The sequence below is a fragment of the Radiobacillus sp. PE A8.2 genome (genome assembly GCF_045635475.1).
Classification (GTDB): Bacteria; Bacillota; Bacilli; order Bacillales; family Amphibacillaceae; genus JBJGXI01.
This window is the reverse complement of the sequence record NZ_JBJGXI010000006.1, coordinates 56,219-145,918: the sequence shown is the minus strand read 5'-3', so window position 1 is coordinate 145,918 and position 89,700 is coordinate 56,219. Positions and strand designations below refer to the sequence as shown.

The window sequence follows — 89,700 nt, the reverse complement described above, 5'->3', positions numbered from 1 at the left end:
GTAAGTGAAAAAAATGGAGTGTAGAGATCACGCGGACACCAGTGCCCTTATTCGGTTTAATGTATGCTAGAAACGATTGTGCACAAATAAGCGCGTTGGTGACCGCTAAAGTATTAAGTTTATGTTTTTCGTGTAAAAAAGCGCTACTGCGTCCGCTAAATATTGATCTTTACGTATGAACTTTATTCATAATTACTTCCTCGTGCCTACACCTAAAGAAATATTTTCAATACGAGCTACTGGCCTTTCAAACCATTTATTGGCGATTTCTTCGAATACTTCTACACATCCTGTTGTGTAAAATTGATGCATCGGAGCTCTGTCGCCATTAAACAGCTTTTTCTGATAACCCAATATTGTGCTCACCTGTAGGGCTGTTTCTTCTCCTGAGGAGATGAGTGTTACTTTATCACCCATAACCTGTTGGATAATCGGCCGAATTAATGGATAGTGTGTACACCCGAGTATTAGCGTATCGATATGATTTTGTTCTTTCATCGGTGTCAACGTATCCGATACAATTTTAAATGCTTCCGGTCCTTCCAATACCCCTGCCTCGACCATTGGCACAAAACTCGTACAAGCCAAATCATTGACATGGATGTTTGAATTTATATCTTTCAAAGCATTTGGATATGCTTTACTATTAATCGTTCCTTCTGTTCCAATTACACCTATATGCAAGTTTTGCGACATTTTTATGGCGGCCCTTGCCCCAGGTTTTATTACTCCAATTACTGGTATTGGTAATTCTTGTCTAAGCTGTTCTAAAGTGAATGCAGTAGCGGTGTTACATGCAACTACTAACATTTTCACGCGTTTACTAAGCATAAAATCTACCATTTCCCAGGTGAATTGAATCACTTCTTTACATGTTCTCGGTCCATATGGACAACGGAGCGTATCACCAAGATATATCAATTCTTCTTTCGGAAGCTGTCGCATTAGTTCACTTGCTACTGTTAATCCTCCAACCCCAGAATCTATAACGCCAATTGGTTGATCCACTATAAATCCCCTTTTCATGTTGTTAGTTTTCTTTTTCAATTTTCATTTGCTCGTGTAGTACATGCAATAAATGATTTAGTGTATCAACCTGTTCCGTTGAAACGTTTTTCAAAACTTCTCCTAGGTATTGTTGCCGCATCATTATTACTTCTTCAATAATTTGTTTTCCTTTGTCTAGCAAATGAATACGAACAACACGACGATCTTTTACATCACGTGTTCTTTCTACTAATACGTTTTTTTCCATACGATCAACTAAATCTGTAGTCGTACTAAAAGCTAAATTAATATGATTAGAGAGTTCACCAATTGTAAGATCTCCTTTTTCCGACAACCACTGAAGCGCAACAAATTGAGGAGGAGTAATCGGATAATTAGCCAAAATCTCTCTACCTCTTTGTTTGATAATACCTGAAATATATCTCAACTGCTTTTCAACTTCAGCAATTGTTGTAGCTGTACTTGTTTCTTGCAATGTCCGCTACCTCCTAGAAGAACACACATCGTTAATCCAATTGATGCTTTTCCTCGTCACTATTTCTATTGATTTTTTCTGTATTTTTCTGCAGCATTTGCTTAAGTTCATCCTTTTTATGTCTTGAAACCATTATATATAAAGTATCCCCTGCAAAGACAACTGTTTTACCAAGCGGAGTAATAATATCTCCATTTCGTATAATAGCATTAATTAAGGTCTTATGGGGTAAAGAAATATGTTGTAACTGCTTACCTACGATCACATTTTCAGCAGCTACTTCATATTCTACTATTTCTACGTTCGTTTTGCCGATTGAAATTAATTCCAGTGCATGAATCGGATTTGATTTGCGCACTCCACTTAGACCAAATTTCGATGCCATCCACGATAGCGTTGTTCCTTGCAATAATGTTGAGGTTAAAACAACGAAAAATACAGCATTGAAAAACAGCTGGCTATTTTCTATTTTCGCTAAAAGCGGAAATATTGCTAGTACGATTGGGACTGCTCCCCTTAGTCCCGCCCATGAAAGAAACACTTTTTCTTTCGCGTTAAACTTAAAACTTAACAAAGAAACGAAAGTGGCAATTGGCCGTGCTAAGAAAATCAATACGACGGATAACAACAACCCTTTCCAGATAATTTCTGCAGTGAATAGCTCGCCTGGAAATACAAATAGCCCCAATATAATAAACATAAGAATTTGCATCATCCAGCCAAAGCCTTCGTTAAATCTTACAATAGAATGTCGATAAATTAAATCTGAATTACCAATTACCATGGCAGTTATATAAACTGCTAGCAGCCCACTGGCATTTGCTAGCGAACTAATGCTGTAAGACAAAAATGCAAATCCAAGCGCAAATAATGGATACAAACCACTCGAATCCAAATTGATCCTGTTAATAGACAGACTTGCTATTTTACCAATCACTAAACCTAAAATAACACCCATACCCATTTGCCAAAAAAACGAACCAATTAATACCCATACATTGGCGTTATTTATTGTGATTAACTGAATCAAAGAAACGGTTAAAAATACAGCCATTGGATCATTGGTACCTGACTCTGCCTCCAAAGTGGCTTCGATCTTTTTATTAATATTCATACCTTTTAATACAGCGAATACCGCAGCTGCATCCGTTGAACCAACGATCGAACCAATCAGCAGTGATTCCACCCATGAGATATTAAAAATAAACTTCGCACCAAGTGCTACGATTGCGGTTGTTATTAACACGCCGATTGTTGCCATGGAGACCGCAGGAGCAATCACTGGTCGAATAATGTCCCATTTTGTTTGTAATCCACCTTCAAACAAAATCACAACTAAAGCAAATACCCCTATCAATTGCGCAAGCTCTGCGTTATCAAAATAGATAATATTTAACCCATCACTACCAACAAGCATGCCCACACCTATAAACAGGACTAGGGATGGCACACCAAGTCGAGATGAGAATTTCGTAACTAGAACACTAATAATTAGTAATAGAGCTATTAGAAAAAGAAATTGATTGGATTGTAGTATTTCCTGGATCATTCGTTACCTCCGCTACACATCTATATCTCACACTACTTAACCTAATTGTAAAGGAAATGGTTGAAACTGGCACATAATTTGATTGATTCGCTTTTCCAAACGCATGACCAAAAGCTTGGGGCGCCCGTTTAGCGATGTTTAGACTTAGCAGCAGGAGATAAAGGAAACACGATGAGCGTAAGCAAATCGATGTTGACTTATCGTACGGAGGTAGGTGTTGTCTCACTACAGCTTTAGCGCTGGAGCTGGAAGTGGATAAATAACTTAGTACGATATCCGCAGTTGTTTAATTTTATAATTTTCTAGAAATACAAAAAACCGACTTCCCGAAAAGAAAGTCGGTTTTTACTAGAGCTTTAATTCCCCCATACGAAGGAGCTCTACTACAGCCTGTGAACGCCCCTTTACGCCAAGCTTTTGCATAGCATTTGAAATATGGTTCCGAACGGTCTTTTGTGATATAAACAATTCCTGGGCTATTTCTTTTGTTGTTTTGTCCTGTACTAATAGTTCAAACACTTCTTTTTCCCGTTTTGTTAATAGTTGCTTCGGCTTGTAGTCATTATCTTTCAAGTGTTAACCCCTCCTTGCTGTCGTAAGAGCCGCATCATGAAGGGTATTTATTTAGTCAAGTTATATTATGAAAGGAAGAGCGAAACTGTGAGTATATTATCGGAAGAACATTGAATTTAATATGTTCCAAATTAATCCCTTCATTTTATATGATATATACTATTCTGTATGTTCGAGTGTGGTGACTGTTAGAGCACGTAATTTATACCAAAATTAATATGCACCTTTCCTGCGTTGTTTTATTCTTGCATTTTCGAGACGGGGAAGTTCCCTTTCTATAATTCTCGGATGCCAAACATGTTCCCTTATCGTATAATGGACAAAAACAGTAATTGGATTCATTAAAAATGATTTGATGTTTCTGTTCCGAGGAGATCAAATATGAATAAACAAAGGCTTACTTTTATCTATGATATTATCTTAATAGTACTCGCTTGCATTTCCGTTGCTTTTCTTTGGTCGGATCATCACGTTATTCTTATTTTAGATAAAATCATATGGTTCATTTTTTTCATAGACGTAGTCGTTCGTCTTTTCATCTATAAGGACAAGTGGAAATATGTTAAATCTAATCCATTTGATATTATTGCTGCTATTCCGCTAGACAGCATTTTTCAAGCGGCTAGAATAGCAAGGTTATTTCGTATTATAAGACTGATTGCAATAGTTAAGAATCGCGCTCCAAAATTACTTGGGATCCTTAGAACAAATGGATTAGATAAATTGGTTGGATTAGCTATTATATTTATATTTTTTTCCTCAGTTATTGTTAATTACTTTGAACCAAATATAAATTCAATAGCAGATGGTGTTTGGTGGTCAATAGTTACAACAACTACTGTAGGTTACGGAGATATTTCACCAGAAACACCGGTGGGTAGAATTGTCGCAGTAATTCTTATGGTTGTAGGTATCGGATTAATTGGAATGATAACAGGTTCGATTACAACGTTTTTTGTCAAAGATACAAAAGAAACCAATGCGACTGTTGCATTTATAAAACAACAATTGGACCGCTATGACGAATTAACACCGCAAGAACTACATCAGATTTACTTGTTATTAAAAGAAATGGAAAAAGATAAAGCTGTCTAAAGAAGCAGCCCTACCATAATGGCAGGGCTGCTTCTTAAACTTAATATGCATGATCACTTCCGAAGAAGTTCTTAAATGATTGAATGTTTGTATCTCTGTTTAGCGCTGCAATTGACGTTGTTAATGGAATTCCTTTTGGACAAACTTGCACACAGTTCTGTGAGTTACCACAGCCTGCAAGACCACCGTCCTCCATTAACGCTTCTAAACGTTCCCCTTTATTCAGCTCACCTGTGGGATGTGCATTGAACAAGCGTACTTGTGAAAGTGGTGCTGGACCAATGAAATCTGAATTCGTGTTTACGTTCGGGCAAGCCTCTAAACAAACACCACAAGTCATACATTTAGATAACTCGTAAGCCCATTGACGCTTTTTCTCTGGCATACGAGGTCCAGGACCAAGATCATATGTGCCATCGATTGGAATCCAAGCCTTCACTTTTTTCAGTGAATCAAACATACGACTACGATCTACCGCTAAATCACGCATTACCGGGAAAGTTGCCATCGGTTCTAAACGAATTGGCTGTTCTAATTTATCAACTAATGTTGAACAAGACTGGCGCGGCGTTCCGTTTATCACCATCGAACATGCACCACAAACTTCTTCTAGACAGTTTGATTCCCAGTTTACTGGTGTTGTTTTTTCCCCTTTTGCATTAACCGGATTTCTTTGAATTTCCATTAGTCCTGAGATAATATTCATATTTTCTCGATAAGGAATTTCAAAGGTCTCCTTATAGGAAGAGGAGTCCGGACTATCTTGACGTGTTATAATAAACGTTACTGTTTTATTTGCCATTCCTTCCATTCCCCCTTATTTCTTCTTACTATAATCTCGTTTTCTCGGTTCAATTAGTGATACATCTACATCCACATAATTAAATTCTGGTGCATTTGTTTCCTCATTGAATCGTGCCATCGTTGTTTTCAACCATTCTTCATCATTTCGATCAGGGAATTCTGGTTTATAATGGGCACCACGGCTTTCATTTCGGTTATAAGCACCTTGTGTAATCACGCGTGCAAGGTGTAACATGTTTTTCAATTGACGCGTGAACATAACCCCTTGGTTACTCCAACGAGATGTGTCATTAATATTTATATTTTCCCAACGGTCTAGTAATTCTTGAATCTTTTCATCCGTTTTTAATAGTTTCGCGTTATCACGAACAACTGTTACGTTGTCTGTCATCCATTCGCCTAGTTCTTTATGGATTTGGTAGGCATTCTCTTCGCCATCCATTGCCATTAACTGTTCGAAGTAACCTTCTTCTTCTTTTAACTTACTTTCAAAGAATGTAGAAGGAATATCATCAACCGTTTTTTCCAATCCATTAATATATTTAATCGCATTAGGACCAGCAACCATTCCTCCAAAGATGGAAGATAGTAACGAGTTCGCTCCAAGACGGTTTCCACCATGTTGAGAGTAATCACACTCACCAGCCGCAAAGATTCCAGGGATATTTGTCATTTGATTGTAATCAACCCAAAGACCACCCATAGAATAGTGAACAGCTGGGAATATCTTCATTGGAACTTTACGCGGATCTTCACCTACAAATTTTTCATAAATTTCAATGATACCCCCAAGCTTAACATCAAGCTCTTTCGAATCTTTATGAGAAAGGTCTAAGTACACCATGTTTTCGCCATTAATACCAAGCTTTTGATTAACACACACATCAAAGATCTCTCTTGTAGCGATATCCCGGGGCACTAGGTTACCGTAAGCTGGATATTTTTCCTCAAGGAAGTACCAAGGCTCTCCGTCTTTATACGTCCAAACACGTCCACCTTCACCACGTGCAGATTCACTCATTAAACGGAGCTTGTCATCACCTGGAATCGCTGTCGGGTGAATTTGAATGAATTCCCCATTTGAATAAATGCCACCTTGACGATACAATGCCGCCGCCGCAGATCCAGTATTAATGACCGAGTTCGTTGATTTACCAAAAATAATACCAGGACCACCTGTAGCTAAGATGGTTGCATCTGCTTTAAATGCTCGTAATTCATGGGATTGGATATGCTGTGCAATAACACCACGTCCAATACCTTCTTCATCGATTAGTGCAGAGATAAATTCCCAGCCTTCATATTTCGTTACAAGCCCCTCGACTTCAAAGCGTCTTACTTGTTCATCCAAAGCATAAAGTAGTTGTTGGCCTGTTGTCGCACCAGCATAAGCGGTGCGGTGGTGCTGTGTTCCACCGAAACGACGGAAATCTAATAAGCCTTCAGGTGTACGGTTAAACATAACACCCATACGGTCCAGCATATGGATAATGCCAGGTGCAGCGTCACACATAGCTTTTACTGGTGGTTGATTAGCAAGGAAATCGCCACCATAAACAGTGTCATCAAAGTGTTCCCAAGGAGAGTCACCTTCACCCTTTGTATTTACTGCACCGTTAATTCCACCTTGAGCACAAACAGAGTGAGAACGCTTTACTGGCACGATTGACAATAGGTCGACGTGAACACCTGCTTCTGCCGCTTTGATGGTTGCCATGAGACCAGCTAATCCACCACCGACAATAACGATATTGCGATTATTCATAGTATTATGCTCACTCCCTTAGTTAAGCTGTATCTATTTATTATTTTCGATCTAATTAAACACCATATGCAATAGCAATTAATGATCTTACGCCAAGATATGTTACAACAACAAATACACCTAAAGTCGCATAAGTTGCTATTTGTTGAGAACGAGGTGAAACTGTAATTCCCCACGTTACGAGGAAACTCCATAATCCATTAGCAAAGTGGAATGTTGTAGAAATTACCCCCAATATATAGAACCAGAACATAAATGGATTAGACAAAATAGACTCCATTAAACTATAGTCTAGTTCCGCATTCCCAAGCCCGATGGCTACTCGTGTTTCCCATACGTGCCAAATAAGGAAAATCAATGTAACGATACCGGTTACACGTTGCAAATAAAACATCCAGTTACGGAAAAAACCATAACGTCTTGCATTGTTCTTAGCAACAAACACGATATATACCCCTAAAATGGCATGAAACAGAATCGGAATATAAATTACGAATAGTTCAAGCAACGGTCTAAATGGGAGATTATAAATGAAGTGTGCAGCCTTATTAAAGCTTTCCGCTCCATATACAGCATAATGATTAATAAATAGATGCTGCACTAAAAAGATCCCTATTGGAAAAACCCCTAAAAATGAATGTAACCTACGATAAGCAAACTCCCGTCTCTCTGACATATGTACCCCCCTCTTGCAAATTTAATATACCTGATAGAAACGAATATACATTCCCTACAATAAAGCGCTTTATTTTATATGTAATTGAGCATCTTAATGTAAGATTCATGTATATATTTATAACACACTTATTGTACTTCTAACGCCGATAAGCGTCAAGAGAGCCGAACTGTTTATATGTAGGTTTTAGACGATATTTACCAATACTTTAACTTGCAAATGCAGCTGATTAAAGCGATAATACTGATAGGATAGAAAGCTTGTTATCATGCTTTCATCTAGCAATTATCCTCCATACATCACGTGAATATGGGGGTAATTGCTATGGTAGAAAGGAAGGAATTACATGTCTCCAAACGAAAAACCGATACAACTCAACCAGTTACAGACTACAGGGGCAGGCCATGATTTATTACGCTACGTTTGCTTACCTGATTTACTTGGGAAAGATGCTAAAAATATCTTATATGTAATGGGAAAAAACCTAGCAAGAACTTATCATTTAGATTCACTAGAATCTGTCGTCGATTTTTTTGCTCAGATGGGATGGGGAACCCTTGAGTTAAAGAAAGAAAAAAGAAACGAATTAGTATTTGAACTAACCGGTCAACCCATTGCACAGAGAGAAGAAGCAAAATTACCAGTAGAATACCGACTCGAGGCAGGTTTTCTAGCGCAGGCAATCCAACAAATAAATGAAACAGCCTGTGAATGTTTAGATGAGCGTAAAGGCAAAAAGCAAATGGTAGTTTTTCAAGTTATTAATTCGATGTGATAAGAACAGAAGAGCTCTTTTAGCTACGTTTGTTCTCCTCAACTTAATGAATAATAGAAAACTATACCCAAGCTAGGGACTAATTGATTTGAGCGGCCATATAAGCACTTATTTCACCTTTCATTCCAGTTTTGATAGTTTGTCGGTCACCACAGCTCTTATTTAGCAATAACGGGCTACCAAAGCAACAATCTCCCTTTAATAAACGCGCTAGTGGCCGCAAAATTCTAATTATGTTTCTTTTGCCACAGATAAGTGCACTGGTGGCCGTCAAACTCACACTCACTTACCAAGCTGCGGAAAAATACTCCACAATAGCGAGAAAAGAACTGTAGAAGCCACGCAGTGAGCGACCTTTGCGAGGGAGGAGCCTGAGACGTTCCCCGCGAATTTTTCCATAGAGGTAGTTAGTTAGCACCCAATAAGTACTACGTTTTACACAATAACAGCTTTTACCTATCTTCAGAAAAAAGCGTAAGCCTCATTATATAGAGGCTTACGCTTTTTCATCCGTTTGTGGAGTATTTAAGTGTTCTAAAATTAGTGTAGCAGTCGGAGCTGGTATTCCTAATTTTTTTATATCTTCCACAGACGCATTTTTTATTTCTCTTATCGATTTAAAATGGGTTAATAGCTGCCTTCTCCGCTTTTCACCAACACCGGGTATTTGGTCAAGTTCAGAGCGAAATGCGCTTTTTCCGCGTAATTGACGGTGAAAAGAGATCGCAAATCGGTGCACTTCATCTTGAATTCGTTGAATCAAATAAAACGGTTGTGACTGTCGATCTAACTGCACGACTTGTGGTGGACTGCCGTAGAGCAATTCACTAGTCCGGTGCTTGTCATCTTTTGCAAGTCCACATAATGGCACATCTAAACCTAATTCATTTTCCAACACGTCTAAAGCGGCATTCATTTGACCCTTACCTCCATCAATCACGATCAAATCAGGTAATGGCAAGTTTTCTTTTAATACACGCGTATACCTTCTTCGGATAACTTCTCTCATGGTCTCGTAATCATCCGGGCCTTTTACATCTTTTATTTTATATTTACGATAATCTTTTTTGTAAGGACGTCCATCAACAAAAACGATCATTGCTGACACGGGATCTGTTCCTTGAATGTTTGAGTTATCAAACGCTTCAATTCGATGAGGTATCTCAATGTTTAATATTTCCCCCAGTTGCTCTACTGCTTTCACTGTTCGTTCCTCATCGCGTTCGATTAGAGAGAATTTTTCTTCCAATGCAATTTGAGCGTTCTTACCTGCAAGTTCGACTAATTCTTTTTTTCTACCACGATAAGGAATATGAACGTCAACCTCTAACAGTTCCTTTAACAACTCATTATCTGTCGGTGCCGGAACGTGCACTTGTTTCGGTTTCGGATGGTTATGGTGCAAGTAGAATCGTCCGATAAAGGTCATGAACGTTTCCTCAGGATCATCAAAAAACGGAAAAATCGATACGTCACGTTCGATTAGCTTTCCTTGTCGAACAAAAAAAACTTGGACACACATCCAACCCTTATCGTATGCGTAGCCAAAAATATCACGATCAACCTGATCCTTCAGCGTCATCTTCTGCTGCTCCATGACCGATTCGATATGCTGAATTTGATCTCGCAATTCTTTTGCACGCTCGAAATCGAGTTCTTCGGAAGCATCAAGCATTTTTTGCTTCAAATCATTTTTAATTTGCTTATGTCCTCCACCAAGAAACGATGTAATACTTTGCACGATTTTCTTGTTCGTTTCTTTGGAAACTGGATACACACAAGGTCCAAGACACTGATGCATATGGTAATATAGGCAAACACGGTCTGGCATCTGATTACATTTTCGCAGTGGATATAGTCTGTCTAGTAATTTTTTTGTTTCGCGAGCAGCGATCACATTGGGATATGGGCCGAAATATTTTCCCTTATCCTTTTTAACTTTACGTGTCACGATGAGACGAGGATGCTCTTCTGCCGTAATTTTTAAATACGGATAGGATTTGTCATCCTTTAATAGTACATTGTACTTCGGATCGTATTTTTTAATTAAATTCATTTCTAGTATAAGTGCTTCAATCTCAGATGATGTGACAATATATTCAAAATCTACAATCTCTTGCACAAGCCGCTGTGTTTTTTGGTCATTGGCTCCAGTGAAGTATGATCGCACACGGTTTTTCAATAGTTTTGATTTTCCTACATAAATGACGGTATTATGTTTATCTTTCATAAGATAGCAACCAGGTTGAGCGGGGAGCACGGCTAGTTTTTCTTTTATTTGATTGTTCATGTTTATAACCTCCCCTATACAATGTGTAGCTTATTATATCAAAAATAATCCCCTGCTACATCCGTAACAAGGGATTATTCAAAAAGTCTGCAGAAGCTTATGCGTGTTTGCTAATTAATTCTACTAATGCTTCTTTTGGTTGGAAGCCAACAACTTGGTCAACTACTTCTCCATCTTTGAATAAAAGAAGTGTTGGAATACTCATGACACCGAATTTACCAGCTGTTTCTTGGTTTTCATCTACATCTAGTTTGACGATCTTAACTTGATCGCTCATTTCGCTGTCTATTTCTTCTAGTACCGGTGCGATCATTTTACAAGGCCCACACCATGGAGCCCAAAAATCAGCTAACACTACACCTTCGCTAGTTTCTGTATTAAAGCTTTGATCCGTAGCTTTTACAATTGCCATTATTTTCATCCTCCTTGTAAACATTACTCATTTCACGTTCGAGTATATCATCCTATTCATGATAATGGTAATAGTTTGCTTCTTTTTTACTTTTCCCTTTAAAAATAATATAATTCCAAAGCAATTTAATGAACAGAAGCCTATGAGACGGAGCTGCACGTGGCCTATTTTTTAGTTATTTTTCTACATGCTGATTTCTAGAAGATTGTTGGTATTGCAGGAGAAATATAGTATTCGACGTAGTGCTTAATGCGCGCGGCACTGTGCTAAAACGCCGCTGTGGAGATCACGCTTAGGAAAGAATTGCTGAGCTACTACTCGACGGCCACCACGACCCTTATTTGTGACAAAAAGTACCTAATAAGAATTGTGTGGCCAACAGCGCGCTTATTTCAATATAATCCTTGCGGTAGTAGACTGTTATTGGTTAATAAGGGCTCTGGTGTCCGCCAAATTATCAAAACTTGTATTTCAAGTGAAATAAGGTCCCCTGTGACCGCTAAAAGCTTTTTAGCTTATCAATTCTGCAAATCCTGTCACTGGTAAAATAAGCGCTCCTGTGTTCGGGAACATTGCTAGCCTGCTTGTTTGCATTAATCATAGACCGGTGATGACTTTCCCCGCTGAAAGAACAGCTTGAGTGAAAAGCAAGAACAACTTCGACGTGTCCGTCAATGACGAATAGCAACTAAGTTTACAAAAAGAGCCTTACGCAAAAAGTATTCCTAAAAAACAAAAACAGCAGCAGAAAATTCTGCTACTGCCTGCCACTTGCTACTTAAGAATGTACTTTTAACTCTTTAAACGCTTCGGTGAGTTTTGGTATTATTTCGAACAGATCACCAACGATGCCGTAATCTGCAATATTAAAAATACTTGCTTCCGGATCTTTGTTAATCGCGACAATTACTTTTGAATTCGACATTCCTGCTAAATGCTGAATTGCACCAGATATACCACAAGCGATATACAAATCCGGTGTTACAACCTTCCCTGTTTGCCCTATTTGCAAGGAGTAGTCACAATAATCTGCATCACAGGCTCCCCTAGACGCACCAACCACTCCACCTAGAACATCAGCCAGTTCATATAGCGGGTCGAAACCTTCTTTACTTTTCACACCACGCCCGCCAGCAACAACGACTCGAGCTTCTGATAAATCTCCTCCTGTTGCTGTTTTATTGATTATTTCCTTAACAATTACGGACAAATCGTTAATGTCTGCATTAATTGTGGAGACCTCTCCACTTCTAGCTTCATCCCGCTCTAATGGTGCGATATTATTTGGACGGATTGTTGCGAACGCGGTTCCTTCTATAACAACCTTACGTTCAAATGCTTTGCCCGAATAGATAGGTCTCGTGAAGACGACTTGGTCACCTACTTTTTCCAGCTCTGTCACATCTGAAACTAAGCCAACATTTAGCCTGCTTGCTAATTTAGGCGTTAACTCTTTACCAATCGCTGTGTGCCCCATTAAAATTGCAGTCGGAGCTTCGTCTTTAATCACAGGCAACAATGCTTGTGCATACGCACCAGATGTATACGTTTTCAAAATTTCATTGTAAATTACTTTGACACGATCTGCTCCATATTGAACCATTTCCGTAGCGCATGCCTCCAAGTCCGTATCCCCACAAAGCACCCCAACTACTTCTGCATTTTCATCAAGCACTTTAGCTGCAGCAATTGCCTCGAAAGTTACATTTCGCAACCGATTTTCTTTCGCTTCTCCTATGACAAGTACTTTATTCGTCATTTAAAAGGCATCCCCTTTCTCTTACAGTACTTTCGCTTCACTTTTCAGTAAGTTTACAAGCTCTATTACTTGATCATTAATTTCTCCCTCAAGCACTTTACCCGCTTGGCGTTCCGGTGGTAAGAATACTTCCAACGTTTTCGTCTTAGCTGTGATATCATCTTCATCAAGCTCTAAATCATCTAAATCAAGTTTCTCTAACGGCTTTTTCTTTGCCTTCATAATCCCCGGTAACGAAGGATATCTCGGCTCATTTAATCCTTGTTGACACGTTACTAACAAAGGTAAGCTTGCTTCTACAATTTCCGTATCGCCTTCAACATCTCGTTCAATTTCAGCACGATCTCCATCAATTGCTATCTTTGTAATCGTCGTCACACACGCTATATCTAAGCGGTCAGCGAGCCTCGGTCCCACCTGACCACTTGCACCATCAATTGCAACATTTCCAGCTAAAATTATATCGACTTCCTGATCCTTTAAATATGCCGTTAACAATTCAACTGTCATAGAAGGATCAACTACCTTAATGTCATCTTCCTCAGTGTTAATCAGCACAGCTTGATCAGCGCCCATAGCTAGTGCGGTTCGTAATTGTTTCTCTGATTCATCATCACCTACTGTAACAACCGTTACACTGCCGCCATGCTGATCTCGTAAAACAATCGCTTCTTCAATCGCATATTCATCATATGGATTAATGATTCGTTCTACACCATCGTCATCAATGTGACCATCCGTAACAAAGATTTTTTCTTCTGTGTCAAAGGTACTTTTCATTAATACATATATATTCATGTTTTCTTCCCTCCTAGCGTTTTGACAAGCCGTGAACGATTAACTCGTGCACTTCATCTACTTGATCTAATAAATTATATTTTTGGTCTTTCATAACCCAGTTTGTCACTGTTTCATCTAATGTGCCGAAGATCATGTGGCGAACTAAACGAATGGATATATTAGAGCGATACGTTCCTTCTTTAATTCCATCTTCAACAATTTGATCGATCAAGTGTAAATATCCTTTTAACACTTCGTTTATATGCAATCTTAGCTCACGATTCGATTGTCTAAGCTCTAACTGGGTGACGATTGCCAAGGCATGATCCTGGGACAATTGCGTGAAATGCGCACGAATTAATGCGAGCAGCTTCCCATTTGCATCTGTTTGTTCGGCAATTTCCTGTTCTATCTTTTCAATGAATTGCCCCATTTTCTCTCGGAACATGGAAACGAGAATGTCTTCTTTATTTTTAAAATAAAGATAAATCGTTCCATCTGCTACACCTGCATGCTTTGCTATTTTTGATACTTGTGATGCATGATATCCATTCTCTGCTATGACGTCTACAGCAGCATCAATTATTTGTTTGAATTTCGGTTTGGTTTGCTTCATGTTGATCCCTCATTTTACTAATTTATGAATGAATAATCATTCATAAATTAGTTTACTTGCAGAATCCTTATTTGTCAATGACGAGATCAAGGATTATACGGTTTGATCTTCACGAGCGAAATTCGCTTTTTCTTCTTCTATTAATTGTCTGCGCAGTATTTTACCAACAGCTGTTTTTGGTAATTCATTTCTAAACTCATAGATGCGCGGAACTTTATAAGCAGCTATTTGGCTACGGCAATAAGCATCTAGTTCTTCCTCCGATAAAGTGGCATCTGCTTTCAACACGACATATGCCTTAACCGTCTCACCTCGATAAGGATCCGGTATTCCAGCTACAACAGCTTCTTGGACCGCATGATGTTCATATAACACTTCTTCCACTTCTCTTGGATAAATGTTATACCCACCAGCAATAATCATATCTTTTTTCCGATCTTTCACATAGAAACAACCGTATTCATCCATATAGCCCATATCACCAGTGTATAGCCAGCCGTCTCTTAAAACAAGATCGGTCTCTTCCGGTTGATTCCAGTAACCTTTCATCACTTGTGGTCCTTTAACTGCAATTTCTCCAATTTCGCCGACTTCTGCTTCTTCCATCGTATCCATTCGAACAATTTTAGCATCCGTGTCTGGCCATGGTACACCGATTCCACCTTCTACTAATCCTTCTGCAAAAAAGTTAGCATGTGTAACAGGTGAAGACTCTGTTAAACCATAACCTTCAATCAAACGACCAGATGTTATCTTTTGAAACTTGGTTTGCACTTCTAACGGTAATGGAGCTGAACCACTAATACACGCTTCTACGGAAGATAAATCATATTCATGTAACTTGGGATTATTTAATATGCCAATATAAATCGTAGGTGCTCCAGGAAATACAGTTGGTCGTTGTTTATCAATTGTTTTTAACACGTCTTCCACTTCAAATTTCGGCAATAAGATCACTTTAGACCCAGTTAAAACTGCGTAATTCATCACGGTTGTCATGCCATACACATGAAAAAACGGCAAAACACCAAGCACAATTTCTTGTTCTTCTTTCGGCTTGTGTAGCCATAATTTACACATTTCAACATTCGATACTAAATTAAAATGAGTAAGCATTACTCCCTTGGGTAGTCCGGTAGTGCCCCCTGTATATTGTAATAACGCAAGATCTTCTTTCGGGTTAATTTGTGGAACTTCAATTTCACGTTGCCCACCTTCGATAATTTTTTGCCATACATGTGTATGCTCAGATGCTTCCACTTTAACTACCAGTTGCTTTTGCTTTTTTTGCACAAGTGGATATAAAACGTTTTTGGGAAATGGAAGATAGTCTTTTATTTTGGTTACAATGATGTGATCTAGAGAGGTATGTTCAGCAACTTTCTTCACCTTAGGTAATAATAAGTCAAGACAAATAATCGCTTTAGATCCTGAATCCTTTAACTGATACGAAAGCTCTCTTTCTTGATACAAGGGGTTAGTTTGCACGACCACGCCGCCAATCATCAATACTGCATAATAACCGATGACTGCTTGCGGTGAATTGGGAAGCATAATCGAAACTCGATCACCCTTTTCAACACCTAATTTCTGTAGATATGCTGCCAACCTGCACACTTGGTCGTATACTTGTTCGTAGGTTAGTTCTTTACCCATAAAATGAAGCGCTTTCAATTTTGGATTCTGTTTTGCTTGATCTTCTAGGAAGGCATGAAGCGGGCGTTCTTGATATTCCAAACTCGTCGGAATGTCACTTGGATAATTAGAAAGCCAAACTTTGTTAACCATAACAATCATCAACCTCCTTTTACTTATTACGTCTATTATAACTACTTTTCATACTTTTTTAAATATTAAATAATACAATTGCCTGTCCTAATTTTAGAAAGCAAAGAAAAGCGGTGTATTTGGAAGAATAAACTTCTCTCCTACACCGCTTATATATATGTTTATAATACGTAACTGACTCCAATTATAAGAAAAATCACAGAAACAATAATTAATATGATTGCTAATGTTTTCATCACTATCTCCTTTTTCTAGCCAATGCTCGACCCAATTACATACGACAAACCTACGGAAATGACCATCGAGATGAACCCAACTGCTCGATTATCTCTTTCAATTTCTTCGTCAATTTTATATGTAGGCGTTAAAAATTCAAATATAAAATAGCCCGTCAGAAGTAAGAAAAAGCCGAACGCGCCCCAAAGCATACTTTCGAAAAGCGTGTCATTATGTTCGATCGAATAGCGAAAAATGTTGGCAATCCCGAAAATTTTCCCACCTGTGGCCATCGCAACAGAAAAATTCCCTTTTTTAATTTCTTCCCAGTTACGATACTTTGTTACGATTTCAAACAACGCCAGAAAAACGATTAAACAGAGAACTGCTACACTATATCTTGCTGCAGTTTCAACAAATGTGTTTTCCCAAAAACCATCCATCTTACCAGCTCCTTCAGAATTGTTTTACACCTAGCCGAAGCCAATTCAAATGGCTTCGGCTAGAATCAATTAAAATTCTAGCACCGTAACACCGCTGCCACCTTCATTCATTTCACCTGCACGATACGAACTTACTTTCGAATGTCTTTTCGCAAATTCTTGTACACCTGTTCTTAGAGCTCCTGTGCCTTTACCATGAATGATCGACACGCGTGGATAGCCAGCCAATAAAGCATCATCCACATATTTTTCCAATCGGTGGAGCGCTTCATCGAATCGTTCTCCTCTTAAATCCAACTCCGGTTTAACGTGATAACCAGCACCTTTGACAGTAGCCATTGGTCTCTGAACTAAAGGCTCTTCTCTCTTTACGAATTGCAGCTCATTTCGTTTCACTTTTACTTTCATAATTCCAACTTGCACTTGAAATTCTTTTTCACTAATTTTTTCAGTGATTGTTCCTTGGCGGTTAAGCTTTAATAACATAACCTCATCACCAGGCTGCAGAGAATGACTTTCATTCACTTTGCTTGTCTGTGCTTTTGCTTGTTTGTTCGACAAGTTAGGGGTAGCTTCATCGAGCATTTTCCGCGCTTCAATCCATTCATGCTCTTTAATTGCAGCACTATTTTTCATTGTTTTAAGCTCGGAGATGATCAATTCTGCTTCTTCTCTAGCCTTCAGCACTGCTTTTTCAGCTTTCTGTTCTGCTTTTTTATACATTTCCTCGCGCTTGCTCTCAAATTCTGACCATTGATTTTCTATGTCGCGCTTAAGATCCTCAGCTTCTGCTAATACTTGGGCTGCTTCATCATAATCTCTCTCCGCTGCTCGTCTGGAATCTTCTAAAGATGCAATCATATTTTCTACACTTTTAGAATCTGTTCCTATATGACTTTTAGCGGTCGTTATAATCGGTTCTTCTAGTCCTAATCTACTAGCAATTTCAAAGGCATTACTTCGGCCTGGAACACCTATCAATAACCTGTATGTTGGCCTTAATGTCTGCACGTCAAACTCAACAGAGGCATTAATAACACCTTCTCGGTTATAGCCGTATGCTTTTAATTCAGGATAATGGGTTGTGGCAATTGTTCTTGCGCCGCGGTGAACCACTTCGTCTAAAATGGCCATGGCAAGTGCAGCACCCTCTTGCGGATCTGTCCCTGCACCAAGCTCATCAAATAAGACGAGGGTTTGTTCGTCTACATGTTTTAAGATATCCACAATATTCGTCATATGAGATGAAAATGTACTAAGACTCTGTTCTATCGACTGTTCATCACCAATGTCAGCAAACACGTCATTAAAAACTGCCATTTCACAGCCATCGAGTGCCGGTATTTGCAAGCCCGATTGTGCCATTAACGTACAAAGACCAACCATTTTCAAGGTGACCGTCTTTCCCCCCGTATTTGGTCCAGTAATGACAATCGAAGTAAATGACTGTCCAATTTCTACATCATTAGGAACAACCTCTTCACCATCAATAAGTGGATGGCGTGCTTGTTTCATACGGATGATCCCTTGATCGTTCATCGTTGGCATAGCAGCCTTCATTAATTGTCCTAGTTTAGCTCGTGCAAAAATAAAATCAATTTGTGCCAACGCTTCTACGTTTTGATATAGAAACGCTTCATCAGCAGCAATTGCTTGTGATACGTCTCGCAAAATCCGCTCTATTTCATTTCGCTCCTGAACACGAGCTTCTTGGAGCTGATTGTTCAGATCAACAACTGCCTGTGGTTCAATAAAAAGTGTTACCCCTGAAGCCGACTGATCATGAACAATACCACCAATCGCACCCCGGTATTCTTGTTTAACCGGCAACACATAACGATCATTACGGATTGTCACAATCGCATCAGAAAGCATTTTACTTTTCGTTTTGGTTAAAGAATCAAGCTTGTCTCGGACACGACTTTCATTTGTCCGTATTTTCGTACGAATCGTCCGTAGCTTATCAGATGCACCGTCCATCACATGGCCATGATCATCAATACAGCTTTTAATTTTTCTTTCTAGTTCATTTAATGGAACGATCAGCTCGGTCAATTCTCTTATTATCGGCATTTCTGGCTCTTCTATATTATCGATAAACAGCTTGATTTGTTTGCCACCATAAATCGTACTCGCCACATCCAAGCACTCTTGTGGATTTAACGTACCACCAATAACTGTCCGCTTTATACTCGGTTTAATATTGAAAATCCCACCAAGTGGTACATTTCCTTTTAAACGCAGCACCTGTGCAGCCTGATCGGTTTCCTGCTGCCAATTAATTACTTCCTCCAGGTTCGTTGATGGCATTAACGTTGCTGCCTTTTCCTTACCGAGCGATGAAGCTGCTTGAGATGATAATCTGTCGATAATTTTATTAAATTCTAGTACTTTAAATATTCGTCTATTCATGAGGATTGCTCCTTTTGTCTCTGTTCTGTTATTTCTTAAATAATTCCTGTAGCTGTTCCTTCGTCCAAGTATTAATAACAGAGCTCGGTCTTAGCCAACCTTTTCTCGCTACTCCGACACCTGCGTTCATAAAATCTAAGCTTCGATAATTATGGGCATCAGTGTTAACCGCGATCTTAACCCCAAGTTCTTGTGCATGTTTAAGCCATTTCCATGATAAATCAAATCGATTCGGATTTGCATTTAATTCAAGCACGGTGTTCGTTTCTTTCGCTCTTTCTATTAATGCCTCAACATCAACGTTATAGCCATCACGGCGCCCTATTAAACGACCAGTCGGATGTGCGATTACGTTAACGTATGGATTGTCGAGCGCAGCAAACAAACGATTCATAATTTGCTCTTGTGATTGATTAAAGCTGGAATGAATCGCACCAATGACATAATCCATTTCTTTTAAAAATGTATCCTCAAAGTCTAGACTACCATCTGGTAAAATATCCATCTCGATACCAGAAAAAATATGAATGTTATATTTTTCATTTAAACGATCAATTTCTTCTCGTTGTTGACTTATTCTATCTTCGTTCAAGCCATTTGCCACACGCAAGAACTTCGAGTGATCGGTAATCGCAATATAGTCATAACCTTTGTCTATTGCTGCTAAAACCATTTCTTCCACCGATTGCGCACCATCACTCCACGTTGTGTGCATGTGCAGATCACCACGAATATCAGCAGAAGTTACCAGTTCTACCGAGCTACGGAAAGCATCGATTTCTCCTTGATTCTCTCTAACCTCCGGCGGGATAAATGTTAAGCCGAAATGGGCAAAAAAAGCTTCCTCATTATCAAAGGTAGTTATATCTCCCGTTTCATTATTTTCCACACCATATTCACTTATTTTTAGACCTTGTGCTTTGGCAAGCTGTCGCATCGCCACGTTATGGTCCTTTGAACCCGTAAAATGGTGCAATGTTGATGCAAATTCTTCCGGCTCAACAATCCGGAAATCCACACTAACATCATAGCCTTCTTCCAATACAACGGAAACCTTCGTATCTCCGGCAGCGATCGTTTCTTTGATATTATCAATTGATAATAATGCTTCTTTTATATGCTGTGGTTTTTCCGTGGCGATAATAAAATCTAAATCTTTGACCGTTTCGCTCATGCGTCTTATACTACCAGCTCTTGAAAAATTGGTTATATCGTCTACTGTTTGTAAATAGCGCTCTAATTTCTCAACAATTGGCATCATAAAAGCAATTGGTAAGCGCTCGGGACGACTCGTTACATCTTCGAGTGCTTTTAAAATCTTCTCTGCAGATTTTTTTCCAAATCCGCTCAATTGTTCCACATCTCCTCGATCGATTGCTGCTTTTAAGGAAGATGCGTCAATCACACCTAATTGCTGATACAGCTTGGACAATTTTTTGCCACCTAAGCCTTGCACTTGTAATAAAGGAATTAGACCACTCGGCACCTCTTCTTTTAACTGCTCTAGTGCATCAGATTCGCCATCTTCAATATATTCATCAATTACTGCAGCTGTTCCTTTACCAATCCCATTCAACTTGGTGAAATCATCGATTTCTGCCAGCGAACGGTCGTCCGTCTCCAGTGCTTGTGCAGCTTTTCGATATGCGGAGATTTTAAATGAATTTTCACCCTTCAACTCTAAATAAACAGCAATCGTCTCTAATAATTTCACAACATCTTTTTTATCTACAGTCATACTGTACCACCCTTAACGTTACGAATAGAATCAACTCTCACAATAAAAGTTACAACTTGCTATAATAAATCAATCCGTGTTACATAATATTTACTTTTTGTTAAAACTAGAAAATGATACCCACGAATAGCGGTTAAAAACCCTTGCATGTGAAGATGTCAAGGGTTTTAGTGTTGCAGGGGGTTCACCCTGAATATACGAATGTTACTAGTCTTATAGTATGTTAGAACCAATAATTACTTATTTGCTTCGATATAATCGGCGTGTTGTCTATCATAAATGCTGCGATAGATGATTGCTCAATAAGCGATTGTACGAAGGCAACTGGTAAAAGTGCAGCGATATAAAGAAACACAAAGGCTAATAAATAAATTTCAACGAACCCTAAAATTGCGCCAAGCCATGAATTTAGTAGGTTTAAAATCGGTAAATCTGCTACAAAATCAAGCATCGAGGCAATAATTTGTAACACGACTTTTGTAACGAAAAATAAAGCAGCAAAAGCAATTGCATTATAAAACGCAGCTTCTAATGGAAGTGTATCAACAAAAACAGCCCACGTTGCATCTGCCGGTAATTCTGGATAAGGTATCCATAAGTCCAATTGCTTAGCAATATCATCGAAAAAGATTGCTGCCACGATAAATGCAACAATAAAACCAATCAGGTGAAATACTTGTAAAATAAATCCCCTTTTTAGTCCAATCAAAACCCCAAGTACTAGTACTATTATTAGTATTAAATCAATCATTTTTTTACGTCCTCTTTCTTTTCATATAGGTCTAGTAATTCTATGTATTCTTCTTTCAATTTTAAATAATCATTCATTGTATTTACCGCTGTTAATACAGCTAATTTATTCGTGTCTAGTTTTTGATTAGCATCATAGATTTCTCTCATTTTTTGATCAACAAGGCTCGCGACCATTCGAACGTGATGTGCAGGCTCCTGTCCTATGATCGTGTAAGATTTTCCATATATATCAACGGTTGTGCGTGTTTTGTCAGAATGGGACACGGAGATACCCCCTAGTTTCTATTAAATCCTAAACTTAATATTAACATGAGTTCATAAATTAGGAAACTATTCTGTGATATGATATCTTAAGCTTATGAAAGGTATGTTAGGATTGGAGAGATAGTATGCCGCAAATTGTGCTTAACTTATCACAACAAAAAATAGAAGAATTAAAGCTTTATTACGCTTCAGCGTTAAAAACCGCCCCTCCTGGTGCTGTTTTTTCTGCGAAAACTAGTAATAGCTCGATTACCGCTTATCGCTCTGGTAAAGTATTATTTCAAGGAAAAGCACCGGAAGCGGATGCCAACAAGTGGGGAACTGCTGAAGCTGCTGCTAAAAGCAAGAGTCGTTCGGCAAAAGGGCATGCGTTTGCACCACCAAATTCACTTTTTACTAGTTCCCATATTGGCTCAGATGAAGCAGGCACAGGCGATTTTTTTGGACCAATTACAGTCGCAGCTGCCTATGTGACAGCCGAACAAATCCCGTTATTAAAGGAAATTGGTGTAAAAGACTCCAAACACCTCACGGACGATATGATAAAAAGCATTGCAAAAGAACTAGTGAGCATGAAAATTCCGTATTCGTTAGTTATTTTACATAATGAAAAATATAACAAGATCCAAGCGAAGGGGTGGTCACAAGGAAAAATGAAAACGATCCTTCATCACCATGCGATTTCGAAGCTACTTGGAAAAATAAACCCTGTGCAGCCCGACGGTATTTTGATTGACCAGTTTTCAGAGCCAGGCGTATATCAAAAGCATTTACAATCCGAAGCATTAGAGCTACAGGATCATGTCTACTTTATGACGAAAGCAGAAAGCTATTCGATTGCTGTTGCAGCAGGCTCGATCATTGCACGCGCTAGCTTTGTAAAAGAGATGGATAAATTGTCAGAGCTTGCAGGAATGACTATACCAAAGGGAGCATCTGCAAAAGTTGATCAAGTAGCCGGTTCTATTTTAAAACGTGGCGGTAGTGCTGAATTGTATAAGTATGCGAAGATCCATTTTGCTAATACGAAGAAAGCGGAAAAATATTTGTAGCCGTTAACATATCTAATGGAACCGATTTAACAAACATTCCTCGTTAGTAATTCACATAACCTACTATTAGTTATGATTAAAAAACCAAGCAAAGAGCGGTGTTTATGTCGCTTCTTGCTTGGTTTTTTATTTATTTTTTTAATGGGTTACTTATATAACGCCATACCATTATCATTGCTAGCAAAATAATGAATACGTATAAACTAATAAACGATAACGCGGCTACAATGAAAATGGTTACGTTTATCGAATAGAGAACTATAAACAGTAAGATACTTAAGATGTTTCCAACGAACAATGCAAATCCTGTCCACAGAATAATTTCTTTCATGTATAGACTGAAAATATCTTTCTTTCGCCAGCCGATAGATAAAAATTGTTTTATTTCTGTTTCTCTTGTCTTTATTATTGACATGAAGGCCTCAATTAAAGTAATACACGCTAATATATAAGCGGAAACGACAAGGATAAGGTGCCAATGATTAACTTGTACGTTAATGTATTGCCCTAACACAGTTGTGTTTGTTTGTTCAACTGTTTCGGTAATCGCAAGATAGACAAAAGTTGCTAATGCACTAACAAGTAACAATTGGATGAACGCGGAGACAATATAGCGCCAATAATAGCTTATATTTTTACTAACTAGCGTTTTTCGCTTGATTTGTTTCGCTTGCTTCATCGCTTTGTTTTTAGTATCCTCTTGGCTTATCATCCGAGGTACTGCATTACGAACAAAAATCCAAACAAATATTGCAGTTGCTAGCACAATCCCAATTTGATAAAGGTATATAGTGGATGTTATATCTCCTAACTGATATAAACCAGCTAAGAAAGGGATAGCTATAATGGCAGATCCACATAGAATACTTAAGATTTCATTACTCCATAATGTTTTAATGTGTTGATTGGTCCAGCCAAGTTGAGAAAGTAATAATGTGTCCCTTTCTTTTGTGATACGCCAGAAGACAAAGCGATTAAGAATATAAGCACAACCTACGAAAATAAAAAGAATTGCTAAGACAAGATTCGTGATACTCCACTCGCTAACAATCGTTCCAGCAGCACCCAGTGTTGTCCAAGATTCCTCGACAAGTCCGATACCTTCTACATCCACCTCTACCATTTGCGAAGAAGCACCTGCTACAATCGTAACATCTAAGCCCATGTCTCTTATATCTTCAGCAATCGTTTCGATTTTTCGAGCTGCTTCCTCGGTGTAATTCTCAATTTCTGCCACTTTTACTCGAATGGCGTCAATCGGTTCATCGCCCTTCATGGCAACTGCTGCTTCCATATTGGTTAGACCTTTAGCAGAAGGCGTAACATAGCTTCCAGGAGTCATAGTAGGCTCTAATTCAATCGGCTTATCTTTTCCATCTCCGATATATCTTGCAGGTGCAAATTGATAAATACCTAAAGGACTTGCAGCTAATTGTGCTTCTTTTTCTCCCATCTCTACCTTATCGACAGGGTCAGGGATAAAGGCAATATCTTCAGGATTTAATGCATTATCTTCTTCAAATACCTCTGCCATTGTATTTCCGTGTTTTATCAATTCCCGATATGTTGGTATCCCATTTCTATTGTCCAATATATTGACGGATAAATTCCCTTCATTTACATTGTATTGAAGTTGGCTAGCTTGATAATATACAGTTGAAACATTCATATTCCGCTCGATGAAATACCCTTGGCTAAAAAGGTCCGTGTGGTTAGAGATTAGGTCCAGTGTTTCATCTTCTGTGAAGTATATTCCATCTTCATTTTGATCAAATGCATTGACTTCAGAAGATAAATCAAGGTCGTAATCTTGTTGTTCTTGGGCTTCTAGTGATAATATAACTTCAACTAGATCATTATATTCTGGGGTACTCCATCTTTGATAAAAACTAGTTGGTAAAAAAGGGTCTTCTGATTCAGAAGGATTGACTAAACCTAATTCGTTCCTAAAGCGTGTAATATCATCAGTGGTTAAGTTTAGTGTGCTAATAGATAGATTTGCTTTTAAAGAAGCATTACCATCAATAACTTCCATTACAGGAAGGAGTTTTGCGTTTGGGTAATCAGCGGCATACATTGCTCCAGCACCTGTTAATGCAGCATTAGGATCAATACTAGAGAATGATGTATTAGTTAGTTTTTCTTCTTCTATGGGGTCAATTCCAACAACTAAATGATAGGTTGCAGGCATAGGGAAAGTCGGAATTCCTTTACAACTATTCAATAAATCACTATGATTAAATATATCTTCATATGTCGTATGCTCTGTCTCATATTTCAGTAAGGCGCACATATAATTTGGTTCCATATGATACGTATTAACACCATCAGTCGTTGCAAACTCCATTATGTAGCGGAGATAATCTTGTTTAGGCGGGTAAATAGCAAAGGTTGATTTGACACCGGAAAAATAGCCAAGTGAGGCTACTGGAGCAGCGATTTCAATATCTTCTCGATCCTTAATCGTTTCCCATGTATCAATGGAGATACCCCCTTTGCCAAAACCTATATAGTTTTCTGGTACCATACCTAACTTTTCTTCCAATGGATGTTTTGTATCGGTTGGTCGAACAAGTAAATCGTAGCTACCTCTAGCATAGTAAGTAATATCTGATTCCACTTGCTTGTGTGCACCTTGTAAGGAATTCAATGCAAGAGGGACAGTTACAAAAACAAGTAGCATCGCAAGGAAAAAGAAAAAATGCTTCCATTTGTTGCGGCGTAGTTGAAGTAAGGTTAACCGGTGCATCATATCCACTCCTAAAGTTTTTGTGAAGGACGACCTTTTAGGTCACCCTTACAAAACTAATTACTCAATCGTTTGTGTACCGTAGCAGTATCTGTACCTACAATGCTTCCATCGTAATAGTCTGATACTATTATTGATGGATAGTACAGCTTAGACGCGTTGTTACTTGTATATCGATAATTATATGACATGTAAGACAGATCAGTTTGATCGTTTATTGAGTAATAGCTTAACCCAGAAGTAGGGCGGAACGAAATATGTCTAGGAGTTGATCCATTGGACCAAGTAAAGGACCAATATGCATTTGCCGATGCTCCATAAATATCCTGACTAGATGGACTAATATATGCTGCTGCGCTGACTCCTCCTGCAAAACCCACCAATAGAAAAAGAGTAAGTGCAGTAGCAAATAATTTTTTTAACATAGTATTCACCTCTTTTCAATTCCATTCTTTAATTTACCTTTGCATTAGGCAATACTAGCTCTCCATCACGAATAAATAATTCCTTTGTGCCTCTTTTGGCTACTTCTTGGTCATGTGTCACCACAATAATCGTGATTCCTTGCTCACGAAGCGCTTCTAAAATCTCCATTACATTATTGCGATTATCTGCATCTAAGTTTCCTGTCGGTTCGTCACATAATAAAATATCTGGTTGATGTAGCATGGCTCTAGCTATTGCGACACGTTGCTTTTCACCACCTGAAAGCGCAGATGGAAATGCTTTTTCACGATGGCTGATTTGCAGTTCTGTCAGTAATGTTTGAGCCTTTTTTTCAATCGTTGCTTTCGCTTGATATGGCCACTGTGGTAGCATTACATTTTCTAGCACCGTGAATTGATCAAACAAACGATAGTCTTGAAAAATATATCCAATTTTTGTTCTTCTAAAGGTCTGTAATTCACTATTTGTTAGCTGTTGAAGTGCTTGTCCATCAACTAAAATTTCTCCATTAGTAAGAAGAAGCATGCCACCAATTACATTTAACAAGGTGGTTTTTCCTGAACCTGAGGGACCTAATATTGCAAGACATTCGCCCTTTTCTATCGTCAACGAGATATTTTTTAGTGCCTCGACCTTTTCTACCCCATCGAATGTAATGGATGCATCAACCAACTGGATTGTCATATCACTCATCCTCTATTTATAAATTTAATTTTCAGACATTTATTATTATTAATATTATCCTATTAAACTATTAAAATCAATAAATTTCCAATTTTAAATAATAATTGGAAATTTATTATTAATGATCAGAATGGGAAGTTTATCGCGTTAATGCATGAAAATTATTAGGATTAGTAGGATTCTCCACCTAAATCCAAATAATTGATGGGCTTCTGCATAGGTTGATCAAGTGCTAGTTTGATTTTAAAAAAAGGAGGCAATCGAGATGAACTTTACAAATATAAACAAAATCGATTCGGTATCATTTTGAAGATACCGAATCGATTTATTTCCGTGATTTTAATTTACCTGCCTTAGTGTAGGCACTCTAAGCAATAAAAATAAAGTGAACAATAACAGCAATATTGCCCCTGTCATCATAATCCAATTTATACTGATATGAAAAGAGAGAAACAATGACGTTAATCCAAACGAAATTGGTGTAAGTCCCATCGATGAAATTGTTTGAATACTCATTACTCTGCCTATCATGTTACTGTCTGCTTCATTTTGAATCACAGAGACAGCACAAATGTTGGAAACAGTCATTGCTATGCCCAGCACTATAATTGCGGCGATACTTTGGGTAATACTAAGTGTGAAACTGAGTAATAAAAATGAGACTGATGTGACGAGTTGAGCGTATATGCTAATCATACCTCGGTGTTTCGTAATATTTAACAAGCCTAAAGCTACCGATCCAATTAACATTCCTCCCGCTAAAAAAGCCTCTAATAAACTATAATGAAGTGTGTCTCCACCTAATATGTTTTTCACGAATATCGGTAATCCGACTACTAGTGGGCCTGTAAAAAACAAGTTTAAAAATAAAGTTTTTAATATGAATGCTAATAAAACAGGTGCTTTTCGTACATAACGGAATCCTTCTTTTATACTCGTTAAAAATGATTCCTTTTCTTTGCTTAACTTTTCTTGCGTTTTATCTATTTTTACAAACGCTACTAAAATCCCACCAATTAACAGCATGATAGCAAGTAGACTGAAAATGCCGGTATAGTTAAATCCAACGATGATAACACCACTAATCATCGGTCCAATAATTGATGTGGACTGGTTTGTCGTTTGCATGACGGAATTGGCTCGCGTTAGTTGTTTTTTAGTAACAATGGAAGGGATAATCGATCCCGATGCCGGCCAGAAGAACGCATCTAATACACCAAATAGTAAGGCAAATATGATCAGTGTCCAAAGTTCAATACTTCCAACAGCAAATAAACTAATAACAAGGAAGAGGAGCAGAACTGCTTTGGTGATGTCAGAAACAAACATAATTTTGGCTTGGCTGATTCTGTCAGCGAGTACACCACCGATTGTCATAAATACTACTCGTGGAATCGAGCCAACTAAATAAATGATCCCTAACGATGCCTCCATATTTAATACTTCAACAACATACCATGCTTCTGAGAAGTAAAACATACTAAGGCTTAAACCAGAGAAGAGTGTGCCAACCCATAACAGTATAAATGATTTGTTTTTAAATACGTTTGCATCCTGCAAGGTAGCTTCCGCTTTTAGTGTCAAAGCATCACTCATTTTCTTTCTCCTCTTCAAAAACAGCCTCGTCTAATTCGAAGCCAACAGTGGCAATGTAATACCACGCCGCTTCATCACTTTGTTCATCCTTTATTTGTTCTAGTTCCTGCAACAATTGATGATATTTGGCCACCCAAGTTTTAAATTTTTCTTTTGTTGTCTTCACTTCTGTTTGGGTTGAAATCCTGGACCACTTCGTTGGATCTTCAGCATCCATTAGGAAGGCATGTTCTGGAGCAGCTAAAACTCGACTTCGAGCACGATCCAAAGTGGAAAGAGTAAGCTGACGTCTGCTTTCACTGTAAGCTTCTGAAAACGGCAGTAACGAATTAGAAGGAATGAAGCTTTTAGCAACAGCTTGGTACAGCTTCTGTGTCATATTTCGTTTCTTGTTCTCTGCAACAAGCTTAATCAGTCCATTTTTTTCTAAATCTCCTAAATGATAATGCACCTTTGATCTTGATAACTCAATCATTTGTGAAATTTGCTGCCCAGATAGCGGCTTTTCAATTAATAACGATAAAATCTTTACTCGTAAAGGGTCACTCAGTGATTTCAATTGATCATGTTCGGTTAGCACTAGCACATTCGGTTGGTTCATACAGTCAACTTCTTTCTACTTGTCAGTATTTATTGACATAAAGATAACACTTTACAATATTCATGTCAATAAATGCTGACAATAAAAAACCGCATGATGTTCCTCATGCGGTTTAAATTCTATTACCTAGGTGTTGCTCTTCCTAGCTATCAATTACATATCCTCTAGTGACGAGAGAGCGGCCTTCGATCAATATCCAGGCCGCTTTTCCCACGGTTGCAAGGTCCCAACAACTATACTTTTGGTATTTTCACGGATGCTTCGTACCACACCTGTTGATATTTCTTCATCTGTTAACCAGCGTGAAGTATCTCCCAGGATCACAAAACCAAGATATAAATCGTGATACTTGCAATTGTCAGGTAAATTTAAATGCTCCTTCTCAAAGTATTTTCGACTTCCTTTCACATGGTGCATTGCCCATCCGTCGACTTGCTCGGCCACTAGTCTACTCACTGTAGCTATCGCTTTGTCCGATTGGCACCAGCAAACTACCAGGCTAATAGGACCGTACTTTACAATGGAAGCTGTCAATTTCTCACTTAAATCAATTAAATCTTCATAATCCACTACTAAACTATTCACACGACCTGAATCAGTAACGAACTGCTTTAATTTTTCATGCTTAACCGGATTTCTACCGATAACAGAAACGATATAAGACGATTCCGCTAACCATCTCGTCACACCAGCTAACATTCCGGTGCCACCGATTACGAGTGCATGTTTATTTTTTTCCACAAAACATCACCTACTCTAGTATTTCTGCATAAGATTGTATATCATAATCTTGATCCAACAAATTATCGATACCTGCATCTCCTATGTAATGTAGCGCACCGACGATAACGAAATAAGTCTGCTCCGAATCGGCTGTCAAGTATCTTTCAATTTTTTCAACCATGTTTACATTTCGGTCTTCCAATAGTTGTGCTTGATATGTATCATAATTGGATACAATATCATCACTGCTTGATGCGGCGGCTTCTAATTGTTGTTCACTGCCTGTTTTCCAGGCATCTATTAAGCTGTTGAATGCCGCTGGCCCAGCTGCTTCTTCCCAATTGTTTACCGTTTGTTCCAGTCCTTCCACTTGAATATCCTCAGGTATATCAATCATGAAGTTAAACTGCTCTTCAATGCCTTCTAACTCTAATATTGGTTTATTATCTTCAACCGCTCGCTCCAGGAAATGATAATCAACACCATATTCTGTCGTTACCGTATCCAACTCCATGAAGGCAAGCTCTGTCAATAATTGCTCGACGAACCAAGGTTTAAAGATATTAAGCTGTTCCATTGTCATACCTTCTAACGAATAACTATTTAAAACATCTGTTAAGTTTTGGTACGCTTCATCGCTTATGTGATCGGAAAGTACTGATCCATCTGTATAAAGACTATTAGCCATCATCGCATCTTGCATTGTGGATTCGTCTGCTTCTAATATATTTGCTTCAACTACTAGTTGATCTGCTGAAGCGTATGCTTCCTCTACTTCCTCTGCCATCGGATACATATCTTCGTTTCCTATATGAATCGATCCAAGTAAATAGACCGTGTTCCCTTCATGATCTACACGCCAAAAAAACGGTGCTTGTTCTTCAGATGCTGTCTCTGTTTCACCTTCTGTTGTCGTATCTTGTTCAGATTCGGATGCAACATTATCTGATGATTCCTCTGCTGAAGGTTCAGTGACCTCCTCCTCCGCTTGTTCTTGTTGACACCCCCATAATGTTAACAAAGAAAAGAATAGTACGATTCCGAGAATGATTTTCTTCATAAATGTATGTCCCCCTTATAGATAAGATAATTTTACCATATTTTTTCTAATTTTTAGTAGGTAATCATTATAATTATTAAGGCCTTTTAAATGCGTATACTGAAAATATTGAAAGGTTGTATTTAACACAAGCTGCGACAATGTCTGCGGCTGAAGTTTGTGAAGTCAGGTCCATATCACTGTGTTGTTGACATTGGCGGACACCACAGCTCTTATCTGTGACAAAAGCTTCATATTTAGAATTGTGCGGCCTCCAGTGCGCTTATTTGAATAAAATGCTTTTTATTGTATGCTGTATGTAGCAAATAAGGTCTCTGGTGGCCGACAAATAGTTAAAACTGGCTTTTCAGGCAAAATAAGGTCTCCTGTGTCCGCGAAATTCTTAGCCTGCTTTTTGTGTTCTAGTCACAGACCAGCTATCGGTGCTCTCCACGGAGATAACGTATTTTTCACAGCAAGATTATGCCGCTGTATATATCAGTTATCAAAAGCAACAAAGATTACAATAAGAACCTCTAAAAAGAAAAACGCATGAGAATAATCTTACATTTTCCCATGCGCTGCTATTAGAAGAGAGATACACTCTCCCCTATAGTTATTATCCTCTCAACTCTGCGCCATGTGCTTCTTTCACAGCTTCTAGAATTGATTGATAAGATTGTTCTACTTCTTCGTCTGTAAGTGTTCTTTCTGGATCCAAATACAGCAAATTAAAGGCTAGTGATTTCTTACCTTGCTCAAGGTGTTCCCCTTGATATACGTCAAATACTTCTACTTTTTTGACGAGTGCTCCACCTGCTTGTTCGATCGTTTGTTGAATGTCTCCAGCTAAAAGATTTTCCTCTACGACTAGAGCGATATCTCTAGACACAGATGGGAAGCGTGGTATTTTAGCAAAGCTTGGCTCACTTTGACGCGCTTCTACTAGCGCTTCGAAATCAAGATCAAATACGTACGTATCTTTTAAATCAAATTGATTTTGCACAGCCGGATGTACCTGACCGATGAAACCAATCGGTTTTTCCCCGATCAATACTTGTGCCGTTCTGCCCGGGTGCATATCATCAATTTTTACTTGCTTGTAGGAAGCGGTAATTGCTAATTTATCAAACAATCCCTCGACAATTCCTTTAACAACATAAAAATCGACTGCTTTCTTTTCTTGCTGCCATGGATGGGTAACCCATGCACCAGTTAAAGCACCAACTAATCTGTGCATTTCCTTTGGCTGTTTTGTAACCTTCTCTTCATCTGTTACAAACACCGTACCTATTTCATAATAAGCTACATTCTGCTCCTTACGAGCTGAGTTGTAAGCCATAGAGTCAAGTAGCTCTGGTAAAATGCTAAGGCGAAGGGTGCTATGTTCTTCACTCATTGGCATCGCTAATGCTACGGATGAGACTGCTTGCGCTTTGATTTCTGGGCTCACTAATAATTCAACACGGTCTTTGCTAGTTAAGGAATAAGTGATCGTTTCCATAAGCCCTGCACCTTGTAAGTAATGCTTCACATCGCGCTTTAGCTGCTGCACTTCTGTTAACCCACCAGCTTGTGATTCGCCTTGTGGTAAGGTAAACGGAAGGTTATCGTAGCCATAAATACGAGCAACTTCTTCCAGCATATCTTCAAAAATCGTAATATCCTGACGGCGAGTTGGCACTTTCACCGTAAACAGTTCACCATTCTGTTCAAAAGTAAAGTTGAGTTTACGCAAAATGTCAGCAATTTCTTGATCCGCAATTTCCGTTCCAAGACGATCATTTATTGTACTTGTTTTAATTTCTACGACTTTTTCCGTCTTATCTAGTTCATCAAAAGCAACGACTCCATCTAGCACTTTACCATTTGCATATTTGCTTAATAGTAAACTTGCACGTTTCCCAGCACGAAGTACGCGATCGGGATCGACACCTTTTTCGAAACGTGTACTAGCTTCACTACGTAGGCCATGATCTTTAGATGCCGTTCGTACCGCTTTCGAGTCAAAGTATGCTGCCTCAAGTAACACGGTTGTTGTTTGATCCGATACTTCAGAATCTGCTCCGCCCATAACTCCAGCAAGTGCGGTTGCTTCCTTGCCATTCGTAATAAGGAGGTGTTCATTTGTTAGGGTGCGCTCCTGATCATCCAAGGTTACCATTGTCTCACCTTGATTGGCGCGACGTACAACGATTTCCTTGGAACTGAACTGATCGTAATCGAATGCATGTAACGGCTGGCCGTATTCTAATAACACATAGTTGGTAATATCAACTACATTATTTATCGGACGAATCCCAGCTGCCATTAAAGCGTTACGCATCCAAAGCGGTGATGGACCAATTTTGACATCTTTAATAACAAACGCGCCATAATACGGATTCAGTTCAGGTGCTTCTACATTGACCTTAATATAGTCAGCTGCTTGCTCAGTTACCGTATCAGGCTCTTCTTCTGGTAATATCACTTCCTTATCCAGAATAGCAGCTACTTCATAAGCAACACCTAGCATGCTTAGTGCGTCTGAACGGTTTGGCGTAAGACCTAATTCTAAAATGGCATCATCTAGATTTAATAGCTGTAATGCATCTGCACCTACTTCTGCATCTGCTGGAAAAACAAAGATTCCTTCTGCAAACTCTTTCGGTACAAATTTTTCCTCAATGCCAAGCTCCTGCAAGGAACAAATCATACCATTCGATTCCACGCCACGCAGCTTAGCTTTTTTAATTTTAAAATTCCCAGGCAATACTGCACCAGGCTTAGCAACTGCTACTTTTTGTCCTTGGGCGATATTCGGAGCACCACAAATAATTTGTAATACTTCTTCTCCAACATCAACTTGGCACAAATTTAGTTTGTCAGCATTCGGATGCTGTTCACACGTGTTAACATGTCCAACTACAACATTCGAGCTTTTAGCAGCAATATATTCAATGCCTTCGACTTCGATCCCTGATTTTGTAATTTTTTCTGCTAACGCTTCAGGGGTAATATCATCTATATCTACGTAATTTTTCAACCAATTTAATGATACAAACATAACAATTCGCTCCTCCTTTACACCTTATGATATTGCTTTAAGAACCTAACATCGTTCGTATAGAAATGACGGATGTCGTCGACACCATACTTGAGCATTGCTATTCTTTCTGGTCCCATACCAAAGGCAAATCCACTATATACGTTCGGATCATAGCCACCCATTTCTAATACATTCGGATGGACCATTCCTGCACCAAGGATTTCGATCCAACCGGTGCGTTTACATACAGAACAGCCTTCTCCATGACAAACTTTACAAGAAATGTCCATTTCCACGGACGGCTCTGTGAATGGGAAAAAGCTTGGACGTAAGCGAATTTCTCTTTCTTCGCCGAACATCTCTTTGGCAAAACGATTAAGAACACCTTTTAAATCACTCATCCGAACGTTTTTATCAATCAACAGACCTTCTACTTGCGTAAATTGATGGGAGTGTGTCGCGTCATCTGTATCACGTCGGTACACTTTTCCAGGACAGATCATCCGCACTGGCTTGCTGCCACCATATTCCTTCATCGTTCTTGCCTGTACTGGTGATGTATGTGTTCTGAGCAATAATTCCTCTGTAATATAGAAAGAGTCTTGCATGTCGCGTGCCGGATGTCCTTTTGGTAAATTTAATGCTTCAAAATTGTAATAGTCTGTTTCCACTTCTGGTCCTTCTTTAATTTCAAAGCCCATACCAATAAATAAATCTTCAATTTCCTCAACAATCGATGTTAACAGGTGTGGTCCACCTACAGGGATTGGTCGGCCTGGCAACGTGACGTCAATCGTCTCTGTTGCTAATTTCTTTTCCAATTCAGCTTTTTCCATGTCTGCTTTCTTTGCATCCAAAGCTGATGCAATTGCTTCTCTTACTTTGTTAGCTAATTCACCAATAACAGGTCGCTCTTCTTTTGAAAGCTTACCCATACCACGTAATACTTCAGTTATTGGTCCTTTTTTCCCAAGATAAGCAACACGAACATCTTGTAAATCGGTCAGTGTTGTTGCTTTCTCAACCTTTTCAATCGCTTCCGTTTGTAGTTCTTGTAAACGTTCTTTCATGTTTTTAACCTCCTTATTTTGTCAATTTCATAATAGTAATTTTTAGCCATTTACATCCGCATATAGTTGGGTAAAACCGTTCCCAAACTATATGTGAATGCAACTAGCTGCGTAAGGAAATTATGAAATTGACTTATGTAAAATGAGAAAATGCAAAAAAGCCCCGCCCCTAAAAAGGGACGAGACTTATCATATCGCGGTACCACCCTCGTTGACACAAAGAAATATTGCTCTATGTATGTGCCCACTTGTGCTTTGATAACGGAACATTCCGGAACACCTTTACTTGCTATGCAAGGTCCTAGTGTCGGCTCCAGAGTGAAGGTTCAACAATTACTTCGATAGAAATGCTCGCAGTCTATGGCACTTCTTCCCTACAATCGATCAGGTAATTATTTACTAGCTCTTTCAACGCCTAATTTTATTCGCATTTTTACTTATTATAGAAAAACTTGTTGAAACATGCAACCTTAGACAGGAACTTTTTTGAAAATAAGCTCTTATTAACGCTTTTATTGGTTATGATTGGCTACATAATACATTAATATTCCAGAAGCAACACTTACATTCAATGATTCTGCTTGTCCGTAAATCGGAATTTTAATAAGCTGATCAGACTGCTCAATCACAGCTTCAGCAATTCCTTCTCCTTCATTGCCGAGAATTAAAGCAACTTTGTCTGGTACTGCAACCGTATGATACGGAACGGCACCTGTTAAGGTAGAAGCCCAAACATCGAAGCCTTCACCTTGGAGTTCTGGTATTTTTTCCAACAAGTTTGCCTGGAAAATCGGCAAGTGAAACAGGGAACCTTGCGTTGCACGAACCACTTTTTCATTGTATACGTCTACTGTACCTTCCCCGAGCACAATCCCATCAAATCTTGCCGCATCTGCAGTGCGAATCAGTGTACCGAGGTTGCCTGGATCTTGTACAGAATCGACAATAACTATCCTTTGAAAGCTAGCCCAACTATGTTGCTTCATACCGACAACCGCTGCGATGCCTTGTGGTGTTTTCGTTTCCGCTATAGCTTGAAAAACATTATCGGTGAGCTCATGTACTTCTATATCTTGAACATAATCCGGTACTTCCACTCCTTGCTGTACTATCACTTCTTGAACGTTCCATTGACTTTTTATCGCTTCTTCTACTAAATGAAAACCTTCCACAAGGAATACCCCTTGTTTTTGTCTTTCCTTTTTCATTTTTAATTTTTTCCATTGCTTCACTTTGTTGTTTTGTACTGACGTTATCACCGTGATCATCCTCTATCGTAAATTCTTTTCTAATCATACATATTTCTTACCCATAAGGTCAAACTAATCTCAAGTAATAAATTTCGATTATGAGGTGAACAACTGTGGATTTAAATTTAAGAAAAGCAATTTTAGCTAACGTAACAGACAACAATCCAGAACAATTAGAAGCGACAATCGTAGATGCCATCCAAAACGGTGAAGAAAAAATGCTTCCCGGACTAGGCGTTTTATTTGAATTAATTTGGGAAAACTCCGACGACAGTGAAAAGCAAGAAATGATTGCAACATTGGAAAAAGGTGTTAAGCAAGTGCATTAAAATACTTATAAGTAGGCTGTTCACTATGTGGGCAGCCTGTTTTTAATTTGGCTTTCATTTTCTGAAATACAGTGAGATTCATCTTGAAAGGGGTTTTAGATGACAAGGAGGGGATACATTAGCTGTAGTGGATAACTATTTGAATTGTTTCTGTGTGATTAGATTTAGCGTTTTTAAAGAATTTCTATTAACTCAATCTTTATTTGGGTCTACGGTGTAAAATATATGCGCACTCTCCGTGTTATTGGCAAAATAACATGCTTCGATTGCGACAATGTTTTCCTCATGTTACGCTTTACCATCTTTCACCTCATTTAAAAAATCTTTAAAGTTTTCTTTATTTCGAAGATACGATGTGAATTCTGGGTCTCTTTCTTGTCTAGCTTTTTTAACTTTTTCTACGATTACTTTATTCTCAGATATTGCTCTTGTCATTTTTTCTATTCTGTCTTCACTTATGTTGCAAAGTTCAATATTATTATTCGTAAGCACTGATCCATAATCTTCTTTAATGATTTCTATGATATCCTCCACATCGGCATCATTGCTCCTAAGAAAACTATCTAGTTGTTCTTTGGTAATTTTACTCATAAATTAACACCTACCTTCGTTTAATTATAGCATAAATCTTATCAGGCCGGTGCCTGTTAGTTACCGATTAGTTTAATCCATATTTTGCGAAATTAATCCAGATTGCACTAGCAATACTTCCACAAATCTGTTTTGAAATCATTCATAACAATGCTAGCATAGAACTATCCAAAGATACTTTTTCTGTTAGCTTGCCTTGATAAAATTTTGTTTTGTTTATAATTGGATTTTAATCCCATTTTAGTTTTTACAATTAATATTAACCAAATATATCTTGAAAAAAGTTTTTAATCCTTATTTCTTCTTCGAACGTTACGTCACTCTTTTGTTCGCCGATTAATATATCAGAAAAACTAAATTGCGAAGTATAGGTCCCGTTTTTCACTTCTCGTATTGGATAATCGATACTATATTTTGCAGTTTCATTTTGGACAATAGTACCTGTATTGTTCGGCTCAATAGCAATATCATGTTTTTCAAAAAACGTCCTAATTATCCCTTATCTCCAAAAGTGTTATACTAAAAACAGGACGACAATATAGCGAGAAGGTGATGCTATGAACCGGATAATCTTATTTGATGGTGAATGTAATTTTTGTGACAGTAGTGTCCAATTTATTATTAAGAGAGATCCAAAAGGTTATTTCAAGTTTGCTTCTCTTCAAAGTGATATCGGACAGCAGCTGTTAAAAGAGCATAAGGTTGACGCGGATATTAATAGCTTTGTTCTTGTCGATGACGACAGCTGCTATTTCAGATCTAGTGCAGCGTTGCGGGTGTGCAGACGTTTAAAAGCACCTTGGAAAATTTTTAGCACCCTAATAATAGTTCCACGTCCAATCAGAGATTATTTCTACAACATTATTGCAAATAATCGTTATAAATGGTTTGGAAAAAAGGACAGCTGTACGCTTCCACCACCTGAAATAAGAAAACGATTTTTATCTTAAAGAACAAAAGCGCAGAGCGCCGGTTAGCGACGTACGGACTGGACTGAACCGTAGGACCAGAGGAGGCTTCGAAAGCTTTACTTCGCACGAAGAAAATTGTTCTATATTTTCGAGGAGATAAAGGAAACACGGTGAACGAAGTGAATCGATGTTGACTTATCGTGTCATGAGGTGAGGGAAGTCTCGCTAGTCGCTGGCGCTCGGAGCTGGCCGTGGCTAATGCTTAATGTTATCCATATTTAGTATATTTTATAATTTCCTTTGCAATAAAAGGCTAGAACCACGTTCATGGTTCTAGCCTTTTTCATAGGATAGGAAAGTATAAAATTTGCGCAGGTGTCTAGCTCCGAGCGCCAGAAACTAGGCGACTTCACGAATCGCCCTGCGATAAGTCATCATCGATTCAAGTTTTATCGAAGGTCGACTAAAAGCGGACTTGTCGTCCAACGTCGACATACCCCTTACGCGGGGCATGATTCCTTTATCTCAGTCGATTCTGAAGTCGCTACGTTTCTCGGGCGGCGCTCTGCGCTTTTCTTATTTATCCAAATGTAATTTCTTTTACTTTGTCTGCGTCTAGCTTTTTAATCACTTCTACGATTAGTTTAACAGCATTGTCAAAATCATCGCGGTGAAGCATCGCTGCATGCGTGTGGATGTAACGTGTCGCGATTGTGATAGATAGTGCTGGTACGCCATTCGCTGTTAAGTGGATAGAACCTGAGTCTGTTCCACCACCAGCAAGAGATGCATACTGATATGGGATTTTCTTTTCATCCGCTGTATCAATGACAAAGTCACGCAAGCCTTTATGTGAGATCATTGATGCATCGTATAAAATAATTTGTGGACCGTCACCCATTTTGCTATCTGCTTCTTTATCGGAAACTCCAGGAGTGTCTCCAGCAATACCTACATCAACCCCAAAGCCGATGTCTGGTTGGATCAGATTTGTGGAAGTCTTCGCACCACGTAATCCAACCTCTTCTTGTACGGTTCCAACACCATAAACGACGTTCGGATGCTTTTCTCCTTTTAACTGCTTTAATACTTCAATAGCAATCGCACAACCGATACGGTTATCCCATGCTTTTGCAAGAAGTAACTTTTCATTTTTCATTTGTGTAAACTCGAAATAAGGAACAACGCTATCACCAGGACGAACGCCAAATTCCTGTGCCTCTTCTTTGCTTGAAGCACCGATATCAATAAACATATCTTTAATATCTACTGGTTTTTTGCGTGCTTCTGGAGGTAAAATATGCGGTGGTTTAGATCCGATAATACCTGTTAGATCACCTTTACGCGTTAAGAGCGTTACTCGTTGCGCAAGCATCACTTGGCTCCACCAGCCACCTGTTGGTTGAAAGTATAAGTATCCTTTATCATCAATACGAGTGACCATAAAGCCTACCTCGTCTAAGTGTCCAGCAACCATAATTTTCGGTCCATTGTCTTGACCAACTTTTTTAGCAATTAAACTGCCAAGGTTATCTGTATACACTTCATCAGCGTAGGGAGAGATATACTTTGTCATAACGTCTCTTGCTTCTTTTTCATTACCAGGGATCGCTCTGGCATCTGTTAATTCTTTTAACATTGTCAAAGATTCATCTGTTTTTGCCATATGTATAGTCCTCCTTTAATCCTTCTCACTAGAATTATAGCCTTTTTTGCACGATTTAACAAAAATTAGGTTTTCAATAACCTTGATCTTGTCTCTCGTGATTTACTTTATTTTTGTCCTCATAGGCTGCTTGTATACTTCCCTCATCGAAGCCTAATAAACTACCCAGTTCCACGTATGTAAAAAAGAGTTGATGGTAAATTGCTTTACTCGGTTGTTGTTTGAATGCTATGATTTTCTCATAAACTTGTTGGAATTTTGTTGTTAGAGATTCCGTATCACTTGGCGTATTTATTGATTCATATTGATAGCCTTTGTCGAGCCCAAGGGATAATATAAAATGGAGTCCATCTACATATTCTTCTAGGATCACTGACCTTTCGCTTGCAGGCTTGGTGCTCCAAAATTTAAAGCAACGCGTTTCGTTGGCAAGCTCGCCTAGCTCTACGAATAAGGCAAGTATCTTTTTTTCAAATAAATCGCTACTATGTAATTTGTGATTTGTTGCTATATAGGCATCTAACTGTTTTTGCATCGAAAATAATTGGTTCCAATCCATGTTTAAGCTCCTTTTTGAACATCTATTACAACTTTTTTTCAATTATAACATGCAAATGTGAAACCAATTAAGTATCTGAATCGTATATAAGGCGAATCAGCTGATTAGGGAGTCGAGGCGTATGGTTTTATTATTATTATTTCGCATATTAATTATCGTAGCGATGGTATTGTTGTTATACACGGCGTATAAATATATCATGAATCCAAAGAGAAAATTAGAAGTTGCTAAGGATAAAAAGCAATTCTATTTTCTAGATTATCCAGACAACATAAAAAAGAACTTTTTCATGACATACAAGGGCTTTGTTTTTGAAGGGGAAAAATACTTAGGTACGACCGAGAATTCCTTTGATGTTATCAATATTAGTGTTCGTGCGCATCGTCCTGGAGAGTTAAAGGGGTTAGAGAGAGAGGATTTATATTTCTTAGAACAAGAAATATTAATTCGTTATCCTTATGCCAAAGTGGAATGGATCTATCCTGTAAACAAATTAATTATAACAAAAATGTAACTGGCGCTAGTTTTAAGCGCCAGTTTTTACGTTGAAAAAGTCGTCCCATTTATAAATAATTTCTTTTCTTCTCATTAAATAGATGATTGGCAGTAAAGCAAATAAAAAAGCAACCATTAACATAGGCGAAAGACTCGAAAGCCATCTTCCGAAAAAAGTATAAACTACTGCTATTGGAATATTAGAAAAGAGTGATGACCTCATATAGTCTTTGAAATCATGTGAGGCCTCTAAAATACATAATGATAATAAATGAAAATGTATAAACGGTATTAGCCTTAATAAAGCAATCTGTGACGTTGTTAATTTAGCATCCTTTCCAAGCAACTTTGCTTTTAGTCTGCTTAGCCTATCATACATTTTAGGCATTTTCCGTACCATCCCGTAAAAGATTAAGCTAGAAAGCGTAATCCCAATCACAGAATATAGCGTACCCGCCACTGCACCAAACATAATCCCTCCAGAGATACAAATAAACACAACAGGAAAAAAGAAAACAGGTCTAACCAAGTGGAAACCTATGAATAACAAGGGGGCAAATAGTCCACCTGTCTCGATGACGGCCAGTAAATAGGTACCCAAGTATTCCATAGTAGCCTCCTTAAAGATGTGTCTTCTTAAATACATATGACAATAGACGAGCCTTTATGACAGAAAATTTAAGTACAAGCTTATATTTTACAAAGCATTAGATTCAGTAAATAGCGCTAAAGTGCCCTCACCCATCAAAAAAAAGCATCCTTATGCCAGAACTACATAGCAAAACACTGCCCTCCTAATTGAGCAGTGCTATGCATGCTTATATATCTTACCTAAACGTTCTCCTAATCTACTAAGTATTTCATTCGAAATTGTCCCGCACTTTGCTGCAACGTCCTCACACTGTATTTGCATACCACCATCTATACCGATTAAAGTAACAATATCATTAGCCTTCACTTCATTTATATGTGTAACATCAATCGTAAATTGGTCCATACAAATACGACCAATTATAGGCGCTTTTTGTTCATGAACTAGGACATACCCGTTTCCTTCAGCTAAATTTCTAGGAATACCATCTGCATACCCTATTGTAACTGTGGCGATTTTCATGTTGCTGCTTGCTGTGTATTGACGGGCATAACCAATGCTTTCTCCTGCATCGATGTTACGTATACTTGCAATCCTCGCCTTCAGAGCTAAAACAGGCTTCAGCGCCACTTCGGCACGCGTTTTATCGTTGGTGCTTAAGACACCATAAATAGCAATTCCTGCACGGGCATAATCACAAGGCAATTCCGGATAATTCAAAATTCCATAACTTCCTTGAATATGAACCTTACCTACAGAACACCCCTTTGATCGCAAATCCTTGAGTGTATCAAAAAAGCAGGTGATTTGTTTGTTTGTGTATGAAACATCATTAGAGCTCAAACTATCTGAGTCAGACAAGTGTGAAAAAACTCCTTTTACGATTAGATTTTCACAATTATAAATATGCTGTATTGCTTCTATATCAGTAGCACACACACCAAGCCGGTGCATTCCTGTATCGATTTTTATATGTACTTTTATTTTATAGCCGCTCGCATTCAATGTTTCAGCATGTGTCACGTCAACCACTGTTTGGGTTAATCGATATTGGTTAAGACAAGGAATATCCCTTGGATTTGTGTAGCCTAAAATTAATATTTCCCCTTTTACACCATGCGTGCGCAAGTTTACTCCTTCTGCAACTGTCGCAACGGCGAAGACATCGATCCCGGCACGATTAAGTGCTTTTGCCACTGGGATATCACCGTGCCCGTAGGCATTTGCTTTTACAACTGCCATTAGCTTTGACTGGTTCGGCAGTATACCTTGCAGTGATAATACGTTGTGGTGCAATGCGTCCAGATCGACTTCAATCCATGCTCGGGAATCGCTAGCAGGGACTTGCTTTTGTAGCCTTTTCCAGACAAATAATAATAGCAAGGCAGCAATAAACGAAAGAATACTGACCGCAGCATAGTGGATCACTGAATTTGTCACGAGTATTGCTTGTTGCTCAATTAACTTAGCAACTCCCCTTACGATCACAATCATCCACGGATGAATAATATAAATAATCAACGATAAGCTGCGTAATTCTTTATTACTTCTTCCAGGCACTTGTTGTAGAACAAGAAATAAAAAGTACATACATGGCACAAGCATAACGTACATGCTATCATGCCGTTGTAAGGAAAAACTGTCTAATAACAGTCCTTCTGCAAGCAGGAAAACGGTAGATAAAAATAAACCAATGCTACTTTTAAACAATGAAAGCTGCAGCTTCTGACGGCTTATTAGAGCACCAATGACTAAAAAAATAGGTACGTAAAATAGTCCGTTTCTTGTATAATCCGCGATGTTAAAGATTGCTTCATATATCCCTTCTAGTATATTGATATTTTCGATTAGCCCATAATAACTATCTCCCAACAGTCCAACTAAATAAAAGAAGGAGGCAATGATGAGCATAGGTAATAGCTTTATTCGCACCATTATTATTGCAACAAGCGGTACACCTAATAGTAATGCCGGTAAGTACCATAAATGATAAAACGTACCGTTAACAAGAATATCTTTTACAACCTGATCAAAAACAATTGGATTATTGAAATAGCCAGCATACATATTTAATGGTAAATATAAAATAATACTAATTAAATAAATCACAGCTATTTTTTTACAAAAGCTTACTAAATATTGTTTGTCTCCATTCTTTATATGGGAATACATAAAGTATCCCGTAACCATAATAAAGAAAGGAACTGCTACTCGACCAATAATACATGTCAAAATAAAATCAGCAGAAGCACTATACGAAATGAGTGGAGATGTATGAATCGCAACAATGAGAAGGGCACTAATCAAGCGAAATTGATCTAACATACCTACTCGATTCGTTTTCTTCATACCGAATGCCTCCATATTGTTACGATAAAGCCATCGACGTTATTTCCGGAAATTTGAAAGTTCTCTGTTGGCACTACAATCCTTGTAATCTTGCTATCCGCTTTTACATAAAATATTTCTAATTGCTTATCCGCTTGCTTGATAACATAGTGATTTTCTTCGTACTGATAATTTTTAATAAATTCGATATATTCTTCTAAACATAGATCATGTTCTTGCATCACGGTAGCATGTGGATAACCGACGTAGCGAAAATGCCACGGCTCGTGGGCGATACCAGTAATTGCTACCTTCTCTTTTCCATAACGTTCGATGAAGCCATACTGGGCTGCATGCTGACGAAATATACCACAAATACCTGAGTACGGAAAATTAGGGCGGATAAAATCAATCGTCTTTGCATGTTCCGCTAAATCAATCGCCATACCGGTCTGATGCTCACTACATCCGGGATAAGCGATATATTGCTTAGTAAACACGCTGCCATGCTCGACTAGTGAATCATTATATAGCTTTTCTTGCTCCGCATAGCTTCGATATCCACTCACAGGTACAATTTCAGTTGCACCATCAATCGATTGTAGTAATTGCGCTAGCATATTAGCAGTTTTTCTTTCTAGTAAAATATACTCGTGCTTACGATCGACTGGCATAAGCTGCATTTGTTCATGAAGGATTTGGTCCTGAATTGGAAATTTGCGATTGACTAATATTAAGTCTCCTTTGTATATGTCCTTATAGTCCACATGTAACCGTCTCATTTTTCCAAACCTAACTGAATTAGCTTGTCTATCATATCGGTAAACGCCAACCCAGCACCTTTCATCATATTTGGATAGCGGCTATGCGTTGTAAAACCAGGAAACGTATTCACCTCATTAAATACAATTTGCATATCTGGTGTTAAAAACATATCAACTCGAGCTAACCCACAACATCCGAGTGCACGATAAATAGTCACTGCTGCTACTTTTATTTTTTTCACTACTTCTTGCTCAATTGGAGCAGGCATATGAATTTTTGACGTCTTCAATGTATATTTCTCTTCATAATCAAAAAATCCATCTTCTAACTCGATACAATCAATTTCTCCAAGCATAAGGTCATCGTTTCCAAGGATTGCACATCCAACTTCAAACCCATCTATATTTTCCTCGATGATTACTCGAGAATCATGATAAAATGCATCCACAACCGCTTTCGCAAGCATCTGTTCCTCGATCACTTTCGTAATACCAAAAGATGACCCTGCTCGTACCGGTTTGACGAACAATGGATAAGATAACTTCTCACACCGGTTGATTAGCTCTAATTCACTTGGCAAGCTGTCCAAAACTATCGCCTTAGCTGTCTGAATTCCTGCTAGCTCTACCAATTTGTGCGCTCGATCCTTGTCCATACATAAAGCAGAAGAAATCGTATCACAGCCAACAAAAGGAATGCCGGCAAGTTCTAACAATCCCTGCACAGTTCCGTCTTCTCCGTTTATCCCGTGTAAAATCGGGAATACAATATCAATCTTCGTTTCTTTTATGTTTCCATACTGAATTTCTACAATCTTGTTGCTATGTCTGTCCGGTGAAAACATCACGGGTACGCAATTTACTTCATCAGTTTGCCAAGTATCTTTCTGAACATCTACCGCATCTCCGTAGTACCTGAGCCAAGTGCCGTCTCTCGTGATACCAATCAATATCGTTTCATATCTTGTTTCATTCATGTTACTGATCACGGCATAAGCGGATTGTAAGGAAACATCATATTCAGATGAACAACCACCAAACAACAGAACTACTCGTTTTTTTGCTATCATTATTAAAACTCCTTTTATTTGTGTTTTCATATAAAAAAACCACTATCTGGTTCAGTACATAAATCGTACCAAATCAGATAGTGGCTTTTTTTTGTTTTTTATAGAGGAAAACGTATGTTTTTCATAATAAATTCTTACGATTTCCCTACGGACGGAATGGTAAATAAACATTAAATTCGATCGTTTCATTTTCACTGGAAGCTGTTATCGTTCCATTATGTAATTCAATAATCTGTTTCGCGATCGCAAGGCCTAAACCAGCCTCGCCCGTTTTCGTTGAACGAGCATTGTCAAGGCGATAAAATTGTTCAAAGATACGATTTAGCTTATCTTTCGGGATCGTATTTCCTTGATTTTTAAAACATAACGATACGCCCTCTGGTTCTTTTGTTGCTAAAATAGAAATGACACTGTTCTCAAAGCTGTAAGTAATTGCGTTACGGATAAGGTTGTCAAACACCCTTTGGATTTTTTCGATATCACATTTAATTTCTATATCCGCTAGCATCTCAAGCTCGTACTGTATGTTTTTATGTTTAAACAATGGCGTGAATTCATATGCGATTTGTTCAATCATTCTTGTTAAATTCACGCTGCTTGTCTCCAAACTTAGCTGGCTTAGGTTAAAACGGGTAATCTCAAAAAATTCATTAATTAGATCTTCTAGACGTTCCGCTTTTTGTAAAGAAATCGATAAGTACTTTTGCTGAAGCTCCGGCGAAATCTGCTGTTCATCTCTAAGTAACGTGAGATACCCGATGACAGATGTTAGGGGTGTTTTTAAATCATGTGCAAGATAAACAATTAAATCGTTTTTCCGCTGCTCGGCTTCTCTCGCAAAACGGGCATTACGATTTGCTTCTTGTTTTATTTGATTCATACGATCTTCTACTTGCTTCAATTCAACTGGCAGATGAATTAACGTATCGTTCGTATCAACAAGCTGGTTACTTGCCGCTGCAATTTTGTCAATAAATCCTAATGTCCTTTTCCAATAGATCAGAAAGATGACAGCAAAACAAACTAACCAAGATGAAACTAATAATAGTATTTCGTTCCCATTCAATATTCGGTATAGTAAATCTGATGCATACCAAGTATATTGGGAAAGAAGTAGTTGACCTGCGAAAAGGCAGAAAATTAATATAACGGTAACAATGAATAATGTAATAAAAAATTGTGTGAAAATCGTCATTGTTAACTGTCGACCTGATAAGTGCTTTGTTTGATTACTCAATCGTGTAGCCAACCCCCCACACCGTTTTAATAAATTTCGGTTTTCTTGACGGCTCATGCATTTTTTCTCGTAATCTACCAATGTGAGCCATCACAGTATTATTGTTATCTATGTATTTCTCACCCCATACCGCTTCAAATAACTGTTCTGATGAGATCACTTTTCCTTTATTTTCACACAAATACCATAAGATGGAGAATTCAATCGGCGTTAATTGTAGTTGCTTCCCGAATAGCGTGCATTTATGTGTAACTTTATTTATCGTTAGTCCGGAAAAATCATATTCCAATGTTGTTGCTGATGCTTTTGCATTATCTGTATCATGGGAATTATAACGAGTATATCTCCGCAATTGTGCTTTTACACGTGCCACCATTTCCAACGGATTGAAGGGCTTGGTTATATAATCATCAGCGCCAAGTGTCAGTCCGGTAATTTTATCTAAATCCTCCACCTTGGCTGTCAGCATAATAACAGGATAATGATATTTTTCTCGAATCCTTTGGCAAATTGTAAAACCATCTAAATCAGGTAGCATCACATCCAATATTGCTAAATCTAGTTGATTACCATCAATGTAATCAATTGCCTCTTTTCCTGAAGAACAAGTTAGAACAGTAAATCCTTCATTTTTTAAATATAATGTAACTAAATCAGCGATTTCTTTTTCATCCTCGACAACTAATATATTAGCAGGCATTTGTTCACCTCTATCCCTTTGATAGAATTATTTATTTGGTTGCTAATAGACACTTAATGATTATCATATATCGCGGTAAAATCATTTGTAAAGCCATTATAACGAGAATTATGAGAGGAACATAAATGAAGCATTCTCCGTATAAGAATGCGATTCGATCCGTGTGTAAAAACGAGCGATGTTTGCTCTAGCTCTGAAAATAATAAACTAGCAAACCAATCTGAACAATACTCAGCAACGGCACCCCATATTTAAACTGTATATGCTTCGTCTTATGCCTAAAACCACTCATCCCGACCCAGCTGCCGGTTGCGCCTCCAATAATGGTAATCGTCCAAATTGTTTTTTCTGAAATCCGCCATTCCCCGCTTTTGGCTCGCTTTTTATCGATACCCATTACTGCATAAGCTACTATATTAATAATAACAAAATAAATAAGCATTGCTCGTACCTCCATAGCTATGTATAAGTGAAACTAAATTTTTACTTCTTTATAAACAGAATATTTTCATATAGTTTACTGCTTCTTAAACTTCAAACTTGAAATAATATGCGACGTAGTTTGGAGAATGCTAGGACCGCTCCGGAAATCCACTTCGCTGCTAACGGGATTTCTCCTTACGTCGGGTGATTGGAGCTCCAGGCAGTCGACTCCTTCGGGACAGCGCGAGCTGAAGATCCACTAGAGAAGCGCACTATGGGACTGCGATTACTCGTCCCACCGAAAACATTTGCTTCTGAGTTAGCTGAAGCCGTGCCTGTTTAAAGAAAAGCGCTTTAAACTAGCGAAAAGCGACTGCCTGGAGCGGAAATCACGAGCACTACACTACGTCGGAGTTTAGGATATTTCCCGCAATAACATCAATCTATAAAAAAAGAGACCATTTCTAGTCATTGCTAAAAATAGTCCCTTCTTTTAATTCTATTTACTTAAGCGCAGATTTTGCTTGGTCAGCTAATTGTGCAAATGCTTGCTCATCATGAATAGCAAGATCTGAAAGCATTTTGCGGTTTACTTCGATGCCCGCTTGCTTTAAGCCAAACATTAGACGGCTATAAGAAAGGCCATTCATACGTGCTGCAGCATTAATACGTGCGATCCATAATTTACGGAAATCACGTTTTTTCTGTTTGCGGTCACGGTATGCATATTGACCTGATTTAATAACTTGTTGTTTTGCAACTTTAAATAGAGCATGTTTCGAACCATAATATCCTTTTGCTAACTTTAAAATACGTTTACGACGTTTGCGTGTAACTGTTCCACCTTTAACACGTGGCATAGTAATTCCCTCCTAGTATCTATCGAAACCCGAATTGGTGTTAGATTATTTTACTGGTAACATTTGTTTGATGCGTTTGTAATCCCCAGCAGAAACTGTAGTACTCTTACGAAGTTTACGTTTTTGCTTAGTAGATTTGTTTGCAAATAAGTGACTAGTGTAAGCGTGGGAACGTTTTACTTTCCCTGAACCTGTTCTTTTGAAACGTTTTGCAGAACCTTTATGAGTCTTCATTTTTGGCATGAGTAGTTCCTCCTTGTTAGCTATACCTGAACATTCATATATGAGTGCTCTATCTTATTTTTCATTTACAGGCGCTAGCATTAAGAACATGCTGCGACCTTCCATTTTCGCTTTTTGCTCGACTGTACCAACGTCTTTACATTGTTCAGCCATACGCTCAAGAACTTCTTGACCGATTTCTTTATGGGTAATCGCACGTCCACGAAAACGAATAGATGCTTTCACCTTGTCTCCTTTTTCAAGGAACTTCCTTGCATTACGGAGCTTCGTATTGAAATCATGTTCTTCAATTCCTGGGCTAAGACGTACTTCTTTTACGTTAATAATTTTTTGCTTTTTACGAGCTTCTTTATCTTTCTTTTGTTGTTCGAAACGAAACTTACCATAATCCATGATACGGCATACTGGTGGTTTTGCATTCGGTGCCACCAATACTAAATCAAGTTCTCTCGTTTGAGCAATTTCCAACGCTTCTTGGCGAGATTTAACACCAAGTTGATCCCCATTAGAATCAATGAGACGTACCTCACGTGCACGAATTTTCTCATTGACATTCATATCTTTGCTAATAATCAGCCACCTCCAAATTTTTTTGAAACAAAACGTGACCTTTCATCGACAAGCTTGTTGTGAAAACATAAAAATAGTGTCGGTACATACTGCACCCACACGTCTCCCGAACAATCAGAATAGTGACCTGTCAACAGCATACGATGCGTCAATCAGGTGAGAAGCGGGTGCTTCTACTTGTCTCAGATCAATTATTTAATTTCACTTAGAATATCTTATCACATATAAAATACCATGTCAAATGGATGCACTGAATTTTTAGCAACATAGAGAATTATACATAAAAGCTAGACAACATGCAAGAGGAAATTTTTATAAAAGGTTCGCTTCAGACATCTTGTCCAAAACGAACCTTTTTTATAGCTAGTTTATTTTTTAAGCGACTTACCTTCTACTTCTGCTTTTATAGCGGCTATAAATGCTTGTAATGATAACGTTTCTGAATCTTTCTCACCATAACGTCTCACATTTACACCATCCGCTTCCATTTCTTTATCACCAACAACGAGGGCAAATGGAATTTTTTGCACTTGTGCTTCACGGATTTTATAGCCTATTTTTTCTTCACGCTCATCTACTTCGACGCGGATACCTTGGAAGCGTAGCTGATCTTCCACTTTTTTCGCATAATCAAGGTGAACACCTGCAGATACAGGAATAATTCTCGCTTGAACTGGTGCCAACCAAGTTGGAAATGCGCCTTTGTATTCTTCAATTAAAAAGGCAACAAAGCGTTCCATTGTTGAGACAACACCACGGTGAATGACAACTGGGCGGTGCTCCTTGCCATCCTCACCAATATACGTGAGGTCAAAACGCTCAGGTAAATGGAAGTCTAATTGTACGGTTGATAGCGTCTCATCCTTACCTAAGGCTGTCTTCACCTGTACATCTAGCTTTGGACCATAAAAGGCTGCTTCTCCTTCTGCTTCCACGTAGTCAAGCTCCATGTCCTCCATTGTTTCCTTCAGCATCGCTTGTGCCTTTTCCCACATTTCATCATTGTCCACATATTTTTCTTTATCCTCAGGGTCACGATATGATAATCGGAAGTAATAATCATTAATTCCGAAATCCTTATATACATTTTGAACAAGCTCAACGACTCGAATGAATTCATCCTTCAGTTGATCTGGACGCGCAAAAATATGTGCATCATTTAACGTCATCGCACGCACACGTTGCAAACCTGCTAATGCGCCGGACATTTCATGACGGTGCATCGTGCCAAGCTCAGCAATACGTACAGGCAGATTACGATAGCTGTGCAGCTGATTTTTATACACCATCATATGGTGCGGACAGTTCATCGGTCTTAATACTAAATCTTCGTTGTCCATTTCCATTGTCGGGAACATATCATCTTTATAATGATCCCAGTGCCCACTTGTTTTATAAAGCTCAACACTACCTAACACTGGAGTATAAACGTGGTTATAGCCTAAGCGTTCTTCTAAATCAACGATATAACGCTCTATATTACGGCGAATCGTCGCACCCTTTGGTAACCAGAGTGGAAGGCCTTGTCCAACTTGTTGTGACACAGTGAAAAGCTCCAGTTCTTTACCAAGTTTACGATGATCCCGCTCTTTTGCTTCTTCACGTAGTCGTAAATACTCCTCTAGCTGGCCTTTCTTTTCAAACGCTGTTCCATAAATACGTTGCAACATTTTATTTTTACTATCTCCGCGCCAATAGGCACCAGAAATACTTAACAGCTTAAATATTTTTATTTTACTCGTTGACGGTACATGGACACCACGACACAGATCAAAAAACTCGCCTTGCTCATAGATCGATACTTGCTCCCCTTCTGGAATTGCATCAATCAGCTCGAGCTTCAGATCGTCACCAATCGCTTTAAAGCGTTCGATCGCTTCTTCTCTCGGTACGTCTTTTCTTACAATTTCTAAATTTTCATCAACAATCCGCTGCATTTCTTTTTCGATTGCTGGTAAATCCTCAGGTGTTAAGGACTCTTCCATATCAATATCATAGTAAAAACCATTTTCGATAGTTGGCCCAACACCAAGACTAACATTCCCGTACAAGCGTTTAATTGCCTGTGCCATTAAATGGGCTGTAGAGTGTCGCAACACTTCAATCCCTTCGCTCTCACGATACGTTAAGATCTCAATTTTACCGTCACTAGTTAATCCAGTACGTAAATCATAAGACTCGCCATCTAATTTAATCGCCAACGCTTGTTTTTTTAAACCTGGAGAAATCGAAAAAGCTATTTCTTCTCCAGTTGTTCCTTTTGGAAACTCTTTAACAGCGCCATCGGGAAATGTAAGGTTAATAATCTCTGACATTTGTTCCACTCCTCTTTCTTATAAATATAAAAAACGCTCGTCCCTAGCTTAAAAAAGCTAAAAGGGACGAGCGTTAACTCGTGGTTCCACCCAAATTTCTCGCAAAAACGTACCTTGCGACTCATTAGCATCTGTAACGTAGATGATACGCTGCAATCTACTTCAAATTCAAAAGCAGGGTTCAGAGGTGGTAATTGTATGCGGATATACAAGGAAGCTCACAGCCAAAAGACTTCCCTCTCTTTATGTATCCCATTCATGCAATCGTGTCCTCATCAATACCGATAAAATGTAAATGAATGTATGAACGTATTATAGCGATAGATGACATAAAAATCAAGACCACGCTACCAGCTTTTTAAATAATTTGGGAATGGGAATTCCTTCATAGGCTTAAATATAACTTTTTCTTGAAAAACATTAATGACCGTTAACGTTTTTGCCTCATCCGCTTGATCACCGTATATACAAATCCGCCCCGGAATCATTGCAATCAACGGTGTAATGTTCATTTCCCTATCATCAAGGCCCATAATGTACAACGGTTCGCGTTGCATCAGCATTTTAATTTCCATTTTAGAAAACGGTTTACCTGCTGAATTGTAAAACGAAAAATCATCACCTTGAACAACATGTACAATTGGAAACTTAGATTCTTTTTTAGAAACGTATTCTCGGAGTGATTCAACAAAACTTTGATAATCCTCTTCTCGTTTAAACTCATCAATAGCAAAACCGACCACTTCGATCAACTGGTTTCGGTACGATTGTAATCTGAAATTAACAATCGAATCAAAATGAATACTATTTCCTGTCATATTATCTTCAAACAACGTAGTTAATGTATCTCGTGGACGATTATTTTTAATAATTTGACCCAAATCAGGATCATCACCAGCAATAATGCTTTCCGTTAATTCTAAGATTCGGTCAATTTCATCCTTATCATTAAAATAATAATGATGCTTAATCGTGTAAAGAATAGCCGGAATTTCTCTATGGGATACATATACATCTATTAATGCTTTTACAATCGCCTCATGTTGGTCTTGCAATTGCTGCTTTTCCTCAATTCTGATTTGATTCCCCCAATCTTCATTTGTCTTCCAATGAAACTCCATTTCTCTGTCATATACAAATAACTGTTCACAAAAAGTAATCGCCTCTTTATTCAATTGAAAATTAACTTCAAGCAATACATATCACCCTCACCGATCAAACTGTTACATTATATGGGTAATCAATTCAAAAAATGAATTATCTATTTAAATTCGTGCATAGTAGTCTTTCCGCATACAAAAAAGAGGCTATTTAATAGTGTAAACCTATTAAACGCCTCTTAATTCTTATATAAGAGTATAAACAGTTCTATGACCGCCGGTTTGCTCCAAACAAGGGAACTTCTTTACTTACTTGTTGGATCCGTTCAATAATTCGACCAGCCTTAACCTTTTCAGTATCACCATTTGTTGTTGTAGCTAGATGCTGCTCTAATTGCTTTAAATTGAAATTCGAAGTAAAAAAAACAGGCAAATGCTGCATCATCCGATATTGTAAAATGGAGCCGAGAACCTCATCTCGAAACCAAGCAGAAAGCGACTCCGCACCAATATCATCTAGCATCAAAACATCAACTTTTTTAAACAACTCTATCTTTTGGTTCACAGAGTCATCCTTAAATGATGCTTTAATCTCTCTAACAAACTCCGGCATATAAATCATCATGGAAGAAATATGTTTGTCTGCTAGTTCTTTCGCGATCGCGCCTAAGAAATACGTTTTTCCTACACCAAATGGACCATGGAAATAGATCCCTTTCGCTGCCTCAGCAGTATCAATAGATTGAATATAGCGATCTATTTCACGAATTGCTTGGTGCCGTTCTGGATCTTGAAAATCTAATTGAGTCATCGATGCCTCTAAGATGTCCTTTGGCATATGCAAGCTCTGAATTAGATCATGTTTTTTTCTTTGCTCATCATACTGCAATTTCTGATGACACTGTTCATAAGCAACTTGGACCTTGTTACCCTCGATATGAATATATGGACTATATCCTTGTAATATATTTTTACATTGCGCTAATGAGGCACAATTTGAACATTGCTTAGATTGTGACTGATATTCATATAATTTAATTAAATTTTTATCGATATCTTCTTCAGTCATTTCAGGATGCTTGCGTATGATGGATGCTATTTCTGGGTCATTTAATACGGCTTGCTTCATCTGAAGAAAGTTATCTTGAAAACTCTTATTATTGCGCATCCATTTTTTTAGAGAAGCTTGAATTGGTTCCATTCCCATTCATCCTTATAACTGATTTAATTAATTTTTTTTAGCATATTTCTTCGCAATATCACTAATATCATCCGTTTGCTTCGAAACAGTCGGTGACACATTAACACCACTTTTGTTAGTTACTTCTCGTTTTTTCTGTTCTTCAAACCAATCTGGAACAACCTCTTTACGATTCGTTTTCTTATAGTATGGTTTTTTCGTTCCCCATTGTTGATACTTAGTATTTTCAGCCTTTGCCAAAGCCATTGCTTGTCTTACTGTCTTGACGTTTTTTCGTGCCCAGTGACTGGAAATCTTTTCTAGGTAAGATTTAGTTAGCTTCATATCTGTTTTTAAAAGCACATAATGGACTAACACATTAATGACTCCAGGTGTTAATCCTTGTTGAGACATAATTTCACCAATCAATTTCAAATCCTGTGCCGACGCTTCATTTCCACCTGACAAATCCTCAAGAAGCTGCTTAGGAGAAATTTGCTCTAGCATTTGAATAAACTGATCTTCTTTACTCTGGGAGTCTTTATTTGGCTTTGATGGAATCCCTTGTTTTTTGGTTACTAATTTAATATCTGTGTTGTTTTGCTTTAATTGGAATAAATCCAAGCAAGCTGCTTTAAATTCCTTCGTATCGAGCTGATGATCTTCATTAACAGCCCAAACAACAGCACTTTCCAATTCTTGTTCTGTAAGGTCGTACAAGACAACCATTTGAACAATTAGCTTTTTAGAAGTTGTCGTTAACACACGCGCTGCAGGGATCATTCTTTCCGTCAACATTTGCTCTAACCATTTAAAATCAATGACGGCATTGTTCAGTGGGGGTCCAGATTGTTTTTGTTCTACATTCATCGATGGTTTCACTTGGTTTGAAGTGTTCGTAAAACCAGCATGAGTATCAAAAACCTCACCAAAGTTCGCTGTCACATTTTCTCCATTGATCTCCACGTTCGGTTTTTCTTGCAAAAATGCTTCTACGAGCTCTTTATATTTATGCTCACCTAACTGATGATAAAGCAGCTGTGATAACATGTCATCGGCCAAAAAATGTTGAACCGGAAACGGTTGCTGCAATTGATAAGTATAAGATGTAAGCTCGTCCGATTCTTTTTTGTACGTACGAAGCAGACCAATCGCTTCAAGTTTTAAACGCGCTTTATAAATTTCATCCAATGGCATCGATAAGAAATTCATCAACGTATGATGCGATTGTTCTACTGAATTTTTTCTAATTTGGAACTCGCTTAAAAGTGTCTGATACAGAGCAATTGCTTGAATCCCGATAAGCGGTTGATATAGATGGGTTAAAGACTGAAAAAATGAAGTAGTTATATCCCAAGAAACAACGATGATGTATCTTTCAGCAGGGAGTATTTTTCCGATGTGCGGTTGATTCATAGGACAGATAACCCTTTCCTTTTTATTAATCAATTTCCATGCTACACTTACCATTTTATTTTTTTTCTGAACGCATCAAGTCTTTCAGTTCGTCCAAGAAAACGTTGATGTCTTTAAATTGTCGATAGACAGAAGCAAAACGTACATATGCCACTTCATCAACCTGGGAAAGGTGATTCATAACAAGCTCACCAATAATTCCACTCTGCACTTCGGAATAGCCACTATTTCGTAACTCTCTTTCCACTTCAAGTGCAATCGTTTCGATTTGTTCTAATGCGACTGGACGTTTTTCGCATGACTTAATAAGCCCTCGAATTAACTTCTCGCGGCTAAACTCTTCCCTCGTACCTTCCTTCTTGACGACAATTAAAGGAATCTCTTCTAATCGTTCAAAGGTCGTGAATCGATAAGTACATTCTTCACATTCACGTCGTCTGCGAATCGCTTTACCCTCTTCAATCGGCCTTGAATCTAATACCTTTGTATTTTTATATTCACAATTTGGACATCTCATCTTTCATCAACCCCAAACATCCTTAATTCCTCAACTAGTACGATCTAACAAAGTAAGTTCCTTTTGCAATATTTTATACAACTTCGGAATTAACTTATGGCTATATCCAAAATCGGGTGGAAAAGCAGACTCTAATGTTACCGATAAATCAATTGCGGTTCGGTATGGTCTTACCATAATAATCGTAGCCGTCACAAATGCTTTACGGCCTCCTTTATAAATAACACTGATTTCTCCGTGGTCCTTTGAAGAAGCTACGATTTCAAATTCTTTTGCATTTGTAAATAACGCTTCAACCGCTTGCATCCCTTTCTCCTGCGTTGTCTTGAAGTAATGGGTTTTTAAATTTGGATCCCAATGATTATCACTTGTTTCAGAATGACTATTAAAATACTTATTAAATGTTTGCTTCAATGTCATCTATTGCACCTCGTCACTTTAATAAAATCATACTACTATTTTAACATGTTTTTCACAATAAAACGATGGACAAGGGTAAAAATACGAAAAACCCTTGCTTAAGCAAGGGTTTTCTATTCGTGTTCATTTTAAATTATAGAGGTTGTTCAAACACTAACTTAAAGAGCCTTAAACTTTTTCACTTGAATCGGACCCATTCCGCGTGGAACTTCAACCGCTTCACATGTTTTTGACTCTAATTCTTCAGCAATGTAATTAGCCGCTACATTTGGATCAATTATATCACCACATGTGTACACATCTATACTCGCATAACCATGCTCTGGAAAACTATGAATCGTTAAATGAGACTCTGATATAATAACAACACCACTTACACCGTGTGGTGCGAATTTATGAAAGGCAACTTCTCTTATTTCTGCTCCTGCTTTAAGTGCAGCATTAACAAAAATTTGTTCGATAAGCGGCATATCGTTTAGTTTTTCAATGTTGCAATCCCACATTTCTGCAATAACATGTCTTCCCATTGTATCCATTGGTAAAACTCCCCCTTAATAAGAATATTCTTCCAAATCCTCATGCAATATACTACCACGGGGGAAAGTTAGTCCTGAGAGGTCCTAACCCTTTAAGTAGTTACTATGAGCACATATCAGAAGGTAAAAACACAAGCAACTCAGGCCCTTCTGAGTAGGCCTTTTTTATATAAGCAATCTTTTTACATGCAGGAAAAGTATATACGTTAAACGCTCATTTGGCAATACAGAACCGACATTTTTTCGCTTTTTTAAGACCTTCTCATAAACTACTTTGTGATCACACAATAGTGTCAACCCGCTTAGCTTAATCCTAAACGCTACTATACATGAAAAAGATACTCCTGTACAGTAAAGTGTAGGAGTATCTTGAAATGTTCATCATTTAAGAAAAAGTAGCTACTTCCCATTTGCTTAAAATAGTGATCAACTGTTGTTCAGATTCTGCTAACGTCCTGTCATTATAAATGATAGCATCGGCCATTTCCGCCTTTTCTCGACCAGGAATTTGTGCACGAACGCGGTTTAACGCGTCCTCTTTGGTTAGATGATCGCGCTCAACGAGACGCTTCAGTTGTATATCTACCTCTACAAATACAACAAGAATTTTGTCAACAAGCTTCGTGAGCTTACTTTCAAACAATAATGGAATATCCATAACGACAGCTTTTTTTCCCTCATCAACTAGCATATCTCTTTGTTTTAGCATTTGTTCTCTAACAGCAGGGTGAACAATTTGATTTAACTGTTGACGCATGGATTCATCAGAAAATACAATTTGACCAAGCTTTTTGCGATCTATTTGCTTACTTTCAAGCAGAATTACGTCACCAAAGTAATCTATAATTTGTTGATATGCTGGCATCCCTGGCTCAACCACTTGTCTGGCAATTTTATCAGCATCGATAACTGGTATATCCCATTTTTCAAACATGTTAGCAACCGTTGTTTTGCCAGTTGCAATACTTCCCGTTAGTCCGATCACTATTGTCATCTGTTACAGCACCCTTGCTAAGAATTTTGTCGTTATGTCATTTTTGCAATTCCAATTATTATTAAGATAATGCCAGGTACGAAAGTCAATCGTTGTAGCCATTGCCAATAGGAAAATAAATAACCACTTTTTAAACCGGCGGCAAGAAATAATCCAGTCGTTGCTGCTATACCGAGGGCTGCAAAAGCTGGAGTAAATCCAAGCATCGCTGCACCAATTCCCGCACCAAAAGAGTCAAGCGATAATGCTAATCCTAGTATCAATGCTTCAATACCTGTAATTTTACCGGACTTATCCATATCGGCAGTCATTGGTTTCCGTAAAATTTGGATCACAATTCCTAGTGCTTTTATCTCAAATTTAAGAATCGTTGGCTCTTTATCATGATGTGATGAATTGTCTGTTCTTAAAAATTGGTAAATCACCCATAAACCTATAAATATGAGAATCCATCCACCTAATGATTCGGCAACTCTCACCGATAAGAATGATGCAATTATTTCGCCAATCAACATTGCTAGGAAAAAAGTTGTTCCGGTAATAAGCGCAATAACGATGATGGAACGAATAGGTAAGATTAATTTGCGTAAACCATAGGTAAATGCAACCATAAAACTGTCTAAGCTGACAGCAAATGCAAGCAGTATAAATGTGGTGAGATCAGCCATAGTAGCGCTCCTTTATCTATACTATATTTTTACGTATTAGTATATGGAGGGAGCGAATTGTCTGTGCCTACTTTTGGCATTCGACACAGACATGCGTGCCTCTGCCACTGACCTTCATCTTTACGATTGGTTTTCCACAATTTTTACAGTTTTTATTTTGTTGACCGTAAACGTTGAGCTGCTGCTGAAACATACCGATTTGACCTTGACTATTCACGTACGAACGAATTGTCGTACCACCTTCAGCAACGGCTTGTTTTAATGTCGCAACTGCTGCCTTATGAATCGCTATTACTTCACGCTTAAGTAGCTTACTTCCTTTACGCAATGGATGTACACTTGCTCTAAACAACGTTTCATCCACATAAATGTTCCCAAGCCCCGCAATGACAGACTGGTCCAACAAAATACTTTTAATCGACCGGTCACTTTTCCGCACCTTTTGATAAAACACATCAAAAGAAAACGTATCTTCAAGCGGGTCTGGTCCAAGTTGATTTAGTGGCTTATCCGATAATTCTGTTCCTTTTTCAAACAGGTGCATCGTACCAAATTTGCGGACATCATTATAGCGAAGCTCTTCACCATCTGTGAAATGAAAAATCACATGTGTATGCTTGATTAAAGGATCAATTTGTTTGAAAACCCCATATTTCCCTTCCATTCGCAGATGCGAAACAAGCACATGGTCATCCAGTTCAAACAGCAAAAACTTACCCTTTCGCTTCACATCATGTATGGTTTGTCCGATTAATAACTGCTTAAATTGCTGAATATCATCTGGTTGCTTGATCATTTTTGGCCAGAACACAGATATGTTTTTTATTGTTTTATCTATTACTAATTGCTTTAGCGTGTTTCGGATCGTTTCTACTTCAGGTAATTCTGGCATAACGTATGTCTCCCTATCTATTTTGCATCATACCAAGTCTTTCCATAGGCATAATCCACTTTAATTGGTACATCTAATTGAACAGCCGATTCCATCACCTCGGGTACCAGCTTAGCTAATATTTCAATTTCTTTCTCCGGTGCTTCGATTATCAATTCATCGTGTACTTGTAAAATTATTTGTGCTTCCAAGTTCTCATCCGCCAATCTGTAACGGAGATCAATCATCGCTTTTTTAATAATATCTGCGGCGCTTCCTTGGATTGGTGTATTCATTGCCGTTCTTTCAGCAAAGCTACGACGGTTAAAGTTCCTACTTGTAATCTCAGGTAAGTATCTTCTCCTATTCATAATCGTCGTTACATAACCTACTTGTTTGGCCTGTTGGACAATCTCGTCCATGTATTCACGTACACCAGGATAACTGTCTAAATATCGATCAATAAACTTTTGTGCTTCTTTTCTAGTAATATTTAGGCTCTGAGACAAGCCATAATCACTAATTCCGTACACAATTCCAAAGTTAACTGCTTTAGCATGCCTTCTCATGTTCGCTGTTACTTCTTCCTTATCTACATGAAAAACTTCCATCGCAGTCCTTGTGTGGATGTCCATGTCTTGATTAAAAGCTTCTATTAGCTTTTCATCCTGGGCGATATGTGCGAGCACTCGAAGCTCTATTTGTGAATAATCGGCAGCGAAAATATACCAACCCTCTGTCGATGGTATGAATGCTTGTCTAATTTTTTTACCTTCTTCTAAGCGAATCGGGATGTTTTGTAGGTTCGGCTCTGTTGAGCTCAGTCTACCGGTTTGCGTTAGTGCCTGATTAAATCGTGTATGAATTTTGTGCGTGTCTTTATTAACGACCTTTAGCAAACCTTCAATATAAGTGGACTGCAATTTCCCTAACTGGCGATACAATAACAACTTTGGAATGATTTCATGTTGATCCTGCAACTGTTCCAAAATATCCGCCGATGTAGAATAACCCGTTTTTGTTTTCTTTAAGACGGGTAATCCTAATTTTTTAAACAGAATCGGGCCAAGTTGTTTAGGAGAATTTACATTAAACGTCTCCCCAGCTAATTCGTAGATTTCTGACTCAAGGCCTTTTAAGCGTGATTGTAGTTCATCGCCCATCCTTTGTATTTGTTCCGTATCTATAGCAATCCCTGTATGCTCCATCTCACCCAAAATAAGTGCAAGTGGCATCTCTAGTTCATTTATAAGCTCTAATTGTTGATTATCTTCTAATTCTTTTTCTGCTTTTTCCTTTAGTATATAGATCATATTCGCTTTTCTGACAATATGCTCTGCCAAAGCTTCTTGTTCTGGCACTTTCATTTTTGCGCCTTTTCCGTATACCTCTTCATCAAATGATACACCCTGTTCTCCCATACGATGACTAATAGCCGGAATGTCATGATGGTTCTCCGATGGGTCAATGATGTACGAGGAAAGCAATAAATCGAATGTTATGCCTCGTAACTTAATACCATATCTTAGTAATGATACTAATGCTTTTTTAGCATCAAATACCCATTTTTCACTATTTTTATCTTCTGCCCATTGCTTAAAAGTATCCGATTTAACAGCTAGATCTGTAGAGATAAAATATTTACCGTGTTGATTCACTAGTCCAAACCCTTGAATTTGACCCGTATGGTAATTTTCTTCTAGCATTTCTATTTCTAAGGCTTGAACTTCTGCGAACAAATCCTTTGTAACTTCTTCAACTATTGTAACCTCTATGTCAGGAAGTTCTTGTAGTTCTACTTCTTCTTCGCTTTCTCCACCTGTAACTCTAGTAAGCAAGGATTGAAAACCAAGATCCTTAAAGATTGCACGTACTTTCTGTTGGTCAAAGCCATTATATTGGACATCGTCTAAGCCGATTTCAATTGGTGATTGACGATCAATGGTAACTAACTGTTTACTCATAAATGCATCTTCTTGATGATTTTCTAGTTTTTCCTTTAGTTTTTTGCCACTAACCTCGTCTAAATGCTCATACAAATTCTCAAGCGTATCAAACTGTTTTAGCAATTTAATCGCCGTCTTCTCCCCAACTCCCGGAACCCCTGGAATGTTATCTGAACTGTCACCCATAAGTCCTTTCATATCAATGACTTGTTCAGGCGTTATTTCTAACTTCTCATGCAAAAAGGTTGGGGTGTATTTGTCTACTTCACTCAACCCTTTTTTCGTTATATTTACAACCGAGTTGTCAGATACCAATTGTAATAAGTCTTTATCACCCGAAATGATCTGAACATCATAATTTTGCTGTTCACCAACTTTTGAAAGTGTACCGATAATATCATCTGCTTCATATTGAGGTAGTTGATAGTGCTTAATGTGAAATGCATCGAGCAATTCTTTTAAAAGTGGAAATTGTTCAGATAACTCTGATGGTGTCTTTTGTCTGCCACCTTTGTATTCTTTATATGTACTATGGCGGAATGTAGTCTTTCCTGCGTCAAATGCGACGAGCAAATGGGTTGGCTTCTCATCCTCTAAAATTCGAAGCAACATCGTAGTAAATCCATAAATTGCATTTGTATATACGCCTTTATCATTGTTTAACAAGGGCAAAGCGAAAAATGCTCGATAAGCAATACTATTGCCATCTATTAAAACGAGTTTATTTGTCATAATGACACTCCTGTCTAGTTATATTATAATCCATTTTACCATGATTCTTCCCGATAGAAAAAAGACTTCACTTTCTTTTATAAAGAAAGGAAGTCTTTAACCTACATTTATTATTCAAGATACCCCAATAATAATCGAGTATAATCAGAGTCTTGAGGCAAGATAATCGTTGTTTCACCGTCAATCGTTGTCTTATATGATTCTAATGTACGATAAAGCTGATAGAATTCCGTATCTCTTTGGAATGCTTGACTATACATTTCAGCTGCTTCTGTTTCACCTTCTGCTCTGATTTGTGCTGCCTGTGCATCCGCTTTTGACAACATCTCTTGTACATCACGGTCAGTGGTTGCAATAATACGCTTTTTCTCCGCTTCCCCTCGTGATAAATATTCTTGCGCAGTTGATTCTCGCTCCGATATCATACGGTTATAGACGGTTTGTTCATTTTCATCAGGTAAATCTGTTCTTTTAATACGAACGTCATCAACCTGAACACCGTAGTTATCTCTCGTTAATAATTCATTCACACGGTCGGTAACTCTTTTATTTAGATTTCCACGCGTACTTCCTTCTTCATTAATAATTTCATCATAGTTCATAGAACCTAGTTCACTACGCACTACCGAGAAGATAAACTCTCCCATGCGTGATTCGGCCCCGACTTCTGTTCTGGCTGTTGAAATCATGTCTTGTGGGTTCGTAATTTCCCAAATAGCATAATTATCAATAACAAGTCTCTTTTTATCTAACGTGTTAATTTCTCGTTCCGTTATATCATAAACCATTTTTTTATTTGGAAGAGTTGTTACCGAATGCAAAAGAGGAACTTTAAACTTCAGTCCAGGTTCAGATTGATAATCGATCACTTCACCAAACTGGCGAACAACCTTGTATTCTCCTTCTTTTACGATATACATACTATTAATTCCAAAGGCAATAACGACAATTAATATAAGGATAGAGATACCTATCTTAATGTATTTCCTTATATCATTTGATGATTTTTGATTCATTTCATAGACATTTTCATCACTCATTTGTCTTCGCCTCCGTTTCTGAGCTTGCTGCATTCTCTTCGGTCGGTACTACCGGTTTCGTATTGGATTGGCTACCGTTTTGATTCAAAGGTAGGTATTTTAAAGTGTTACCATCATCATTCATAATGTATATATTTGCATTAGGCAGAACTTGTTCTAACGTTTCCATCACTAAACGCTGTTTCGTAATGACAGGGTTGTTCGCATAGGCTTCATATAGTGCATTAAACTGAGCGATATCGCCTCGAGCCTGTTCGATCCTGGCAATTTTATCCCCTTCTGCACGAGTGATAATCGCATCTTTTTCCCCTAACGCTTCTTCAACTTGTTGATTTTGATATTTTTCTGCTTCATTTTGCTTTGTACGCATCGTCTCTCTAGCGTCCGTTACTTTCATAAACGCTTGCCTTACTTCTTCATTTGGTAAATCAACCTCCTGAAGCTTCACATCAGAAATAGATATCCCAATATCATAATCATCTACTAAGGTTGTTAAAAGTTCACGTACATCGTTTTCAATTTCTGCTTTTCCGTCAGTCAATACCTGATCGATTTCTGAAGAACCGATCACACTTCTTAATGCAGCTGAAGTCGCATTATTTAATATTTCCTGTGGATCAGTAGAATTGTATAAGTACTTATCAGGTTCGGCAATTTTCCACTGCACAACTAAATCTGCTTGAACAATATACTCGTCACCTGTAATAATTCGTGCCGTTTCCGCTTCTTTTCCACTTTCTTGGCTATAACCAAAATCAAGGCTAAAAGTTTCTTTAGAAAGTGTTTCAACCTCTTGAATCGGCCAAGGCATCTTAAAGTGAAGCCCCGGTTCCGTAATTCCTGGTTTAGCCTCCCCAAAAGTTAAAATAACTGCCTGTTCAGATTCATCTACTGTATACCAGCTAGTAAATCCTACGAGGCCTAATAGTGCAACAAGTAACACAATAGCTATCCAGCTATAAATTTGTTTTAGTGTCATCTCTTTTCCCCCTTTTCACTCTTTTTACATACGTATTACAAGGCTGTAACGTTTCAAAAACTTTAAATAAAATCACAAGAAAAAATTCCCATAACACAGATGTGTTGTAGGAATTGCAATCAAATCATTATTGCTTTGGTAGTACAATGCGGAATGTAGAGCCTTGATCAACCTTACTTTCAACTGTTATCGTACCTTTATGTGCTTCGACAATATGCTTCACAATCGCCAACCCAAGCCCTGTACCACCAGTATTTCTGCTGCGAGCTTTATCTACACGGTAAAAGCGTTCAAAAATTCTTGCGATAGAAACTTCAGGAATACCAATCCCAGTATCTCTTACAGTAATTCCGATTTTGTTTTCTGGAAGTTCTTGAACCGTTAAACTAACCTCACCATTAGCAGGCGTATAATTGATTGCATTATTTAATAAATTAACAAACACCTGCTTTAGACGCTCCGGATCACACTCAAAGATAATTTGGTGATTGATCTCTGTCTTAAAAATAATTGATTTCATTGCCGCTTGCTGCTCCATAATTGGAAGAATACTATCTAATAAAGTATCAATACTTAATTTCTGATATCGCAGTCGTAATTCATCTTTTTCTAATTTAGATAACTCTAGTAAATCGTAGACAAGCGCTTGCAACCTTTTACTTTCCTCTAAGATAATAGATAAGAATTGTGCCCGGATCTCCGCATCGTCGGACTCATCCTCTAACAATGTTTCCGCAAAGCCACGGATAGATGTGATTGGTGTCTTTAACTCATGCGATACGTTTGCTACAAAATCTTTTCGCATTTCTTCTACTCGCTTCAGTTCGGTAATGTCATGGAAGACCAGGACAACTCCCTTTAAATCCTTGAACTCGCTAAAAATCGGAGCACCAACAACTTCAATAAATTTTTGTTCAATTTCCATTGATATCGTAAAGGAGTCTTTTACTTTTTCTTCATAAAGAAACGCTTCTTGTACTGCTCGGTGGATTTGAACTTGATCAATCACATCATAATAAAGATAGCCGATCGTTAATTTTGGTTCCTTCCCAAATAGGGCTAGGAACTTTCTATTTACTAAATGAACATAGCCTCTTTCATCAATTAACATTAAGCCACTTTCCATATTATCTATTACAGTTCTTAGCTGACTAGCTTGCATTTTTTCTTGAATGGTCATTTCTTGTAGGCTTCTTGCAAGTACATTGACAGAATTACTTAACATTCCCGCCTCGCCATAATTAGCTACATAGGTACGTGCTTTATAATTCCCCTTAACGAGTTCATTTGCTACTTGTGCAGCTGATCTTACTGGTTTAATATATTTCTCATATATATTAAATAATAAAACATATAAAATTATAAGACCACCTAATAAGGTTACAACTACAATGATTCGTTCATTGTTTTCCGTTAGTGGAACAAGTATTACTCCAATACAGACCATTACTACTGTAGTAATTATCAAATAAGTTAAAAATGTGCGGGAATTAGATCCGACCATTAGTATGGCTCCTCCATTTTATAACCAAGCCCTCTAATTGTTTTTATATAAACTGGATGCTTTGTATCAGGTTCAATTTTTTCTCTAAGATGACTGATATGTACATCAACAATCCTTGTATCTCCCACAAAATCATAATTCCAAACGGCACTTAACAATTGATCTCTTGATAATACTTTTCCTTTATGCTTAGCAAGGTAAAGTAATAATTCAAATTCTTTTCTAGTAAAGGTTAACGTTTCGTCTCGGATCGTAGCCTCATACTGCTCTGGAAAGATGAGTAGTTCTGATACTTTAATATATGGCTTGTCATTTGTTGGCACTTGTTTATTAGAACGACGAAGGATCGCTTTTATTCGAGCCACCACTTCTTTAGGACTGAATGGTTTCGTTAAGTAGTCATCAGCACCTAATTCTAGCCCTAGCACTTTATCAAACTCATCATCTTTAGCCGTTAACATTAGAATTGGGGTATCTACTTGTTGCTGTCTTAATTGTTTACAAACATCCGTACCTTCCATTCCTGGAAGCATTAGGTCCAAGATAATTAAATCAAATGTCTGCTCTGTTGCTTTTCGCAATCCTTCTAAACCATCATAAGCAACATCCGTTAGAAAGCCTGCTTTTTCTATATTGTATTTTAGTAGTGTCACAATCGATTCTTCATCGTCTACGATCAATACCCTCTGATTCATAGTACTCACCTCATCTTTTAGTCTATTTTCATCATACAATGTAGGACTGACTATGTGAATACTATCGAAGTATAAACCTTGTGTTAGATATGTAAAAGTTTATTTACAATTGCTTCATCTTCCCTTAAAAATGGCTATTTTTATTGTGGAAAATAGCTAAAATGCGTCGTAGTGGTTGGGATAGTGCTATCACCCGTTCCGTCAGAATACTTCGCTTTCCGCGGGGAGCGACGAGCCTCCTCGAACTAATGTTTTCGGAGTCTCGTCCCGGCTCTTTTTTCCCGCAGGAGTCGAAGTATTCTGCCTCCACTGACATAGGTTTACTAATAGTAGGTAATGCCGGACTCAATAGACACAACACCATAAAGCAACGGTGAAAAGTGTTAGAACACTAAACGGATTTGAAAAAGCGTAACCTGTCTCATTTAGGCCATTATTCCTGCTGGAGTCGACTGCCTGGAGCTCCAATCACCACCCGACGTAAGAAGCAATCCAGTTAACAGCGGAGGAAATGCCCTTCGACTCCTGCGGGACTAGCGGCCTAAGTGAGACCCCGCAGGAGCGAAGCGACGAGGAGGCTCACTAGCCCCCCGCGGAAAGCGAAGGGCATTTCCGGAGCGGGTCAAGCACTCGCACTCGCCAAACTGAGACGCATTTTACTTCAACTATGAAGCAACATACTTTACGAAAAAGAGCCTAGCTGGCTATAAAACGAAAGGGTTGTGTTAGTCGGCACACCAACTAAACACAACCCCTCTTACATCCAGCTATTCTAATACATCTAGAACTTTCTTAACAGAATCTGCTGATTGATCTAATGCAGCTATTTCCTCTTCTGTTAAATCAAGTTCGATGATCTCTTCAATTCCATTTGCACCAAGAATAGTAGGAACACCTAAATAGATGTCAGTGTAGCCATACTCTCCTTCAAGATAAGCAATTGCCGGAAGAATTCGTCGTTGATCCTTCAAGATTGCTTCAGCCATTACTGTTATGGATGCTGCAGGTGCGTAATATGCACTGCCATTTCCTAGTAAACCGACAATCTCTCCGCCACCTTTACGTGTACGTTCCACAATCGCATCTAAGCGGTCCTGTGGTATTAACTTTTCCAAAGGAATTCCACCAGCATACGAATAACGAATTAATGGAACCATGTCATCACCGTGTCCACCTAATACAAATCCAGATACATCCTTGACCGAGACGTTCAATTCTTGTGCAACGAATGTACGGAATCTTGCTGTATCCAGAACACCAGATTGTCCAATCACACGATGTTTCGGGAAACCAGATTCTTTAAACACGGTATAGGTCATTGCATCCACTGGGTTAGTTAAAACAATAATCGTTGTTTCCGGTGAATGTTTGACAATGTCCTGTGTGACAGTTTTCATTATTTTCGCATTGGTATTAACAAGGTCGTCACGACTCATTCCAGGTTTACGTGCAATTCCAGCAGTAATAATCACCACATCAGATCCTGCTGTGTCTTCGTAGTGCGACGTACCAATGATATTTGCATCAAAGCCTTGCACAGGGCTTGCTTCTAGCATATCCAATGTTTTCCCTTTCGTAGGGTCTTCCATATTAGGTATATCAACTAACACAACATCGGCCAGTTCTTTTTGTGCAATCATAAGTGCAGTAGTTGCTCCAGTAAATCCACCACCGATTACGGACACTTTTCTCCTTGTTAAAACCATGTTTGCATGCACTCCTTAGTCCATGTTTTTAATTAGCTCATCACCGAATTCAGATGTTTTTACTTCTGTTGCGCCTTCCATCATACGTGCAAAATCATACGTAACTACCTTTGAACCAATTGTTTTATCCATTGATTTTGTAATTAAGTCTGCCGCTTCTCTCCATCCTAAGTGTTCAAGCATTAATACACCAGATAAGATTACAGAAGATGGGTTCACTTTGTCCAACCCAGCATACTTTGGTGCAGTACCATGTGTAGCTTCAAAGATAGCATGACCTGTTTCATAATTAATATTTGCTCCAGGAGCAATACCGATTCCACCAACTTGTGCAGCAAGTGCATCAGAAACATAGTCACCATTTAAATTCATTGTTGCAACAACATCGAATTCTTTTGGCCTTGTAAGAATTTGTTGTAGGAAGATATCAGCAATCGCATCTTTAACGATAATTTTTCCAGCTTGTTCAGCAGCAGCTTGTGCTTTATCCGCTGCGTCTCTACCTTCTTTTTCAACGATTTCGTCATATTCTGCCCAAGTAAATACTTTATCTCCATATTCCTGCTCTGCCAGCTCATAGCCCCAGTTTTTAAAAGCCCCTTCGGTAAATTTCATGATATTACCTTTATGGACAAGTGTTACACTCTTTCTGCCTTCATTGATAGCATACTCAATTGCAGAACGGACTAAGCGCTTCGTTCCTTCTTCTGATACTGGTTTAATACCAATACCTGATGTTTCAGGAAAGCGGATATTATGTACACCCATTTCTTTCTCTAGAAACTCAATTACCTTTTTCACTTCTGGAGAACCTTTTTGCCATTCGATACCTGCATAAATATCTTCTGTATTTTCACGGAAAATAACCATATCAGTATCTTCTGGACGTTTTACAGGAGATGGAACACCTGCAAAGTAACGAACTGGACGTAAGCAAGTAAATAAATCAAGTTCTTGTCTTAATGCTACGTTTAATGAACGAATTCCTCCACCGATTGGTGTAGTTAAAGGTCCTTTAATTGCGATTTTATATTCTCTGATTGCATCTAATGTATCATTTGGAAGCCATTCTTGTGTACGATCATAAGCTTTTTGACCAGCATAAACCTCTTTCCAAACAATTCCTTTTTCACCTTTATAAGCCTTTTCTACTGCAGCTTCAATAACGCGTTTTGCAGAAGCCCAAATATCTGGACCTGTACCGTCACCCTCGATAAAAGGAATGATTGGATTGTTTGGTGTTTGTACAACCCCATTATCTACTGTGATTTTTTCACCTTGTGTCATGTTTACTTCCTCCATTCTTATCATTACGCTTAAATAGTATCATATTCTGTAAGCAGTTATACAGTTAAACGAATTATTTTTGCAGATATCTCTGCACACGAAGAAGCCGGTTTAACACCGGCTACAGAACCAATCTTTATCTTTCTTCAATCGGTGTGTACTTCTGTCCTTTTGGTCCCACATATTCTGCACGTGGACGAATTAAACGGTTGTTATCATATTGCTCTAGAATATGAGCTAACCAACCAGATACACGACTGATCGCAAAGATAGGTGTAAATAAATCGTGATCGATTCCAAGACTATGGTAAACAGATGCAGAGTAGAAATCTACATTTGCTGGCAAGCCTTTTTCTGTTTTGATATATTCTTCAATTTTAGTAGACATCTGATACCATTTCGATTGTCCAGTTAACTCAGTTAACTCTCTAGACATCTTCTCCAGATGCTTCGCACGAGGATCGCCATTTCTATAAACACGATGGCCCATACCCATAATTTTTTCTTTGTTCGCTAACTTTTCTTTAATATACGGAATTGCATTATCTACTTCACCAATTTCTGAAAGCATCTTCATGACACGCTCATTTGCTCCACCATGTAATGGTCCTTTTAGCGCACCGATTGCTGAAGTTATTCCAGAATAGACATCAGATAGAGTTGCTACACATACTCTAGCAGTAAAAGTAGAAGCATTTAATTCATGGTCAGCATGAAGTACTAATGCTTTATTTATTGCTTCAATTTCAAGGTCCTTAGGTTCTTCCCCATTTAACATGTACAAGAAATTAGCTGCGAAGCTAAGCTCTTTTTTCGGAGCAACAGGCTCTTTACCATTACGAATACGAGCAAATGCTGTAACTACTGTAGGAATCTTTGCTTGGATACGTATAGCCTTTCGTAAATTAGCACTAGGTTCCATTACATCCGCTTCTGAATCGTCAAGGCTAAGCATAGATATAGCCGTACGCAAAGCAGCCATCGGATGGACCTTAGATAAATCATAGGAATGGAAATGATCTATTACCTGTTTAGGTATTTCCATATTATCGGCGAGCTGACTTTTAATTTCAGATAATTCACTAGTATTTGGAAGGCGCTTGTTCCATAACAGATAAATTACTTCCTCAAAGCTAGAATTCTCTGCAAGATCATCAATTGAGTAACCAGCATACGTAAGTTGGTCATCTATAATCGAACTAATTGATGACTCGGCAGCAATAACCCCTTCAAGTCCCTTAGTGGTTGTCATAATATCCCTCTCCTTTTCTTTGGAATCAATTTCTTCGACTACCTAATCTCCTGCAATATAACATAAATGACAGTAAATTAGATTAGGTTAGGAAGCATCTCATCAATCAATTGCATAATTTTCCATATGCTTTTAATTTGTCCCCATCTTCAATTATAAACAATATAGAATTTTATTGTAAATGAAAACGATTAATTTTTTAAAAAAGAAGAAAAAACGTTAGAGAATAGTTACATTTTACCCATTTTTTGTTTCTAACCAATGATGGCATCGACCATTTTCATTATCAAAAATGCAATCCCAGCCCCAATTAAAGGACCGACCGCCACACCTTGAAAAAATACCACGGCCAAAATTGTACCCATCACCAGAGCTGCTGTTAAGTGAGGATCATCGGCCAATAGACTGAGCCCATTACGTGCGATTATTGCAACAAACATACCTGCACCAAGGGCAATCCATGCATAGTAGGATTTAACACTGCTAAGCAGCTCTTTAAAGCCAATTTCGCCTGTAGCAATCGGCACAAGGACAGCAATTGTAATAATAGTAACACCTAAACTAATCCCCTTATCCTGCAAATAAGGAAACACTTTATCATCTAATTGGAACAGCTTTATTCCTAACAAAATATATACAGCTATCATAATTGACTGATTTTTCCCTATGTAACCTAATATAAATAAAATAAGTAAAAATATTGTGGATTGATTTAACATGAATGACGGTCTCCTTGAATATCATCTTACAACGCATTTATATGCTTGTTCATTCATCGTTACCGCAGGAACGAAATAACTGACAAAAATAATAATGAAAGGATGTGAGTTCCCTTTTGAATTATACGAGCGTTCATCGTTTGCTTCGATTACTTGTCGTCCTTAGTAGTGTGTCTCTATCCTTATTATTACTCGTTTATGTTACTAAATACACGTATCCGTTTTTAATTGCGCTTATGCTTGCGTTTTTATTTAATCCAATCGTAAATTGGTTAGAAAGAAAATGGCACGTCACACGGGCGGTTGCAACTGTACTCGTTCTGCTAATGTTGCTACTCGTTATTTTTGGAATCATTACGATATTGATCGTTGAGCTAATTAATGGTACGTCCTATTTAGCCGATAGAATCCCTGGACATTTTATAAATCTGATTGCATTTTTTGAAATCTTTGTTTCGGAGCAAATTATACCGCAATATGAAAAACTTCTGTCTCTATTAAGTATTTTAGAGCCTAGCCAACAATCGGTAATCATTAATCAAATCGAAAAGCTAGGTGAAATAATCGCGTCTTCTGGAGCAAATGTATTGCATAACACTTTAAAGAATATCCCAGTTTTATTAGGCAACTTACCTAGTTATATAACCGTTTTTATTTTTTCACTCATGGGTACCTTTTTTATTAGCAAGGATTGGTACAAGCTTAAAGAATATTTCACTAACCTAGCACCCTCATGGCTAAACGAGTCAACAAAGAATGTCGTTTATGGTTTAAAGAAAGCATTTTTCGGGTTTCTTAAAGCACAAATTACTTTAATCTCTATTACAGCAATTATTGTGTTAATCGGACTGTTCTTATTAGGCGTTGATTATGCTATCACCATTGCGATTATTATTGGTGTAGTTGATTTATTACCTTATTTAGGTACGGGACTCATATTTGTACCTTGGATTTTGTATATGTTCTTTACCAATGATTATAGTTTTTGCATTGGTCTTTCGATTTTATATATGGTCGTGATCATTCAAAGACAAATCATGGAACCAAAGATTTTGTCAACGAACATTGGAATCAATCCTCTAGCAACACTTATTGCCCTATTCGCTGGGTATCAACTATGGGGATTTACTGGTCTGATTTTCGGACCAATTTTGCTCGTTATTATTAATACGTTATATCATACAGGAATACTTACGCAGCTATGGTTGTATATCAAAGGTAACTGAACAAAAGCACAAGAACACCTTGTCAGAGAAATTAATATTTGATAGCAAGGTAGCTCTTATTAGTGAAAAATAGCAAAAGCCTAAATCATAGTGAGTTAGGCTTTTACTTGATAGCACTTACCTTCTGAAGATTGTAATCGTACCTTTCTCCAACCATTTTCTTACGATATCCTGCATCCATAATATAATCAGACGTCTTGTTGTTGGAATTAATAAAATAAAGCCGACTGCATCAGTTATAAAACCAGGTGTTAAAAGCAGGATAGCTCCTATCAGAATACAAATACCATTAAATATTTCATCCTGTGGACGTTGTCCAATATTGATTGATTGCCTCGCATTATATAGCGCCTGCATGCCTTGTTGTCTTGCGAGCCATGCGCCAATAACTCCAGTAAATATAATAAGTAAAACTACCCACCACGGTCCAATGATCCCACCAATATAAAGGAACACACCTATTTCTAATGCAGGAACAATTAGTATAAGTAGAAAAATCCAACGAAACATGTGAATCCTCCTCCATAAATCACAAAATAAGAAAATAGAAGGGAGATTTCTCCCCCTTCTATTTCACGCTAATCTTAAAGTACGCTTGCATGACCTTCGTAAATATCGCCTTTGCTAGCATCCATGGTCAGTTCTTTACCATCTTCAATAATATCAATTGCACGCTCAACGCCTACAATTACCGGAATACCTAGGCTAAGTCCAACAACAGCAGCATGAGATGTTAGTCCGCCTTCTTCCGTAATAATACCTGATGCCTTTTCTATCGCAGGCATCATGTCTTTATCTGTGCCATAAGTTATCACAATATCGCCTTTTTGCACTTTGTTAATCGCTTCATCAGCATTTCTTGCGATCACAGCGCGACCATGTGCGCTTCCTTTTCCGATTCCCTGTCCTTTAGCTAGCACGTCTCCGATGATATGAACTTTCATTAAGTTCGTTGTACCACTTTCACCAACAGGAACACCTGCCGTAATGATTACTCTGTCTCCTCTGTTGAAGTGACCAGTAGCTAAGCCGCGCTCAATAGCAACTGCTAACACATCATCTGTTGATGTTGCTAATTCACCTATAATTACTTGTACACCCCATACAAGCGCTAATCGTCTGCTAACTTTTTCGTCAAAAGTTACTGCAACAATTGGTGCCTCTGGACGATATTTAGAAATCATTCTCGCTGTATGACCACTAACAGTCGGTGTAATAATTGCATCCACTGACAAATTCATCGCGGAATGATTAACCGATTGGCTAATCGCGTCGGTAATTGTAATTTCACTAGATTTTGAAAGCTTGTCTAAGATGGTTTTATGGTCTAAAGCAGTTTCAGCTTTAGTAGCAATATTGCTCATCGTTCTAACCGCTTCAACAGGATAATCCCCTGCAGCTGTTTCACCAGAAAGCATAATTGCATCTGTTCCATCAAAAATCGCATTCGCTACATCAGAAGCTTCCGCTCTCGTTGGACGAGGATTACGTTGCATTGAATCTAACATTTGTGTTGCTGTAATTACTGGTTTACCAGCTGTATTACACTTACGAATTAAATCCTTTTGTACAAGTGGTACATCCTCAGGAGGAATTTCAACTCCAAGGTCTCCTCTTGCAACCATTAACCCATCACTTACTTGAAGGATGCTGTCAATATTATCTACCCCTTCTTGGTTTTCAATCTTAGGGATAATTTGAATATAATCCGCACCATTTTTCTCTAACAATTCACGTATTTCTAAGATGTCTGTGGCACGACGTACAAATGAAGCTGCAATGAAATCAACACCTTGTTCAATACCAAACTTGATATCATTTGCATCCTTTTCCGTAATACCTGGAAGGTTTACACTAACATTTGGTACGTTAACACCTTTTTTATTTTTTAATAGTCCAGAGTTTAATGCAACAGTCTTTAATTCATTTTGTTCTTTAATAATATCTGTTACTTCTAGTTCGATAAGGCCATCATCAAGTAATAATTTTGAACCAACATGCACATCTTCAATTAGCTGTGGATAAGTAACAGAAATTCGTTCTGCGCTTCCTTCGATCTCATTCATCGATACATAAAGTGTTTGCCCTTTATTTAGTTGTGCTTGTCCATCTATTAAAACACCCGTACGGATTTCCGGTCCTTTAGTATCTAATAAAATAGCTACAGTTTTACCTGTAATTTCACATGCTTCGCGAATGTTTATAATTCGTTGACCATGTTCTTCAAAATCACCGTGAGAGAAGTTCAAACGGGCTACGTTCATTCCAGCTTCAATTAATTGAACCAGTTGATCGACTGTTTCTGATGCTGGTCCTATTGTACATACAATTTTAGTTTTTCTCATTGTTAAATGTCCTCCTTATTTCCTAACAGATGCTTATATAGATAATTCGTTAGATAACTTGTACATGTCCATATCAATCTGATGTGGCTTTGACAAAATTTCAATAATATCGTGATCAACTAACTTGTTGTTTTGTATACCTACCATTCTGCCTGCTTTACCTGCTAATAACAAATCAACAGCTTTTGCTCCTAAACGGCTGGCAAGAACACGATCGCTTCCGGTTGGTGATCCACCACGTTGAATGTGACCTAGGATTGTAACTCTAGTTTCCATTTGCGTAGCTTCCTTAATTCGCTGGCCAACCTCTGTTCCATTTCCAACACCTTCAGCTAAAATAATAATGCTATGTTTTTTCCCTCGTTCCTGACCACGTTTTAATTTCTCAACAACTTGTTCAAAATCCTCAGCCTTCTCCGGAATTAGAATACTTTCTGCACCATCGGCAAGTCCTGCCCAGAGTGCTAAATCCCCGGCATGTCTCCCCATTACTTCAATAACATATGTACGTTCATGAGAGGTTGCTGTATCACGAATTTTGTCAATTGCATCGATAATTGTATTTAACGCTGTATCGAAACCAATTGTGAAATCTGTTCCCGGAATATCATTATCAATTGTACCGGGCACACCAATACAAGGGTAACCCTTTTCGGTTAACTTTTTTGCCCCCATAAAGGAACCATCACCACCGATAACAATTAAACCTTCGATACCGATCTTGTTCAATTGCTCAATCGCCTTCTGCTGTCCTTCTTCAGTTTTAAATTCCTCACTTCGAGCGGAATAAAGGATTGTGCCTCCACGTTGAATAATATCGCCAACAGAACCTAGCTCCATCCTTTTAATGTTACCTTCCATCAGGCCTTGATATCCATTGTAAACACCATAAATCTCTATATTATGGTAGATTGCTTTTCTCACAACAGCGCGAACAGCCGCATTCATTCCTGGAGCATCTCCACCACTTGTTAAAACACCAATTTTCTTCATTGTTCATTTCACCTCTTATTATAAAAGATTTCCCCTTTATTTTTTCCCCATACAAAGACATATCTAAACAACTACATCATCAACATTTAATTATACAAGAAAATATCCCGATTCACACCTGAAATTGTTACAAATTTATTTTTTTCTACAAAAAACCAGCCCTGTCTCACAGGAGACAAGGCAAAATTCACTCTGGTAAAGTAGTTACGTCACCAATATTTTTATATTTTTCCCATCTTTTCTCTAACAATGTTTCCGAATTCTCTTTAGACAGTTGATTTAAAGATGCTGTAATGACTTCATCGATTGATTTTGCTTGTACTTCAACATCACGGTGTGCCCCACCTCTTGGCTCTGAAATTATTTCCTCTATAATTCCAAGCTTTTTCAAATCATACGAAGTGATTTTTAATGATTCCGCTGCCCGCTTTGCTTGGGTAGAATCTTTCCATAATAATGCGGCAGCACCTTCAGGTGAAATAACCGAATACGTGGAATTCTCTAGCATATGGATATGGTCACCAACACCTAATGCTAAGGCACCACCAGAGCCACCTTCCCCTATAACTATACACACAATAGGAACTTTAAGCCCGGCCATTTCCATAAGGTTTCTTGCAATTGCTTCACTTTGGCCTCGTTCCTCTGCAGCTCTACCTGGATAGGCACCCTTTGTGTCAATAAAACATATAATAGGTCTATTAAATTTCTCTGCTTGCTTCATATGTCGTAGTGCCTTGCGGTAACCTTCTGGATGCGGGCTTCCAAAATTACGACGAATATTCTCTTTCGTATTTTTCCCACGTTGATGGCCAATTACAGTAATCGCTTGGCCATGATATTTAGCAATACCAGCAACAATTGCTTCATCATCACCAAAAAATCGATCACCATGAAACTCTATGAAATCAGTAAATAAATACGGAATATAATCTAATGTAGTTGGCCGGTTTACGTGTCGAGCAATTTGCACCCGATCCCATGGATTTAAATTTCCGTAGATGTCACTCTCTAACTTTTCTAATCTCGCTTCAAGCGTTGCGATTTCACTTGTCAGATCTATATCACTTTCTACGGTTAATTGCTTAAGTTCAGCAATTTTTTCTCGCAGCTCAATAATTGGTTTTTCAAACTCCATAATTTGCTTCATTACGAGGATGCACCTCCTAGCTGATGGATCTCTAGTACAGTTGACAACACTTTTTTCATCTCTTGTCTTGGAATAACTTTATCTAACTGTCCATGCTCTAGTTGAAATTCAGCTGTCTGAAAATCATCTGGTAATTTTTCGCGAATCGTTTGTTCAATAATCCGTCTACCTGCAAATCCTATTAAAGCACCTGGCTCTGCAAAATTATAATCACCGAGGGATGCAAAACTTGCAGAAACCCCTCCTGTCGTAGGATTAGTCATGACAGAGATCATTAATCCTCCTGATGCATGAAGGCGTTGAATAGCAACAGATGTTTTACTCATTTGCATAAGACTCAATACACCTTCCTGCATTCTCGCTCCACCGGAAGCAGTAAAGATGATAAATGGAATTTTTTCTTTACGTGCATTTTCAATTGCTCGGGCAATTTTTTCCCCGACTACAGATCCCATACTTCCCATTCGAAAGCGACCGTCCATTACTGCAATCGCTGTATGAAATCCATTGATTGAACCTTTTCCAGTTACAATTGCTTCGTTTAATCCTGTCTTTTTTCTGTCCTTAGCAAGCTTATCCTCATAATCTGGAAACTGAAGCGGATTATTTGAAATTAATTGCTTGTCCCATTCAATAAAAGATCCCTCGTCTAATAAACTCTCGATACGTTCGAAAGCTGGCATTAGATGATGGTGAGCACAATTAGGACAAACGTTAAGATTTTTTTTCATTTCTTTTCGGTAATAGATTTTCTGACAACCCTCGCATTTTTGCATGATTCCCTCAGGTATATCTTGTCTTGCTTTATCACTTGGAATGGACGCATATTTCTTTTTTTTACTAAAAAAATCTTTAAGCAAAGGTTATTCCTCCTTCTTTTACCAGAGCCTATCTTTTTTCACTACCAAAAACTATAAATAAATACGGTTAAATAGCTCTTCAATTTGTTCATACTTTCTATTTTCTAGCATCTTGATTAATTGTTCGTAAAATTGATCATGATATGAAATAGTATGAAAGGTATTAGTGAAATTCTCCATTAACTCCCAAATTCTTTGTAACAAACTATTTTCAGCATACTGAAAAATAACTAAAAAAAACGCAGCATGCTTTTGCGCTCGGCCAAGTTTCGGGTCATGGAAAGCTGATTTTAAATCTTCTATCGCTGATAAATGCATGTGACTAAATGCTAATTTGGTAGCTTCTTTTTCGATTATCTTTTTTGTTAACAGTAAATCATGTCTTGTATGTGTTTCATTCAAAATAAATGTAGAAAGTAACTCTACGGTGTGATAAGACTGATAAGAACACAAATAAGTGCCTTCTCCTCTTCGTGTTTCAATTAAACCTAACAATTCCATTGCTCTAAGCGCTTCTCTTATTGACGAACGTCCTGCATCTAGTTTTTCAGCTAACTCTCGTTCAGACGGAAGCTTGTCTCCAGACTGTAAATGATTCGTCGTAATAAACTTCTGGATCTCTTTTAATACTTCTTCATATACCTTTGCTTTTGAATTGCTCATTAATCGTAAAGCTCACTCCTTCATCCTATTGCTCAGGACTATAAGGATCGTCAATCCTATTTAAAATGTAGATCCATAGTTGTTAGAGAGCATAAATCTAGTATAGGTAACTAGGTGGTCTGACCAATAACAACTACTACATTATACCAAATAAGTTGAACGTGTAAACCCTCGTCATTTTAGCTGCTTTATTTCAAATTATTATTATTCGTTATACAAGTATATGCCTCTTAATTGCATATCCTCACGCTACCAACTATTTTTTATTTTGAATCGCGACATTCCCCTTACCAAAAGCTTGTTGACACGACTTGATCAGTTCATGCGTCGGTTTCAGATTATATTCACTAGATAATTGATATGTCTTTTTGCGATGGTCATGGTACAAAATCACTGGAACATCACCGGGATACAGATTTGCGAATTGTTTTAATTTTGTTAATGCCGTACTATCATTTTCATCCGATACTTTTATAAATAAGCGTTGTCCTGAATCTTCTAGGAGCACTTCTTCATTAAATGGTTTCACATCTGCTAATATGAGTTGAATACGATTATCTCGTTGCTCTACCTTCCCAGTTATAAAGACAATCGATTCTTCTTTTAGCCATCTATTTACTTCCCTGTGTAGGTCTGGAAATAGCACAGCATCAATTTCTCCTCTTTCATCTCCCAAGGATAAAAATGACATTGGTTCTCCGCGCTTTGTACGAATAGTTTTAATTTCTTGAATAACTGCGCTTACGAAACAATGTTTATTTCCGATATATTTTGCCGTATCAACTAAGGGAATATAGCCCTTGGCACGCAGCTGTGCACGGTGCGATGCTAACGGATGGTCAGACATATATACACCAAGCACATCCTTTTCAAAAGCGAGTTTCTTCATTTGCGTAAAATCTTCTGTTTCTAAATACGATACTTCAAATTCTACATCATTTTGGAAAAATGAAGGTTGATCTTCAAATTCTCGAAATAATTCGCCTTGCTCGATTGCTTGATCAATGGACGCGAGTAAACTCGCTCTATTTTTATATGTGTCATCAAATGCACCTGCCATAATCAGTGCCTCGATCACTTGTCGAGTAACCACCTTTAGCGGAACGCGTAAACAGAAATCAAACAGATGTTTAAACGAGCCATCTTTACGAGCGCGAACAATTTCTTTTACAGCTTGAATTCCTACGCCTTTAATTGTTGATAAACCCATACGAATTTGATTCTTTTCCACCGTGAATTTCCCAAAACTATCGTTAATAGACGGTGCTAATACGTCGACGTTAAAACCCTTCGCTTCTCTTATGTAAAGACGCAATTTATCCTGATTATTAGAGACAGAGCTTAAAACCTCTGCAAAAAAATGCGCCGGATAATGTGCTTTTAAATAGGCTAGATGGTAGGAGATGACACTATATGCAACAGCATGACTTCGGTTAAAACCATAGTTAGCAAACTGAACAATCCAATCGAATATCTGCTCCGCTACCTCCTGCTTGTAGCCTTTAGCTATACACCCTTTAATAAAGAAAGCTCGTTGCTCATTAAAAATCGATAGCTGTTTTTTACTAACTGCACGACGCAAAATGTCTGCTTGTCCAAGCGAGAACCCTGCAAATCTATTGGCAATTTGCATAATTTGTTCTTGATATACGAGCACGCCATATGTTTTTTCTAAGATCGGTTGTAAATCTTGATGTGGATAAGAAACTTGCTCCTCTTTATGCTTCCTTTTAATATAAACAGGTATATATTCCATCGGACCAGGACGATAAAGCGCATTAACAGCTACTATGTCCTCAAATGTTGTTGGTTTTAATTGTGTTAATACCTTTTGCATGCCTTGCGATTCTAACTGAAAGATCCCATTTGTTTGCCCTCTTTGAAGCAAGCTAAACGTAGCGTGATCATCAAAAGGAATCGAGTTCCAATAATCCTTCGTTAGCTGCTTTGATGAAATTGCCGCCCAAATTCTTTCAAGCAACGTCAAGTTTCTTAGCCCGAGAAAATCCATTTTTAATAAACCCACTGCTTCTAAATCATTCATCGGATATTGCGTTAAATTCATGTCTGTGCTTGATGCAGTTAACGGCACATGCTCTACCAGTGGACGATCACTTATTATCACACCAGCTGCGTGGGTGGAAATATGCCTTGGGAGTCCCTCTAGCTTTGCTGCAATTTTAAATAGCAGTTGTAGTTGTTGTGATTTTTTTACATAGGATGTCAACGCATCCGACTGCTTTACACTCTCAACTATCGAAAGCTGTGATTGTACTGGGATTTCTTTTAACAAAAACGCAGCATCTTGTTGATCAATATCCATTACCTTAATTAATTCCCGTAAAAGAGAGCGTGCAGCAAACGTACCAAATGTTATAATTTGCGCTACGTGATCTTGTCCATACTTTTGTCTAACATAAGCGAGTACTTCATCTCTCCGATGATCGGAGAAATCGATATCAATGTCCGGCATTGTCATTCGTTCTGGGTTTAAAAATCGTTCAAATAATAATTGATAGCGGATTGGATCTACATCGGTAATCCCTAACAAGTAAGCAACTAAAGAACCCGCAGCAGATCCCCTACCAGGACCTACTATAATTTTCTCCTGTTTGGCGAATCGGATGAAATCCCAGACGATTAAGAAATAATCACTAAATTGCATCGATTGGATAACCTTAAGCTCATAGCTCAGTCGTTCTGTTACAGCTTCAGTTACTGGATCGTAAACAGCTGGCAATCGCTCAAAGCATAATCTTTCTAAAAAGCTAAAAGCAGTTTCACCCACCGACACCGGGTACGTTGGTAGCATTCGTTTGGTAAAATCTAATTCTACTTGACATCGGTCAGCGATATTGTTCGTTTCTATTAAAAGCTCCGGCCATACATTTCCAAAGTATTCTTCCATTTCATGCTCTGATTTCAAATGAAAGTGTTGGCTAGCATTATTGGGACTGTCCGCGTTCCATTTTACTCCTCGATCAATTGCTCGCAAACAATCGTAAGCAGGTCTATCCCCACTATTTAGATAGCGGACATCACTAATTGCAGTAGCCCGGACATTAAGCTGTTCACACATTTGTTTGATCTTATAAATCTGGTTCTTTTCTTCCTCGCTCTGGAAATCTTGAACACCTAAATAAAAATCTTCTTCCGTCACAAATTTCAACCAATCTTTTATATACGCTTCAACAAGATGTTGATCGGATTGTTGTAATTCTTCCATTCTTGTTTGTTGTGCAGGGAGAATTACAATTAAATCTGATAAATAGCTAGCTAAATTCTGCTTGTCTATAGCTGAAAGCCCGTGTAACTCGATATAGGAGCTCAGTTTAAGCAGTTGCTGGTAGCCGGCATTATTTTTCGCAAGCACAATACACGTTTCCATACCTTTTTCATCTTCTACATGGATGCTCAGGCCGAGGATTGGCTTTATACCACCCCGAAGACATGCTTGATAGAAGGAGACTGCACCATACATTACATGTTCATCTGTTAATGCGATCGCAGAGAAACCTAGTGTTTTAGCCTGCTGAACTAATTTATCAATTGTAATTGAGCTTCTCATTAAGCTGTAACCACTTCGTATTTGTAAATGTGTAAATGTCATAGACTATTCCCGCCTTTTTCTTCTCTTCCATTATATCTAAATTAATGACAACAATGAAATGAATAACATAACCTGTCCGAAATTTTCATAAATTGAATAAACGACTAGTTTTAAAGGAGAGGGCATTTATGGAAGAACGTCTTGTTCCTTCTATTATCCAATGTTTTTTTATTGCGTTTGGTGTTGTTATAGGAGGCTCAATTATTGGTAGCATTGGATCGTTCGCCACTGGAGAACCACCGCTTACCCTTATGGGACGGATTGCAAGAGGGCTTCGAATCTGGGCAATTGTCGCCGCAATCGGTGGCACTTTTGATGCTATTTCTAATTTTCAACGTGGTATATTTGATGGATCCACATTTGACTTAGTAAAGCAAATTATATTTATCATTTCCGCAATGGGTGGCGTACAAACGGCAATTCTCATTATCGAATGGTTCACACAAGAGGAAATTGAGTGATGCATATCCCACCATATTACAAAAGAGCTAGCTGGCAGCGATTCTTTGTTGGAACAGTCGTTGGTGCGATCGTGGCTTATTGTGTGTTTGTTTATATGTATGGTGAATTTCACGAACGGTGGGTAGAGGAAAACCTCGAATTGCGTTCGGATTATAATGATTTGAAATTAAATTATGATAGCCTACAAGAAAGCAAACAACAGTTAGATGAGGAAGCGAAAAAAAAAATTACTATTGAGACTATCACGATTAGTATCGATAATAAAAAACAACTAAAACTCGATAATGACAGTTTAACCGCTCACCAATTAGTAGAACAAATGAAACAGCAAATAAGTGATGTAATAGGTAGAGATATCCTTAGTTTATCGGAAAATTACAAATTGCTAGAGGCAGCAATCCAAAATAAGATCTATAAAGTAGACGAGTTTATGTATGAAGCATCTGTCACACATCTTTTTATCGTACCATCCAGTCCAGCAGAATTAATTCTGCGTGTCCAACTGAAAATAGCCAGTTGAGTCCAGTTAGCTATATTATACAGCCTTCTGTGAATTTGTTTGCAGATTGTGTGAATTCAGTATTATGAAAGAGAATTAAATTAAGGTAAATTAGAACTTTGTTTGAATATTTAAAAAATGAATAGCAGCATTGCCTAAATTGGAATATACTTAAGATAGAAAAGTGAAACCACTCGGAAGGAGCGATATTGTTATGTTTATCCTCAGCCAAACAAAAATGGTGGAAGAGAAGGTCAATCGCTTAATACAAGGATATTCCGCTTATTCAGAATCAGAGGCAGTTATTCGGTTAATCAAAAGAGAAATTCATAGGTTACAGATACCAGTAATTATTGATCACGCAGAAAATGGGTGTTGGTTTATTCCTGATCAACCAGAACAATTAGTCAAATAAGCACTAAAGCGCAGATTGCTCATAGAGACAGGTTAGAGTGAAAAAATGAACACCAATCCTTTTGCAGTCCAATTAGCAGGTCAATTGGATTGCTTATTTTTGTTGATATAATATGTTTTTATACGGAACAACAGTAAATTCACCTTTTAAACAGCAACTTTTTAAGGTGAATTTACAGTTGTTTGCTAAAAAGCTCTCATTGTACTTTACTAACTTCTCAATACAAAGCAAATGGATATTTATGATAAAATAATAGGCGTAATGTAAAATATGTTTTTAAACTACTAGTGATGTTGAACAAGAAATTAGTATTAGCGGAGGGGTATGAAAATGAGGAAGTTTATAGTTTCCACCGCAAATTGGTTACCTTTCATAATTATTTCATTTTTATTAATTAGAGAGGTGATATCTTTAATTGAAAAACAATCGATGTGGATTATTGTATATGTTGTTATACTAAGTATTTCGTGGTTGAGCTTTTTGTTATTTATTTTCGTTAAACCTAAAGACGCTGACGAAGCGTAATTGAATATTTAATTATTGGAAGTAACAAACCAAGAGAAACTCCAGATTAAAGGCGGCATTTCTAAATTTTAATAAATATGTATAATCTAAGGTAAGTGTAAGTAGGACAGTTGTAAGAGTGCTAAAACCATCGCTATCTAGCACTCTCTTAATTGTGATATTCACCACTACAACTCAACTACGTAACAATAGCAAATATTTTTTACTGACACACTTCTTCTAAATCATGGATTAACTGCTTAGCTTCTTCCCAGCTATAAATGGTTGCTCCAGAAGCCAATGGATGTCCGCCGCCATTATATTTTGCTGCTACATCATTTATTACAGGTCCTTTTGAACGTAATCTTACCCGGATCAGATCATCTTCTTCAACAAAGAATACCCATGCTTTAATGCCTTCCACATCTCCAAAAACACCGATTAATTGACTCGTTTCTGATGATGATAACCGATATTCTTGTAAAAGTTTTTTCGATAGTTTTATGGAGCATACGCCTGCACTAGAAATATCGAAGTTTTGTAAAATATAGCCTTTTAGACGCGCCATATTCATTTTCGTATGATACATGTTGTCATATAGCGTGGTTCTGTCAAAATCATAAGCCACTAGGTCTGCTACATACCGAAACGTTTTATCTGTTGTACTAGGGAATAAAAAACGACCTGTATCACCAACAATACCGCAATACAACAGCTCTGCCGCTACTTTATTACATAAGAGTCCGTCTGCCTTCCCATGCAGGTATAACTCATAAATCATCTCACTTGTAGAGCTTGCTGTCGGGTCTACCCATGCTATATCTCCGTATGGGTCTACACTTGGATGGTGGTCAATTTTGATGATTTCTTTACCGTTCATATAACGCTGATCTGCAATGCGCGCTTGATTTGCTGTATCACAGATTATTACAAGCGCATCCCGGTATACGCTGTCCTCAATTGTATCCATTTTAGTTAAGTATGCTAAAGAAACATCCTCATCACCAACAATATGAATTTTTTTCTCAGGAAAAGATGACATGATTATTTCTGCTAGTCCAGCTTGTGAACCATATGCATCAGGATCAGGACGAACATGTCTATGGATTATAATAGTTTGATACTGTTTAATTTTTTCAATAATGGCTTGTTGATAACTCATAATATCCTCCTATGATTGCATGAAATGATTAACCACTTTAATACCAGAATTATCGCCAATTAAAACGGCTCTTTAAGGTAATAATAAAATTGGCTCAATTGCCTAGTCTAAGAAGATAATAACGTACACATGTAGACGATTCGGTAGAAAAAATTGATATGGAAAACAACACTATTATATAGTATTTTCTAGCAAAAGTATGTAAAACAAGCTAAAATGAAAAAGATGTTCTTATGTTAGGAGTAGATGTCATGATTATATTTCCAATTCTTACTATCGTTTCGATCGTATTATACATTTATTACAAGGTGGCGATCGTTCGTAGTAACGACCCTTTAATTCAAGAATACACCAATTCGAAAGCACAACTTGCACTTGGTACATTTATTTCTGTTTTTGGAATAAATCAATACCTGTTTTACCAAACCCAACTTGCACTTTTCGTTGTGATTGTCTTTTTACTATTCGGAGGAATGCAGCTGGTGAATGGATACAAAAAAGCAAAGCATTATCGAGGCGAATTGGCAAAAAGAATACAAGCAGAATAATCCCCTCTAAAGGGGGTTATTTTTTTATATCAACGATCAATGAGTTGTGCCATAAGCAATGCTTTTCCTACCAACGCTTTTTCATGAAACAATTCTACATCCACTTTTGCAAATTTCCTTCCAACTTCTAGCAAACGCGGCCTTATTTCTAACACACTATCAATTTGAACAGGTTTAATAAAATAAACCGATAAGTTCTCAACAACGAGTTCACCTTTTTTATACTGACGAAGTAATCTGCTCGATGCTTCCGTGACAAAGGAAACAAATACACCATATGATAACGTCCCTAATTGGTTGGTCATTTGTGGTGTGATGTCAGAACGAAAAATAGTATTATTCATATCATCCTCGACAGCTTCTAGTCGACTTGTAACGATATCATCAATCGTCTCCCCAACCTGTGGCTGGCGTTGGATATGTTGTAATGCTTTGAGTACATCTTGTCTTGAAATTAGTCCTTGTAGCTTCTGGTGTGTATCGACAACGGGCATGATTTCAATACCTTCCCAAACCATCATGTGGGCCGCATAAGCTAAAGACGTTTCTTTCAATACAGTATTCGGATTCTTCGTCATTACACGGTCTACCGTTATCGTCCGGTCCTTACCAATCACATCCTTAGATGTAATCATGCCCATTACACGATTGTTTTCATCAACAACTGGATAGCGACTGTGTGTCGTTGCATCTCTTAACTGATACCAGCGATCAAGTAATTCTTTTGTAGATAAATAATACGTATCCTCAATGGATGTAAAAATATCCTCGACAAGGACGATTTCCTTCTTTATCAGTTGGTCATATATAGCCCGATTAATCATCGCTGCCACAGTAAAAGTATCATAGCTTGTAGACATAATCGGGAGCTGTTTCTCATCGGCTAATTTTTTGACATGATCATCCGTGTCAAAACCACCAGTAATTAAAACAGCCGCTCCTTCTTTTATCGCCAATTCATGTGCCTCTACACGATTACCTACGATCAATAGAGCATCTTTTTCAGTATAACGCATCATCGCATCTAATTTCATCGCACCAATCACAAACTTATTGAGCGTTTTGTACAACCCTTCTCTTCCACCCAACACCTGACCGTCAACAATACTAACGATTTCTGCAAAAGTAAGTCGTTCAAAGTTTTCTTTCTTTTTTCTTTCGATTCGAATGGTGCCAACACGTTCAATTGTACTTACTAAGCCTTGATTTTCCGCTTCTTTAATAGCTCGATAAGCAGTTCCTTCACTTACCTTCAGTTCCTTAGCAATTTGTCTTACAGATATTTTATTCCCGACCTTTAATGATTCGATAAATATGAGGATTTGTTCGTGTTTCGTTGCCAACCATTTCACCAATCTTTCCATCTGTACTAGTAAATATTATCTTATTGTTATTATACAGATGAATCGGCTTCACATCAATTTTTTCCAACAGAAACTTGTTTCTCCTCCTGCTTATCCAGTCCAAGTGGTTTCGTTATTTTTAACATAGCAGCTAGGTTTGAACCTACTACAAATAAGAAAAATAGCAACCATCCAGCCCAAAACATGGAGGCTAGGCTTGAGGCTTGCTCACTGATCGCCGGCCAAGCAATATAAAGAAAGAAACATGCTAAAAGAATACGAAGTAACGCATACTGTTCCATACCATACACTCCTTCTGTCATAGTTTTCACTACTCTATTTTATGTACAACCATCACTGAACATGTTTTAAATATAAAAAAACAGACTTGCATTCACTAGCAAGTCTGTTTTTCGATAAATTATATGTCGATTGATTCTCCAGGTTTTAAAGCTAGGCCGTTCCCTGGCTTTACTTTGCTGGCAAATGCATCAGCATCTTGTTCAATTAACGGAAACGTATTGTAGTGCATTGGAACAACCTGTTTTGCTTGTAACCAGTCTGCTGCTACTAACGCATCTTCAGGTCCCATCGTGAAATTGTCACCGATCGGTAAAAAGGCAAGGTCAATACTGTTCATCTCACCAATCAATTTCATGTCAGAAAATAATGCTGTATCACCGGCATGATAAATTGTTTTATTTTCCGCTGTAAACAATAGTCCTGCTGGCATTCCTGTATAAATGGTTTGCCCATCTTCATCCGTATATGAAGATCCGTGAAAAGCAGGTGTTAATTTCACTTTACCAAACTCGAATTGATGTGCCCCACCAATGTGCATCGGGTGGGTATTTAGCCCTCTAGATGATAAATAGTTTGCTAATTCAAATGGAGCTACAACCAACGCATCATTTTTCTTAGCAATGTCAATGGTATCTCCAACGTGATCATTGTGGCCATGTGTAAGTAAAATTACGTCTGGTTTAACCTCTGCTGCATTCAAATCACACGTTCCATTTCCCGAAATAAATGGATCAATTAAAATTGTGTGTGTTGCTGTTACGATTTTGACTACTGATTGCCCATGAAAAGATACTTTCATTGTCTACTCTCTCCTTTTTAAATTATATCCTAATATTTCATTATTAAGAGAATGTACAATGACTATACCCATTTAGTAGTTTTTCCATGCGTTTTCATACAATTGAATTAGAATCGGATCGATTAACGTGTTTGCTTCCCAACTTTTCGCATTACCATCTGCCTGTTGTATGTGATTATCTTCATCTTGCCCAAACACTGTTGCAGCTTCTATCAAATCATTTGTTAGAAAACGTGTTGGAACCGTAATATCTAAGGTAGAAGTGTGAATCGGCTCTCGACTCGCCATCACAAACCCCCAGTTTCCAAAGCTCGGAACATCTACGTGAAAGTTCTCTATATACATCCCAGTTGTTTCAATCGTTTTTGAAATCGTCCAATAAACTTCTCGTGCAAATACTGGGCTAGTCGCTTGTACCATCATCGCTCCATCAGGCAATAAGTGATTGCGGGCCAATGAATAAAATTCTTGTGTATATAATTTATTTAAACTTTCGTCGTTCGGATCAGGTAAATCGATAATAATAACATCAAACCATGTGGTACTTTCTCGTAAATATTCAAACGCATCATCGTTAATTACCGTTATCTTATCATTTTTTAAAGAAGCGTCATTCAATGCTAACAAATCTGGATGTTCGTTAGCCAAATCGATGACTGCCGGATCCAAATCCACGAGCGTAATATGACCAAGATCATCATATTTCAGCAATTCCTTCGCTGCAATACCGTCTCCGCCACCTAGAATCAGAACCTGGTCATGGCTTTTTGCATGGGCCATCACAGGGTGGACTAATAATTCATGATAGCGGTATTCATCAATGGAGCTGAACTGTAGTCCTCCATTCAAATACAGCCTTGTATCCTCTTGGTTTTTCGTAATAATAATTTTTTGATAACGACTTTCTTCCATATGGATAATCGGATCTTTATAAAGTTTCTGCTCAAAGCTAAATGCCATCTCTTCGCCGAATAATAATCCGAAAAGCAACAGAACTGCAATACATGATCCAATTATTGCATGCACAATAATATGCTTAATTTCTTTTCGAAATAGCCAAAGCACAACTAGCGCAACACCTAAGTTAATACATCCTACGAAGAAGGCAGTTTTGACCATCCCGAATTGCGGTCGCAATAAAAACACAAAAAGTAATCCGCCAATGAGCCCTCC

At 38.0% G+C, this 89,700-nt stretch carries 84 protein-coding genes and 2 other annotated features (1 of these 86 running past the window's edge); of the genes, 12 read left to right on the top strand and 72 right to left on the bottom strand.

The window, feature by feature from the left end:
- Window positions 1–192 precede the first annotated feature (192 nt).
- From racE to ACI6MV_RS05555, 4 genes are all read right to left on the bottom strand, one after another.
- Window positions 193–1,008: a glutamate racemase gene (gene racE, locus ACI6MV_RS05570; RefSeq protein ID WP_407269165.1), complete on the bottom strand. Its 816-nt coding sequence runs from the start codon at window positions 1,006–1,008 to the stop codon at window positions 193–195.
- 22 nt (window positions 1,009–1,030) lie between these two features.
- Window positions 1,031–1,483 carry a MarR family winged helix-turn-helix transcriptional regulator gene (locus tag ACI6MV_RS05565; protein WP_407269163.1) on the bottom strand — a complete coding sequence of 151 codons (453 nt, stop codon included), beginning with the start codon at window positions 1,481–1,483 and terminating at the stop codon, window positions 1,031–1,033.
- 31 nt (window positions 1,484–1,514) lie between these two features.
- Window positions 1,515–3,032, bottom strand: a complete 1,518-nt coding sequence (locus ACI6MV_RS05560; protein ID WP_407269162.1) for a potassium/proton antiporter — start codon at window positions 3,030–3,032, stop codon at window positions 1,515–1,517.
- A 348-nt stretch (window positions 3,033–3,380) separates the two neighbouring features.
- Window positions 3,381–3,605 (bottom strand): helix-turn-helix domain-containing protein, encoded by a 225-nt coding sequence (locus ACI6MV_RS05555; RefSeq protein ID WP_077621319.1) that lies wholly within the window; start codon window positions 3,603–3,605, stop codon window positions 3,381–3,383.
- A gap of 381 nt (window positions 3,606–3,986) precedes the next feature.
- Here ACI6MV_RS05555 and ACI6MV_RS05550 point away from each other — a divergent pair, with 381 nt between their 5' ends.
- On the top strand, window positions 3,987–4,700 hold the full coding sequence (locus ACI6MV_RS05550; RefSeq protein ID WP_407269159.1) for a potassium channel family protein: 714 nt from the start codon (window positions 3,987–3,989) through the stop codon (window positions 4,698–4,700).
- Between the two features lie 40 nt (window positions 4,701–4,740).
- Here ACI6MV_RS05550 and sdhB read toward each other — a convergent pair whose 3' ends face one another.
- Genes sdhB through ACI6MV_RS05535 form a run of 3 tightly spaced genes read right to left on the bottom strand, consistent with a single transcriptional unit; the run spans window position 4,741 to window position 7,945 of the window.
- Window positions 4,741–5,502, bottom strand: coding sequence for a succinate dehydrogenase iron-sulfur subunit (gene sdhB, locus ACI6MV_RS05545; RefSeq protein ID WP_407269157.1), 762 nt, complete (start codon window positions 5,500–5,502; stop codon window positions 4,741–4,743).
- Between the two features lie 15 nt (window positions 5,503–5,517).
- Window positions 5,518–7,269, bottom strand: coding sequence for a succinate dehydrogenase flavoprotein subunit (sdhA, locus tag ACI6MV_RS05540; RefSeq protein WP_407269155.1), 1,752 nt, complete (start codon window positions 7,267–7,269; stop codon window positions 5,518–5,520).
- A gap of 55 nt (window positions 7,270–7,324) precedes the next feature.
- The gene (locus tag ACI6MV_RS05535) at window positions 7,325–7,945 is read right to left on the bottom strand and encodes a succinate dehydrogenase cytochrome b558 subunit (RefSeq protein WP_407269153.1); all 621 of its coding nucleotides are present in this window, start codon (window positions 7,943–7,945) and stop codon (window positions 7,325–7,327) included.
- Window positions 7,946–8,291: 346 nt separating this feature from the next.
- On the opposite strand from ACI6MV_RS05535, the gene ACI6MV_RS05530 reads away from it, so the two are divergent.
- Window positions 8,292–8,720 (top strand): YslB family protein, encoded by a 429-nt coding sequence (locus ACI6MV_RS05530; RefSeq protein ID WP_407269151.1) that lies wholly within the window; start codon window positions 8,292–8,294, stop codon window positions 8,718–8,720.
- Window positions 8,721–9,216: 496 nt separating this feature from the next.
- Here ACI6MV_RS05530 and uvrC read toward each other — a convergent pair whose 3' ends face one another.
- The 11 genes from uvrC to zapA all read right to left on the bottom strand — a co-directional run bounded on the left by uvrC (window position 9,217) and on the right by zapA (window position 22,191).
- Window positions 9,217–11,010, bottom strand: a complete 1,794-nt coding sequence (uvrC, locus tag ACI6MV_RS05525) for an excinuclease ABC subunit UvrC (protein WP_407269149.1) — start codon at window positions 11,008–11,010, stop codon at window positions 9,217–9,219.
- A gap of 97 nt (window positions 11,011–11,107) precedes the next feature.
- On the bottom strand, window positions 11,108–11,422 hold the full coding sequence (trxA, locus tag ACI6MV_RS05520) for a thioredoxin (RefSeq protein ID WP_407269147.1): 315 nt from the start codon (window positions 11,420–11,422) through the stop codon (window positions 11,108–11,110).
- A 778-nt stretch (window positions 11,423–12,200) separates the two neighbouring features.
- Window positions 12,201–13,181: an electron transfer flavoprotein subunit alpha/FixB family protein gene (locus tag ACI6MV_RS05515; RefSeq protein WP_407269145.1), complete on the bottom strand. Its 981-nt coding sequence runs from the start codon at window positions 13,179–13,181 to the stop codon at window positions 12,201–12,203.
- Between the two features lie 21 nt (window positions 13,182–13,202).
- Window positions 13,203–13,979 (bottom strand): electron transfer flavoprotein subunit beta/FixA family protein, encoded by a 777-nt coding sequence (locus tag ACI6MV_RS05510; protein ID WP_407269143.1) that lies wholly within the window; start codon window positions 13,977–13,979, stop codon window positions 13,203–13,205.
- Between the two features lie 13 nt (window positions 13,980–13,992).
- Window positions 13,993–14,577: a fatty acid metabolism transcriptional regulator FadR gene (locus tag ACI6MV_RS05505; protein ID WP_407269142.1), complete on the bottom strand. Its 585-nt coding sequence runs from the start codon at window positions 14,575–14,577 to the stop codon at window positions 13,993–13,995.
- Window positions 14,578–14,670: 93 nt separating this feature from the next.
- A complete protein-coding gene (locus tag ACI6MV_RS05500) occupies window positions 14,671–16,365 on the bottom strand; it encodes an AMP-binding protein (RefSeq protein ID WP_407269140.1) in 1,695 nt (564 codons plus the stop codon).
- A 251-nt stretch (window positions 16,366–16,616) separates the two neighbouring features.
- Window positions 16,617–17,024, bottom strand: coding sequence for a DUF350 domain-containing protein (locus ACI6MV_RS05495; RefSeq protein WP_407269138.1), 408 nt, complete (start codon window positions 17,022–17,024; stop codon window positions 16,617–16,619).
- A 69-nt stretch (window positions 17,025–17,093) separates the two neighbouring features.
- Entirely contained in the window at window positions 17,094–19,436 is a 2,343-nt protein-coding gene (locus tag ACI6MV_RS05490) for an endonuclease MutS2 (protein ID WP_407269136.1), read from the bottom strand.
- 28 nt (window positions 19,437–19,464) lie between these two features.
- The gene (polX, locus tag ACI6MV_RS05485; protein ID WP_407269135.1) at window positions 19,465–21,174 is read right to left on the bottom strand and encodes a DNA polymerase/3'-5' exonuclease PolX; all 1,710 of its coding nucleotides are present in this window, start codon (window positions 21,172–21,174) and stop codon (window positions 19,465–19,467) included.
- A 223-nt stretch (window positions 21,175–21,397) separates the two neighbouring features.
- The gene (locus ACI6MV_RS05480) at window positions 21,398–21,925 is read right to left on the bottom strand and encodes a CvpA family protein (protein WP_407269133.1); all 528 of its coding nucleotides are present in this window, start codon (window positions 21,923–21,925) and stop codon (window positions 21,398–21,400) included.
- On the bottom strand, window positions 21,922–22,191 hold the full coding sequence (gene zapA / locus ACI6MV_RS05475) for a cell division protein ZapA (RefSeq protein ID WP_407269131.1): 270 nt from the start codon (window positions 22,189–22,191) through the stop codon (window positions 21,922–21,924). The genes ACI6MV_RS05480 and zapA overlap by 4 nt, the downstream gene beginning before the upstream one ends.
- A 125-nt stretch (window positions 22,192–22,316) precedes the next feature.
- On the opposite strand from zapA, the gene rnhC reads away from it, so the two are divergent.
- The gene (gene rnhC, locus ACI6MV_RS05470) at window positions 22,317–23,243 is read left to right on the top strand and encodes a ribonuclease HIII (RefSeq protein WP_407269128.1); all 927 of its coding nucleotides are present in this window, start codon (window positions 22,317–22,319) and stop codon (window positions 23,241–23,243) included.
- 130 nt (window positions 23,244–23,373) lie between these two features.
- Here the strand turns inward: rnhC and ACI6MV_RS05465 are convergent, their stop codons facing one another.
- The 10 genes from ACI6MV_RS05465 to ACI6MV_RS05420 form a co-directional block, all read right to left on the bottom strand.
- Window positions 23,374–25,992, bottom strand: coding sequence for an ABC transporter permease family protein (locus ACI6MV_RS05465; RefSeq protein WP_407269127.1), 2,619 nt, complete (start codon window positions 25,990–25,992; stop codon window positions 23,374–23,376).
- 56 nt (window positions 25,993–26,048) lie between these two features.
- Window positions 26,049–26,426 carry a hypothetical protein gene (locus ACI6MV_RS05460; protein WP_407269125.1) on the bottom strand — a complete coding sequence of 126 codons (378 nt, stop codon included), beginning with the start codon at window positions 26,424–26,426 and terminating at the stop codon, window positions 26,049–26,051.
- A gap of 19 nt (window positions 26,427–26,445) precedes the next feature.
- Window positions 26,446–27,123: an ABC transporter ATP-binding protein gene (locus ACI6MV_RS05455; RefSeq protein ID WP_407269123.1), complete on the bottom strand. Its 678-nt coding sequence runs from the start codon at window positions 27,121–27,123 to the stop codon at window positions 26,446–26,448.
- Between the two features lie 339 nt (window positions 27,124–27,462).
- Window positions 27,463–28,719: an MFS transporter gene (locus ACI6MV_RS05450; RefSeq protein WP_407269122.1), complete on the bottom strand. Its 1,257-nt coding sequence runs from the start codon at window positions 28,717–28,719 to the stop codon at window positions 27,463–27,465.
- Window positions 28,712–29,320, bottom strand: a complete 609-nt coding sequence (locus tag ACI6MV_RS05445; protein WP_407269121.1) for an ArsR/SmtB family transcription factor — start codon at window positions 29,318–29,320, stop codon at window positions 28,712–28,714. The genes ACI6MV_RS05450 and ACI6MV_RS05445 overlap by 8 nt, the downstream gene beginning before the upstream one ends.
- 189 nt (window positions 29,321–29,509) lie before the next feature.
- Window positions 29,510–30,061 (bottom strand): Rossmann-fold NAD(P)-binding domain-containing protein, encoded by a 552-nt coding sequence (locus ACI6MV_RS05440; RefSeq protein WP_407269120.1) that lies wholly within the window; start codon window positions 30,059–30,061, stop codon window positions 29,510–29,512.
- 10 nt (window positions 30,062–30,071) lie between these two features.
- On the bottom strand, window positions 30,072–31,103 hold the full coding sequence (locus ACI6MV_RS05435) for a TraB/GumN family protein (RefSeq protein WP_407269119.1): 1,032 nt from the start codon (window positions 31,101–31,103) through the stop codon (window positions 30,072–30,074).
- Window positions 31,104–31,701: 598 nt separating this feature from the next.
- Window positions 31,702–34,128, bottom strand: coding sequence for a phenylalanine--tRNA ligase subunit beta (gene pheT / locus ACI6MV_RS05430; protein WP_407269117.1), 2,427 nt, complete (start codon window positions 34,126–34,128; stop codon window positions 31,702–31,704).
- Window positions 34,129–34,145: 17 nt separating this feature from the next.
- On the bottom strand, window positions 34,146–35,180 hold the full coding sequence (pheS, locus tag ACI6MV_RS05425; RefSeq protein ID WP_407269115.1) for a phenylalanine--tRNA ligase subunit alpha: 1,035 nt from the start codon (window positions 35,178–35,180) through the stop codon (window positions 34,146–34,148).
- 172 nt (window positions 35,181–35,352) lie between these two features.
- Window positions 35,353–35,601 (bottom strand) — a binding site (T-box leader).
- A gap of 91 nt (window positions 35,602–35,692) precedes the next feature.
- The gene (locus ACI6MV_RS05420) at window positions 35,693–36,439 is read right to left on the bottom strand and encodes a TrmH family RNA methyltransferase (protein WP_407269113.1); all 747 of its coding nucleotides are present in this window, start codon (window positions 36,437–36,439) and stop codon (window positions 35,693–35,695) included.
- Between the two features lie 104 nt (window positions 36,440–36,543).
- Between ACI6MV_RS05420 and sspI the strand changes: the two genes are divergently transcribed.
- Window positions 36,544–36,759 (top strand): small acid-soluble spore protein SspI, encoded by a 216-nt coding sequence (gene sspI / locus ACI6MV_RS05415; protein ID WP_407269111.1) that lies wholly within the window; start codon window positions 36,544–36,546, stop codon window positions 36,757–36,759.
- 288 nt (window positions 36,760–37,047) lie between these two features.
- On the opposite strand, the gene ACI6MV_RS05410 is transcribed toward sspI, so the two are convergent.
- On the bottom strand, window positions 37,048–37,350 hold the full coding sequence (locus ACI6MV_RS05410; RefSeq protein ID WP_407269110.1) for a hypothetical protein: 303 nt from the start codon (window positions 37,348–37,350) through the stop codon (window positions 37,048–37,050).
- A gap of 557 nt (window positions 37,351–37,907) precedes the next feature.
- Here ACI6MV_RS05410 and ACI6MV_RS05405 point away from each other — a divergent pair.
- On the top strand, window positions 37,908–38,300 hold the full coding sequence (locus ACI6MV_RS05405) for a thiol-disulfide oxidoreductase DCC family protein (RefSeq protein WP_407269109.1): 393 nt from the start codon (window positions 37,908–37,910) through the stop codon (window positions 38,298–38,300).
- A gap of 541 nt (window positions 38,301–38,841) precedes the next feature.
- On the opposite strand, the gene ACI6MV_RS05400 is transcribed toward ACI6MV_RS05405, so the two are convergent.
- Both ACI6MV_RS05400 and ACI6MV_RS05395 read right to left on the bottom strand, forming a co-directional pair.
- Window positions 38,842–39,927: a M42 family metallopeptidase gene (locus ACI6MV_RS05400; RefSeq protein ID WP_407269108.1), complete on the bottom strand. Its 1,086-nt coding sequence runs from the start codon at window positions 39,925–39,927 to the stop codon at window positions 38,842–38,844.
- Between the two features lie 73 nt (window positions 39,928–40,000).
- Window positions 40,001–40,486: a dUTP diphosphatase gene (locus ACI6MV_RS05395; RefSeq protein ID WP_407269106.1), complete on the bottom strand. Its 486-nt coding sequence runs from the start codon at window positions 40,484–40,486 to the stop codon at window positions 40,001–40,003.
- Between the two features lie 121 nt (window positions 40,487–40,607).
- On the opposite strand from ACI6MV_RS05395, the gene ACI6MV_RS05390 reads away from it, so the two are divergent.
- Entirely contained in the window at window positions 40,608–41,000 is a 393-nt protein-coding gene (locus ACI6MV_RS05390) for a sigma-w pathway protein ysdB (RefSeq protein WP_407269104.1), read from the top strand.
- A 12-nt stretch (window positions 41,001–41,012) separates the two neighbouring features.
- Here the strand turns inward: ACI6MV_RS05390 and ACI6MV_RS05385 are convergent, their stop codons facing one another.
- The 29 genes from ACI6MV_RS05385 to ACI6MV_RS05245 form a co-directional block, all read right to left on the bottom strand.
- Window positions 41,013–41,591 (bottom strand): TVP38/TMEM64 family protein, encoded by a 579-nt coding sequence (locus ACI6MV_RS05385; protein WP_407269102.1) that lies wholly within the window; start codon window positions 41,589–41,591, stop codon window positions 41,013–41,015.
- A 198-nt stretch (window positions 41,592–41,789) separates the two neighbouring features.
- Window positions 41,790–43,922 carry a serine racemase VanT catalytic subunit gene (gene vanT / locus ACI6MV_RS05380; protein WP_407269099.1) on the bottom strand — a complete coding sequence of 711 codons (2,133 nt, stop codon included), beginning with the start codon at window positions 43,920–43,922 and terminating at the stop codon, window positions 41,790–41,792.
- Window positions 43,919–44,683, bottom strand: coding sequence for a M15 family metallopeptidase (locus ACI6MV_RS05375; protein WP_407269097.1), 765 nt, complete (start codon window positions 44,681–44,683; stop codon window positions 43,919–43,921). Before ACI6MV_RS05375 ends, vanT begins: the two co-directional genes overlap by 4 nt.
- Window positions 44,680–45,732 (bottom strand): D-alanine--D-serine ligase VanG, encoded by a 1,053-nt coding sequence (vanG, locus tag ACI6MV_RS05370; RefSeq protein WP_407269172.1) that lies wholly within the window; start codon window positions 45,730–45,732, stop codon window positions 44,680–44,682. Before vanG ends, ACI6MV_RS05375 begins: the two co-directional genes overlap by 4 nt.
- 148 nt (window positions 45,733–45,880) lie before the next feature.
- Window positions 45,881–46,972, bottom strand: coding sequence for a sensor histidine kinase (locus tag ACI6MV_RS05365; RefSeq protein ID WP_407269096.1), 1,092 nt, complete (start codon window positions 46,970–46,972; stop codon window positions 45,881–45,883).
- Window positions 46,965–47,672 carry a VanR-ABDEGLN family response regulator transcription factor gene (vanR, locus tag ACI6MV_RS05360; RefSeq protein WP_407269094.1) on the bottom strand — a complete coding sequence of 236 codons (708 nt, stop codon included), beginning with the start codon at window positions 47,670–47,672 and terminating at the stop codon, window positions 46,965–46,967. The genes ACI6MV_RS05365 and vanR overlap by 8 nt, the downstream gene beginning before the upstream one ends.
- A gap of 187 nt (window positions 47,673–47,859) precedes the next feature.
- On the bottom strand, window positions 47,860–48,114 hold the full coding sequence (locus ACI6MV_RS05355; protein ID WP_407269092.1) for a DUF1294 domain-containing protein: 255 nt from the start codon (window positions 48,112–48,114) through the stop codon (window positions 47,860–47,862).
- A 484-nt stretch (window positions 48,115–48,598) separates the two neighbouring features.
- Window positions 48,599–48,955 carry a 50S ribosomal protein L20 gene (gene rplT, locus ACI6MV_RS05350; protein ID WP_407269090.1) on the bottom strand — a complete coding sequence of 119 codons (357 nt, stop codon included), beginning with the start codon at window positions 48,953–48,955 and terminating at the stop codon, window positions 48,599–48,601.
- Window positions 48,956–49,000: 45 nt separating this feature from the next.
- Window positions 49,001–49,198, bottom strand: a complete 198-nt coding sequence (gene rpmI / locus ACI6MV_RS05345; RefSeq protein WP_407269088.1) for a 50S ribosomal protein L35 — start codon at window positions 49,196–49,198, stop codon at window positions 49,001–49,003.
- 54 nt (window positions 49,199–49,252) lie between these two features.
- A complete protein-coding gene (gene infC, locus ACI6MV_RS05340) occupies window positions 49,253–49,756 on the bottom strand; it encodes a translation initiation factor IF-3 (protein WP_407269087.1) in 504 nt (167 codons plus the stop codon).
- A 76-nt stretch (window positions 49,757–49,832) separates the two neighbouring features.
- Window positions 49,833–49,953 (bottom strand) — a sequence feature (ribosomal protein L20 leader region).
- A gap of 183 nt (window positions 49,954–50,136) precedes the next feature.
- A complete protein-coding gene (thrS, locus tag ACI6MV_RS05335; protein WP_407269085.1) occupies window positions 50,137–52,083 on the bottom strand; it encodes a threonine--tRNA ligase in 1,947 nt (648 codons plus the stop codon).
- Between the two features lie 347 nt (window positions 52,084–52,430).
- Window positions 52,431–53,279: a sporulation protein YtxC gene (ytxC, locus tag ACI6MV_RS05330; protein ID WP_407269083.1), complete on the bottom strand. Its 849-nt coding sequence runs from the start codon at window positions 53,277–53,279 to the stop codon at window positions 52,431–52,433.
- 172 nt (window positions 53,280–53,451) lie between these two features.
- Window positions 53,452–54,384 carry a primosomal protein DnaI gene (gene dnaI, locus ACI6MV_RS05325; RefSeq protein ID WP_407269081.1) on the bottom strand — a complete coding sequence of 311 codons (933 nt, stop codon included), beginning with the start codon at window positions 54,382–54,384 and terminating at the stop codon, window positions 53,452–53,454.
- Between the two features lie 27 nt (window positions 54,385–54,411).
- The gene (locus ACI6MV_RS05320; protein WP_407269079.1) at window positions 54,412–55,779 is read right to left on the bottom strand and encodes a replication initiation and membrane attachment family protein; all 1,368 of its coding nucleotides are present in this window, start codon (window positions 55,777–55,779) and stop codon (window positions 54,412–54,414) included.
- 55 nt (window positions 55,780–55,834) lie between these two features.
- On the bottom strand, window positions 55,835–56,296 hold the full coding sequence (gene nrdR / locus ACI6MV_RS05315) for a transcriptional regulator NrdR (RefSeq protein WP_407269077.1): 462 nt from the start codon (window positions 56,294–56,296) through the stop codon (window positions 55,835–55,837).
- A 30-nt stretch (window positions 56,297–56,326) separates the two neighbouring features.
- The gene (locus tag ACI6MV_RS05310; RefSeq protein ID WP_407269075.1) at window positions 56,327–56,716 is read right to left on the bottom strand and encodes a cytosolic protein; all 390 of its coding nucleotides are present in this window, start codon (window positions 56,714–56,716) and stop codon (window positions 56,327–56,329) included.
- Between the two features lie 158 nt (window positions 56,717–56,874).
- Window positions 56,875–57,252 (bottom strand): adenosylmethionine decarboxylase, encoded by a 378-nt coding sequence (speD, locus tag ACI6MV_RS05305; RefSeq protein WP_407269074.1) that lies wholly within the window; start codon window positions 57,250–57,252, stop codon window positions 56,875–56,877.
- A gap of 385 nt (window positions 57,253–57,637) precedes the next feature.
- Entirely contained in the window at window positions 57,638–58,246 is a 609-nt protein-coding gene (gene coaE / locus ACI6MV_RS05300) for a dephospho-CoA kinase (protein ID WP_407269072.1), read from the bottom strand.
- A 32-nt stretch (window positions 58,247–58,278) separates the two neighbouring features.
- Window positions 58,279–58,914 (bottom strand): sporulation membrane protein YtaF, encoded by a 636-nt coding sequence (gene ytaF / locus ACI6MV_RS05295; RefSeq protein ID WP_407269071.1) that lies wholly within the window; start codon window positions 58,912–58,914, stop codon window positions 58,279–58,281.
- A gap of 67 nt (window positions 58,915–58,981) precedes the next feature.
- Complete coding sequence (gene mutM, locus ACI6MV_RS05290; RefSeq protein WP_407269069.1) at window positions 58,982–59,806, bottom strand: DNA-formamidopyrimidine glycosylase; 825 nt, start codon at window positions 59,804–59,806, stop codon at window positions 58,982–58,984.
- A gap of 17 nt (window positions 59,807–59,823) precedes the next feature.
- On the bottom strand, window positions 59,824–62,463 hold the full coding sequence (gene polA / locus ACI6MV_RS05285) for a DNA polymerase I (RefSeq protein WP_407269067.1): 2,640 nt from the start codon (window positions 62,461–62,463) through the stop codon (window positions 59,824–59,826).
- Window positions 62,464–62,573: 110 nt separating this feature from the next.
- Window positions 62,574–63,503, bottom strand: coding sequence for a protease modulator HflC (gene hflC, locus ACI6MV_RS05280; protein WP_407269065.1), 930 nt, complete (start codon window positions 63,501–63,503; stop codon window positions 62,574–62,576).
- Window positions 63,496–64,482 carry an FtsH protease activity modulator HflK gene (hflK, locus tag ACI6MV_RS05275; protein WP_407269063.1) on the bottom strand — a complete coding sequence of 329 codons (987 nt, stop codon included), beginning with the start codon at window positions 64,480–64,482 and terminating at the stop codon, window positions 63,496–63,498. Before hflK ends, hflC begins: the two co-directional genes overlap by 8 nt.
- Window positions 64,483–64,609: 127 nt before the next feature.
- Window positions 64,610–65,986, bottom strand: coding sequence for a two-component system histidine kinase PnpS (pnpS, locus tag ACI6MV_RS05270; RefSeq protein ID WP_407269061.1), 1,377 nt, complete (start codon window positions 65,984–65,986; stop codon window positions 64,610–64,612).
- The gene (locus ACI6MV_RS05265) at window positions 65,986–66,681 is read right to left on the bottom strand and encodes a response regulator transcription factor (protein WP_407269059.1); all 696 of its coding nucleotides are present in this window, start codon (window positions 66,679–66,681) and stop codon (window positions 65,986–65,988) included. Before ACI6MV_RS05265 ends, pnpS begins: the two co-directional genes overlap by 1 nt.
- 767 nt (window positions 66,682–67,448) lie before the next feature.
- Complete coding sequence (mdh, locus tag ACI6MV_RS05260; RefSeq protein WP_407269057.1) at window positions 67,449–68,387, bottom strand: malate dehydrogenase; 939 nt, start codon at window positions 68,385–68,387, stop codon at window positions 67,449–67,451.
- A 15-nt stretch (window positions 68,388–68,402) separates the two neighbouring features.
- Window positions 68,403–69,674: an NADP-dependent isocitrate dehydrogenase gene (icd, locus tag ACI6MV_RS05255; RefSeq protein WP_407269056.1), complete on the bottom strand. Its 1,272-nt coding sequence runs from the start codon at window positions 69,672–69,674 to the stop codon at window positions 68,403–68,405.
- A 136-nt stretch (window positions 69,675–69,810) separates the two neighbouring features.
- Window positions 69,811–70,926, bottom strand: coding sequence for a citrate synthase (gene citZ / locus ACI6MV_RS05250; RefSeq protein ID WP_407269054.1), 1,116 nt, complete (start codon window positions 70,924–70,926; stop codon window positions 69,811–69,813).
- A 254-nt stretch (window positions 70,927–71,180) separates the two neighbouring features.
- The gene (locus ACI6MV_RS05245) at window positions 71,181–71,645 is read right to left on the bottom strand and encodes a DUF441 domain-containing protein (protein ID WP_407269052.1); all 465 of its coding nucleotides are present in this window, start codon (window positions 71,643–71,645) and stop codon (window positions 71,181–71,183) included.
- A gap of 116 nt (window positions 71,646–71,761) precedes the next feature.
- Here ACI6MV_RS05245 and ytvI point away from each other — a divergent pair, with 116 nt between their 5' ends.
- A complete protein-coding gene (gene ytvI / locus ACI6MV_RS05240; protein WP_407269050.1) occupies window positions 71,762–72,871 on the top strand; it encodes a sporulation integral membrane protein YtvI in 1,110 nt (369 codons plus the stop codon).
- A 117-nt stretch (window positions 72,872–72,988) separates the two neighbouring features.
- Here ytvI and ACI6MV_RS05235 read toward each other — a convergent pair whose 3' ends face one another.
- From ACI6MV_RS05235 to dnaE, 7 genes are all read right to left on the bottom strand, one after another.
- A complete protein-coding gene (locus tag ACI6MV_RS05235; RefSeq protein ID WP_407269048.1) occupies window positions 72,989–73,381 on the bottom strand; it encodes an FxsA family protein in 393 nt (130 codons plus the stop codon).
- A 74-nt stretch (window positions 73,382–73,455) separates the two neighbouring features.
- Window positions 73,456–75,216, bottom strand: a complete 1,761-nt coding sequence (gene pyk, locus ACI6MV_RS05230; RefSeq protein WP_407269046.1) for a pyruvate kinase — start codon at window positions 75,214–75,216, stop codon at window positions 73,456–73,458.
- A gap of 33 nt (window positions 75,217–75,249) precedes the next feature.
- The gene (pfkA, locus tag ACI6MV_RS05225; RefSeq protein ID WP_407269044.1) at window positions 75,250–76,209 is read right to left on the bottom strand and encodes a 6-phosphofructokinase; all 960 of its coding nucleotides are present in this window, start codon (window positions 76,207–76,209) and stop codon (window positions 75,250–75,252) included.
- Between the two features lie 187 nt (window positions 76,210–76,396).
- On the bottom strand, window positions 76,397–77,359 hold the full coding sequence (accA, locus tag ACI6MV_RS05220) for an acetyl-CoA carboxylase carboxyl transferase subunit alpha (protein WP_407269042.1): 963 nt from the start codon (window positions 77,357–77,359) through the stop codon (window positions 76,397–76,399).
- Window positions 77,359–78,219 (bottom strand): acetyl-CoA carboxylase, carboxyltransferase subunit beta, encoded by an 861-nt coding sequence (gene accD, locus ACI6MV_RS05215; RefSeq protein WP_407269040.1) that lies wholly within the window; start codon window positions 78,217–78,219, stop codon window positions 77,359–77,361. The genes accA and accD overlap by 1 nt, the downstream gene beginning before the upstream one ends.
- 51 nt (window positions 78,220–78,270) lie before the next feature.
- Window positions 78,271–78,882, bottom strand: a complete 612-nt coding sequence (locus ACI6MV_RS05210; protein ID WP_407269038.1) for a FadR/GntR family transcriptional regulator — start codon at window positions 78,880–78,882, stop codon at window positions 78,271–78,273.
- 256 nt (window positions 78,883–79,138) lie between these two features.
- Complete coding sequence (gene dnaE, locus ACI6MV_RS05205; RefSeq protein ID WP_407269036.1) at window positions 79,139–82,492, bottom strand: DNA polymerase III subunit alpha; 3,354 nt, start codon at window positions 82,490–82,492, stop codon at window positions 79,139–79,141.
- Window positions 82,493–82,620: 128 nt separating this feature from the next.
- On the opposite strand from dnaE, the gene ytrH reads away from it, so the two are divergent.
- The 4 genes from ytrH to ACI6MV_RS05185 all read left to right on the top strand — a co-directional run bounded on the left by ytrH (window position 82,621) and on the right by ACI6MV_RS05185 (window position 84,393).
- On the top strand, window positions 82,621–82,953 hold the full coding sequence (gene ytrH, locus ACI6MV_RS05200) for a sporulation membrane protein YtrH (protein WP_407269034.1): 333 nt from the start codon (window positions 82,621–82,623) through the stop codon (window positions 82,951–82,953).
- Window positions 82,953–83,474: a sporulation membrane protein YtrI gene (ytrI, locus tag ACI6MV_RS05195; RefSeq protein WP_407269170.1), complete on the top strand. Its 522-nt coding sequence runs from the start codon at window positions 82,953–82,955 to the stop codon at window positions 83,472–83,474. Before ytrH ends, ytrI begins: the two co-directional genes overlap by 1 nt.
- Window positions 83,475–83,667: 193 nt before the next feature.
- Window positions 83,668–83,868 carry a YtzJ family protein gene (locus ACI6MV_RS05190; RefSeq protein WP_407269032.1) on the top strand — a complete coding sequence of 67 codons (201 nt, stop codon included), beginning with the start codon at window positions 83,668–83,670 and terminating at the stop codon, window positions 83,866–83,868.
- A gap of 330 nt (window positions 83,869–84,198) precedes the next feature.
- Window positions 84,199–84,393, top strand: coding sequence for a hypothetical protein (locus ACI6MV_RS05185; RefSeq protein WP_407269030.1), 195 nt, complete (start codon window positions 84,199–84,201; stop codon window positions 84,391–84,393).
- Between the two features lie 202 nt (window positions 84,394–84,595).
- Here ACI6MV_RS05185 and ACI6MV_RS05180 read toward each other — a convergent pair whose 3' ends face one another.
- Entirely contained in the window at window positions 84,596–85,534 is a 939-nt protein-coding gene (locus ACI6MV_RS05180; RefSeq protein ID WP_407269029.1) for a DHH family phosphoesterase, read from the bottom strand.
- 251 nt (window positions 85,535–85,785) lie between these two features.
- Between ACI6MV_RS05180 and ACI6MV_RS05175 the strand changes: the two genes are divergently transcribed.
- On the top strand, window positions 85,786–86,082 hold the full coding sequence (locus ACI6MV_RS05175) for a YtpI family protein (RefSeq protein ID WP_407269027.1): 297 nt from the start codon (window positions 85,786–85,788) through the stop codon (window positions 86,080–86,082).
- A gap of 29 nt (window positions 86,083–86,111) precedes the next feature.
- On the opposite strand, the gene ACI6MV_RS05170 is transcribed toward ACI6MV_RS05175, so the two are convergent.
- The 4 genes from ACI6MV_RS05170 to ACI6MV_RS05155 form a co-directional block, all read right to left on the bottom strand.
- Window positions 86,112–87,425, bottom strand: a complete 1,314-nt coding sequence (locus ACI6MV_RS05170) for a DRTGG domain-containing protein (protein WP_407269169.1) — start codon at window positions 87,423–87,425, stop codon at window positions 86,112–86,114.
- 74 nt (window positions 87,426–87,499) lie between these two features.
- A complete protein-coding gene (locus ACI6MV_RS05165) occupies window positions 87,500–87,727 on the bottom strand; it encodes a hypothetical protein (RefSeq protein ID WP_407269025.1) in 228 nt (75 codons plus the stop codon).
- 119 nt (window positions 87,728–87,846) lie between these two features.
- Complete coding sequence (locus ACI6MV_RS05160; RefSeq protein ID WP_407269023.1) at window positions 87,847–88,527, bottom strand: metal-dependent hydrolase; 681 nt, start codon at window positions 88,525–88,527, stop codon at window positions 87,847–87,849.
- A 72-nt stretch (window positions 88,528–88,599) separates the two neighbouring features.
- Window positions 88,600–89,700, bottom strand: the 3' portion of a protein-coding gene (locus ACI6MV_RS05155; protein WP_407269167.1) for a polyamine aminopropyltransferase. 453 nt of this gene lie beyond the right edge of the window; only the last 1,101 of its 1,554 coding nucleotides appear in the window; the start codon falls outside the window, past its right edge — the gene reads right to left on this strand; it ends in the stop codon at window positions 88,600–88,602.

Excerpts from the sequence above, each read along its gene's own strand:
- mdh (WP_407269057.1), bottom strand. The coding sequence starts at position 68,387 with ATGGTTTTAACAAGGAGAAAAGTGTCCGTAATCGGTGGTGGATTTACT.
- ACI6MV_RS05175 (WP_407269027.1), top strand. The coding sequence starts at position 85,786 with ATGATTATATTTCCAATTCTTACTATCGTTTCGATCGTATTATACATT.
- ACI6MV_RS05515 (WP_407269145.1), bottom strand. The coding sequence starts at position 13,181 with ATGACGAATAAAGTACTTGTCATAGGAGAAGCGAAAGAAAATCGGTTG.
- thrS (WP_407269085.1), bottom strand. The coding sequence starts at position 52,083 with ATGTCAGAGATTATTAACCTTACATTTCCCGATGGCGCTGTTAAAGAG.
- ACI6MV_RS05375 (WP_407269097.1), bottom strand. The coding sequence starts at position 44,683 with ATGAGACGGTTACATGTGGACTATAAGGACATATACAAAGGAGACTTA.
- ACI6MV_RS05445 (WP_407269121.1), bottom strand. The coding sequence starts at position 29,320 with ATGAACCAACCGAATGTGCTAGTGCTAACCGAACATGATCAATTGAAA.
- ACI6MV_RS05410 (WP_407269110.1), bottom strand. The coding sequence starts at position 37,350 with ATGAGTAAAATTACCAAAGAACAACTAGATAGTTTTCTTAGGAGCAAT.
- ACI6MV_RS05160 (WP_407269023.1), bottom strand. The coding sequence starts at position 88,527 with ATGAAAGTATCTTTTCATGGGCAATCAGTAGTCAAAATCGTAACAGCA.
- ACI6MV_RS05510 (WP_407269143.1), bottom strand. The coding sequence starts at position 13,979 with ATGAATATATATGTATTAATGAAAAGTACCTTTGACACAGAAGAAAAA.
- coaE (WP_407269072.1), bottom strand. The coding sequence starts at position 58,246 with ATGACAATAGTGATCGGACTAACGGGAAGTATTGCAACTGGCAAAACA.
- rplT (WP_407269090.1), bottom strand. The coding sequence starts at position 48,955 with ATGCCACGTGTTAAAGGTGGAACAGTTACACGCAAACGTCGTAAACGT.
- trxA (WP_407269147.1), bottom strand. The coding sequence starts at position 11,422 with ATGGCAATTGTAAAAGCTACGGATCAAAGCTTTAATACAGAAACTAGC.
- dnaI (WP_407269081.1), bottom strand. The coding sequence starts at position 54,384 with ATGGAACCAATTCAAGCTTCTCTAAAAAAATGGATGCGCAATAATAAG.
- ACI6MV_RS05405 (WP_407269109.1), top strand. The coding sequence starts at position 37,908 with ATGAACCGGATAATCTTATTTGATGGTGAATGTAATTTTTGTGACAGT.
- rpmI (WP_407269088.1), bottom strand. The coding sequence starts at position 49,198 with ATGCCAAAAATGAAGACTCATAAAGGTTCTGCAAAACGTTTCAAAAGA.
- dnaE (WP_407269036.1), bottom strand. The coding sequence starts at position 82,492 with ATGACATTTACACATTTACAAATACGAAGTGGTTACAGCTTAATGAGA.
- ACI6MV_RS05480 (WP_407269133.1), bottom strand. The coding sequence starts at position 21,925 with ATGATTGATTTAATACTAATAATAGTACTAGTACTTGGGGTTTTGATT.
- ACI6MV_RS05490 (WP_407269136.1), bottom strand. The coding sequence starts at position 19,436 with ATGAATAGACGAATATTTAAAGTACTAGAATTTAATAAAATTATCGAC.
- ACI6MV_RS05180 (WP_407269029.1), bottom strand. The coding sequence starts at position 85,534 with ATGAGTTATCAACAAGCCATTATTGAAAAAATTAAACAGTATCAAACT.
- sdhB (WP_407269157.1), bottom strand. The coding sequence starts at position 5,502 with ATGGCAAATAAAACAGTAACGTTTATTATAACACGTCAAGATAGTCCG.
- rnhC (WP_407269128.1), top strand. The coding sequence starts at position 22,317 with ATGCCGCAAATTGTGCTTAACTTATCACAACAAAAAATAGAAGAATTA.
- sdhA (WP_407269155.1), bottom strand. The coding sequence starts at position 7,269 with ATGAATAATCGCAATATCGTTATTGTCGGTGGTGGATTAGCTGGTCTC.
- pnpS (WP_407269061.1), bottom strand. The coding sequence starts at position 65,986 with ATGGTCGGATCTAATTCCCGCACATTTTTAACTTATTTGATAATTACT.
- polX (WP_407269135.1), bottom strand. The coding sequence starts at position 21,174 with ATGACTGTAGATAAAAAAGATGTTGTGAAATTATTAGAGACGATTGCT.
- ACI6MV_RS05495 (WP_407269138.1), bottom strand. The coding sequence starts at position 17,024 with ATGGATGGTTTTTGGGAAAACACATTTGTTGAAACTGCAGCAAGATAT.
- ytrI (WP_407269170.1), top strand. The coding sequence starts at position 82,953 with ATGCATATCCCACCATATTACAAAAGAGCTAGCTGGCAGCGATTCTTT.
- uvrC (WP_407269149.1), bottom strand. The coding sequence starts at position 11,010 with ATGAACAATCAAATAAAAGAAAAACTAGCCGTGCTCCCCGCTCAACCT.
- ACI6MV_RS05390 (WP_407269104.1), top strand. The coding sequence starts at position 40,608 with ATGGTTTTATTATTATTATTTCGCATATTAATTATCGTAGCGATGGTA.
- mutM (WP_407269069.1), bottom strand. The coding sequence starts at position 59,806 with ATGCCAGAATTACCTGAAGTAGAAACGATCCGAAACACGCTAAAGCAA.
- citZ (WP_407269054.1), bottom strand. The coding sequence starts at position 70,926 with ATGACAACCACTAAGGGACTTGAAGGGGTTATTGCTGCCGAGTCATCA.
- ACI6MV_RS05210 (WP_407269038.1), bottom strand. The coding sequence starts at position 78,882 with ATGAGCAATTCAAAAGCAAAGGTATATGAAGAAGTATTAAAAGAGATC.
- ACI6MV_RS05165 (WP_407269025.1), bottom strand. The coding sequence starts at position 87,727 with ATGGAACAGTATGCGTTACTTCGTATTCTTTTAGCATGTTTCTTTCTT.
- ACI6MV_RS05560 (WP_407269162.1), bottom strand. The coding sequence starts at position 3,032 with ATGATCCAGGAAATACTACAATCCAATCAATTTCTTTTTCTAATAGCT.
- ACI6MV_RS05505 (WP_407269142.1), bottom strand. The coding sequence starts at position 14,577 with ATGAAGCAAACCAAACCGAAATTCAAACAAATAATTGATGCTGCTGTA.
- ACI6MV_RS05455 (WP_407269123.1), bottom strand. The coding sequence starts at position 27,123 with ATGACAATCCAGTTGGTTGATGCATCCATTACATTCGATGGGGTAGAA.
- pfkA (WP_407269044.1), bottom strand. The coding sequence starts at position 76,209 with ATGAAGAAAATTGGTGTTTTAACAAGTGGTGGAGATGCTCCAGGAATG.
- infC (WP_407269087.1), bottom strand. The coding sequence starts at position 49,756 with ATGAATGTCAATGAGAAAATTCGTGCACGTGAGGTACGTCTCATTGAT.
- ACI6MV_RS05400 (WP_407269108.1), bottom strand. The coding sequence starts at position 39,927 with ATGGCAAAAACAGATGAATCTTTGACAATGTTAAAAGAATTAACAGAT.
- ACI6MV_RS05185 (WP_407269030.1), top strand. The coding sequence starts at position 84,199 with ATGAGGAAGTTTATAGTTTCCACCGCAAATTGGTTACCTTTCATAATT.
- ACI6MV_RS05530 (WP_407269151.1), top strand. The coding sequence starts at position 8,292 with ATGTCTCCAAACGAAAAACCGATACAACTCAACCAGTTACAGACTACA.
- ACI6MV_RS05385 (WP_407269102.1), bottom strand. The coding sequence starts at position 41,591 with ATGGAATACTTGGGTACCTATTTACTGGCCGTCATCGAGACAGGTGGA.
- ACI6MV_RS05535 (WP_407269153.1), bottom strand. The coding sequence starts at position 7,945 with ATGTCAGAGAGACGGGAGTTTGCTTATCGTAGGTTACATTCATTTTTA.
- ytrH (WP_407269034.1), top strand. The coding sequence starts at position 82,621 with ATGGAAGAACGTCTTGTTCCTTCTATTATCCAATGTTTTTTTATTGCG.
- hflC (WP_407269065.1), bottom strand. The coding sequence starts at position 63,503 with ATGAGTGATGAAAATGTCTATGAAATGAATCAAAAATCATCAAATGAT.
- vanR (WP_407269094.1), bottom strand. The coding sequence starts at position 47,672 with ATGCCTGCTAATATATTAGTTGTCGAGGATGAAAAAGAAATCGCTGAT.
- ACI6MV_RS05265 (WP_407269059.1), bottom strand. The coding sequence starts at position 66,681 with ATGAATCAGAGGGTATTGATCGTAGACGATGAAGAATCGATTGTGACA.
- ACI6MV_RS05435 (WP_407269119.1), bottom strand. The coding sequence starts at position 31,103 with ATGAAGAAAATCATTCTCGGAATCGTACTATTCTTTTCTTTGTTAACA.
- ACI6MV_RS05190 (WP_407269032.1), top strand. The coding sequence starts at position 83,668 with ATGTTTATCCTCAGCCAAACAAAAATGGTGGAAGAGAAGGTCAATCGC.
- pheS (WP_407269115.1), bottom strand. The coding sequence starts at position 35,180 with ATGAAAGAACGTTTACAAGAACTACAAACGGAAGCGATTGAAAAGGTT.
- ACI6MV_RS05550 (WP_407269159.1), top strand. The coding sequence starts at position 3,987 with ATGAATAAACAAAGGCTTACTTTTATCTATGATATTATCTTAATAGTA.
- pyk (WP_407269046.1), bottom strand. The coding sequence starts at position 75,216 with ATGAGAAAAACTAAAATTGTATGTACAATAGGACCAGCATCAGAAACA.
- nrdR (WP_407269077.1), bottom strand. The coding sequence starts at position 56,296 with ATGAGATGTCCAAATTGTGAATATAAAAATACAAAGGTATTAGATTCA.
- ACI6MV_RS05310 (WP_407269075.1), bottom strand. The coding sequence starts at position 56,716 with ATGACATTGAAGCAAACATTTAATAAGTATTTTAATAGTCATTCTGAA.
- hflK (WP_407269063.1), bottom strand. The coding sequence starts at position 64,482 with ATGACACTAAAACAAATTTATAGCTGGATAGCTATTGTGTTACTTGTT.
- icd (WP_407269056.1), bottom strand. The coding sequence starts at position 69,674 with ATGACACAAGGTGAAAAAATCACAGTAGATAATGGGGTTGTACAAACA.
- ytaF (WP_407269071.1), bottom strand. The coding sequence starts at position 58,914 with ATGGCTGATCTCACCACATTTATACTGCTTGCATTTGCTGTCAGCTTA.
- pheT (WP_407269117.1), bottom strand. The coding sequence starts at position 34,128 with ATGTTTGTATCATTAAATTGGTTGAAAAATTACGTAGATATAGATGAT.
- ACI6MV_RS05395 (WP_407269106.1), bottom strand. The coding sequence starts at position 40,486 with ATGGATTGGAACCAATTATTTTCGATGCAAAAACAGTTAGATGCCTAT.
- vanT (WP_407269099.1), bottom strand. The coding sequence starts at position 43,922 with ATGAAGAAAACGAATCGAGTAGGTATGTTAGATCAATTTCGCTTGATT.
- speD (WP_407269074.1), bottom strand. The coding sequence starts at position 57,252 with ATGGATACAATGGGAAGACATGTTATTGCAGAAATGTGGGATTGCAAC.
- ACI6MV_RS05450 (WP_407269122.1), bottom strand. The coding sequence starts at position 28,719 with ATGAGTGATGCTTTGACACTAAAAGCGGAAGCTACCTTGCAGGATGCA.
- ACI6MV_RS05245 (WP_407269052.1), bottom strand. The coding sequence starts at position 71,645 with ATGTTAAATCAATCCACAATATTTTTACTTATTTTATTTATATTAGGT.
- ACI6MV_RS05320 (WP_407269079.1), bottom strand. The coding sequence starts at position 55,779 with ATGAATCAACCGCACATCGGAAAAATACTCCCTGCTGAAAGATACATC.
- ACI6MV_RS05355 (WP_407269092.1), bottom strand. The coding sequence starts at position 48,114 with ATGCTTATTTATTTTGTTATTATTAATATAGTAGCTTATGCAGTAATG.
- polA (WP_407269067.1), bottom strand. The coding sequence starts at position 62,463 with ATGACAAATAAACTCGTTTTAATAGATGGCAATAGTATTGCTTATCGA.
- ACI6MV_RS05465 (WP_407269127.1), bottom strand. The coding sequence starts at position 25,992 with ATGCACCGGTTAACCTTACTTCAACTACGCCGCAACAAATGGAAGCAT.
- ACI6MV_RS05235 (WP_407269048.1), bottom strand. The coding sequence starts at position 73,381 with ATGTTTCGTTGGATTTTTCTACTTATACTAATTGTTCCTGCATTAGAA.
- accA (WP_407269042.1), bottom strand. The coding sequence starts at position 77,359 with ATGAAGCAAATTATGGAGTTTGAAAAACCAATTATTGAGCTGCGAGAA.
- ACI6MV_RS05500 (WP_407269140.1), bottom strand. The coding sequence starts at position 16,365 with ATGGTTAACAAAGTTTGGCTTTCTAATTATCCAAGTGACATTCCGACG.